The following is a 109,595-nucleotide window of genomic DNA, read 5'->3' on the forward strand; positions in this document are numbered from 1 at the left end:
GTCGGTGCCGGGCCTGGCGGCGAAGCCGTTGATCGACATTCTGCTGGTGGTGCCGGATTCCGATGACGAGGACGCGTACGTGCCGGCGTTGGTGGAGGCGGGTTACTACCTGCGGTTGCGGGAGCCGGGGTGGTATCGGCACCGGTTGCTGAAGGACTCGGATCCGGAGGTGAATCTGCACGTCTTCTCCCCCGCGTGCGAGGAGATCGACCGGATGCTGGTCTTCCGCGACCGGCTGCGGGGCAACGCGGGCGACCGGGCGGAGTACGAGGCGGTGAAGCGGGAGCTGGCGACGCGGACGTGGGATCGGGTGCAGGACTACGCGGATGAGAAGACGCGGGTGGTGGAGCGGATCATTCTGCGGGCGCTGAGCTGAACCGGCGGCGGTAGGCCGAGGGTGTGAGCCCGGTTTCCCGGCGCATCAGGGCGCGGAGGTTGGCGGCGGTGCCGAGTCCGGTGCGCCGGGCGACGATGTCGAAGCGGGCCTCCCCCAGTTCGATCAGGCGGCGGGCCAGGGTGATTCGTTCGCCGGTGAGCCACGCGAGTGGGGTGGTGCCGAGCTGGGCCTGGAAGCGGCGGTGCAGGGTCGCGGGACTGACCGCGGCCTGTGCCGCGAGGTGGGCCACGGTGAGGGCGGTGTCCAGGCGTTGCTGGGCCCAGGCCAGGACCGGTGCCAGTGACTCGTCCGGGACGTCGGGTACGGGGCGTTCGACGAACTGGCGTTGTCCTCCGTCGCGGTGGGCGGCGAAGACGAGCCTTCTCGACACGGCGTTGGCGATCTCGGCGCCGTGGTCGCGGCGGACGAGGTGCAGTCCGAGGTCGAGGGCGGCGGCGCTGCCCGCGGAGGTGAGGATGTCGCCGTCGTCGACGAACAGGACGTCGGGTTCGAGCTGGACTGCCGGGAAGCGGGTGCGGAAGTCGTCGGCCCACTGCCAGTGGGCGGTGGCGCGGCGGCCGTCGAGGACTCCGGCTTCGGCGAGGGTGAAGGCGCCGCTGCAGAAGCCGACCAGGCGTGCGCCGCGGGTGTGGGCGCGGCGGATGGCGTCGAGGACCTCGGGGCGGCGGGGTGTGGCGACGTCGGGGCGGTTGGGGACGATGAGGGTGTCGGCGGTGTCGGTGGCGTGCAGGCCGGTGACGCCGGTGAGGGTGAAGAAGCCGTCGCGCATGGTCGTGTGCGGGTCGGGTGAGCAGAGGCGGAAGTCGTAGAGGTGGCCGCCGATCTCGGGGCGGTGCAGGCCGAAGATCTCGGTGGCGCAGCCGAGTTCGAACGGGTTGGAGTTCTCGTCGACGATGACGACGACGCGGTGCGAGGATTCTTGCGGCATGTGCGATTCCTAGCACTCACGTTCTGGCGTCGTCTGCGGCGAGGCTGGGCGGGTGAACAACGAACCCATTGCTCTGGAGCGCGCTCTGGCGTCGTTCGACGCCGTGTGGAGCCCTCGGATCGTCACCCGTGTCAACGACTACGACGTGCGGGTGGCGAAGGTCGAGGGTGAGCACGTGTGGCACGTCCACGACGACACCGACGAGTTCTTCCTGGTTCTTGACGGTGAGCTGCGCATCGGGCTGCGGGAGCCTGATGGTGAGCGCACGGTCGTGCTGGTCAAGGGTGCGGTGTTCACCGTGCCGCGCGGGACGTTCCATCGGCCGTCGGCGCCGCACGGTGCGCAGATCCTGATGTTCGAGCCTTCCGGGACGCTGACGGTCGGCGATCGGCACGACGAGGTCCCGGCGCACGTCGACGCGACGACCGGGCGCGAGCTCGGCTGATCGCGTTCCGGCCTCGCCGATCATCGGGCTCGGGAACAATCAGGCCTCGTGAGGTTCGGGGTGCTCGGTCCGGTGCTGGTCGACGGCGTGGAGGTCGCCGCGCCGCGGCAGCGCGCGTTGCTGGCGATGCTCGTGCTCGACGCCGGGCGGATCGTCGGGCACGAGCAGCTGATCAGCGGTCTGTACGCCGAGCCGCCCGCTGGTGCGGCGAATGCGTTGCAGTCGCAGGTGTCGAGGCTGCGGCGGACCGTGCCGGGTCTGGTGATCGAGCACCATCCCGCGGGCTACCGGCTGGTCGCCGAGGCGTCTGAAGTGGATCACCTGCGGTGCGTCGAGCTGCTCGAAGCAGGCCGAGCCGCTGAGGCGCTGGCGTTGTGGCGCGGCCCGGCATTGGCCGACGTCGAGGCGCCTTTCGCCGTGGTGGCCCGGCAGCGGCTGTCAGAAGTGTTCATCAACTGCGTACTTTCCGGCGGGACGACTGACGGCCTCCGCGATCTGCTGGGGCGGCATCCGTTGCGGGAGGACGTCAGGGCGGCGTTGATGCGGGCGCTGCACCGCGACGGCCGGCAGACCGAGGCGCTCGAGGTGTTCGCGCGGGGCCGGGAACTGCTCGCCGACGAGCTCGGCGTCGATCCCTCCCCCGCGCTGGCCGTCGCGCATCTGGAGGTGCTGCGGGCCGAGGCGCCGCATCGGGGTGTGCCCGCGCAGCTCACCAGCTTCGTCGGCCGCGACGAGGATCTGCGGCGGGTGTCGAAGTGGTTGCGGGACAACCGGCTGGTCACGCTCATCGGGCCCGGCGGCGCCGGCAAGACCCGGCTCGCCGTCGAGGTCGCCCACCGCGAGCCGGGTGAGGTGGCGTTCGTCGATCTCAGCGCCACGGCCGACGTGGCCCGCGCGGTGCTCGACGGGGTCGGGGTGCGCGAGGCCGGGTTGCTCTCGGCCGGGCCGGTCAGCGTGCGGGACCGGCTGCGGGCGGCGCTGGCGGCACGGGACGTGCTGCTGGTCGTGGACAACTGCGAGCACGTCGTCGACGACGCCGCCCGTGTGCTCGGGGACATCCTCACGACGTGCCCGGACGTGCGGGTGCTCGCGACCAGCCGCGAACCGCTCGGCATCACCGGGGAGACCCTCAGCCCCGTGACGGCGTTGGACGTCGAGGCCGCCACTCGCCTGTTCCTCGACCGGGCCCAGGCGGTCAAGCCGGGTTTTCACGCAGGCCACGACGTCATCGCCGAGGTGTGCCGGCGGCTGGACGGCATCGCGCTCGCCATCGAACTCGCCGCCGCACGCGTGCGGTCCCTGCCGATCAGCGAGATCGCGGCCCGGCTCGACGACCGGTTCCGGTTGCTGTCCAGGGGAAGCCGGACCGCCGCGCCCCGGCACCGCACGCTGCACGCCGTCGTGGAGTGGAGCTGGGATCTGCTCACCGACGCCGAACGTGACCTCGCCGCCCGGTTCACCGTGTTCAGCGGCGGCGCGAGTCTCGACGCCGTGACGGCGGTGTGCGAGTCCGATGTGGACACTCTGACCTCGTTGGCGGACAAGTCACTCGTCGAGGTCGTCGGCGACCGCTACCGGATGCTCGACACCATCCGCGCGTTCTGCGCCACCCGCGCGTCCGGTCTCGCGGACCGTCACGCCCGCTGGTTCCTCGCCAGAGCCCAGGAAGCCGAACCGCACCTGCGCGCCCACGAGCAGATCGAGTGGATCACCGCGCTCGCGGCCGACCACGACAACCTCACCGCGGCCATCACCTGGTCCACCGCCCACGACGTCACACTCGCCCTGGAGCTCGTCGCGGCACTGTCGACCTACTACTGGTGCCGCGGCCTGCGCACGGAAGCCGCCCAGCAGGCGGAGGCGGTGATCCGGGCGTGCGGGGAGACAGCGCCGGCGGGACGGGAGCAGGAGTACGCGTTGTGCCTGCTGATCGCCTGGCCTGTCGCGACGGGTGACCAGACGGCGAGGATCGGGCAGGCCGACGCGTTGCTCGGCGCGCTGGACGGGCCGCCGCGCTATCCGATCATGACCATGATGTGGGGTATGGCGTTCGGTGCGCCCGAGAACGATTCCCAGACCTGGCATCGCCGTCACCGGCTCGTCGGCAGTGACCCGTGGAGCGGTGCGCTGGCCCTGGTCGGTGACGGTCTCATGGCCCGGATGCAGGGCGACCGGGAGGCCGGGCGGGATCTCCTGGCGCACGGTGCATTGGCGTTCGAGCGCGTGGGTGACCGCTGGGGTGCCGCGCTCGCGCACCACCAGCTCGGCGAGCTCGCCCTCGAAGCGGGCGAGCCCGAGGTGGCGCTGGAGGCGGTCGGGCGGGCTCACACACTGCTCGCCGAGCTGGGAGCCACCGAGGACCTCGCCGAGCTGCTCGTCGTGCGGGCGCGCGCCCGGCTCGCCTCAGGCGACGCCGAGGGCGCGGCGCCGGACTACGACGAGGCTCTCGAGCTGGCCACGCGGGCTGGGTCACCGCTCGTGCGGGCCACCTGTCACCTCGGCCGGGCCGGGCTCGCCCGCCGCAACGGTGATCTCGACACGGCGTGGGCCGAGTGCGACCAGGCGTGGGAGCTGACACCCGGCGGCTGGTACAGCCCCGACGAGATGCGGTGCCAGATCGCGTTCGAACGCGGCCGCATCGCGAAAGCCCGACGCGACGACGCCGGGGCCCGTGAGCACCTGCGGGAGGCGCTCAGGCGAGCCGTGGGACAGCGCAACCTGCTGACCGAGACCGCCGTCCGCGCCGAACTCGCCGCCCTGGCCGGGCCGTGATCCGCCGCCACCCCAGCCACGCAGGCAGCTAGCGGTGCGCGAGGAACGTCCGCAGGTCTGCCTCGGCCACCTCGCTGGGGTGACGGCGCAGCACCTCCAGACACTCCCGCGACACCACCCGTGGATGCGCGCCGCGTGCGCCAATGCCGTCGCGGCCGTGCCGGGCGGCACAGGTCGTTCCCACGCCCAGCGTCGGCACGTCGTCGACATCCACCCGGCCATCGACCCCGCCCCGGCCGATCTCGGCAGGCGTCGGCGAGGCCCGCAGGCGGGCGTGTTCGAGCGGGATCACGTCAGACCTGAGGCACCGCGCGCAGCAGCGCGCGCGTGTAGTCGTGAGAAGGGTTGAGCAGCACTTGTTCCACCGAGCCTTGTTCCACGATCTTCCCCTGATGCATCACCGCGACCCGATCGGCGATCTGCCACGCCAGCCCGAGATCGTGCGTGATGATCAATGAAGCAAGGCCCAGCTCACGCCGCAACCGCAGCAGCAGCGCCACGATCTCCCCGCGCACCGAGGCGTCCAGCGACGCGACGGGCTCGTCGGCGACCAGCAGACGGGGCTGCAGCACCAGTGCTCCGGCGATCACCACGCGCTGCTGCTGACCCCCGGACAGCTCGTGCGGCAACGAGTCCAGGTAGAGGCTCGCCGGACGCAGTTCCGCGTGTTCGACAGCGGCTGTGACCTGCGATTGCTCATCACCGGGAACGTCGTGGACCCGCAATCCCTCCGCGACCGCGGCGCGGACGGTGTGGCGCGGGTTGAGCGCGCTCGCCGGATCCTGCAGCACGAGCTGCACCTGCCGCCGGAACGCCTTGAGCGCCTTGCCGCTGCGCGGTACCTCGGCACCGTCGAAGATCACCCGTCCGGAGGACGGTTTCCTGAGCCCCATGATGGTGCGAGCCAGTGTCGTTTTGCCGGAGCCGGACTGCCCCACCAACGCCACGATCTCGCCCCGCCCGACCGTCAGGTCCACCGCGTCGACGGCGCGGGTCCGACCGTAGTCCACCGTGAGATCCCGCACCTCCAGGAGCGGTTCCGCGGTTCTTCCGGGCTCGGCCCAGCGGTGCGCCGGATCGCCGATCACCGGGAACGCCGCCGTCAGCGCCGCCGTGTGCGGGTGCCGCGGGTTCGCGATCACCTCACGTGTGCGGCCCCGCTCGACCAGCTCGCCGCGGTGCATCACGGCCAGCTCGTCGCACGTCTCGGCAAGCACCGACAGGTCGTGACTGATCATCATCAGCCCCAGGTCCTGCTCGGCCACCAGGCGTTTCAGCACCGCCAGCACCTGCGCCTGCACGACCACGTCCAGCGCCGTCGTCGGCTCGTCCGCGATCACCAGCCGCGGCCCGCACGCCAGCGCCATCGCGATCATGACCCGCTGCTTCTGCCCGCCCGACAGCTCGTGCGGGTAGGCCCGCGCCTTCTCCGGCGGCAGCTCCACTCGGTGCAGGAGTTCGCGGACGCTCCCTCGCGTGCCGTGCAGGCGCATCGGCTCGGCGATCTGGTCACCGACACGCTGCACCGGGTTGAGCGAGTGCATCGCGCCCTGGAACACGATCGACGCCCCCGCCCACCGCACCGCCCGCAACCGGCCCCACGACATCGTCGCGACGTCCTCGCCGTCCAGCAGGATCTCGCCCTCGACCCGCGCGGTCCTCGGCAGCAGCCGCAGCACCGACATCGCCACCGTCGACTTGCCTGACCCCGACTCGCCGGCCAGGCCCAGGGTCTGGCCCGGCGCCAGCGTCAGGTTCACGTCGTCGACGACGCGCTTGTGTCCATAGTGGACACTGAGGTTCCTCAGCTCGAGCACCCTGTCACCTCTTCGGCGTCACAACGGCTTCCAGGGCGCGCCCGACGAGCGTGAACGCCAGCACCACCACCACGATCGCGACACCGGGCGGCAGCAGGAACCACCACGCCCGCTGCGGCACCGCCCCGTGCAGCTGCGCCTGGTGCAGCATCGCGCCCCACGAGATCCGCGTCGGATCACCCAGCCCGAGAAACGCGAGCGTCGACTCCGCCACGATCGCCGTCGCCACCGCCAGCGTCGCGTTGACCAGCACCAGAGGCACCACCGACGGCAACACGTGCCGCCCGATCACGTGCACGTGCCCACCACCCAGGGCACGAGCGCGTTCCACGAACGGCCGCGCCTCGATCGTCAGCGTCTGCGCCCGCACCATCCGCGCCGTCGACGGCCAGCTCGTCAGCCCGATCGCCAGCACGATGGTGCCCAGCCCGCGCGGCAGCACCGTCGACAACGCGATCGCCAGCACCAGCGCCGGCAGCACCAGGAAGAAGTCCGTGACCCGCAGCAACGCGCCCGCCACCAGACCGCCGAAGTGACCGCTCACGATGCCCACGAGCGTGCCGATGCCGACCGCGAGCACCGCCGCCGTCAGCCCGACGAACAACGACGTCCCCGCACCCTGTGCCACCAGCAGCGCCACCGACCGCCCGGTGTGGTCGGTGCCCAGCCAGAACTCCGCACCCGGCGACTGCCACGGCGCCGCCGTCACCCGCGTCACGTCCAGCTCGTCCGCGGAGATCACCAGCGGCGCGATCACCGCGACCAGCGCCGCGACCGCCAGGATCGCGGCACCCGCCACACCAGACCTGTTGAACCTGCTCATACGACCTTCACCCGTGGATCCAGCACCCCGTACAGCAGCTCCGCCAGCAGGTTCATCACCACGACCGCGCCCGCCGTGACCACCAGCAACCCCTGCAGCAGGAAGTAGTCCGGCCCGGTCAGCGCGTCGTAGAACAACAACCCCAGGCCCGGCCAGGAGAACACCGTCTCCGTCGTGATCGCCCCGGCCACCACCAGCCCGAACCTCAGGAACACCAGCGTGATCGCGGGCAGTACCGCGTTCGGCACCGCGTGCCGGCGGCGCACCAGGTCGTCGCGCAGGCCCTTCGCCCGCGCCGTCGTCAGATAGGGCGCGTGCATCTCCTCCAGCAACGACGACCGCATCACCAGCAGGTACTCCGCGCACACCACCGCGACCAGCGTGAGCGACGGCAGCACCAGGTGATGCCCCACGTCCAGCGCCTGCGAGAGGAAGTCCGGTGCGGTGTCGGTGTCGCGCATGCCCCGCGACGGGAACAGGTCTCCTGTCACCATCATCAACAGCATGCCGAGCCAGAACGTCGGCACCGCCCACAACGTCAGCGACACCCCCGTCGTGGTCCTGTCGAACGCCGAGTCCCGCCGCCACGCCGCCAGCACCCCGAGCCACAACCCGAGCCCGACCGCGATCACCGTCGACGTGCCGACCAGCAGCAACGTCGGCCCCAGGCGTTCCAGTATCACGTCGGACACCGGGCGGCGGAACGTGAACGACGTCCCCAGGTCACCCCGCAGCAGCGAGGTGAAGTAGCCCCAGAACTGCTCGTGCAGCGGACGGTCCAGGCCGAACTGCGCCCGCAGTTCGGCCTGCATCGCCGCTGTCGTCGGCCGCCCGCGCGTCATCGAGACCACCGGGTCACCGGGCACCACCCGGAACAGGAAGAAGCCCAGCACCGCCACCATCACGAGGCTGAGCGCCGCCCCACCGAGCCGACTGGCGAGTCGCACCTACTCGCGCTCCCCGGCCGTCGCCCGACGCCTGCGGGTCTGCCTCATGATCGCCACCACGATGAAGACGATCACCCCGCCGGCGACGGCGAACCCGACCCACGTGGTGCCCGACGCCGACGCCCGTGCCGCCGGTTCGGCGCCGTAGTAGCCCCACATGCCGTTCTGCGCCATGATCACGCCGCCCTGCGCGGGCTGCGTGGTGAACCTGGCGAAGTGGTCGGAGCGGTAGGCTTCCAGCGCGTTCTCGTAGGCGAGCACCACGGCGGGCACCTGGTCGTAGAACCGGGCCTGCATCTGCTTCACGAGCTCCACCCGCTTGCCCTCGTCGAACTCCGAGAGCTGACGTGCGTAGAGCTCGTCGTAGGCCTGGTCGCAGAAGTAGGCGTCGGTGGTGCCGCCCTTGCCGTCCGCGCCCGGTCGCTGCGCGCACGTGTGCAGCCCGAGGATGAAGTCCGGGTCCACGTTCGTCGCCCACCCGGAGAACGCCAGGTCGTAGGTCGCCACCGTGGTCGCCTCGTTGAGCTGGTTGTCCGACACCAGCCGCACGTCCAGCGGGATGCCGATGTCGCCCAGCTGCCGCTTGAGGTACTCGCTGGCCTGCTCGTCGTAGGCGCGGCCCGCGCGGCCGGTCAGCCGCAGCGAGAACCGCGTGCCGTCGGCCTTGCGCGGATAACCGGCGGCGTCGAGGGCGGCGTTCGCGGCCGCGGGGTCGAACGTGCGCAGCTCCTTCTCGCCCGGCTCCCAGTGCCACTTGCCGAACACCGGCGGCACCAGCCCGGCGCCTTTCTCCGCGTACCCGAGGTTCACCCGCTGCACCAGCGCGTCCAGGTCGATGGCCTGCGCGATCGCCCGCCGCACCCGCACGTCCCCCAGCGCGGGGTTGCCGTCGCCGATCGGTTCACCGGTCCTGGTCCGCGCGCCGGGGTTGATCAGCAGCTCGACGAAGCGGCGGCCCTGCGCCTTGTTGCGCGTGACGCCGGCCTTGTCCTTGAGCGAGTCGAACTGCGCCGGTGCCATCCGGTTGACCAGGTCGACCTCGCCCTTGGTCAGCGCCTGCACCGCGGCGTCGGAGTTCTGGAAGTACACGAAGTGCAGCTCGTCGTACTTCGGCGCGCCGCGCCAGTAGTTCTTGTTGGCCTTGAGCTTGATGAACTGCCCGGCCACGTGCTCGGTCAGCACGAACGGGCCGGAGCCCACGACCGGCATCTGGTCGTTGGCGTAGTCCTTGATGTTCGTGACCTTCTCCCACACGTGTTCGGGCACGATCGGGATGTCCAGCGCCAGCATCGTGACCTGCGGCGCCTTCGTCTTGATCACCACGGTCCTGTCGTCCGGTGCCGTGACGGAGGAGAAGTTGGTGACGAAGCTGCCGTTCGCGGTCCGCGCGACCTCGTTGGTCAGCATCAGGTTGTAGGTGAACGCGACGTCGTGCGCCGTGATCGGCTGGCCGTCGGACCACGTCTTGCCCTCGGGAACGGTGAACGTCCACGTGAGCTTGTCGGCCGAGGGCTCCCATCTGTTCGCGAGGCCCTCGGTCACCCGCTGGTCGTCCGCCGCGTAGGCGGTCAGGTAGTCGTACATCAACCGGCCGACCTCGGTGCTCGACTGGAACACCGCGAGGAACGGGTTCATCGAGTCGATCTGCTGCACGATCGCGACCTTGAGAATCACCGGCCCTTTGGCCGTTGCAGGAGGTGTTGCAAGCCCCAGTGTCGTTGCTATTGCAAGCAACGCGCACAACTTCACCCGCACGAAATACCCCTCTTCCCCAGCAGCCCACCGCTACGTTACCCAGCTGTGAGGATCATGATCTCGGCGGACATGGAAGGCGCCACCGGAGTCACCTGGACTGGGGACGTCATCCCCGGCACCGAGCAGTGGCAACGGTTCCGGCGCCTGTTCACCGGTGACGTCAACGCCTGCGTGACCGGGCTGGTCGCGGGGGGCGCCCAAGAGGTAATCGTCAACGAAGCGCACTCCTCGCAACGCAACCTCTTGCTGGAAGACCTCCACACCTCGGCCCGCATGCTCACCGGCCGGCACAAGCCGCTGTCGATGATGCAGGGCATCGACTCCGATGTGGACGGTGTCGTCTTCCTGGGCTACCACACCGGCGCGGGCTCTCCCGGCGTGCTCGCGCACACCTACCTGGAGAACTCCATCACCGGCGTGTGGCTCGACGGCGTGCACGCCTCCGAGGGACGCCTCAACGCCGCACTGGCCGCCGAGTACGGGGTGCCCGTGCTGCTCGTGACCGGTGACGACCTGACGTGCGCCGACGCCGCCTCGTACGCGCCGGGGGCCGGGGTGGTGGCAGTCAAGGAGTGCGTGTCGCGGTATGCGGCCGTGTGCCTGCCACCCGCCGTGGCTTTTTCACGCATCACAGAAGCCGCCACCGCGGCGATGGCGTCCGCGGGGCGTGGCGAGGGTGTGGTGGCGCCGCATCGCATCGAGGTCGAGTTCGACGCCACGCACCTCGCCGACGCCGCCGCCGTGGTGCCGACCGTCGAGCTGATCGGCCCGCGCCGGGTCGGGTTCGACGCCGTGTCGATGACCGAGGCGATGAAGGCGTTCAAGGTGGTCACGCACGTCGCGGCCGGGGCGATCGAGGGCATCTACGGCTGAGCGGTCCCGGGCCGTGGGAATTCCACCTGACGCGTGCGGCTACGGTGGCTTCCATGACGCTGGACGTGGCGCAGCTGTGTGCGCAGCTCATCCGCTTCGACACGACCAACCGCGGCGGCGGCGACTCCGCGGGCGAACGCGAGGCCGCCGAGCACGTGGCCACGATCCTGCAGGACAACGGCGTACCGCCCACGCTGCTCGAACCCGCGCCACGCCGCACCAACGTGCTCGCCCGCATCCACGGCACCGACCCGTCGCTGCCCGCCGTGCTGGTCCAGTCCCACCTCGACGTCGTGCCCGCCGACCCGGCCGAGTGGAGCTTCGACCCGTTCGGCGGCGAGATCCGCGACGGGTTCGTCCACGGCCGCGGCGCCGTCGACATGAAGGACATGGCCGCGATGACCCTCGCGGTGATCAACCGCTGGCACCTCGAAGGCCGCCGCCCGCGCCGCGACATCGTGCTGGCGTTCGTCGCCGACGAAGAAGACCAGGGCGTCTACGGCGCGCACTGGCTCGTCGACCACCACGCCACCCACTTCGCCGGCGTCGAGGCCGCGATCAGCGAGTCCGGCGCGTTCTCCTACGACGTCGACGGCGTGCGCCTCTACCCGATCGGCACCGCCGAACGCGGCACCTCGCACATGAAGCTCACCGCCGTCGGCCGCGCCGGGCACGGCTCCCGCAAGAACACCCGGAACGCCGTCACCGCGCTCGTCACGTCACTGGCCCGCATCGCCGCGCACGACCACCCGATCCGCCTCACGCCCACGGTCGAGGCGTTCCTCGTCGGCGCCGGCAAAGCCCTCGGCGTCGAGGTCGACCTGGACGACGTCGACGGCACGATCGCCCGCCTCGGACCCGCCGCGAAACTCGTGGAGAACACCGTCCGCTGCTCCACCACGCCGACGATGCTGCAGGCCGGGTACAAGGTCAACGTCATCCCCGGCACCGCCACCGCCCACCTCGACGTGCGCACCCTGCCCGGCACCGTCGACGAGCTCGAAGCGACCATCGACTCTCTGCTCTGCGAAGGCGTGACACGGGAGTTCCTCGAACACCAGCCACCCGTCGAGGCACCGGTCGACACGATGTGGTTCGCCGCGATGACCGAGGCGCTGCGCGACGAGGACCCCGCCGCGGTCGTCGTGCCGTACTGCCTGGGCGGAGGCACCGACGCCAAGGCGTTCAGCCAGCTCGGCATCCACTGCTACGGGTACTCCCCGCTGCGGCTGCCCGCCGGCTACGACTACCGGTCAATGGCCCACGGGGTCGACGAACGCGTCCCCGTCGCGGGCCTCGAGTTCGGCGTCCGCGTCCTGGACCGCTTCCTGTCGAGCTGACCGCCGCTCCGCCAGCTCCTGCACCGCCGACGGCAACGTGGTCTCGAAGTCGATCAGCTTCGCCCACGTCGGCGTGATGACGATCCGCACCATGCCGTCGTCGTAGAGCGAACGGACCTCCCGCTCCCACTCCACCCGCTGCTCCGCCGACATGCCGTAGCTGCCGTTGATCTGCAGGAACTCGTCCGGGATGCCGTCGACCGGGTCCAGCTCGGCCGTGCCGCGGATCAGCAGGATCTTCGGCGGATGCACCTCGGTGTCGATCGTCAGCGCCACCGCCGGATTCGCCCGCAACGAGTGCAGCTTCGGCGCGTTCTTCGGTGTGCACACCACGACCTGCGCGCCGTTCCAGGTGAACGCGATCGGGATCGACCGCGGCGTGCCGTCCTTGGCCACGTACCCCAGCCGAGTCAGGTCACGCGCCAGCAACTCCTTGCTCAGTGGCCGGTTCAGCACCTCGGTGATCTCGTTCTGCCGCATTGGGAGCCTCCTTCGTCGTGGTGCCCCTGGGACGGAGCCCCCACGACGTTCTCGACATCCCGGCTTCAGCGAGGCGGCAACGGCAGCGGAACCGCGGGCAGACCGTCGATGCTCGCGATGTTGTAGGGCTTCTTGCCGGTGTACTCGCGGAACTCGTCGTCGCTCTTGCGCCCGAAGTAGTCCGCATGCAGCTCACGCTCGCTGCGGTAGTCCATGAACGGCACCGCGAACCCGCACGTGTCGGAGATCAGCTCGGCCGTCACCACGATGATCGCCCGCAACGCCGGGCCGTCGGCCTCCCCGAAACCAGCCACGAGCTCCGTGAACCGCGGGTCATCACGGAACACTGGCTCACCCCGGCCGTGGATGCGCACGATGTTCGGCGGCCCCTCGAACGCACACCACATCAACGTGATGCGGCCGTTCTCCCGCAGATGCGCGATCGTCTCGGCGTGGCTGCCACCGAAGTCGAGGTAGGCCACCGTGCGGTCGTCGAGGATCCGCAGCGTGCCCTGGCGGCCCTTGGGTGAGAGGTTGACGTGACCGTCGGCGGCCAGTGGAGCGCTGGCCACGAAGAACACCTTCTGGTTCTCGATGAACTCCCACAGCCGCGGCTCGATGCGCTCGTATTCCTTGCCCATGATCACAGTATCGATGGTGGCGTCGAGGGCTGTCAGCCGCCTTTCCCAGGTGCTGAAGGGGTTCGGGTGGGCCGGGATCGGTTGGTGTTGGTGTGTGGCGGTTTTGGTGGGATGGTGCCGGTTCCAGCGTGGTTGCGCAGGCTCGCCGAGCGCTGGTGTCGACGGGGTGTGCCTCGGCCACGTCCCGGCGCATCTCCCGGCGCATCTCCCGGCGCAGCGACGCGACGATGCCGGGACGCCACGAGATCGCGTCCCGGTATCCGTGGTCACGCCCGGTCCGCCGCCTCCCGCGCCGCCAGCTCCACCCGCTCCCGATAAGCGGCCCAGTCCTGGTCGGGCAGGTTCGACACGCCCTCGCGCAACCCGGCCACACCGTCCAGGCCCTCCCGCAGGATGTCCACGTGCCCCGCGTGCCGGTTCGTCTCGGCGATCATGTGGACCAGCAGCAGGTGCAGCGTCACGTACTTGCGGTCCTCCGGCCACCACGGCACGACACCCGGCGCGTCCAGCGGCAGCTCGGAGATCGTGGTGTCGGCGAACTCCGCGGCACGGCGGTAGAGCGACAGGATGTCCTCACGGGACTCGTCGGCCGTGGCGAACATGTCCGCGTTCGGGTCGGCGCCGGTGTCGATCTGCTCGATCCACGGCAGCTTCTCGGGGAACTCGCGGCCCATGCACGCGCCGAAGTACTCCTGCTCGGTGGTCGCCAGGTGTTTGACCAGGCCCAGCAGGTTCGTGCCCGTCGGCGTCAGCGGCCGCCGCACGTCGTACTCCGAGAGCCCGTCGAGCTTCCACACGACGGTGTCGCGGGCCGTACGGAGATAGCGGTGCAGGTCTGCTTTCGGATCTGAGGCCATACCGGTCAGCCTCTCAGACACCACCGACAGTGATGAGCACCAGCAGGTCGAGGTGATCGACGACGGGACCGGTCTCCACAGCGGCCGCCGCCAGCAGCCGCGCCCGGCCCGCCGAGAACTCATCGGGCGACAGCGAGCGCAGCAACGTGTCCGCCTCCCACCGCACGGAAGAAGCCTTCTCCGCCAACGACGACGCCGTCACCTGCGGAACAGCCTCCAGCCGGTCGACCGCGAACCCCAGTCCGTCGGCCACCTCCGCCACCGTCGGGAACGACGACAACGCCCGCGCCGCCTCCGGGAAGAACCGGAACAACCCGATGCCGGAGTGCCGCTCCCGGAACAACGACCGCAGCACCACCACTCCGCCCGGACGCAGCACCCGGCGCAGCTCCGCCCCGGCTGCCGTCAGGTCCCGCACGTGGTGCACCACCGTGGACATCCACACCACGTCCACCGACGCGTCCGGCAGCGGGATGGCCTCGGCGTGGCCGGCGAGCATCGGCAGCCCTGAGGCCGACCGCATGGCGGCTGAGGGCTCCACCGCCACCACGGTCACGTCCGGGAACCACTCCGCGAACGCCCGCACGAACAACCCCGTCCCCGCGCCCAGGTCCAGCACGGTGGAACCGGGCCGGAAGTACGGCGCCACCGCGTCCCGCCACGACGACAGGCCCGTCAGCGAAATCTCGCGGGCTACCCGGTACGAAGCGGCCTCCACGGCGTCGTAGCGCGTCATCCCACCAGGTAACCCCATACGGATGGCGGGATGACAGTGAGCCTTGACACGGACTTCACTTACCCCGAGCCATGTCCCTGCCGTGGTCCGAAAGGGTTGCCCTGCATGCGAAAGAACCAACTCAGACCCCTGATCGGGGTCATCGTCGCCGCCGGCGTCGTGTTCGCGATGGGAGGCGTGCCCACCGGCGCCGCTCCCGCTGCTCAGGAATCGTCGACCAACTATCAGGTGAGCGGGGTCCGCACCGCTGACCAGCGCACCAAGCTCGCGAAGTCCGGAGCCGCGATCGACTCGGTCGAGGAGCACGGCATCGTCGTGATCACCGCGACCGAGCGCGAGGTGCGCAACCTCAAGGCCCAGGGCTTCGAGGTCACCGAGCTGCCCAAGCGGATGGAGGCGAACTCCGAGATCGGGCCGTTCGACTTCCCCGCCGCGGACTCGAACTACCACAACTACGCCGAGATGACCGCCGAGATCGACCAGGTCGTCGCGCAGTACCCGAACCTGATCTCCAAGCAGGTCATCGGCAAGTCCTACGAGAACCGCGACATCATCGCGCTCAAGATCAGCGACAACGTCGGCGTCGACGAGGACGAGCCGGAGGTGCTGTTCACGCACCACCAGCACGCCCGTGAGCACCTCACCGTCGAGATGGCGCTGTACCTGGTCAACCAGTTCACGTCGCAGTACGCGACCGACGCGCGGATCAAGGGCCTCGTCGACACCCGCGAGATCTGGATCATCCCGGACGTCAACCCCGACGGCGGCGAGTACGACATCGCGACCGGCACCTACCGGTCGTGGCGCAAGAACCGGCAGCCCAACGCCGGTTCCAGCAACGTCGGCACCGACCTCAACCGCAACTGGGGCTACAAGTGGGGCTGCTGCGGCGGTTCGTCGGGCAGCACCGGCAGTGAGACCTACCGCGGGCCGAGCGCGGAGTCCGCGCCCGAGGTGAAGGTCGTGGCCGACTTCGTGCGCGGCCGCAACGTCGGTGGCAAGCAGCAGATCACCGCGTCCATCGACTTCCACACCTACAGCGAGCTCATCCTGTGGCCGTGGGGCTGGACCTACGACGACGTCGCACCGGGCCTGACCCAGGACCAGCGCGACACGTTCGCCAAGATCGGCCAGGACATGGCCGCCACCAACGGTTACACGCCCGAGCAGTCCAGCGACCTCTACATCACCGACGGGTCGATCCCCGACTGGCTGTGGGGCACGCAGGGCATCTTCGCCTACACCTTCGAGATGTACCCCGGTTCCTCCGGTGGCGGCGGTTTCTACCCGCCCGACGAGGTCATCCCGGCGCAGACCTCCCGCAACAAGGAGGCGGTGCTGCAGCTGCTCGACCGCGCCGACTGCCCGTACGAGGCCATCGGCAAGGAAGGGCAGTACTGCGGCACGACCCCGCCGCCGACCGGCAAGTACTTCGAGAACACCACGGACTTCCAGATCGCGGACAACAGCACCATCAACTCCCCGATCGCGGTGTCCGAGGTGGCGGGCAACGCCCCGTCGACCCTCAAGGTCGGCGTGGACATCAAGCACACCTACCAGGGTGACCTGAAGGTGGAGCTGATCGCCCCGGACGGCACCGCCTACGTCCTGCACAACCGCACCGGCGGCGGCACGGACAACATCAACACCACCTACACCGTCAACGCCTCGAGCGAGGTCGCCAACGGCACCTGGCAGCTGCGGGTGAACGACAACGCCGCGCAGGACACCGGGTTCCTCGACAAGTGGAGCCTGCAGTTCTGACCCCTGCGGTTTTGACCCCTGTGGTTTTGCGACAGTGAACTAAAGCCGTCAGGGCGCCGAGACCTCGGCGCCCTGACGCTCGTAGTCCTTCACGTGCATCGAGTCGTGCAGCCGGATGCCCTTCGTGTTGAGCTTGGCCACCGGCCGCAGCAGCCACGACGGCAGCGACGTCACCAGCTGCGCGCCCCGCGTCAGCGCCCACACACCGGCCCGCGTCGACGGGATCAGCGTGGTCGCCACGCCCAGCGCGAGCTTGCGGCTCGCGTGGACGATGTCGCGCATCTCGTTCTCGTAGCGCGCGAACGCCGCCGGGTAGTCGTCGGTGTGGGCCAGCTCGCCGGCCAGCACGTACGCGCCCAGCACCGCGAGGCTCGTGCTGCCGCCGATCGCCGGTCCCGGGCAGTAGGCCGCGTCACCGACCAGACCGACCCGCCCGCGCGACCAGCTGTCCTCGCGCAGCTGCGTGATCGAGTCGAAGTAGAACACCCGATCGCTGTCCAGGTACTCCAGCCAGCCATCCACCTCGGGGTTCAGGCCCTGGAACGCCTCCCGCAGCAACTGCTTCTGCCGCGCGACGTCCCGGTGGTGGTAGTCCAGCTCCTCGGCCGTGCGGAACAGGAACACCGCCCGCGCGTCGTCGATGTGCTTCGCCCCGTACACCGCAGCACTGCGACCCGGCCCGATGTGCCCGGTCATCGCCCCCGCCTCACCCAGCTCACGCGGCACCGACAACACCGCCAGATACGCGCCGGTGAACGTCTTCTCGACCTCGCCGAACACCAGCCGCCGGACATTCGAGTGCAGTCCGTCGGCGCCGATGACCAGGTCGAACCGGCGCGGCGCCCGCGACTCGAACGTCACTTCGCCGTCCTGCCCGATGGACGTGATCGAGTCGCCGAACAGGTACTCGACGTCCTCGCGCGCGGCGTCGTAGTAGATCTCGCTCAGGTCGTCGCGCATCACCTCGACGTGCCGGTCGGACGCGAACGCGAACAGCTTCGTCACGTCGGCACTGATCGGCTTGCGCGTTCCCTCGCGCAGAAACGTGATCCGCTCGGTCCCGGTCGCCAGCGACTCGATGCGCTCCAGCACGCCCATGCGTTCGGAGATGTCCATCGCCGGCTTGAACAGGTCGACCGCGTGCCCGCCGGTCTTGCGCAGCACCGGCGACCGCTCCACCACCGTCACCTCGTGCCCGTACCGGGTGAGCCAGTAGGCCAGCACCGGCCCGGCGATGCTCGCACCGGAAACGAGAATACGCACGTCAATCACCCTTACTTAACGGTCGGTAAGTGCTTGCCCGCGAGCCTAGCACCACACTTACCAACCGTTAAGTAAGATTTACCCGTGGCCAAGCCCTCCGACACCAAGCAGCGCATCCTGCAGACCGCGCGGGAGCTGTTCGCGAGCAAGGGCGTGCAGCAGACCAGCCTGCAGGAGATCGCCGACCGCCTCGGCATCACCAAACCCGCGCTCTACTACCACTTCTCCTCACGCGAGGAGCTGGTCCGCAGCATCATCACCCCGCTGCTCGACGACGGCGAGGAGTTCATCGCGCGAATGGAGGCCCGTGAGGACGTGCAGCCCCGCGAACTGCTCGAGGGCTTCTTCGACTTCCACCACCGCCACCGCGCCGGCATCCTGCTGCTGCTCACCGAGATGACCACCCTCGCCGAGCTCGGCCTGGTCGACATGGTGCTGTCCTGGCGCTCCCGCCTCACCCAGCTCATCTTCGGCCCCACCCCGACGCTGCAGCAGGAAACGCGCGGCGTGCTGGCGCTCGGCGGCCTGCAGGACTGCACCATGCAGTTCCCCGACGCTCCGGTCGACGAGCTGCGCGCCGCGACCGTCCAGGCCGCCTGGGACGCCCTCGGGCTGGACTGAACTCAGGCGCCGGCGCCGCCGTCGACCGGCACGATCGCGCCCGTCACCATCGAGGCCCGGTCGCTGAGCAGCCACGCCGCCACCTCGGCCACCTCCCGCGGCTCGGCCATGCGGCCGAGCGGGATCGCCGTGGTCACCTGATCAAGGATGCCGGGGGTCGCCGCCTCCCACGCGTCGATCATCGCCGTCGCGGTACCGCCGGGCGTGATGCCGTTGACCCGGATGCCGTCCCGGGCCCAGCTCACCGCCGCGGTCTCGGTGATGCTGTTGAGCGCGCGCTTCATGGCGCCGTACGCCGGCAGGGCGGGGTTCGCGCGGCGGCTGCCGATGCTGGAGGTGTTCACGATCGCCCCGCCGCCGGAGCGCCGCATGAGCGCGGCCTCCGCGGTCATGGCGACCCAGTGCGACCGGAAGTTCACCGCGAACTGCTCGTCGACGTCCTCGTCACTCGTGGTGTCGAGCGGGCCGGGGTGCTGGATCGTCGCACCGTTGTTGAAGGCACCGTCGAGCCGTCCGTGCAGCTGCTCGACCCGATCGACCGCCGCGCGGACGCTCGCCCGATCGGAGAGGTCCAGGGTGACGGCGTCCGCGACGCCTCCGCCGTCGCGGATCTCGGCGACGATCCGGTCGAGCGCGTCGGTGCCGCGGGCGGCGAGCACGACGGCGGCGCCCTCGGAGGCGAACAGCCGGGCCGCCGCCGCCCCGATGCCGCGGCTGGCACCGGTGATGAACACGACCTTGCCGGTGAGCAGGCCGATCGGGGTGATGTCGATGTTGTCGTTCGTCATGGACAACAGCGTCACGCCCGGCCCGGGCCGGATGCAGGCACAACCGGTACCAGGATCCGCCGCCCCGCACCGGGCAGACTCGGCGTATGGACAAGCAGGAGCTCGCAGGGTTTCTCCGCAGCCGCCGCGAACGGCTCCAGCCGCAGGACGTCGGCCTGCCCGCCGGGCCACGCCGCCGCACGCCGGGCCTGCGCCGCGAGGAGGTCGCGGTGCTCGCGCACATCTCCACCGAGTACTACGTCCGGCTCGAACAGGGCCGGGCGCCGCGGCCGTCGGGCGAGGTCCTGGCCGGGCTCGCCGCGGCGCTGCGGCTCACCGATGCCGAGTCCGACCACCTGCACGTCCTCGCCGGCACCGCACCGGCCCGCACCAGGACACTCCGGCGCGACGTCCGCCCGAGCATTCTCGCGCTGCTCGAGCGGCTGCCGCAGACCGCCGCGTTCGTGATCTCCGCCGCGTTCGAGGTGCTCGCGTGGAACGATCTCGCCGCCGCCCTCATGGAGGACTTCGCCGCGCTCGCCCCGCACGACCGCAACCTCGCGCGCCGCGCGTTCCTCGGACCGCAACGACCGGACACCGCGCTGTACGGGATCTCCGACGCCGCCGAGTTCCGCCATCACGTCGTCATGCAGCTGCGCTCCACCGTCGCCCGCTACCCGGCCGACCCCGCGGTGACCGGTCTCGTCGACGAGCTCCGCGCCGCCAGCCCCGACTTCGCGCGCCTGTGGGAACGGCACGACGTGCAGGCCGCACCCGTGCTCACCAAGACGTTCCAGCACCCGGTCGTCGGCGAGATCACCGTCGACTGCGACTCGCTCCAGATCACCGACCGCGATCAGCACCTCGTGCTCTACAGCGCCCCACCGGGATCCCCCGACGCCGACACCCTGGCGCTTCTCGCGATAGCGAGGGGGAGCGCGATCACGCCCTCCGCGCGGCAATAGGATTCACGCGCACACCTCACGGTTCACCAGATGAGAACCGGCTCTCGAAACCGGTCTCACTTCCCGTGAACCCGAGGTAGGGTCCGGAAGCCGAGTCACGCGGGGAGAGACATGCGCGCCGTCGAGATCAGACCTGGGGTCCGGATCCGCTGGGTCGAAGTACCGGGTGCCACGCCCGCCCGCGTCTACCTGCACGGCCTCGGCGCCTCGTCGGCGCCCTACTACGCCGAAGCCGTCGCGCACCCGCTGCTCGCCGGCCGCCGCAGCCTGATGATGGACATGCTCGGCTTCGGCATCAGCGACCGCCCCGCCGGCTTCGCCTACTCGCTGGAAGGCCACGCCGACGCCCTCGCGGTCGCGCTCGCCAAGATCGGCCTGCGCCGCAGCGAGATCATCGGCCACAGCATGGGCGGCGCCGTCGCCATCGTGCTCGCCGCACGCCACCCCGAGATGGTCCGCTCGCTCGTCCTCGTCGACCCCCACGTCGACCCCGCCACACCGGCGCTCGGCGCACCCGGCAGCCGGGGCATCGCCGCCTACGGCGAAGCCGACTTCCTGTCCCACGGCTTCGAACGCGTACTGCGCGACGTCGGCCCGCACTGGGCGGCCACCATGCGCATGGCAGGCCGCGAAGCCCTCTACCGCAGCGCCGTCGACCTCGTCCGCGGCACGTCGCCGACGATGCGGAAACTGTTGCTGGAACTGGAGATCCCGCGGGTCTTCCTGCACCCGGAGGACGCACCGCCCAGCGGTGCCCGCGAACTCGCCGCGGCCGGTGTCCAGGTCATCTCCGTGCCGAACACCGGCCACAACATCATGATCGACAACGTCGAGGGCTTCGCTCGCGCGGTCGCCCAGCAACGCCTGTCCGTCTGACCCGCCGGGTGCGTCCGACCGCCGCACTCCCCACGAGCAATCAGCAATCCCGGTTGGTGTAAGCGCTCCAGCCGTCCTCACCCAGCGACACCACACCGAGCGCACGCGTGCACCGGCCGGTCGTGTTCGCCGGCGACGACCACACCTCACGCTGGTCGAGCCGGCCGATCACCTTGCCGTGATCCTTGTTGTCGCTGGTCGTGACCACAGAGGCCGTGACGTGGAAGAGGTCGTACTTGGCGGCCCAGTCCGCCCACACGAACACATAGCTCCAGTTCTTGCCGCACCCCGCGAACTGCTTCACCGACGCGGCGGTCTGCCCGCCCATCTTCACGTGCGCGGTCGGCCCGAGCTGGTAGGCCGACGCACACCCCGGCGGGGTCTCGGCGTGCGCGACGCCGGGAGCGAGCAGCCCCGCCACCACGGCCGCGACGAACAGCAGTGCCTTCTTCATGATCAGCACTCTCGCAGCGGCCGCTGACACCGCCCTGACAGCTTCAGCGGCGCTTGCCCGCACTCCAGTGCGACGGCCGGGTCAACGCCGCGGGAAGCTTCGTCCGCGCGTCCCCACGCGCCGCGTTGACCTGCGGCTGCGTCAGGAACAGGCACGTGCTCAGGTCCGCACCCGACAACTCCGCGCCCCGCAGGTCGGCACCGATCATGTCCGCCCGCGACAGGTCCGCGTTCGTGAGATCCGCACCGATCAGGTACGCGCCGCGGAAGTCGGCGTTGCTCAGGTTCCTGTTCCGCAACCGCGCACCGATCAGGTCAGCACCCCGGTACGACTTCGCGCTCGTCCGCAGCCGCTCGCTCGTGCGCAACAGCAACACGTTCACCTTCGCGCGGATCTCCGGCACGTCCAGCGCGAGGATGTCGTCCGGCCCGGCGACGGTGTGCCGCTCGACCTCGGCGAACGCCTCGTCGAGATCCGCGTGCGGGTCGAGGCGACGAGCCTCGGCGAGATACCAGAGCAGCTCGTGCAGCTGCCGCACGACGGGGAACACCGCGAACATCTTCCGCCGCTCACCGGTACGCCAGTCGACGCCACCGAACACCTGCTGCGACACGCGCTGACCAGCACCGAAGCAGTCGTAGACCGTGCAGCCGGGATACCCCTTCTGCCGCAACTGGTCGTGGATGCCGCAGCGGTGGTCGGCCAGCAGGTTGCGGCACGGCGTCCCGGCGTCCTTGGTGGCCGCGAAGTCGGCCGACTTCGCGAACGGCAGCGCGACGCAGCACAACCCGAAGCAGTTGGCGCAGTCGCCCTTCAGCTCGTCCATCGACGATCAGCCTACGTCGTCGCTTCAGCCGCAGTTTTCACAGTCCGGGTGGTCGTCTTGATGTTTGTGGCGCCACACGTGAACCGACAACAGATCGCCGGTGTGTCGACCTTGTGACACCACTCGTCGCGACACCTCAGGCCACGAGAGCCTGTGGGCCGGGGTCCCTTCACCCCACCCGCTCTTTCGTCACTGTGACGACCCCCTAGTTCTCGCCCACAGGTTCAGGGCACCGCCATCGTGGCAGATTTGCCTATGCATACCTTGCCGACATAATGACACTTATCTCGGTAACCTCCTCCACAGGTTGACGGTTCCAGAAACAGTTAGCCGTTTCTGAATCTGGAAACACTAACTATGTTAGGCTGCGCGGGTGATGGAAGTTCTCGAAACCGCAGGTCAGGCCATGCGAACGCGGCCCTGCCGGTTCTGCGGCGCACCGGTGTCGGCCAGGAAGCCCACGGGCCGCCCTCCGCTCTACTGCTGGGCCGACGGCAAGGACTGCCAGGCGCAGGCAAAGCTGCAACGCGCCGCCGCGAGAGCAACCGACCTCGCCGGCGGCGAGGTGGTGTCGATCAGGCAGTCCGCCGCGGACCTCGCTGAGCAGCTGGACGAGGCCTGGGAACCGCTCAACGCCCTTCTGGAGGCGATGACAGCGGCGCGCGCGGACCTCGACGCCGTGCGGGAGAACCTGATCGCCCGCGCCGAGACCGCCGAGGCCGACGCCCGCGAAGCCCTGGAACAACGCGACCGGGCACTGGAAGCCGCCCACGCCGCCGAACTGGCCAGGGACGAGGCACTGCGACAGGCCGCCGACGCCCGCGCGGCCGAAACCGCGGCACTCAAGACCCGCGACGCCGCCGAACAGGCCCGCGTGGAGGCCTACCGCGCCCGCGACCGCATGCAGGCCCAACGTGACGCCGCCGAACACCGTGCAGCCGAGGCAGCGGCCCGCGAAGCCGCCACCGCACAGGCAGCCGACACCCGCGTCGCCTTGGCCCACGAACAAGCCGCCCACGCCAGGGAGAACACCGCCCGCCTCACGGCCGAGCTCGCGGTGGTCCAGCAGCAACTCGGCGAAGAGCGCCAACGGTTCGCCGCTGAACGAGAGGCGTTCAGCGGCCGGCTGGACCAGGCCCGCACCGCACACCGCGACGAGCTCGAGCGGCTGCAGCGCGGCCGGGCCGACGAGATGGCCGCGTTGAAGACCGCTTACGACAGCTCCCTCACTACCGTCGCGGCCGCGTTCGAACAGCGCGCGCGACTGCAGCAGGACAGCTACGAGACGCTGCGCACCCAGGCCGAGCGGGACGCCGAGGAGCTGCGGCGGTTGCGTGACCTGGTCGAACAGCTGCGGCAGCCCGCACCGGAACAGGCGGACGACATCGCGGGCGATCCCACGTGAGTACGGTGACGCCTGTGGATCATGGCGAGCTGACGGTGCCGGCGCCCGGTGCGATGGACCTGCCCTCGGCGTTGTTCAGCGAGCTCGCCGAGCTGGAACGGCTGCTGCGTGACTGGCTGCTCGGCTACACCTCGCGCGCCACCCGCCTGTCCTATGCCGACGCGCTGGGCATCAGCCGCACGTGGGTCACCTCGCTCACCCCGGAGCCCTCACCACGGCCCTCGAGAGCCGCTCCCCCGGTGCGTACGGGCAAGTTCCGGCACCTCGCGTGGTTCCGGTGGTGCGACCAGGCCCGTCTGCACCCGCTCGCGGTGACGTCGACGGACGTCAAGCAGTGGCAGCAGGAACTCGCGCACGCCGGGGTGCCCAAGTCGACCCGCGCGCACCGGCTGGCGGTGGTGGGCAAGCTCTACGGCTACCTGTGGGAGCACGGGGCCGTGCCGGGTGATCCGACCAGTTTCGACCGGTCGGGCCTGGGGCTCAGCCGCAGCCACGACACGTCGGCCACGGTGGTCCTGACTGCGGGGCAGGTGGAGCTGTTGCTGCACACCGCGGCACGGGTGCGGCGCGGTGTGAGCGAGCTGATGGCGTTGCGGGCGGTGGCGCTGACCGCCCTGTTCACGCTCGGGCTGCGGGTCGGTGAAGTGACCGGGCTGAACCGGGGTGACCTGCACCAGAACCGGGGACGCAAGGCGCTGCGGGTGCTGGGCAAGGGCGGCAAGTCCCGCGTCGTGTACTTGTCCGAGCTCGCCGACAACGCGCTGACCGCCTACCTGGCGGAACGGGATCGCTGGTCACGGGCCTCGGTGCTGTCGCTGCCGCACCAGGTTGCCTCGCACAGCGCCCCGCTGATCGTCACGCGGGACGGCGGCCGGATGAACCCCCGCGACATCTGGGCGTTGCTGCGCCGGGTCGCCGCGGCGGGCGGGCCGGAGCTGGCCGACGTGGCCAATGCTCTCGGGCCGCACGTCGTGCGGCACTTCTACGTCACCAGCGCCGCTGAGGGCGGCGCCGACATGACGCACGTGCAGGCCGACGTCGGGCACGCCTCGGTCGAGACGACCCAGCGCGTCTACAACCAGGCCGCGCGCGACCCGTCCCGGTCGGCCGTCGACATCGTCGAGGCCACGCTGCTGCGGGCGCGCAACGAACGCACCAGCGTCACCGCGCTGAGCGACGCCGCGGACGACCTCGCCCGCGCCGCGGCGACCGGCGACCCCGTGGAGCTGCTGCACCAGCTGCAGGAGGTCGACCGGTTGTGCACCGGCCCCGTGGTTCCGGACGCGGTCGTGGCCTGCCTCGACGAGATCGCCCGAGCCCAGACGCATCCGCGGGTCGTCGGACACGCCCGGGCTCTGCTGGAGCGGGTCAGTCGACCAGCAGGTCCTCGATGGTGATCGGGATGTGCCGGACCCGGATGCCGGTGGCGTTGTAGACCGCGTTCGCGATCGCCGCGGCCACCCCCACGATGCCGATCTCGCCGATGCCCCTGGCGCCGACGGCGTTGTGCAGGGTGTCCGGATAACGCAGGAACTCGGCGTCGATCTCCGGGATGTCCGCGTTGACCGGGATCAGGTAGCCCGCGAAGTCGCCGTTGGCGGGGCGGCCGTTCGCCTCGAACTCCAGGTTCTCGTGCAGGGCCGCCGACACACCCCAGATCATGCCGCCGGAGATCTGGCCGCGTGCCGCCTTCTCGTTGATGATCCGGCCCGCGTCGAACACGCCGAGCAGCCGCGACACCCGCACCTCTCGCGTCCACCGATGCACCCTGACCTCGCAGAACTGGGCACCGAACGAGCTGAACGAGTGCTTGGTGAGCTCCTCGCCGGGCGCCGAGCTCCCGGTCGCGGACAGCGACTCGCGGTCCACCGCCCGCAGCAGCTCGCCGAACGGCATCGAGCGTCCGTCACCGACCACGCAGCCTTCCGCGTAGGACACCTCGACGCCGTCGAACGGCGCGCCCGGCGCCGAGGCGAGGGCGAGCAGGTCGTCGATCAGCTGGGCGGCCGCGATCATGATGGCGGTGCCCGCGCTCGCGGTGGCCGTCGAACCGGCGGACATGCCGCCGGACGGATAGGCCGAGTCGCCCAGCCGCGGCGTGACGCGGTCCGGCGGGATGTCCAGGGACTCGCCGCCGATCAGCGACAGCACCGTCAGCAGACCTGTTCCCGGATCGGTGCCGCTGGTCGAGACCACGGCGGTGCCGTCAGCGCGCAGCACGATCTCGACGGTGGCCGGGAAGCGCAGGGCGGGGAACAGCGCGCTCGCCATGCCCATCCCGACGAGCCAGTCGCCGTCGACGCGGCCGTGCGGGGTGCGCTGTGCCCAGCCGAACCGGGCCGCGCCGACGCGGAAGCACTCGTCGAGATGCTTGCTCGACCACTGCAGGTTCTTGCCGATGGGCGCGGTGGAGTTGTTGCGCAGCCGCAGCTCGATCGGATCCATGCGCAAGGCCACGGCCAGCTCGTCCATCGCGCTCTCCAGCGCGAACGAGCCTGGGGCCTCGCCGGGAGCCCGCATGAACGTGGTCGGCGGGAGGTTCAGCGGCACGATCTTCTGGCTCAGCGCCAGGTTCTGCGTGGCGTAGTACTCCCGCGCCGTGCCGTGCGAGGTCGGCTCGACGAACGAGCGGTCCATCGCCGTGCTGCACAACGAGTCGTGACGCAACGCGATCAGCGTGCCCTGCTCGTCGGCGCCGAGGGCGAGCTTCTGCACGGTCGCCGCCCGGCCGGCGGTGGCGGTGAACACCTGCTCCCTGGTCAGGGCTGCCTTGACCGGACGGCCGAGTGCCCTGGCTGCGGCCGCGGCGAGGAACGCGGGTGCGGACGTGCGTCCCTTGCCGCCGAACGCGCCACCGACGAACGGGTTCACCGCGCGCACCTGCTCCGGATCGATCTCCAGGGCGCCGGCCAGCTCCGCTGCCTGGAGGTTCGATCCCTGGTTGCCGCTGTGGACGGTCAGGACGCCGTCGTTCCAGACCGCGACGGCGGAGTGCGGTTCCATCGCGGCGTGGTTCTGCGGCGCCGTGCTGTAGGTGGCCTCGACGACGACCGGGCTCGCGGCGAGCGCGTCGTCGATCGACTCGACGCCGGGCGCGAGGAACTCCTGCGTCGACGGCGATCCGTCGAACGTCGGGGGCGCGTCCTCGGCGGTGGCCAGGCCGTCCTGCAGCGACGTCACGGCGGGCAGCGCGTGGTAGGTGACCTCGACGAGCATCGCCGCGTCCCTGGCCTGCTCGAAGGTCTCCGCCACGACGAACCCGATGGGCTGGCCGTAGTAGGCGACCTCGTTGTCCTGCAGAGGAACCCACGTCTCGCCGATGAGCGACGTCGGCCTGCGCAGCGCCAACGGGTCGAACGGCGAGTACACGCCGATCACGCCGGGCGCGCTCTTGGCGGCCGTGACGTCCATGGCCTCGATCCGGCCGTGGGCGATCGTGCTGAGCACGAGGTACCCGTAGACCATGCCGGGCAACGTGTGGTCGGCCCCGTAGCGCGCCTCGCCGGTGACTTTCAGCGGCGCGTCCACCCGGCTCGTCATCCGCGGCCTCCCTCGGTGAGTTCGATCAGTGCGCGGATGATCGTCCGCTTGAGCAGGGATCCCTTGAACGCGTTGCCGGACAACGGCTTGGCGCCATCGGCCGCTTTCGCCGCGGCCTCCTCGAACGACGCGAGGGTGGCCGGTTCGCCCCGCAGGGCGTCCTCGACCGCGGGCAGCCGCCACGGCACGGTGGCCACGCCGCCCGCCGCGACCCTGGCGTCGGCGATGTGCCCGTCTCGGACGTCCAGGGCGACCGCGGCCGAGCACAGCGCGAACTCGTAGGACTGCCGGTCTCGCACCTTGACGTAGGTGGAGTGCGCCGCCCAGTCCTTGCGCGGGACGTACACCTCGGTGATCAGCTCACCGGAGCGCAGGTCGTTCTCGACGTCGGGGGTGTCGCCGGGCAGGCGGTAGAAGTCCGCCAGCGGGACGACCCGTTCGCCGTCCTCGCTGCGCAGCGTGATCTCCGCGTCGAGCGCCACCAGGGCGACCGCGACGTCGCTGGCGTGCGTCGCCACGCAGTGGTCGCTGGTGCCCAGGATGGCGTGCATGCGGTTGGCGCCGGCGAGTGCCGGGCAGCCGCTGCCGGGTTCGCGCTTGTTGCACGGGGTGGCGACGTCGCGGAAGTACGTGCAGCGGGTGCGTTGCAGCAGGTTGCCGCCGATGCTGGCCATGTTGCGCAGCTGCTGTGACGCGCTGAGCAGCAGGGCGCGGGAGATCGCCGGGTACACACCGGGGTGTGCGGCGACGTCGGCCATCCGCTCCAGCGCACCGACGCGCAGCCCGTCGGAGGTGTCGATGCCGCGCAACGGAAGCTCGTTGATGTCCAGAACGTGCTGGGGCGTCAGCACGTTGAGCTTCATCAGGTCGACGAGCGTGGTGCCGCCGGCGAGGAACGTGCCCCGTGTCGCGAGCGCGGCGTCGACGGTCGCGGGTGCGGTGAGCTCAAACGGTCGCATCGGCGCTCTCCGTCCTCGCCTGCTCGACGGCCGCGACGATGTTCGGGTACGCCGAACAGCGGCACAGGTTGCCGGACATGAACTCCCGGACGTCGCCGGCGTTCTCGCGCACCGCGGCGACCGCCGACATGATCTGCCCGGACGTGCAGAACCCGCACTGCATCGCGTCCTGGTCGACGAACGCCCGCTGGACCGGGTGCAGGCCGTCCTCTGTGGACAGTCCTTCCACCGTGGTGACGGGACGCCGCACGGTCGCGGCCAGGGTCAGGCACGAAAGCACCGGGCGGCCGTCGACGTGCACAGTGCAGGCGCCGCACTGCCCCCGGTCGCAGCCCTTCTTGGGGCCGGTGAGGCCGACGCGCTCGCGCAGCGCGTCCAGCAGCGTCACGCCCGGCTCGACGTTCAGCCGTTCGGTCTTGCCGTTGATTTCGAGTGAGATGTCCACCGGATCTCTTTCGTCGCCGGTCGAACCGGATACTCATCCGCTTCCTCGCGTCGACGGTAGCGGATTAGAATCCGCTTCGCACCCTGGAGTTCACTCCAGCCCGGAAAACCGGAGACACGATGACAGGATCGGTCAGCCCGCGACGCGCGGACACGCGGCGCAACCACGAGCGCATCCTCGCGGTGGCCGCGGAGTCCCTGTCGTCCTCGGCGGAGCTGTCGTTCAACGCCATCGCGAAACAGGCCGAGGTCGGCGTCGGCACGGTGTACCGGCACTTCCCGACGCCCGAGGCGCTCATCCTCGCGGTCTACCAGCGCGAGGTCGATCACCTGGTGAACGTCGTGCCGCGCCTGCTCGCCGAGTACCAGCCCGAGGAGGCCTTCCGGGTCTGGACCACCGACTACCTGGCGCACTACATGATGAGCAAGCGCGGCCTGGCCAACGCGCTGACCGTCGCGACCAGGTCACGCGGACAGCTGCCGGTGAGCGCGTACGAGGCGATGGTCGGCGCCGTCACCACCCTGCTCAAGGCGAACGCCGACGCCGGGAACGTCCGCGACGGCCTCGACCCGCAGACGGTGCTGCGAGGGCTCGCCGGGCTGCTCTATCTCGGCCCTGACGAGGACTGGCGCGGGGAGACCGCGGCCCTGACCGACCTGCTGTGGCGCGGCATGCGCAAGGACTAGCGGCACCCGACCGCGCGCAGCGTCGCCAGCACCAGGGCCCGCGTGACGGTGACGACCTCGCCGGCGTGAACCTGTTCGCGCGGGCCGTGCGCGAGCCGGACGTCACCGGGCCCGTACTGCAGCGTGGGAATCCCCGCCCCGGCGTACAGCCGCAGGTCACTGCCGTAGGGAGCACCTCGCTCGGCAGGCCTCGACCCACCAGTGACGTCGGCGTGGGCGGCACCGACGAGCGCCGCGAGCGGATGTCCCGCGGGCAGCCGCCCGCTGGCGAACTGGCCGCCGGGCCACGTCACGGTCGCGGGATGCGATCGCAGCCACGGGTCCGCCGCGCACGCCTCCGCGACGCACTGCTCCAGATCAGCTCGCGCGTGAGCGGGGTCCTCTCCCAGCGCGACGCCCAGCCGTCCCTCGGCCACCAGCAGGTCGGGCACGCTGCTGGCCCAGTCACCGGCCTGCACGGTGCCGACCGACAACGGATACGGCACGGGGTACTCGGCCATCAACGGGTCGGCGCCGACGTTGCGACGGGCTTCGAGCCGCGCCAGCGCGTGGTGGATCGGCAGGTAGGCGTCGATGGCGCTGACCCCCGCGTACCTGGTGCTGCCGTGGGTGGCCCGGCCGGGCACCTCGATCCGGAACGTGAGCGCGCCGGCGTTCGCGGTCATGAGCGCGCCGCTGGTCGGTTCGGTGATGATGCAGGCGTCACCGGTGTGGCCGCGCCGCAACGTGCCGAACGCCCCGAGCCCGCCGTCCTCCTCGCTGACGACGAAGTGCGCGGCCACCCGGCCCCGCAGCCGGACGTCGGTCGCCCGGATCGCGGCCAGCGCGGCGAGGATCGCCACCACACCGGCCTTCATGTCGCACGCACCTCTGGCGTGCACCACCTCCCCGACGACCCGCGGACGGAACGGATCACCCTCCCACTGCGCGAGGTCACCGGGAGGGACGACGTCGACGTGGCCCTGCAGGATCAACGCCGGCCCGTCGTCGTGTCCTCGGCTGCCGACCAGGCCCCAGGCTTCCGCGCGCGGGGCCTCGCCACCGGGGAAGTCGTCGTGCGCCCGCAGTTCGGGCAGGTTCATCGACCACAGGTCGACGTCGAGGTCCAGCCGCTCCAGGTGCCCGGCCAGCACGTGCTGCAACTCCGACTCCGCCGCGCTGCCCGTCACGCTCGGCACCTCGAGAAGCTCCAGCAACAACCGGCCGATCGCCGCGGAATCCACCGCGGCCAGCGCCGCCGCTTCGACATCGTTCATGGTCATGAGCCGGAAGAGTAGGGTCAGCTGACCTGCGCAAACAATCGTCATTTGCGGCGAACCACAGCGAGTTTCCTGCAAAGTCAGCGGCCCTATGGCGCTTTTTTGCGCCACACCTGATGCTCACCGGCATGGACGTCATCGACGAAGCGATCATCCGGTGCGTGGTGCGCAACGCCCGTGCCACCTACGCCGAGATCGGCAAGGCCGCCGGACTGTCCCCGTCCGCGGCCAAGCGACGGCTCGACCGCCTCGTGGCGACCGGGGCGATCCGGGGCTTCACCGCGCTGGTCGACCCGCAGGCGCTGGCCTGGCACACCGAGGCGTTCGTCGAGGTCTACTGCGCGGGCAACCCCACGCCGGCCGACCTGCGCCAGGCGCTGGACGACATCCCCGAGGTCATCGACGCCTGCACCGTCTCGGGTGCCGCCGACGCGATGCTCTACCTGCTCGCCAGGGACATCCCGCACCTCGAGCAGGCCATCCAGCGCGTGCGCTCCACTGCTCCCGTGCAACGGACCGAGAGCGCGATCGTGCTGTCCCGGCTGCTGAACCGGCCGCGCCTGTGACCTCGGCCACCACGACGATCAAGGAGGGTGACCCGTCTAGCTAGGCGGGCCAGGAGCGCAGCACGGTGTCGAGCGCGTCGACGGCACGGGTCCACGACGCCTCGACCCCGCGCGGGTGGCTGTGGAACGCCCCGGAGCGTTCCAGCGAGACGTAGCCGTGGAACGTGCTGTGCAGCAGCCGCACGGCGTCGGTCTGATGGGGTTCCCACAGGTCGTAGCCGCGCAGGATCGCACGGGTCATCTCGGCGTGCTTGCCGGCGGCGCTGGTCGCGGCGGTGTCCGGGTCCAGCGCCAGCTGCGTCGCCGCGTACCGGCCGGGGTGCTCGTGGGCATATCGCCGATAGGCGGTGGCGAAGGCGACCAGCGCGTCCTTGCCGGACCGTCCCGCGATCGCCTCGGCTACCCGGTCCGCGAGCTCGGCCAGTGCCAGCACCGCGAGGCGGACACGCAGGTCGTGGGCGTTGCGGATGTGCGAGTAGAGGGAGGCGTCCTTCACGCCGAAGTGGCGGGCGAGCGCCGACACCGTCACGTTCTCGAGGCCGACCTCGTCCGCCAGCTCCGCCGCCGCCTGCGTGAGGCGGTCGGCGGTGAGCCCCGCGCGTGCCATGCGCCACCTTCCTAGAGTCCTTAATAATTTGCCTAGGACCTCTAGGTAAGCCTAGCGTCCCTGGTCGTGAAGCCGCTGACCGAACACGACATCCGCACGTCCTTCGTCAATTCCACCAAGGGCGAGGCGAAGCGCATGCACGTCCCCAGGGATCTCGCCGAACGGCCGTGGGACGACCTCGACTTCCTCGGCTGGCGCGACCCGGCCGCACCGGACCGGTCGTATCTCGTGATCGACCTGGACGGACGGCTCGTCGGCGTCGCGCTGCGCCGGGCGACGCAGGCGGGACGAGCCCGCAAGACGATGTGCGCGTGGTGCCTGACCACGCATTCGGGCGACGGCGTGTCGCTGATGACCGCGCGCAAGGCCGGGAAATCGGGACAGCTGGGCAACTCCGTCGGCGCCTACGTGTGCGCCGACCTGCAGTGCTCGCTGTACGTGCGCGGAAAGAAGAGCGCGGGACCCGGCTCGCGTTTCCACGAGTCGATCACCTGGGAAGAACAGGCCGCGAGGATCGTCACCGGGGTGGCGGCGTTCCTCTCACGGGTGGAGTCGTGAGCTGCTCAGAGCTCGAGCACCAGTTCGGCTGTGCACGCACGCGCGCAGGGCCACGGGTCGCCGCACGCGGTGCAGCCGGTCGTCGCGGGCAGGTGCGTGTCGAGCACCTGGACCGCTCTGATCCGGTAGCGCTCCAGGTCCGATTCCCAGTCGTGCCGGGAGGACGCGGTCGCACTCGTCATGGTCATCAGTCCTCGGGTTGAGCTGTTGGATAACAGAATGCACCTGGAACGACGCAATCGGGTGGCTATTTCCGCAAACACGACCATCGGCGGGTCGCGAAGCGAATCACGGCCCGATCGCGGGGCATCATGTCCGCATGGACGTACCGCCGCTGGTGGCCGCGGCCGCGCGTGGTGACCAGAGCTCTGGCAGGTGTTCGAGGAACTGCCGGACCGCTGCCGCCGCCTGCTGCGCGTACTGATCGCGTCGCCGCCGCCTGCTGCGCGTACTGATCGCGTCGCCGCCGCCTTCGTACGCCGATGTCGCGCTCGCCCTGGACGTGCCCGTCGGCAGCATCGGCCCCGTCCGGCAGCGCTGCCTGGGCCGACTGAAAGCGCTGGTCAGGGGTGACTCGCTGGTGGAGAGACGGTCATGAACGACGACGACCTCCTCGACGTCCTGCGCGCCACCGCCGACGAGTTCGACCCGGTCCCTGCGGGCGTGCTCCGCGACGCGAGCGCGGCGCTGGCGTTGCGGATCGACGCCGAACTGGCCGAGCTCGTCGGGTCCGAGGCCTTGGTGCGCGGCGAGGGACCGGTGACGCTCACCTTCGAGTCCGAGCAGGTGACGGTCAGCCTGGAGATCAGCGATGGCGTCGTTCGCGGGCTGGTCACCGGCGCCGAAGGTGAGGCGGTGGTGGAGACGCCGCACTCACGCCGTGCGGCGCCTCTCACCGATGGCTGGTTCACCGTGACCGAGGTGCCGTCCGGACTGGTCCGGGTCCGGGTGACGGCGAGCGACGGCACCCCGGTCGTCACGCAGTGGGTACGCGGCTGATCACCAGGGGTCGGGCAGGCCCTGTCCGGTGGTGATCAGGCTGCGCAGGCTGCCGTTGACGTAGTGCAGCCAGCCCGTGGAGCACGCGTCGTAGCACTCGACGTCCGGCACCAGGCCGACGTGCGTGAACCGCAGTTCGGTGCCACCGTCCGCGGGGACGATGTCGAACACGACGTCGCTGCCGGTCCACTCGGCGGGTTCCGAGACGAACGACAGGTGGCTGTCGACGACCCGCCACACCACGCGGCGGCCTGGTTCGAGCTCGGTCACGCGCTGACGGCTGTAGTGCTGCGGCGGATGCCGGTAGGTGAACTCGGCACCCACCTCGTCGGCGCGCCCCTCGACCTCCCCCGTCCACCAGGCGCGGACGTCCAGGACGGCGGCGAACACCTCGTCCGGCGACTGCTCGACGATGTACGACGTGGTGTAGCCGCGATCGGTTCGTGTGGTCATGACTCTCCCCCTTGTTCCTTGCCGCGCTGGATCCGCTCGGCGATCCGCTTGATCCGCTGCAGCCGGGCGTCCCAGGTGGCGCCGACCGCCGACAGCTGGGCGACCGCGCGGGCCAGCTGGTTCTCGTCCACCTCGTAGCGGCGCTCACGACCCGCCGGCGTCACGTGCACCAGGCCGACCCGGTCGAGCACGCCGAGATGCTTGGCCACCGCCTGCCGGGTGACCGGCAGCTGATCGCTGAGCGTGGTCGCCGTCCCGCCGCCGTCGGCGAGCAGCAGGTCGAGCATCCGCCGCCGCGTCGGATCTCCGACCGCGGACCACAGGTCGTCGTCGATCATGGTCGCGCGACCAGCTTCTCGGCGTAGGTGACCAGGCGCGGCAGGAAGTGGTCCCAGCCCTGGACGTGATCGGCGTAGGCCTTCTCCAGCACCGCGGCTTCCCACCCGCGCTCGCGGAAGCCGGTCTCCTTGAAGCGCAACAGGGTTCCGTCGCCGTCCTCGACGATGTCCATCGTGACGAGCAGCGAGTTGCCCTCCTCGTACACCCAGCGGAACGCGAACCGGCGGGGCGGGTCGGCCTCGACGACGGTCAGCTGTTCGACCTTCGCGTCCGGCGAGGCAGGGTCGCCGAAGACGATCCTGCCGGTGCCGCCGGGCACCGGATCGAGCTCCGCGTCGTCGGGCCACCACTCGCGCAGGTGCTCGGCGGAACTGACGACCTCGTAGACGACCTCGGGGCTCGCGTCGATGCGCAGCTCCCGTTCGATGCTTCCGAACTCCATGGGACCCTCCCGGCAATATGCAACCAACGGTTGCGCATCAACCTAGCCGGGCCGCCGCTCTAACGCAACCTTCAGTTGCGCATGTATTTCAGGGCCGATTCCGACCTCTCTGCTGGTACAAGAAGGGGGAACACGTCCATGGTCTGCTTCATCCTGCCCGCCCACCTGCTGATCGAGCTCGCGGAAGCCGGCAACGTCGACATCCGCGACACCATCCCGACCCTGCTCGCCTCGGCCGCCCTGCGAGCCCAGCGCGACACGCTCACCCAGGCCGTCCAGTTCCTGGACCTCAACGCCGCGCAGCTGCGCGGACCCGCCAGCGAGTTCAAGGCGGTGCACGACGTCCAGGGCGGCGACGAACGCAACCTGCCCGGCGTCATGCGCCGCAAGGAAGGCGACGGCGCCGTGGGCGACCCGTCCGTCAACGACGCGTTCGACAACGCCGACAAGACCTACGACTTCTACCGGGACGTGCTGGGCCGCCACAGCGTCGACGGCAACGGACTCAAACTCGTCTCGTCGGTCCACTTCGGCCGCGGCTTCGACAACGCGTTCTGGGACGGCACGCAGATGGTCTACGGCGACGGCAGCGGCAAGGTCTTCCAGCCTGGTGCTCTCGCCCGCGACGTCTCCGTGGTGGGCCACGAAATCACGCACGGCGTCGTCCAGTACACGGCGGGCCTGCGCTACCGCAAGCAGTCCGGCGCCCTCAACGAGTCGATGGCCGACGTCTTCGGCTCCCTGGTCAAGCAGCACGCGCTCGGCCAGTCCGCCGACCAGGCCGACTGGCTCGTCGGCGCGGGCATCCTCGGCACGCAGCTGCAGGGTGTGGCGCTGCGGTCGATGAAGGACCCCGGCACGGCCCACCAGCTCGACCGCCAGCCCGCCCACATGCGCGCGTACGTCGACCTGCCCGACGACGGCAACCCGCGCAACGACAACGGCGGCGTGCACATCAACTCCGGCATCCCCAACAAGGCGTTCTACCTGACGGCGACCCGGCTGGGCGGCAACGCCTGGGAGAAGGCGGGCAAGGTCTGGTACGACGCGCTCGCCACCAGGCTCCGGGTGAACTCGGACTTCGCCGAGGCGGCCGCGGCGACCGTCGCGTCGGCCCAGGCCCTGTTCGGAGCCGACGTGGCGAACGTCGTCCGCTCGTCCTGGAACGACGTCGGCGTGAGCTGAACGGATGTCATTGATCTGGCACCTGCCGTTCGCCCGTTCCGCCGATATGATCAATCTCGGGGAGGGGCGGAATGGAATGGTCGAGCGAGATCTCCGGCATCGTCATCCAGACCGGCGAAATACGCTTCGAGCTCCCCTCGCCCGGTGCGCCGCCACCACCCGAACCTCACGACCTTCCGGACGTGCGGCTCGATCCTGACGCCGCCGAGGAGGCCTACGAGAAGGCCCGCCGACTGGAATGGGACGCGGTCGGCCCCGCCGACCTCCCCGAGATCGAACACCTGCTGAAGCTCGCCGCGGCGTCCGGGCACGCGGACGCCATGGCCAAGCTGGGACTCATCGCGGAGGGCCGAACGCGTGCCCAGCTGGCAGGCGAGCTCGCGGATCGGCCGACCCCGGCGCAGGTGGAGGCGGCCGAACGCTGGTACCGGCGGTCCGCGCAACACGGCAGCGGCTTCGGCGCCCTGCACCTCGGCCGGATCGAGGAAGAAGAGCACGGCAACGCAACGCAAGCCCTCAGCTGGTACGAGAAGGCCGCCAACCGGGGTTTCGGGGTCGCGCGGGAGCGATACGACGGTCTGCGGAAGAGGTTGTCGCTGGGCCTCGGTGCCCTGGCCGGAAGGAAACCCATGAGCATCGCACATCCCGCGTTCGTCCAGTGGATCCAGGACGAGTGGGAGGGCAACGAGGCCCTGGCCACCGCGTTCTGCCTGGGCGCGCTCGCCGAGGCGTGCGGCGGCCCGTACGGCGAATGGGGCACGCTGTCCCAAGACGAGCAGATACTGCTCCTCCAGCACTTCAGCGCCCTGCACCCCACCAAGATCACGCTGCCCGCGGTGGCGTTCGAGTACCAGGAGGGCATCGGCGACGGCAACCTGCGCCGCGTCGCCGCGCGGATCGCCGCGGATCCGCTGCTGCCCGCCAACGAGTTCGCCCCTGTCTGGTGGCAGCGCAAGCTCGAAGGCAAGATCAGCAGGCAGGAGTTCGTCTACCACGTCGAGCTGACGATCGAGGACTACGACCAGTGGCACGCGCTGCTGGTCCAGCTCATCGAGGACCTCGGGCGCAACGAACGCCACCGCGCGAACGTCCTCGACCTCAAGCTGATCTGCAACGAACTCGCCGCCCGGCGCTCCACCTCCCTGCCCGCGCTCGGCGGCCACGACCTGCGGGAGTTCTTCCTGGTCCTCACGCCGGAGCAATGGGATCTGCTGCTGCGCATCGGCGACATCTGCATGAACGACCAGGGCGCTCCAGAGGACTTCCGCGAGTTCTGGCGCGGCATCGACGCGACGCTGCGAGCGGCGCCGACCGAGCCGTTCGAATAGCCTCAGGACTTGATCAGGCGCAGGTGCTCCCGCAGGCGGACGTGCCGGAACTGGTAGGCAGGCCCGTTCGCCCGCAGGACACCACGCCGACGTGCGTCGTCGAGGAACGTCATGAGCCGCCACGGGACGTCGCCCTTCAGCGCCAGCCACGTCCTGGCTGTCACGTACGACATCCACGCCGTGCGTCCCGCGGCGGCGACGCACCCGACCACGACCACGAACGACCCGGCGAAGTAACCCGCTGCCGCGAGACCGAGCCACAGCACGCACAGTCCGCGGTCCTGGCGCAGCAGGATCCTGCCGTCGAGCAGCGTGACGTCACGCGGACGGAACCTCTCCGCGACCGCCATGCCCCCGATCCACGTCAGGCCCCCGGCGCACACCGCAGCCAGGTACCCGAACGCGGACAACGCAGGTTGCCGGAGAAGGTCGGTCGCGAAAACGCCACCTGCCGCGACCGCGACCGCCGCGATCCACGTGATCAGGCGGGCCAGGTGGTGCGGGCTCAACCGGGTCACGGTCGGCCGCGTGGGCACGACCGGCCGGGCGCGCGAGGTGATCGCGACGAAGCTGACCACCGCGACCACCAGCGCCGGGCCGAGACTCCGCTGTCCGATCGCCAGCACCGCGAGGCTCACCGCCGCGCCGGTGACCCAGCGCGGTGTGGCCAGCGTCAGGTGCCACCACGCGAACTCGTGGCCCGGCCACCTCGCGAGGAACGTCAGCCAGCGCACCACGTCCTCGGCCTGCCACCTGGAGGGCCGGTGCTGCGGCAGATACGTGTCGACGACTTCGACCCGTGGCCCGTAGACGGTCGGTACGTACGCGTTCAGCAGATGACGCTCGACCTCCTCCCCCGTCGAAAACGCCAGCAGCTCACGAGGTTCGCTCCGCGGTGACGCGTAGGCGGTGCGGGCGAGGTGGACCATCAGCGGACTCGACAACACCTCGGCGACATCGTCGAACGGCTCCGCGACCAGCACGTCGGTGACCGGCCGCCACCTCGCGTCGAGCCGCGTTTCGCCAACGTGCGCGGCAACGGCGTCCGCGCTCACCGGCGCGAGTTGCACCACCGCCGCACCGCTGAGGAACGTCCCGGAGCGCGCCACCGCCGCGTGGTACTCGCCGCTGCGGCACGTCACCACGACAGGACGGGTGCCGGAAGCCCTGTTCACGCCGTCCAGCGCGGCCACGTGCAGGTGCACGGGAAGTTCGTCCAGCCCGTCCGCGACGACCATCACCCGGCCATCCGCAACCAGCCGCGCGGCGACGTCCCGCCCCAGCGCCGGGTAGTCCTCGCCGAGCCGCCGGATCGCCCAGGCGTCGAAGTGCTCCGCAGTGGGATCCCACGATGCCGCGGCCAGCAGGATCGGCACCGGCTCGCCGCGGCACGGGTTCTCCAGCAGGTCCAGCGTCAGCAGCAGCGCCGCGACCGTCTTGCCCGCGCCGGGCTCACCGAGCACGACGAGCTGACGACGTGCCAGGCCGCGGAACGTCGAGGCGATCTCACGCACGTCGCCCCGGACGGGTTCCTGCCTGCTGCCACTCGTGCTCCAGAACCGCAGCCGCAGCGGCGCCGGCTGCCGCAACGCCCGGTTCTCCGCCTCCGTCGTCCACTGCCGGCGCACCGCGGTCGCGAGCTGCTGAGCGGCGAGGTCGAGCGGGGTGGCGCCGGGAGCGTGCAGGTGCACGTCGCCGTGGATGTGCCCGGTCTGGACGACCTGACCGCTCACCTGATCGGCGTACAGCTCGTTGCGCACCTCGTCCGGCTCCACTCGGCCATCCTGCCGCACGGTGATCGGCGGGTCGGGTCGGGAACCCGGGTCGTCGCCACGAACTTAAGCGGAAGCGGCGAAATGGCCGCCGTCGTCTTCGGCGACACCGCCGCACGGTTGCGCATCGCATCGCACCGACCGCGGCCGCCCGCCGGAGACATCAGCGCACAGCACGCCGACCGTCGTTTACCCTGCTACCCAAGGAGATCCGCGTCGGCAGCGCCGTCGCCAAGGACCTCTACTGCGAGACCAACCCGACCGCCGCTGTCGGGGGGATCGGGTTCGACGCTCTACGTCAGGACCTGACCAGACGCAGCAGAAGCGTCCACTGGGCGGCCGTGAGCGGAAGCTCGACCGACGGGGCCTTGCTGTCCCGGATGCCGACGCCTCGGCCCACTTCGACGCAGTTGCCGTCACTAGCGCTGTAGCTGCTCTTGCGCCACCTGGTCATCACGCGTCTCCTCACCGATGATGTCGGTGATCAGCTTCCTCGTCTGGACCTCGTCCAACGCCGTCCGATCGAGTGACTTCAGCACGGTGTCGTAGCGGTCAACAGAAGTCTGATCTTCGAGGAAGACGTTAGCGCCCTCGCTTTCGACGTAGACGATGGCCGGAATCTTCTTGAACTCGAGGCGATCGAAGTCTCCCGCCAGCCCGGCATGTGGTCCGTACGCGGTGGCGATCAGGCGAATCGTGAGATAGGGCCGAACAGACAGGCGTAGCAGGTGGTGCAGTTGCTCCGCCATGACGCTCGGGTTTCCGACCGGCAGCCGAAGCGCCTGCTCGTGCATGTAGATGGTGACTTTTCGGCTTCCGTCGAGAACGGCGGTCTGGCGCACGACCCTGTTTTCGACCAATGCCCGTGCCTCGGGCTCGGGTAGCGGCTTGGCGAGGGCGAGGTGCCAGGTGTAGTCGGGGACCTGCACCAAGCCGTGCACGACGTTCATCGACCAACCGGCGATGTCCGATGCGATCCTTTCGTGCTCTCGCAACGTGCGAACCCGCTCCGTCATGCCGGAACCGCTGGGCTGCAACCAGTCCCTGATGTGGGCGTCGTGGTGCAATGCCATGAGGTGTGCGAACTCATCGGGCGGCGTGCGCAGCAGACCGAGGAGCTGAGCGAGCTCCAGGTCGGTCACACCCTCCTTGCCGTTGATGAGTTCGGAGACCTTGGCCTCCTGCCAGCCCAGCAACTCGGCCGCGGCGCGGTTGGTCAAGCCAGCCGCCCGCAGCAGCGCCCGTATCGCGTCGCCGAACTCGCGGCCGCGCACCGTTGATCTCCGCAAAGGCATGCAGGGGACGGTAGAACCGCGCGTCCGTTTGGCTCCACCCATCCGCCGCAGATCAACCTGAAAGCATGCTGTTTGGCGGTCTTCCAAAGTTTTCCCAGAAACTTCGAGAGCGGCTGTCGGATCGGGGCCGTGGTGTTCGTAGCAGTGTCATGAAGCTGACGACCATGACGCAGGTGACCATCGACGGAGTCGTGCAGGGCAACGGCGGCGCGTCGGACGAAGACCGCAGGAACGGGTTCGAGCGCGGCGGCTGGGCTCTGGGCAGGGGCGACGAGCAGACCCGCGAGTACATCAACCGGACGTATCAGCGCGCGGACGCGTTCCTGTTCGGCAGGCGGACCTATGAGCTGTTCCAGGCTTCGTGGGGGTCTTTGACGGAACAGGACGTCCCCGGCTGGGAGCGCGTGCTGCGGGCGTTGAACGAGCGGCCCAGGTACGTGGCATCGGCGAAGATCTCCGATCCGGTGTGGCCGGGCACGACCGTGCTGGACGATGTGGCCGCCATCGCGGAGCTGAAGGCCAAGCCGGGCGGTGAGGTGCAGGTGCACGGCAGCGGCACGCTGGTCCGGTGGCTGCTCGAGCACGACCTGGTCGACGAGATGTGCCTGGTCACCATCCCGGTGATCGTCGGGCAGGGCGCGCGGCTGTTCCCCGAGACCGGGCCGGACCTCGCGCTCGACCTGGTCGAGTCGCAGGTCGACTCGAAGGGCGTGACGATCCAGGTCTTCCGGCCTGCCGGGCGCCCGCAGTACCCGACGTCCTGACAGCACAGGAGAGGATCTTCCGATGCGGTATCTGGTGTCTGTCATCGGCGACAGGGAAAACCCCGGCAGCGCGGACCGGCGGCCTGCGATCAGCGAGTTCAACGAACGGCTGATGGCCGAGGGCTACTGGGTGTTCGCGGGCGGGCTCGCCGACACCGACACGGCCACGGTCGTCGACAACCGGGGCGAGCAGGCGGTGTTCAGCGACGGGCCCTTCACGGAGTCGAAGGAGTACCTCGCCGGCGTGTGGGTGTGGGAGGTCCCCGATCTGGACGTGGCGCTGAAGCTCGCGAGCGAGGCGTCCAAGGTCTGTGACCGCAAGATCGAGGTGCGGCCGTTCCTGTGAACGACGCGGAAGAGGCGGTCACCCGTGCCCACCGGAAGGAGTGGGCACGGGTGGTGGCCGCGCTGACGAAGCGTTTCGGTGACCTCGACCTCGCGGAGGAGGCGGCGGCGGAGGCGTTCGCGACGGCCGTCGAGCGGTGGCCTGTCGACGGCGTGCCGCCCAACCCCGGCGCCTGGCTGACCACCACCGCCAACCGCAGGGCCATCGACCGGATCCGGCGCGAGAACAAGCGCGACGACAAGCAGAAGGAGGCTCAGTCCATGCATCACGACGATCCGCCTGAGCCCCTGGGCGCCATCGACGACGACCGGCTCCGGCTGATCTTCACCTGCTGTCACCCGGCGCTGGCGGTGGAGGCCCGCGTGGCGCTGACGTTGCGGATGGTCGGCGGTCTGACCGTGCCCGAGATCGCCCGCGCCTTCCTGGTGGCCGAAAGTGCCGTGGGGCAACGGATCACCCGCGCGAAAGCCAAGATCAAGGCCGCTCGTATCCCGTACCGCGTGCCGTCGGCCGAAGACCTCCCGTCCCGCGTCACCGGCGTTCTCACGGTGCTGTACCTGGTGTTCAACGAGGGCTACCTGGCCACCGGGCCCGACACCGATCCCGTGCGGCAGGATCTGACGACCGAGGCGATCCGGCTCACCCGCCTGATCCGCGCGCTGCTGCCGGACAACGGTGAGGTGGCCGGGCTGCTGGCGTTGATGCTGCTCATCGAAGCCCGCCGCCCCGCCCGTGTCTCGGCGGGTGGCGAGCTGGTCGCCCTCGACGAGCAGGACCGCGGGGCCTGGGACACGGCGTTGATCGCCGAGGGACACCGGCTGGTGCGCGAGCGCCTCGCCACCGGGCAGCCTCCCGGCCGCTACCAGGTCCTCGCCGCGATCAACGCCGTGCACACCTCCGCCCGCGACATCCGCGACACCGACTGGTCCCAGGTCGTCGCGCTCTACGACCAGCTCGTCCGGCTCGACGCCTCGCCGATCGTGGCGCTCAACCGGGCCATCGCGGTCGCCGAGCTCGACGGGCCGGAGGTCGCGCTCGCGGCCGTCGACCGGCTGGACGGCGCGTTGGCCGGCTACCACGCGTACCACGTCACCCGTGCCGATCTGCTGCGCCGGCTGGGCAGGAGTCAGCAGTCGCGTGAGGCCTACGACAAGGCGATCGAACTGGCGGGCAACAGCGCCGAGGTCGCCTATCTGACCCGTCGCCGCGACCAGCTGGGATAGCGAGGGGCAGCGTCATCGTGCAGACCTGGGCCGATGTCCGTTTTGCGCAGGATCCTGGCGCCACCACAAGGTGGCATTCAGGGGCCTGCGCCGTCAGCGGGATCCGGACATCGCTTCGGCGGTCCCGCGGACTTCTTCCGCCTGTGCGCGGGTGAGTCGCCGGACGGCCCAGATGATCTCGCCGAGACCGGGCACCGCGATGCCTTCCGGGGTGACTCCGGTCAGCGTCCCGAGCACGTCGGCGGGGATGTCCAGCAGTGGCGCCAGGTCACCGAGCAAGTCAGGGGTGAGCTCCTTGCGACCGGTGCCCACGATGGCGTAGGTCGAGGCCGCCCAGTAGCGCCCGCCTCGCGTGATCTCCGCGACTGCGCGGGCGACCGCACTCTGGTCCATGTTCCTGTTGGAGAGCAACCGCATGACCAGGGCGCCCGGCCCTTCGCTGCGCACGAAATGGTCGAAGGACAGCGGCATCTCGGCGGGTTTCATGCGTTGTTGTCGCGGCAGTGAGTCCGCGAACGCCCGGACCTCTGCCCGCTGTTCGTCCGACAGGGGAAGGACGGCTCGGACGATTTTCGGCGTCTCGCCGCCGGCGAGACGGTCGTGCGGCATGAGGTCGGCCGGGACGGGCTGCCCGGCGAGGACCAGCCGGTCTGATTCGTGCAGTTTCTCCCCCATCCGATCAAGCGTAGGCGGCGGATCGCTACTCTGGATGACGTGCCCGGCACCCGCAGCTCGCGAACCCGCGCGTACCTCGCGCGGGTCCTCGCCGTGCTGGCGCTGGTGGCCGGGGTGGCGATGATGCAGGGCACCCCGTGCGAGACGGAGTTCGCCTGGACCGCGCAATGCCCCACGTCGAGCACCCAGGCGGTCGCGCACTCCGATCAGGCCGGTGACATCGGGTTGCTCGAGGGCATCCTCGTCGCGGGCGCGTGCCTTGTGGTGGCGCTCGCGGTGCTGGTCGGGTTCGCCGTGCTGCGGCGGTCCGGTTCGGTGCCGGTGCGCCTGGTGCCACCACCCGTGTGGTCACGTCCTTCACGTCGGCTGGAAGTGCGGCTGGCGCAGCTCTGCGTGCTGCGCACCTAGACCGATCCCGGTCTTCAGCCCGTCTTTTCCCGCCTTCGTGGAGGTTTCTTCGTCATGTCCAAGAACGCTCGTCTGTCCCTGATCGTCATCGCCGTCGCAGCGGTGGTGATCGCCGGCTTCTTCCTGTTCGGCCGCAACAACAACACGACCGCGGCACCGCAGTCCGGTGACGGCACGGTGTCCGTCGTCGAGTACCTCGACTTCCAGTGCCCGTACTGCCGCGCCGTCTCGTTCGACGTCGAGAAGCTCAAGACCGAGTACGGCGACCGCGTCTCGTTCAGCACCAAGCACTTCCCCATTCCCGGCCACCGCCACGGCGAGCTCGCCGCCGTCTCGGTCGAGGCGGCCGCGGCGCAGGGCAAGCGCGACGAGATGGCCAAGCTGGTGTTCGAGACGCAGCCGGAGTGGGGCGAGCAGCAGGCCTCGCAGCGCGCGACGTTCGTCGGCTTCGCGCAGCGGCTCGGGCTCGACACGGCGGCGTTCGAGAAGTCGCTGGACGACCAGGCGGTGCGCGAGCGGGTGCTGGCAGAGCGGGCGGAGGGCAGCAAGCTCGGGGTGAAGGGCACGCCGACGTTCTTCATCAACGGCAGCAAGTTCACCGGCACGCCCGCCTACGACTCGCTGAAGGCGGCGATCGACCGGGAGCTCGCGAAGTGAACCGGATCGTCGCCTGGGTGCTCGCGGTCGGCGGGTTCGTCGGCCTGGTCGCCTCGTTCGTGCTCACGATCGAGAAGATCGCGCTGCTCAAGGACCCGTTCTACGTGCCGACGTGCAGCATCAACCCGGTGCTGAGCTGCGGCTCGATCATGAAGACGCCGCAGGCGGAGCTGTTCGGGTTTCCGAACCCGTTGCTCGGCATCGCGGGGTTCGCGGTCGTGACGACGGTGGGTGTGCTGCTGCTCGCGGGCGTCTCGTTGCCGTCGTGGGTGTGGATCGGGCTGCAGGTCGGCGCCACGTTCGGGGTGCTGTTCGTGCACTGGCTGATCTACCAGAGCCTGTACGAGATCGGGGCGCTGTGCCCGTACTGCATGGTCGTGTGGGCGGTGACGATCCCGGTCTTCTGGTACACGACGCTGCGCAACATCCGGCCGGCGTTCCAGTACCACAGCGTCGTGCTGATCCTGTGGTACCTGGTGATCGGGGCCGGTGTGCTGCAGGCGTTCTGGTTCTACTGGTCCTCGCTCGTGTCCTAAATGGAGCGGAGGTGGCCGGTCGACCGGCCACCTCCGCGGATCACATCCTCACAGGTCCGCCCAGAGGAAGTACTGGTTGCTGTCGGCGTCCAGCAGGCAGCCGGTCTTCCAGCCGTGCGCCAACTGGTACTGGGCAGCATCCCTCCAGCAGTCCTGCCGGCCTTCCTCGTTGCCGGGGTACGGGCCGTCGATCACGCGCCACACCAAGACGGACATGTCGTCGTTGCCTGCCGCGGACGCCGTCGAGCCGAGTGCCGCGAGCCCGGCAAGCGTGATCGCGGCAGCGGACACCATCTTCGCGAACTTCATGTCTCCCCCAGAGACTCGGGAACTTGTTCGATTGCGAACGCTACCTCCGCGAGCCCTGTCAGGTGATCAAGGTGACCGCACAGTTGCCCACGATCTGCAGCAGTGGTCACGCTCTGACGGCGAGAGCCGCGGTCATAGACGAGCGCGCAGGCCGTCGATCCCCGTGAAATGGTGGCCGCGCATGCCCGCGCGTTCGGCGGCCCTCACGTTCTCCAGCTTGTCGTCGACGAACAGGATGTCGCCGCCGCCCAACTGTTCCCGGCACCACTCGAACGCTTCGAGCTCCGGCTTCGCGTGCCCGATCCGGCACGAGAATCCGCGCACCTCGAACAGGTCCAGCCACTCGTGGGTGCGCTCGAAGTTGCGCGCGTGGTCCTCGGGAATGTTGGACAGCAAGGCGATCCGGCGTCCGGCCGCGTGCAGTTCGCCGAGCAGGGCGACCATCTCGTCGTCGACGCGGCTCCAGCTCTGCACGTCGAGCTCGACGAGCGGCGGGTGGCCCACGCGCGCCCAGTACTCCTCGGCCGTCACGTCGCCGCGGTCGTAGGCGGGGCGGTGGGCCCAGTAGGCGTCCCAGAACTCCGGCGATGTGCTCATCGACGCCATGACCTCCGGCGACTGATCGCGCGCGATCACACCGAACATGTCGAACAACACGATCATGCCGTCACCACCGCAACCCCGGCCGCCGCAAGGCCTTCGTCGCCGTCGGCGTCGGTCACCACTGCGTCCAGAGAGGACGCGGGCGCGACGAACGCCAGCGCCGTGCGGGTGAGTTTCGACGCGTCGACGGCGGCGATCACGCGCCGGGCCGAGGCGATGGCGGCGCGTTTCACCGCGGCGTCCTCCAGGTCGAACGCGGTGAGTCCCTGCGCGGCGGACAGGCCACAGCAGCCGATCACCGCGGTGTCGAAGCGCAGCGCGGAGATCGAGGCCAGCGTCAACGGCCCGGTCAGGGCGAGTTCGCCGGGGCGCGGACGGCCGCCGGGCACGAGCAGCGTGAGGGAAGCGCTGGAGGACAACGCGTTCACCGCGTGCAGGGACAACGGCATGACGGTCAGGCGGCGGTCGTGCAGCAGCCGGGCGACCTCGAGGCACGTGGTGCCGCTGTCCAGCACGACCGACTCGCCGTCGGCGATCAGGCCCGCCACGGCGGCGGCGATGCGGCGCTTGGCGTCCGGGTTCTCGTCGGAGCGCAGCGCGAACGGCGGCTCGGAGCCGCGCAGCAGGAGGCTGCGGGCGCCGCCGCGGAAGCGTTCCAGCACGCCCTGGGCGGCGAGGACCTCCAGGTCGCGGCGGATGGTCATCTCCGACGCGCCGGTCAGCGCGGCCAGGTCGGCCACGCCGAGGGAGCCGGCGTCGCGGACGGCCTCGGTGATCTGCTTCAAACGGGACACGGTCGTGATTGAACATCAACGATGTTCGAAACTCAAACTTTCGAACACGCGGATCGTTCGTTAGCGTGGGGCAAGTGAACGCTCTCAAGGCCGCGCGGGTGGCCACCTTCACGTACTTCGCGCTCAACGGGTTCCTGCTCGGGCTGTGGCTCGTGCACATCCCGACGGTCGAGCAGCGCATCGGCATCGACCACGCCGAACTCGGGCGGTTGCTGCTCTTGCTCGGGCTGGGCGCGTTCGTGGGAATGCGCATCGGCGGCAAGATCACCGACCGGGCGGGCACGAAGCTGGTCGTGCCGATCACGGGTGTGGCGTGCAGCCTGACCGTCTCGCTGCCGGGGCTGGCCGTCAACCAGTGGACGCTCGGTGCGGCGCTGCTCATCTTCGGCATCGGCCAAGGGCTGATGGACGTCAGCATGAACGCGCACGCCGTGGTGGTGGAACAGCACTACAAGCGGCCGGTGATGTCGGCGTTCCACGCGACGTGGTCACTCGGTGGTGTAGCGGCGGCGCTGACCGGTGCGCGCACACTCGGCTGGGAGCTCTCCCCCGCCGCCACGCTCGGCGCGGCAGCAGCGCTCGGCGTCGTCGTCAGCCTCGTGACCGCGAGGGCACTGCTCGACGGGAGGGAGGAGCACCACGTCCAGCCCACCGGCAAGCGCAGGGCTCCGCGCCGGATCTGGATCATGGCGGTGCTGGCCGGGTTCGTGATGCTGAGCGAGGGCTCGGCCAACGACTGGAGCGTGCTGCACCTGCAGGACGTCCTCGGCGCCTCACCGCAGATCGCGGCGCTGGCCTACGGCGCGTTCGCGACGACCATGACCACAGGGCGGCTGCTCGCGGACCGCATCGCCGCGAAGGCCGGGCCGGTGGCGGTGCTGCGCTGGGGTGCGGCGATCGGGGCGCTGGGCATCGCGACGGCGGCGCTGTCGCCGTGGATCTGGCTGGCCCTGGTCGGCTGGGCGGTCGCGGGCGCGGGGTTGTCGGGCACGGTGCCACAGCTGTTCAGCGCGGCCGGGCACGCCGAAGCCGGCGCGGCCGCGGCGAACGTGTCCCGCGTCGCCGGGCTCGGTTACCTCGGTGTGCTGGCCGGGCCCGCCGTGATCGGCTGGCTGACGCACGTCGTGCCGCTCAACATCGCGTTCCTGCTGCCGGTGGCGATCTGCGTGGTCGCGGCGTTCTCGGCTGGCGTGTTGCGGCCGGATCCGGCTCAGGAGCGCGTGGCGGCGTAAGACTGTGCGGCATGGATCTCGCTGACTTGGATCTCACCACCGCACACCTGGCCGACGCCTGCATCCGGGCGAACATCCCGGTCCGCACGGCCACCCTGCCGCCGGTCATCCCCGGCACCAGGACGTCCGGCCGCGTCCTGCCCGCCCGCCACGCGGGCAGCGTCGACGTCTTCCTGGAGGCCATCGACCGCGCCCATCCCGGCGACGTGCTGGTCGTCGACAACGACGGCCGCACCGACGAGGCGTGCGTCGGCGACCTGATCGTGCTCGAAGCCCAGGCCGCGGGCCTCGCGGGGGTGGTGATCTGGGGCCTGCACCGCGACACCGCGGACATCCGCGCGATCGGGTTGCCGGTGTTCAGCCTCGGCGCCAACCCGACCGGCCCGCTGAGCCTGCGCGACCGCGCACCCGAGGCTCTCTCGACGGCGGAAGTCGGCCCGTGGACCGTCACCTCCGACGACGTGGTGTTCGGCGACGACGACGGCGTGCTGTTCGTGCCCGGCTCCGAAGTGGACGCGGTGCTCACCAAGGCCGCGAGCATCCGCGACGTCGAACGAGCGCAGGCCGACCGGGTCAGGCAAGGTGAGTCCCTGCGCAGCCAGCTCCAGTTCGCCGACTACCTGGCGAGCGGACTCACGTTCCGTGAGCATCTGCGCAAGATCGGCGGCGCCGTGGAGGAGTGAGGGCCATGATCCCTGGAACTTCGATTCTGGCGAGATATCGCGCGCGGGCCGACGCGTTCGAGGCGAAGGTCGCGTCCGTCCGCGCGGACCAGTGGGACAACCCGTCGCCGTGCGCGAAGTGGACCGCGCGTGGGGTGGTGGACCACGTCATCGACATGCACGGCGTGATGCTCGGCCTCGCGATGCCACGGACCGATGACCCGCTGACGGACTTCCGCGAGGCCCGGCGCCAGGTGCGGGAGGCGCTGACGTCGGAGCGTGCTCGGAGCGAGGTCCCCACTCCCGGCGGTCCGATGACGCTGGAGGACCACATCGACCGGGTGGTGAGCGACGACCTCGTGCTGCACGGCTGGGACCTCGCCCGCGCCACCGGCCAGGACGAGACGATCCCGGTGGCCGACGTGGAACGGCTCTGGGCGTCGGCCACCGCGGTGCCCGCCGAGCTGATGCGGCGGTACCGCACACCGGGAGCGTTCGGCCCCGGCATCGAGGTCTACGGCCCCGAGGTCGTCGTGCCCGAGGACGCTCCGCCGCAGGACCGGCTGCTCGGGTATGTGGGCCGAGACCCCGTGTCGAAAAGTGTCTGAGCACTTCGACGGCTCGCTGTAGGCCCCCTGAGAGGAACTTCGGACATGGACTGGACCCTGGAAGTCGTCGTGGTCCCGGTAGCCGACCTGGACCGCGCGAAGCACTTCTACGCAGAACAGCTCGGCTTCACCGTCGACCACGACACGACGTTCGACGAGAACACCCGCATCATGCAGCTCACCCCACCCGGCTCCGCCTGCTCGATCGTGATCGGCAAGGGCATCGTCAAGGGCGAACCGGGTTCGCTGAAGGGCGTGCAACTCGTCGTCTCCGACCTGGAGAAAGCGCGCGCGCAACTGGTCGAGCGCGGCGTCGAGGTGGGCGAGATCGTGCGCATGAGCGAAAAAGACGGAGGGTCGTTCATCTTCTTCGACGACCCGGACGGCAACAGCTGGGCCGTGCAGGAGATCAAGGCCCGCGCGACCGATGGGGAGTGGAAGCAGTGAAGTACATGCTGGTGACCTTCGGCGGCAACCAGGAGGACTGGGAAGGCGTCGCCGCCTGGTCGGACGAGGACATGCACCGCATGGTCGACTACATGCGCGCGCTGAACGAAGAGCTGCAGGCCAACGGCGAACTGCTGCAGGCGGAGGGCCTGAGCGGGCCGGCGCGGGCGTTCGTGGTGCGCGGCGGCGACGACGGCAAACCGATCGTGGTCGACGGGCCGTTCGCGGAGTCCAAGGAGGTCATCGCCGGGTACTGGGTGGTGGACGTGGACAGCCACGAACGGGTCGTGGAGATCGCCCGGCGGGCCTCGGCGTGTCCCGGGCCCGGCGGGAAGATCCTCAACGCGCCGATCGAGGTGCACCCGATCATGGGCGCGCCCACCGAGGACCCGGAGACCTTCGCGCCCTACAAGAAGTAGCGGTGAGGGGCCGGGCGGACCCGGCCCCTCACGCCGTCACTTCAGGTCGTACGCGCGGATGATGGTCTGCGAGACCTCGCCACCCGCGTCCGCCGCCCGAGCCTTGAACGACACGTTCTTGGCCCCGTGCGGATGGACCAACGTGACCTGCCAGCCGGCACGCGTCCTGCGCAGCGGCAACGGCTTCCACGTCTTGCCCTCGTCGTAGGACACCTGCACCGCCGGGTCCTTGATGTCGGTGACGGTGCCGGTTCCGTTGCGCTCCACCGTGATCGGCACGGTGACGACCTTGCCCGCGCGGTTGAACTCGTCGAGCCGCGGCGCGAACCGGACCGCGAGCAGCGGGATCGGCTTGAACTCCTCGCCGGTCACGTGCTCGGACGTGAACGACCAGTCGGTGGTGATCTGCGACGACTGCGAGTCGCGGGTCGCCTCGACGTGGGCCTGGTAGCGCTTCTTCTCCGCGGGCGCGCTCTGCACGTAGCCCGAGCCCGCGTAGGTGCCCTCGTAGAGCACCTTGCCGTCGAGGCTGATGGTCGTGCGGCCGGTGTGCTGGCTGCCGCCGGACATGCCCTGGGCGCCGAAGATCGACACGTCCAGGCGCAGCTGGTCGCCTCGGCGGCCGGCGTACCGGACGACACGCGGGTCGTTGGGTACGCCGGGGCCGTACACGGCGCTGTTCCAGTGTTCGGTGACGGTCCGGTCCCGCTTGAACGCGCGGGGCAGGGCCGAGTACTGGTAGCCGTGGCTGGGGTACTCGCCGAGCTTCGCGAACTCGGTCAGCGAGCCGGTCCACTCGACGTCGGGCGTGTAGAACTCCTTGAGCCGCAACGGGAGCGGGCCGGAGGCGCCGCTGTCGCGCTCGCCGATCGAACCCGGTACGCGGGCGTGCGTCACGGAGTTCACGTGGGCCAGCTCGCGGTCGGGGACGGTGCGTTGCAGGTCGGCGGGCACACGGCTCTTGTCGGTGATCCGCACGTGGTACTGGTACGGGCTGCCCGCGAAGGTGCCGTTGCCGTCCGGGCGGGCCAGGACGCTCTGCGCGTAGAACGTGAACTTCGGCCAAGCCGTCTTGGACGGGCGGACCGCCAGGTCATCGAAGTCGCGCAGGATCCAGGTGGTGCCCGTGCTGCCCCAGTTGGTCTGCATGTCGAAGCCCAGCTCGGACGCCGCCGGTGCGGCCTCCTTCTGGTCGACCGTGATGGCGGGTTTCTTGCCATCGCGTGCGTCGATCACGAGGTCGGTGTTGCCGGTGACGCTGAACGCCGGCTCGATCGCGGCGGTGGTGTGGCCGCGTTTCGTCGGGTCGGCGTTGCGCGTGTAGACCGACGAGTCGAGGAAGTACGAGCCCTTGGGCAGGCGCTGGACGAACGTGCCGGCCGTGACGGAGCGGCGGTACGCCTTCTGCTGGTCGATGCTGACGAACCGGTAGGTGTAGCTCTCCGGTGCGTTGCCGTTCAGGTCGAGGAACGTGAGCTTCACGTTGTAGCTCTCGACCTCCTTCACCACGCCGACCGACACGCGGACACCGTCGGACGACAGGAGCGCGGCCCCGTAGATGCCGTCCGGCACGGAAGCACGCGTGTCGGCGGTGACCACGGCGTCCGCCGAGCCGCCGGCGGGGATCGTCAGCTTCGCCGGCGACACGCTGAACAGGCCGGACGCCGCGGGCTTCACCTCGCCGACCGTCAGGTCGACGGTCACCTCGGAGGTGCCGCTGTTGCGGTAGGTCACCTTCTGCGTGATGGGCTTGTCGTCGTCGTGCGGCCACTGCGCGATGCCCAGCGAAAGGCTGCCGACGGACGTGGACACCCCGGCGGACACGGCGCGGCCCACGTCGAGACGTCCCGCGCCCTGGTCGTAGATGGTCAACGACGGGTTGGGCTTGGCGGTGTTCATCAGCGCCGCCTTGATGTCCTGGGCCTTCCACCCCGGGTGCTGCGCGGCCAGAATCGCCGCCGCGCCCGCCACGTGCGGGGTCGCCATCGAGGTGCCGGACAACGCGACGTGCGCGTCACCGACAGGCGTGCCGATCTGGCCGTTGCGAGCCTTCGCCGCGACGATGTCGACGCCCGGTGCGGTGATGTCGGGCTTGACCGCGTTGTTCTCCCAGCGCGGGCCGCGGGAGGAGAACTCGGCGAGGTTGTCGTTGCGGTCCACGGCGCCGACGGTGAGGGCTGCGTCGGCGGACGCGGGAGAGCCGACCGCGCCACCGGAGTTGCCGGCGGCGACCACGAACAGCGCACCGGTCTGCGCGGTGATCCGGTTGAGCGCCAGGGCCATCGGGTCTTCGCCCTCGTCGGGCCACGGGCTGCCCAGGCTCATGTTGACGACCTTGGCCTTGGTGGCGGCCCACTCCATGCCGGCGATGATGTCGCTCTCACGGCCGTCGCCGTAGTCACCGAGCACCTTGCCGTTGACGATCTTCGAGTCGGGCGCGATGCCCTTGTACTTGCCCTCACCCGTGATCGTGGACGCGACATGCGTGCCGTGGCCGACGCGGTCGTCGGTGGTGTTGCTGTCGCTGAAGTTCTTCGACTCGACGACAGCGCCCGCGAGGTCGGGGTGCGTCTCGTCGATGCCGGTGTCGAGCACGGCCACCGTCACGCCGGAGCCGGTGAAGCCCTTCTCCCACGCCTGGGGTGCGCCGACCTGCGCGGCGCTGCGGTCCAGCGACGCGGTGACCTTGCCGTCGAGCCAGATGCGTCCGGTGCCCGCCGCCCTGACACCGGTCCAGAAGCCGCCGTTCTTGTCGACCGTCACGGCGTGAGCGCCGATGCTCGGCAACGACTCCGCGCCCGCCGCGCTGATCCCCTGCCCCTGCACGATCAGCGGAATGGTCTTGCTGGAGGTGTCGTCGTAGCCGGATCTGGCGAGCAGCGAGACGTCGAACAGCCGCTCGTCCAGCTCACCGGAGTCCACCCTTGCCTGGGCGTCGGACGGGACGACGTGGAGGTCGCCGCGCGGGTCGGTGAAGGTGCGGAACGCGACGTTCTCCCTGCCCTTGGCCGCACGCGGCCGGACCTTGCCGCCGGTGACGACGATCTCGTCACCGGTGACGAGCGTGACCGTGGTGGTCAGCCCTGCCGCACGCACCCCTGGTTGGTCCGGTGCCGCCGAAACGGGAACGGCTGCCGTGGTGGCCACCACGACAGCCGTCAGCCCTGCGGCGAGATGTGATCGTTTCAACGCGAACTCCCCTGGTTCACTGTGGAGGTGTCTTGGCCCTCAGTGAGGGAAACACTTCCCACCGTGGTCGCGTTGCAACGGGATCAGATCACATATTCACACCAACCGCCCGCTCCACGGCCGCCTCGACGTGCAGGCGGGTCGTCGGGAACACCGGAAGCGGCACGTCGGCCTGGGTGATCAGGAGCTCGATCTCGGTGCAGCCGAGGATGATTCCTTCCGCCCCTTCGAACCGTGCGATCACGTCCTGGTAGGCGCGGCGTGACTCGTCGCGGACGATGCCGACGCACAGCTCGTCGTAGATGATCCGGTGCACGGTGGCACGGTCCTGTGTGGACGGCAGCAGCACGCGCAACCCGTGCGACTCCAGACGTTCCCGGTAGAACGGCTGGTCCATCGTGAACCCTGTGCCGAGCAGGCCGACCGTGGTCAGCCCCGCCTTCCTGATGGCGGCCGCGGTCGTGTCGCCGAGGTGGATCATCGGGATGTCGACGGCGGCCTGCACCTGGTCGAACACCTTGTGCATGGTGTTGGTGCACAGCAGCAGGAAGTCCGCTCCGCCCGCCTGCACCTGTGCGGCGGCCTCGGCGAGCGCCTTGCCCGCGTCGTCCCACCTGCCCTCGACCTGCATGCGTTCGATCTCGGCGAAGTCCACCGAGTGCAGCACGATCTTCGCGGAGTGCAGGCCGCCGAGGCGTTCCCGCACCACGGTGTTCGCGAGCCGGTAGTACTCCGCGCTGCTCTCCCAGCTCATCCCGCCGAGCATCCCGATGGTCAGCATGCCGCCAGTCAAGCACTCCAGCGCGGGGCGCGGCCGGTGTTCGCCAGGACTTCCTCCAGTGGCGACGCGTCGGCGGGCGCCTCGACGGGCGCCTTGAACACGTTCCACTCCTGAGCCATCGGGCCCATCTGCTTGACGAGGGCCGCCACCTCGGTCAGCACCTCTGGGTCGGGTTCGAAGCGCTGCCCGGTTGCCTGCGCGAGGTCCGAGGCGTGGATCGTGAGGTCGAGCAACGCCATCCCGCCCACGGTCTGCGCGGGCATGTTCATGCTCCCGGCGATGCCCTCGTCCGCGCCCGGCCGGCTCCAGGCCTCCACGAGCTTGGCGGTCTCCGCGGGGAACTGGGCGCGCCAGTCCGGGTAGGACGGAGTGTGGCTGAAGTCGGCGTCCTGTTTGACTGCGAGCTTCTGGAACTCGACGACCACGTGCAGCAGGTGGTCGAGCAGGGCGCGGACGTCGTAGTCGGCGCACGGGGTGGGCTTGGTCAGGTCGCCGTCGCTGATGCCGGCGATGACGGGCAGCGCGTGGTCGCGCGCCCGGTCGAGAAGAACGCTGAGCTTCATGGGGTTGACGCTATGGCCACGCCGTTGGCCGCTCTTGAAGAAACGCGCCAACCTAGGATCTGCGCTGTGCAGGGGCCGCGTCGTGACACTCGGGGGATCGTGGACGCGCGCGAGCTGTTCGCCCGCGTGCGGTTCCGCCGCCGCCTGCCGTGCGCCGAGCTGCGGCCGTACCTGGAGCACTACTGGCTGATCGACGGCTCCCTGGACACGCCCTACACCTCGCACGTCGTGCCGCATCCGTCCGTGAACATCGTCTTCGAACACGGACACGCGCATCCGGAGCTCGCAGGCGTGGGGCTCGGACTGTTCAGCCGGACACTGCACGGACGGGTTCGCGTCGCGGGAGTGCAGTTCCGGCCGGGCGGGTTCCGGGTCTTCCGCTCCGAGCCGGTGTCCGAGTGGACCGGGCGGCACGTGCGGCTGACCGACATTCCCGCTGAAACCGTGCTGTTGGAGGACGAAGACGAGCGGGTCGCGGCGCTCGACGAGTTCCTGCTGGGCCTGGGACCGGCACCGGATCCGCAGGCGACGCTCGCGATGGACCTCGTGCAGCGCGTCCGCGAGGACCGGGAGATCCGCAAGGTCGCCGGCTTCGCGCGAGCCGAGGGCGTGTCGGTACGGACGATGCAACGGCTGTTCGCGGACTACGTGGGTGTGAGCCCGAAGTGGGTCATCCTGCGGTATCGCATCCACGAGGCGCTGGAACGCGCGGAATCCGAGGTGGAGTGGGCGAGGCTGGCCGCCGACCTGGGCTACAGCGACCAGGCCCACCTCGTTCGCGACTTCACCCAGACCGTCGGCGTCTCCCCCGCGGCGTACGCGCGGGCGCTCAGCTGAAGTACTCGCCCAGCTCGACGAGGATTCCCTCGGGGCCGCGGACGTAGCAGGTCTTGACCGTGTTCTGGTAGGTCTCGATGTTCCGCACCACCTCGGCGCCGTGGGGCCGGAGCCGGGCGAGGGTGTCGTCGAGGTCGTCGACGACGAAAGCGATGTGCCGCAGGCCGAGGGCGTGAATCGGAGCATGGGAGCTGCCGTCGATGCTTTGAGGGGCCTCGAACTGGCTGAACTCGATCCGGTACTGACCGTCCGGGGTCTTCAGCATCGCGATCTCGCTGCGGGAACCGTCGAGGCCGATGACTCCGTCGACGAAATCGCCCTCCATGTGCGCCTTGCCTTCGAGCTCCATGCCGAGCTCCTCGAAGAACGCGACCGCCGCGGCGAGATCGGTGACGGTGATGCCGACGTGGTGCATGCTCTTGATGGTCATGCCCAGGGGACGGAGCCGACCAACGGGTTTCGACATCGGAAGTGGTCCAACTTCGCGGCCCCATTTTGGCTCTGCTTTCTGGACCGCCTGAGCGGCACAGTCATCGGCATGAGCCTCGCCTTCCTGATCACCACCTTGATCGCGGTCGCCACACCCGGCACCGGAGTGCTGTACACGTTGTCCGCCGGTCTCGCCCACGGACGCAGGGCGAGTGTGATCGCCGCGTTCGGCTGCACGCTCGGGATCGTGCCGCAGGTGGTCGCCACCGTCACGGGGCTCGCGGCCCTGCTGCACGCGAGCGCGCCGGCGTTCGAGGTCGTGAAGTACCTCGGCGTCGCCTACCTGGTGTTCCTGGCGTGGAGCACGTTGCGGGACAAGAGCGAGCTCGTGGTCTCCACCGACACACCGCGGGCATCGGCGTCGAAGATCATCGTCAACGCCGTGCTGCTGAACGTGCTGAACCCCAGCTGACGATCTTCTTCGTGGCGTTCCTGCCGCAGTTCGCCACCACCCCGGCCGAGATGGTGCGGTTGAGCGCGGTGTTCATGGCGCTGACGTTCGCGGGCTTCGTGGTGTACGGGCTCTTCGCCGCCTCGATGCGCGACCAGGTGCTGTCCCGGCCGCGCGTGATGGTGTGGCTGCGGCGCTGCTTCGCGGCCTCGTTCGCCGCGCTCGGCGTGAAGCTCGCACTGAGTTAGACGCAGGCGGCCGCACGTTCGAGCAGCAGCGTCTTCTCACGTTCGTTGCGGGTCAGCGAGGCGGCCTTCTCGAACTCGGCCTTCGCCTCGTTCGTGCGGCCGAGCTTGAGCAGCAGGTCGCCGCGGACGCTGGGCAGCAGGTGGTAGCCCTGCAACGCCTTCTCGCCGGCGATCTCGTCGACCAGCGCGAGCCCGGCGGCGGGCCCGAACGCCATCGACAACGCCACCGCGCGGTTGAGCTCGACGATCGGTGACGGCGAGATCTGCGCGAGCACCTGGTAGAGCGAGGCGATACGCTGCCAGTCGGTGTCCTCGGCCTTGCGCGCGCGGGCGTGACACGCGGCGAGAGCGGCCTGCACGTAGTAGGGACCGGGCGGCTGGTTGAGCGCCTCGGCACGTTCGAGGGCCTTGAGGCCGCGGCCGATGAGCAGCCAGTCCCACCTGCCGCGGTCCTGGTCGAGCAGCAGCACCGGTTCGCCACCGGGGCCGGTGCGGGCCTTGGAGCGGGAGGCCTGGATCTCCATCAGCGCGACCAGGCTGTGGACCTCGGCCTCCTTCGGCGCGAGCTCCGCGAGCACGCGGCCGAGCCGCAGCGCCTCCGCGCACAGTTCCGGCCGCATCCAGTCGTCGCCCTGGGTGGCGGAGTAGCCCTCGTTGAAGATCAGGTAGATCACCTCGAGGACGGACGCGAGCCGCGTCGCCAGCTCGGGCCCCTCCGGCACCTCGAACGGCACACCGGCGTCGGCCAGCGCCTTCTTGGCCCGCACGATCCGCTGCGCCACCGTCGAGTCGCTGACCAGGAACGCGCGGGCGATCTCCTCGGTCTTGAGACCGCCCAGCATCTTCAGCGTCAGCGCCACCCGCGCCTCGGTGCCGAGCACAGGGTGGCAGGCCGTGAAGATCAGGCTCAGCAGGTCGTCGCCGATCTCGTCGTCGACGCCCTCGCTGGCGTCAGGAGTGACCTCCTGGATCTCCCGCCCGATCTCCTCGACCTTGCGGTTGAAGTTCTCCCGCCGCCGGATCTGGTCGATCGCCCGGCGCTTGGCCGTCGTCATCAGCCAGGCGCCGGGATTCTTCGGCACACCTTCGACCGGCCACTGCTCCAGCGCCGCCACGAGCGCGTCCTGGGCCATCTCCTCGGCCAGGCCCACGTCGCGCACGTACCGGGCGAGCGCGGCGATGACCTTCGCCGACTCCATCCGCCAGACCGCGTCGATGGTGCGGTGCACCGAGGTGGTAGCCCCCATGGAGGCATCAGACCACAGGCACCTCCCGTATTTCCACGACGCACGCCGGAAGGGGGATGCGCCGGACGCGTTCCACCGCTTCCTCCTGGTCACGGACGTCAATCAGCCAGTACCCGGACACCCCGTACGCGTGCGGCACCAGGTCGCCCGCGTCGAGCAGCACGCCCGCTCGCAGCAGGGTGTCGCGGTACAGCGCCGCCAACGGCTTCGGGCTTCTCACGAACACCATGAACCGCACCGGACCTCCTCGATCTCTCTCCCCTGCGGAGACGTCGAACGAGGAGGTGCCGAAATCGACGCGAAGATCAGCCCCGCAACAGATCTTCGAGGGCGACGGCCACGCCGTCGTCCTCGTTCGTCAGCGTCCGGCGGACCGCGGCGCGTCGAGCGTTCCGTCGAGGCCGGTGGCGATCAGCTTCACGCGGTGAAGTCCGCGACGTGATCGCGTGCCCACTGCGCGAACGTCCGGTACGGCTTGCCGGTGACGGCTTCGAAGTCCGGCTGGACCACGAACTCGTAGCCGGAGAAGTCGTCGGGCTCCCCACCCTCGTACCCGCCGAGCCCGAGGATGTACCGAGCGATCTCCTGCGGCCAGCCGAGGCTCACGTAGTAGGCGAGCGCCTCGTCCACGGTGACCTCGACGAACCGCAGCTCGCGGCCGATCGCCGCGCCGATCGCCGTCGCCATCTGCCGTTGCGTGAGCTGAGGCGGCCCGGACAGGTTGTAGGCACTGCCCGCGTGCCCGTCCTCCAGCAAAGCCCGCACGGCCACCTCGGCGATGTCCGCCTCGTGGATCGGCTGCCCGAACGCGTCAGGGTCGGGGTGCACGATCGTGCCGTCCGCGCGGATCGACGGTCCCCACAGGTCGATCTTGTTGGCCGCGAACTCGCCGGGCCGCAGATGCGTCCACTCCACGCCGGACGCCTCGACGGCCTGCTCGACCGGCAGGTGGTGGCTGGTGTCGTAGCCGTGGGTCACCGCACCCGAGGACAGTGTGACGATCCTGCGCACCCCGGCCTTCACCGCGCGGTCGACGACCTCCTGCGCGGTCGGCGGGTGCGCGAACAGGTAGAGCTTCTCCACGCCGTCGAACGGGATGCTCTCCGGGGCGTCGAGGTCGCCCCGCACGGTCTCCACCGCGAGATCGGACTTGGCGGGGTCACGCGTCATCGCCCGCACGTCCGCCCGGCCGGCGAGCCCCCGCACCACCAACCTGCCGACGGTGCCGGTCGCGCCGGTCACCAGGATCGTCATCGCAAGCCCCCTTCGATTCCGTCCAGCAGCTTCTCGAGGCCGTAGTCGAACGAGCCCCGCACGTTGTCCGCGAGCGTGCCGCCGGTGTCGTAGGCGCCGGCGTTCCACAGGCTCGTCATCGTCGGATAGCGCTCGACGTCGAAGTAGTCGTCCCAGAACAGCTGCCGCGCGCCCCACCACGAGTCGCCGGACTCGCCGGTCCGCTCCTCCAGCTGTTGATCGTCCACTTCGGACGCGGCCGCGCCGTGGACGAAGCCCTCGATCGCCACGTGCGCCACCGTGACCTGCCGCGGTTCGAGACCGGAGTCGGCCAGCGCGGCCAGCACGAACTCCTGGCCGTCCATCAGACCGGGACCGAGCGGTGGGCGCACCATCGACACGTCACGCATCCACGGGTGTGCCTGGTACACCGCGCGCGTGCGGTCGGCGTAGTGCCTGATGCGCTCACGCCATGTGCCTTCGGGCGTGAGATCACGCTCCTGCAGCACGGTGTCCGCCATCAGGTCGATGAGCTCGGCCTTGCCGGGCACGTGCGTGTAGAGCGACATCGTGCCGACGGTCAGCTCCTGCGCGACGCGGGCCATCGACATCGCGCCGAGCCCTTCGCGGTCGGCCACCGCGATCGCCGCGGTGACGATCTGGTCGACGCTCACCCTGGGTTTCCTGCCGACCGGTTTCGGTTCCGGCGGCGAGCGCCAGAGCAGCGCGATCGTCCTGGCCGGGTCTCCCCCGCCGCTGCGTTCGGCGGCCATCCCTCCACCCCATTTCCGTAGGCCATACGGAAACAATACCGTATGGCCTACGGAAATTGGCTCCGGTGCGTGGGTGAGCGAAGGCGGCGTCTGCCGCCCCTTTCCTTCAGGACCTGTTGACGTACCAGACGACCCGGACGCTGTTCGCCGCCTGAACCCGCAGTTCCGCGCAGACCTCGTGCTCCACCGCGAGGCCGGTCACCCGGCACATCCGCTCGTCGCGGGAGAGCGGGGGCGCGGCGCCGAATCCTCGAGACGTCAGATGGGCGCGCATCACGTCGATCGCGCGGTCTCCGGTCGCGGTGAGTTCACGAGCGCAGCCCCCGGAACCGCACCGGCCCGCTCCCTCGACGATCCGCACCCCGGCTGGTCCCGGCACCACGCCTTCGTCGCCGGGCTTGGCCTCGTGCTGCCAGAGCAGGACGAGCACGGTGCCCACGAATCCGATCAACACCATGGTCAGCAGCCATACCCCGGCGAGCATCCGCCGCTCGACCGCGAGGCCCGCCAGGCACACCACCGAGGCGAGCAGCGGGTGCAGCCAGAACAACTCCAGCGAAGAAGGAACCCACGGCCCGGACCACCCCAGTTCGCGCGGCACCGTGAACCACACCAGCAGCACCAGCAGGATCAGCCCCACGACGGCCCCGGTGCGCCAGTAGCCGGCCAACAGGCACCACAGCAGGATCGGCACGATCCCGAACAGGCTGGACTCCCCGGCGAACACGCCCACGAAGAGTCCTGCCGAGGCGAGCGCCGCCCGCCACCAATGCGTTCGCACCCCAGTGATCCACACCTGGACAAGTATGAGGAAACGCCGCCCCTGGGAAGGGACGGCGTTTCCTCGTGTGGTGGGAGCTGGTCTTCAGATCATGACCGCCAGGCGAGCGCGGTCAGCATCTCCTTGCCGCGCTCGGCGTTGCGCGGGTGGCTGAGCACGTCGTAGCGGCCCGCCACGAGCTGGGTGGTCGAGGCGAAGTCGCGGCGGCCGCGCTGCGCCGAGTAGCGCATGGCGGCACCGGCCAGGCCGAAGACCGTACCGACGACGAGGCCCGTGACGATCGGGGCGAGGGCGCCGCCGGTCGAGAACAGGCCCAGCAGCAGACCGACGAACAGGCCGAACCACGCGCCGGACGCGGCACCGGCGCCGAGGACGCGGCTCCAGGTAAGGCGGCCCGTGACGCGTTCGACGATCATCGGCTCGACACCGACGATGGTGACATCGGCGACCGGGAAGTCGTTGTCCGCCAGGTGGTCGACGGCTCGTTGCGCCTCTTCGTAGGTCGCGTAGGAACCGATCGGCCAGCCCGAGGGCGGCGTGGGCAGTGCGTTGACGCCTGTGGCGTTGCCGGCTGCGGTGAACGGAGTCGCGGTGGTCATGTGCAACACCTCCGATATGCGATCCCCTTATGTCCAGTACTACGAACGTGCCGCCGCAGTTGTTCCCGGAATTGCGCTGATGTGACTCAGCTCCCTCTCGGTGAGCGTGATGTCCAGTGATTCCAGCGTTTTCTCGAGGTTTTCAACCTGAGAATTCTCAGGTTTCTCACCGGCATGCTCGATCGTGAGTTCCGAACCCACCAAACGGCGGCTCAGGCCTGGTTCGAGCCGCATGACGACGAGCTGGCGGCTGAACGGCGAACGCTCGTGCGTGGCGACGTAGTAGTTGGCCATCCGGTAGTCGACGGGCAACTGTTCGACGTCCTCCTCGAACGCGTGCATGCGTTCCCAGCCGTCCTCCACCTGCTTTTCCAGCACCCACAGGCGATCGTCGCGGCGCAACCGGTGCGGCCACCCGGCCTGGTCCACGACCGCGCCGTCCACGAGCGGCATCGGGTGCAGCATTCCCGCGCCGAAACCGACGTCGACGAGCTGGTTGTCCACGATCGACATGAAGTGCGTGCGCGGCCCCGTCTTCACCCGGCCCATCCGCCGCCGGACCTCGTGACCGAGGCGTTCCAGCACCGCCGTGAACAGCAGCTGGTGCTCGTAGCAGTAGCCACCGCGGCGGCGGCCGACCAGCTTGGCCTGGATGTCGGCGAGGTCCAGTGACGGCACGAGGCCGAGCATCACGTCGATGTTCTCGAACGGGATGGCGCGCACATGCGCCTCGTGCAACTCCGTCAGCGAACTCGACGCCGACGCTCCAGTGCGCGCGAAGTACGCGTCGAGGTCGACCAAGTCCGTCTGCCACATCTCGCTCCCCCTAGCGTTGTTGCCATTCCTCTTCCGTCAGCGCGTATTCGACCTCGCCGTATTCCGCGCCCGGCAGCGGCTCGTCCCAATCGACGTGAAACGTGCGGACGTGCCGCAGTCCGCACTTCTCCAGCACGCGCCGCGAGCCCGTGTTGACGAACATCGTGGTGGCGACGACCTTGCGCACCCCGCCCGTCGCGAAACCGCGCTCGATCAGGGCCTTCCCGCCTTCGGTGGCGTACCCGAGGCCCCAGAACTCGCGGTGCAGCCGATAGCCGAGCTCGACGACACCCTCACCGACGGGCCTGAACTCGAACCACCCGGCGAACCGCCCGGAAGCCTTCTCGACCGCCGCGTGAAAACTCGGACCGAGGTAGTCCTCGACCGGCGCGGGGTCGAGGAACCGCATCACCTCGGAGTCGGCGTGCAGCCGGCGCAGCTCGTCCACATCGGACGGCGACATCGGACGCAGGGTCAGGCGTTCCGTTTCCACACCGGCATCCTGGCCCGTCTGTCCACCGGTTTACCGCACAGCAGCGACGCCGCGGCGGACACGAGGCACAGCACGATCGCGAAGCCGAACGCGATCGCGAGCCCCTGCGCGAACGGGCCGGAGATCAGGCTCGGGAAGAACCCGCGCCCGGTGAGGAACGCGGCCTGGTCCGGCGGGAGCGTCGCGAGCTGGTCGCCGAGCAGCTGCTGGATCGGGTTGTAGCCGAGGAACGCCGCGAACAGCACGGCCACCGCGGGCAGCGAGGCGACCTGCGCGGCGGCCGAGGGCGACACGCCGTGCTCCACCAGCCCGGTGCGCATCGCGCCGGGCAGCGACTGGGAGAACCCGACGATGATCAGGCTGAAGAAGAACCCGATCGACAGCACCATCGCGGTGTTCTGGAAGGTCGTCATCATGCCGCTGCCCGACCCGCGTGCGTTCGCGGGCAGCGAGTTCATCACCTCGGCGCGGTTGGGCGAGGAGAACATGCCCATGCCGATCCCGGTGAACACGAGGATCAGCGCGAACGCCCAGTACGGGAAGTCCACGGGCAGCGCGATCAGCAACGCGAACGTCGCCGCCGCGACCAGGTTGCCGGTGCACGCGAGCATGCGGCTGCCGAGCCGGTCGGACAGGATCCCGGCGGCGGGCGCGGCGAGCAGGAACCCGACGGTCATCGGCAGCATGTAGATGCCGGCCCACAGCGGCGTCTCCTCGTAGGAGTAGCCGTGCAGCGGCAGCCAGATGCCCTGCAGCCAGATGATCAGGATGAACTGCAGGCCGCCGCGGCCGAGCGCCGAGGTGAAGTTCGCGATGTTGCCCCAGGTGAACGACCGCAGCCGGAACAGGTGCAGGTCGAACAGCGGGTTCGGCACGCGGTGCTCGATCACGACGAACGCCGCCAGCACCAGCGCGCCGCCGAGGAGGCAGGTCAGCACGAGCGGGCTGGTCCAGCCGGTCTGGGAGGTGCCGTGCGGCTGGATGCCGTAGGTGATGCCGACCAGCACCGCGATGAGGCCGGCGGCGAACGTGACGTTGCCCCACCAGTCCATCTCGGCGTGCCTGCGCTCGCCGGTGTCGTGCAGCTTCAGGTAGGCCCAGACCGTGCCGAACAGCCCGAACGGCACGGAGACGACGAAGACGAGGTTCCAGTTCACCGGCGCCAGCAGGCCGCCGATCACCAGCCCGAGGAACGAGCCGGCGATGGCGGCCACGCCGTTGATGCCCAGCGCCATGCCGCGCTGGGTGACGGGGAACGCGTCGGCGAGGATCGCCGAGGAGTTCGCCATCAGGAACGCCCCGCCGACTCCCTGCACGACCCGCCAGCCGATCAGCCACAACGCGGCGGCGTCGCCGTCGAACCAGGTGATCGCGAGCATCACCGACGAGAACGTGAAGATCGCGAAGCCGAGGTTGTACATGCGGGCCCGGCCGTACATGTCGCCCAGCCGGCCGAAGCTCACCACCAGCACCGCGGTGACGACCAGGAACCCCATGATCATCCACAGCAGGTAGCCGGTGTTGGCCGGGTCGAGCGGGTTGATGGCGATGCCCTTGAAGATGTCGGGCAACGCGATCAGCACGATCGAGGAGTTGATCGTCGCGATCAGCATGCCCAGCGTCGTGTTGGACAGCGCGATCCACTTGTACCCGGCCGGAGCCACCGCCTGCACAGTCACTTCGCCATGCTAAACAACCTGTCTAGGGGACGTCCCTCGGCTTGATCGTCTCGAGCACCTTCCCCGTCGCGTCCCGCACGACCACCCGAGCGTCCGGATGCCGGTCGATGAACGGCGCTGCCAGCACGAACGTGCCGTTGGAGATCGACGCGGGCACGTCGGCCGTGCCTGGCCGGGTGTAGGTGATGGAGGCGACGCGGTCGTCGGTGACGAGGCCGACGGCCGCCATGTGGGAGCTTTGCGAGCCGCCTGCCTCGCTCCCGACGAAGTCGTAGAACGCGGAGATCGCCGCAACGGTCCGTGCGGGGAACTCGCCCATGTCATCGGCCTCGACGGCCGAGCCGCGCAGGGTTTCGCCGCCGTCCAGGCAGTACAGCAGCACGCCGCCGAACCGGCCGAGCCGCAGCGTGCCGGCAGCGCTGACCTTGGCCGTGACGCCGACCTCGAACTGGTCGGCGTCCGGCACCGGGCGGTCCCGCAGGCACTCCGCGAGCTTCTGGGCTTCCGGGGTGCTGCGATCGGCGGGCGGCAGCGGGCGGTCGACGACGGACGGGGTCGGCTTGGGCACCCCGCGCAGCGCGAAGTCGGAGCCGTTGACCAGCGCTTTCGACCCGTTCTCGGCCTTCGTGTAGCCGCTAGGGGCCAGGAACAGGCCGTCGACCAGCGCGGCCTCGGCGTTGTTCCACCCGTTGTCGCCGATCCTGGACAAGCTGAGAAACCTCACGTCCGGCGAGGCCAGACCGGCCAGCGCACCGGTCGGCGTGGTGAAGAGGACCTTCACCTGGCGCGCGCCCTGGTCGAGCTTCGTGTCTGCCGGTGCGGAGATCGTGGTGGTGGTCGCGGTGTTCGCGCAGAAGAACACACCGGCCGGGCTCCGGAACGCGGTGAGCGTCAGGCCGTTGCGCCTGCTCGTGGCGATGGGCTGCCACTCGGCAGCGGGCGGGTGCTCGTTGGCCGCGGCGACGCACCTGGCCAGCGCGTCGGGGTTCACCGTGCCGCGTTCGACGTGGTTGACGACCGTGAGGTCCTTGCCGACGAACTGGCCGTTGTACGGGTAGGAGGGGCCCGCGAGCTCGGCGTTCCCGCCGTAGAGCGCTTGGCCGGCGACCACCCCGCCCGCGGCCAGCAGGCTGACGCCGGCGGCGATCAGGAGGGGTGTCCGGGTGCCGGGGCGCGGGTTCATGCCTTCGGAGAGCCGGCGGCGGGCGCGCAGGCGGACGTCGCCGGGCAGGGTGCGGTTCTCGGGCAGCTGGTCGATCATCCGTTGTCCTCGGGGGTCAGGTCGCGCAGCCGGGCGCGGGTGCGGGAGACGCGGGCGCGGACGCTCGACTCGGCGATGCCGAGGAGCGTGGCGGCGTCGGCGGTGGAGACGTCGCCGAGCAGGCAGAGCTGGGCGATCTCGCGTTCGGAGGACGGCAGCTTCGCGATGGCGGCCACCACGAGGGCGAGCCTGCGCTGGGCGTCGGTGCGGGCCGCCACCTCGTCGGCGTGGTCGCGCTCGTCCTGCGGCGCCAGCCTCGCGACCAGCCGCAACGCCCTGCGCGAGGCACGCCACTCGGTGCGGGCGCGGTTCGCCGTCACCGTGTAGAGCCAGGGCAGGGCCGAGTCACGCACCAGCTGGGCCTGGCCGCGCTTGCGCCACGCCGTCAGGAACGTGGCGGACAGCAGGTCTTCCGCCTGCGACCAGGACGCGGTCAGCCGGTAGGCGTAGTTCCACACCGCCTCGGCGTGGCGTTCGAACAGCTCGGTGAACGCGGCGTGGTCGCCTTGCGCGATCTGCTCCCAGAGGCGCGAGTCCGGTGGTCCGATGTCCGCGCGCTCGGTCGTATCGGTCATCACACTCCGCTTGGGGCCGTCACCACCGAGTGTGCTGCGTGACCTGGGTCACGCCGTACCAGGGAGTAGCCCCTCGCGGCAGGCGTGGGCAACGGCGATGGCAAGATCTTCGCGTGCCGATCGAGCAGCAGCCCGGCAGTGTTGAGCCGGAGACCCAGGTGATGGCGAAGATCACGACCCAGCAACCGGAAGCGGCGACCATTCCAGCCACCACGCCCGTGGACATGCCGGCCAAAGCTCCCGCGCCGGCGCCCGCACGCAAGCCGAAGTCGCTGACCCGGCGGATCGCGCGGCGGATCCTCGGCCCGACCCTGATGACGAAGAAATAGCCTCGGCTACCGGTTGGGGACCTGGCCCAGGCCACCGCAGACACGGCAGGCGGTCCGGTCCTCGTTGAGGCCGGAACCAAGGCAACGGCTGCACTCCTTCACAAACGATCAGTGTGCGCCTCTGCTTCGAGTGGACGCAGCCGCCAAGCAGGGACCGTCACGGCAATAATGGGTGACCCCCATCGTTCACGCTCGGTGATCAGGCCAGGGTGGACGGTCCCGCCGGAATCTCGTTGGCACGTGCGACATTGCCTGCGACATTGCCCTGGACGACGCCTCCGCGGTCACCGTGCGGCAGCCTCCACCAGCCGGAACAACCGCGGGGGCACGGGTGCGACATCTCGTGCAGCACAAGGCCTTCCGGGCCTGGAACAGGTTGCTGCCACGACATGGTCCCCGAGCCCGCGCACAGCAGGCAGATGTCCGGTTCGCACTCCACGCAAGGTAATTACTCCACACGGGACACTGAGGGCAATCGCTGAATCGAGGGGAGATCACCGATGGCGGTGGCGGTCGTGACGGGAGCGGGTTCCGGTGTGGGTCGTGCGGCGGCGCGAACCCTGCTGGCGGCGGGTTTCCAGGTGGCGCTGGCGGGTCGGCGCGAGGACGTGCTGCACGAGACCGCCGAGGGTTTCCCGGACAGCACGCTGGTTGTACCGACCGATGTGTCGCAGGAGGACTCGGTCGTCGCGCTGTTCGACGCCGTGGTCGCGAAGTGGGGCCGCGTCGACGTGTTGTTCAACAACGCGGGCACGAACGTCCGCGCCACGCCGATCGAGGAGTTCAGCCTCAGCGCGTGGGAGAAGGTCGTCGGCGTGAACCTGACCGGGCCGTTCCTGTGCGCCCGCGAGGCGTTCAAGGTGATGAAGACCCGTGGTGGCGGCCGGATCATCAACAACGGCTCTATTTCGGCGACCGTGCCGCGCCCGCACGCGGTGGCCTACAACGCGACCAAGCACGCGATGACCGGGCTGACCAAGTCGTTGTCGCTGGAGGGCCGCGCGCACAACATCGCGTGCGGGCAGATCGACATCGGCAACGCCGCGACGGAGCTGACCGAGCGGATGGGCCAGGGCGTGCTGCAGGCGGACTTCGAGGTCCGGCCGGAGCCGACGTTCGACGTGCAGCACGTGGCCGACGCCGTGCTGTACCAGGCTCAGCTGCCGCTCGACGTGAACGTGCAGTTCATGACCGTGATGGCCACGACCATGCCCTACATCGGCAGGGGCTGAGCCTGGTAGAGGCCTCCGCCGCGCTCCAGCAGCCCCAGATCCACGAGGTAGCGGCGGATCGTGACGTGGTCGAGCTCTCCCCCGTCGCACCACGCCCGCAGCCGCTCGTTGATCTCCGTCTCCTCGTAGTACGTCCGCGGCTCGAAGGCCTTCGAGGCGACGTGCTCGAGGATCTTGCGCCGGCGTTCGTGCGCGACCGGCAGCGAGATCAGCTTGTCGCCGCGCACGAACGGCGCGAGCCCGTCGGCGGGCATCTGCTCGGTGAGCGTCGCGGCGAGCGGCTTGAGGTCGGCCGGCCGGGCCGGGTCCCCCTCGACCAGCCCGGCCTCGCGCAGTTTCCGCAGCGCGACGCCCGCGTCCTTGACCTTGAGCCCGGACGCGGCGGCGACGTCGGCCAGTGTTCCCGCGCCGAGGACGACGGCGGCGAACGCCCGCAGCCTCGACGGTTCGGCCAGCGCGCGCACGACGGTCTCCGGAGTGGTCATGTCTGCGAACCTAACGCCGCCGTCCACCCGTTTTCAGCCCGTTTCTCAGCGGGAAGCCGCGCCCTGCCACTCGCTCATCTGCCCACCGGTCCCTCGGCCATGGTGTCGAGCAGGTAGGCGTCGAGGTCCGGCTCGCCGGGCTCCAGCACGTGCCGCACCCACGCCCTGCGTTCGTGCTCCAGCGGCGGCAGCTCCCACACGCAGCCGATGAGGTCCTTCGGGATGACGCCGAAGTGCGTGAGGTCCGGGTCGGTCGAGCCGAGGAACGGCTGGTCGCCGGACACGGCGGTGCGGCAGTGCAGGACGTTGTCCCAGACCCAGTTGTAGGCGTTGAGGTACATGCCCGCGGCACTGCGGTGCAGGACGGTGACCGTGGCGGGCGGGGTCGGGTCGGCGAAGTCCGGGTAGATCTTGGGCAGGAACGCGTAGGCGGCCGCGCGGACGTCGTCGGTGATCTCGAGGCCGGGAGTGACGACCTCGTAGCGCTTGACGTGTCTGCCCGCGACGACCAGCGGTTCCTTGACCGCCAGCTGCTTCTCGTAAAAAGCCATGTGTCGAACATATGAGCTATCACTGACACCTTGTGACAGTGTATTCGTGTGCGCGCGAGCCGGTTGGTGTCGTTGTTGCTCCTGCTGCAGACGAAGGGGCGGATGACGGCGCAGGCGCTGGCCGACGAGCTGGAGGTGTCGGTCCGCACGATCTACCGCGACGTGGAGTCGCTGCACGCTGCCGGGGTGCCGCTCTACGGCGACGCGGGACCGTCCGGCGGCTACCAGCTCCTCGACGGCTACCGCACGCGGCTGACGGGGCTGACCGAGCAGGAGGCGGAGTCGCTGTTCCTGGCCGGGCTGCCGGGCGCGGCCGCCGACCTGGGCTTGGGCGACGCGGTGTCGGCGGCGCAGCTCAAGCTGATGGCGGCGTTGCCGTCGTCGATGCGCGACCGGGCGTCCCGCATGGCCGAGCGGTTCCACCTCGACGCACCCGCCTGGTACTACGAGGCGGAGCCCGCGCCGTTCCTGGGGCTCGTGGCGGACGCGGTGTGGCGCTCGCGGCTGCTGGAGGTCTCCTACCGGCGCTGGCGGGCGCCGGAGGAAGTGACGCGCGTGCTGCGGCCGCTGGGACTCGTGCTGAAGGCGGGCCGCTGGTACCTGGTCGCTCTGGGCTCGTCGCGGATCTCGACCTACCGGGTGTCGCAGATCCAGGCGGCCACCGTGCTGGAGGAGTCCTTCGAGCGGCCTTCCGGGTTCGACCTGGCGGCGCACTGGGCGGCGTCGCTGGAGGACTTCCAGGCACGTCAGTTCACCGGTGAGGCCGTGATCAGGTTGTCGCGGCGGGGTTTCGAGTCGTTCCCGTCCAACGTGGTGCCCGCCGTGGCGCGGGCGGCCGAGGAGTCCGCTGTGGACGATGACGGATGGGTGCGGGTGACGATCCCGATCGAGTCGATCGGGCACGCCACGGGCATGTTGCTGCGGATGGGCGGCGAGGTGGAGGTGCTCGCACCGGACGAGCTGCGCTCGCACGTGGCGGAGGTGGTGCGGCGGCTGGCGTCGCTCTACCTGCCGTAGCCGAACCGGGCGAGGTGGTGCCACAGGTGCTTCACGACCTGTGGTGCCGCTTCGGCGTTTTCGACGACGCGCGGGTCGATGAACCCGTTCTCGGCGATCTCCAGTCCCAGCGCGACGGACTCCGGCGAGCGGTACCCGGCGTTGTGCTGAAGCTCCTCGGTGGACAGCCGGAAACCCTCGTGCCGCTCGACCGGGCACGGCAGGTCGACGGTCCCGGTGAAGCTCGGGTCGAGCACGAGGGCCTCGACGTCGTCGAGCGTGACCGGGCCGTGGACGTGGGCCTCGATGTAGTTGTCGAGCGGGTCGCGGTCGTCGGCGTCGGCGAGGTCGATCAGCGCGAACCGTTGCGCGGTGCCGAAGTCGACGGGATCGAAGACGCTGTCGGGATAGCAGAACGTCGTCCGGTCGAGAATGGCTTCCTTCAGCCGCAGATGCGCCGAGCCGAACCTGGGCGCACCGCCGTGTGGCAGCCGCCGGTGGTTCAAGGCGCCGTACTTCGGCCGGTCGGCGGGGTTCGCGTCGTCGTAGGCGCCGCCGAACAGACGGCTCTCCCACTCCCAGCGGGCACCACCGGGATGGGCGGTGCGACCGCCGTTGCTGGTGCCGGTCTCGAACTGCGACCGGTACACGCCTTCGCGGGTCAGGGCGTCCAGGACGCCGCGGCCTGGGTGGAAGTTCAGCGTGACGCGGAGATCGCGCGGCAGCGGGCCGCCCGTGGCGAGGGCGTCGACGTGCGCGATCGCCTGTTCAAAGCTCACGGACCACCCTGCACGGGTTGCCGACGGCGAGCACGCGCGGCGGGATGTCGCGGGTGACGACGCTGCCCGCACCGATCACCGCGTTGTCGCCGATGGTCACGCCGGCGCAGACGATGACGCCGCCGCCCAGCCACACGTTGTCGCCGATGGTGATCGGTGCGGCGGTCTCGAAGCGTTGGCGGCGGGCCTCGTGGTCCTCGATCGGGTGCAGCGCGGTGAGCAGCTGGGTGCGGGGGCCGATGGAGACGTCGTCGCCGATGGTGATCGTGGCGCAGTCCATGAGGATGGCGTCGTAGTTGAGGAAGCTGTTGGCGCCCATGTGGATCTGGTAGCCGTAGTCGCACTGGAAGCGCGGCATGACCCACGAGCCCGCGCCGATGGACCCGAAGAGCTTCTCGATGACCGCGTGCGAGCGGGTGGCGTTGAACTCGTCGACGAGCTGCTGCGCGCGGCGGCGTTCGGCGACCAGTTCGGGGTCGGAGTCCTGGTACAGCTCGCCCGCCATCATCTTCTGCTTCTCGGTGATCACCACTCCAGAGTGCCCGAGCGCAGCAGCGCGCGTGCTCTGTTCGCCGCGATCTCCATCAGCGCGGTGAGTTCCGCGGCCTCGAATCCCGGCGGCGGTTCGACCGCGAGCACCACAGGTGTGGTGGTCGGGAGTCCTGGTTTCGCGGGCAGCTGACCTGTGGCTTCGTGCGAAACCACCACAGGTGTTCTGGTCCCGACGGGGCCGGCGACGCGCTGCTGGACCGCGTCGAGGAGTTCCTGTTCCGGTTTCCCCTTGAGCAGCAGGAGGACGAACGGGTCGGCGTCGAGCAGCCAGCCGACCTGGAACGCGAGCGCGGCCGCGTGCAGGCACGGCAGCTCCCAGCCTTCGCAGTCGCAGTCGGGTTCGAGGTCGCCGATGCCGGGCAGCAGGTCCACACCGGACTCTTCGGCGGCCTCGACCAGCGAGCGGGGCATGTCGTTGTCCAGCAACGCGGCGATGTGGCCAGCCTGCTCGGCGACGCGGTCGAGGAACCGTCCCCATTGGACTTCGGTGAGCACCGGCACGTGCACGGTGGTGTTGTGGACCGCGGAGTCGTCGTGCACGGACGCGTGCAGGCGGCCGGGGCTGACGGTGATCGGGCCGACGACGCCGGCGTGGGCGTAGCGGCGGCCGAGGCGCAGCAGCGTCGTGTCGAGGGCGGTGTCCTCCAGGGCCTTCACCCAGGCCTTGCCCCACCACGTGGTGGCGACACGGCGTTTCACCTTGGGGAACGCGGCGAATCCTCGTGCGGTCATCAAGAGCTCCTGAGCTGCACCAGTGAAGCGAGTTCGGCGTCGGTCAGTTCGGTGAAGGCGGCTTCTCCCGCGTGCAGGACGGCGTCGGCGAGGTCGCGTTTGTCCTGCAGGAGCGCGGCGATGCGTTCTTCGACGGTTCCTTCGGTGACGAGCTTGTGGACCTGGACGGGCCTGGTCTGGCCGATGCGGTAGGCGCGGTCGGTGGCCTGGTCCTCGACGGCCGGGTTCCACCAGCGGTCGAAGTGGATCACGTGGTCGGCCCTGGTGAGGTTGAGGCCGGTGCCGGCGGCCTTCAAGGACAGCAGGAACACCGGGGCGCGGCCCTGCTGGAAGTCGTCGACCATCCGCTCGCGCTGGGGCACGGGCGTGCCGCCGTGCAGGAACCGGGTGGGGTACTGGATGTGCTGGTCGAGCAGGCGCGCCATGCCGACGTACTGGGTGAAGATCAGCACCGAGCCGTCCTCGGCGATGATCGTGTCGAGCAGTTCGTCGAGCAGGTCGAGCTTGCCGGACGTGCCCTGCAGCGCGGTGTGGCCGAGATAGTGCGACGGGTGGTTGCAGATCTGCTTGAGCCCGGTCAGGAGCTTCAGCACGAGACCACGCCGCGCCATGCCGTCGCTGGTCGCGATCCGGTAGAGAATCTCCCTGGTCAGCGCTTCGTAGAGCGCGGCCTGCTCGGTGGTGAGCGAGACGGGCAGGTCGGTCTCGGTCTTCGCGGGCAGTTCCGGTGCGACGCCGGGGTCTGACTTGCGGCGGCGCAGCAGGAACGGCCGCACGACCTTGGCGAGGGTGTCGTCGGGTTCCGGCCAGCGGGTGCGGAACGCGCGGTGCGTGCCGAGCAGGCCCGGAGTCGTCCAGTCCAGGACGGCCCACAGCTCGGACAGCGAGTTCTCGACGGGCGTGCCGGACAGTGCGACGCGGGCGGCCGCGGGGATCGAGCGCAGGGCTTTGGCGGTGCCGGAGTGCGGGTTCTTGACGTGCTGGGCCTCGTCGGCGACGACCATGCCCCAGCTGTGGTCGCGCAACGCCTCCGCGTCGAGGCGCATGGTGCCGTAGGTGGTCAGCACGATGCCGGCGCCGGCGAGTGTCCGTTGTGGACCGTGGTAGCGGGTCACAGGCGTTCCCGGCGCGAAGCGGTGGATCTCGCGTTCCCAGTTGCCGAGCAGTGAGGCCGGGCAGACGACCAGCGTCGGGTGCTCGTGCTTCCGGTGCAGGTGCAGGGCGATGAGGGTGATGGTCTTGCCGAGGCCCATGTCGTCGGCGAGGCAGGCGCCGAGACCGAGGCCGGTCATGTGGGCGAGCCAGCGCAGGCCGTGGAGCTGGTAGTCGCGCAGGGTCGCCCGGAGTTCGCCCGGCGCCTCGATCTCCGGGATGGTCGTGATCGCCGTGGTGAGGCTGTGCGGGGCGACCTCGACGTGTTCGCCGTCGATGATCGCGGTGCCGGTGAGGGCGGCGGTCACGGCGTGCACGGCGGTGATCGGGTTGAGCTGTTGCCGGGCCTTGCTCCTGAGGTTGGGGTCGACGAGCACCCACTGGTCGCGCAGGCGCACGACCGGGCGGCCGGCTTCGGCGATGACGTCCATCTCGGCGTCGGTCAGCGCCGAGCCACCGAGCGCGAGCTGCCAGTCGAACGTGAGCAGGTCGCCTGCCGTGAACTTCCCGCTCGGTTCTCCGATGACGGCTTTCGCGGACAACGACGTGGTGAGGTTCTTGGGCCAGTGGACCTCGATGTCGGTGGTGAGCAGTTCGGCGACCTCGTCGTCGGTGAGCTCGGCCTGGTCGAGCAGGCGTTGCAGCGGTGGCCAGGTGGCGCGGCCGATCGCGCGGATGGCGTCGAGCTCGCGGCCGGATCCGCGCACGTCGCGCGGGTAGGGGTCGGTGATGCCGCGGACCTGCACGATCGCGCGGAATCGCAGGTCGTCGGTCGTCTCGATGCGCAACGACAGCCTGATCTGCTCGTCGGCCCACGCCTTGAGCTCCGGCACCTCGCGGGGTTCGGCCCCGGCGAACGGCCCGGAGCCGGTGCGGGGCAGCGCGTCGGCGACGGCGTCGAGGAACTGGCGCAGTTCGTCGTAGTCGCCGTGCGCCGCGAGCTGCCGCAGGTGCAGTTCGTCGGCGTGGTCGAGCGGGCCGATTCGCCACGTGTCGTGGTTGCCCGCGGTGACGCTCGGCACGATCCGGCCGCGGGCGATCAGGTTGAGCGCGGTCGCGGTGGCCACTCCCCAGTAACCGTCGTCGGCGAGTACGTCTGGCAGGGCTTCGAGCAGGGGTTTTCCGTCCAGCTGGCCGAGTCTGGGCGGGTCGGCAGGCGCGAACATACTATGTACCGTACAGCATACGGTACGGTAGGGTCACGTCCGTGATCGAACACACGGGCAGCGGTGACCCCGCGCGGACGCTGGCGTTACTGTGGCGCACGCAGGAGCGGACGAGCCGCAGGGGCAAGCCGGACCTGAGCGTCGACCGGATCGTGCAGGCGGGCATCGCGCTGGCCGACGCCGACGGGTTGAAGGCGCTGTCGATGCGCCGCGTGGCCGAGTCGCTGGGCGTCGGCACGATGTCGCTCTACACCTACGTGCCCGGCAAGGGCGAGCTGATCGACGTCATGGTCGACACCGTGCAGGCCGCGACCGGCCGCGAGGTGGTCGAGGGCTGGCGTGAGCACCTCACGTACGTGGCGCGGGAGAACCTGGCGCTGTACCGGCGTCACCCGTGGTTGTTGCAGGTCGCGCCGTCACGCACGGTACTGGGCCCGCAGGTCGCGGCGAAGTACGACTTCGAGCTGCGCGGCCTGGACGGCATCGGTCTGTCGGACGTGGAGATGGACTCGGTGCTGAACCTGGTCCTCGGGCACGTGCAGAACTCGGCACGCGGGCTGACGGCGGCCGCGGTGACCGAGAAGGAGACCGGGCTGACCGACCAGCAGTGGTGGGACGCGGCGGTTCCGTTCCTGATGACCGTGTTCGACGCGGCTCGCTATCCGGTCGCGTCGCGGGTCGGCAACGCGGTCGGTGAGGCGCACCAGAGCGCGTTCAGCCCGGAGCACTCGTTCGAGTTCGGGCTGACCATGATCCTCGACGGCATCGCCCAGCTGATCGCCACCCGATCCCACCCTGCTTGCTGACCGCACGCGGGGCCCCCACGTACTCCAGGAGAGTACGAAAGCTCCCCGCGTACTCCACGGCGGCGGGGTGGCGGCGGTTACGGGCTCATGACACCCGTGCGGGATGAGTGGGTAATTCCCGCGCGGTGTCCCTCAACTGCCTACAGTTACGCCACGCGCAGTGGTGACGATCACCACGACGCGTGGACAGCACCGCCACAGGGAGGCCCGCTCGTGGTGATCGACTCGCAGCCGCGGCAGGCGCTGGTGCGCCGGGTCACCGGTCTCGCGCGGTCGACACCGGGGCGGTTGAGCCTGATCGTCGTGGTGCTGGTGCTGGCGAGTCTGGCCAGCGGCTGGCTGTCGACGTGGAGCGTGAACCGGCAGGAACGGGCGCTGGAGGACCTCGCGACCCGGTCGGAGCCCCTCTCGCACGCGGCGCAGGAGGTCTACCGGGCGTTGCAGGACGCCGACGCGACGGCGGCGAGCGCGTTCCTGTCCGGCGGGCTGGAGCCGCCCGCGTTGCGTGAACGCTACGAGGCCGACATCGCCCAGGCCCAGGCCGCGCTGTCGGTGGCCACGGCCTCCTCCCCCGACCTGACGGCGACGCTGTCCGCCCAGCTGCCCGTCTACACGGGACTGATCGAGACGGCGCGCACGAACAACCGGCAGGGCTTCCCCGTGGGCGCGGCGTACCTGCGGGAAGCGTCCGGGCTGATGCGCACGCAGCTGCTGCCGTCGGCGCAGGAGCTGTACCGGGCGGAGACCGACCGGGTGGCCGGCGCGCAGGACGAGGCGGGCTTCCCGTGGGCTCCGGTGCTGGTGGCGCTGGCGTTCGTGATCGCGCTGGTGCTCACCCAGCGGTACCTGACCCGCAAGACGAACCGGCTGCTCAACGTCGGCCTGCTGGTCGCGACCGGTGCGGCGGTGCTGTCGCTGCTGTGGGTGACGACAGTGTCGGTGCTGGTGATGAACGACGTCGCCGACTCGCGCAAGGCGTCGAAGACGGTCGACGTGCTGGCGCAGGCGCGGATCGCGACACTGACAGCGCGAGGCGACGAGACCCTGACGCTGGTCGCGCGGGGTGCGGGCCAGGCCTACGAGAAGAGCTTCGTCGAGGTCTCCGAACGGCTGGAGGGCCAGCTCGACCAGGCCAAACGGCTGGCCAACACCGAGGCCGTCGACCAGGCGATGCGGCACTTCCGCCAGTGGCAGCAGGTGCACCAGCGCATCCGCGGGGCCGACGACGCCGGTCAGTACAACGACGCGGTGGCGTTGATCGACAACCCGTACTTCGACTCCCTGGACAAGGACCTGGTGCGGGCGATCGGTGAGGCGCGGCAAGACTTCAGCGACGAGGTGGCGGTGGCGCGGGCGTCGCTCGCGGGCACCGTGGTCGGGGTGCTGGTGCTCGCGGTGATCAGCGCGGCAGGGTCGACGATGGGATTGTGGCAGCGGCTCAAGGAGTACCGGTGAGACGACTGGCGCTGGTATCGATCATGTTGCTGACCGCGTGCTCGGCGGGTCCGGCGCCCAGCGAGGTCGTACCCCGCAGCGGCCCGGCACCGCAGCCGGCAGGCGCCAGCACGGTCACGGCCGCCCCGAGCAGCTCGGCGAGCCCGGCGCCGTCGTGCGACGCGACGGCGAGCCTGCGTCCCGGCCCGCTGCCTCCCGCGGGGCAGATGCCGGCGGGCTCGAACATGGAGCGGATCCTCAAGCGCGGCCGGTTGATCGCCGGGGTGGACCAGAACTCGTACCTGATGGGGTTCCGCAACTCGTTCACCGGTGAGATCGAGGGCTTCGACGTCGACGTGGTGCGGCAGATCGCCAAGGCCATCTTCGGTGACGAGAAGAAGGTCCAGTTCAAGGTCGTCACGTCGGCCGAGCGGATTCCGATGCTGCAGAGCGGCGAGGTCGACCTCGTCGTCCGGACGATGACGATCACGTGTGAACGGCTCGAGCGCGTCGACTTCTCGTCGGTCTACTACCAGGCGGGGCAACGGGTGCTGGTGCGCCGCAACTCGGGCAACACCAGTGTGGACAGCCTCAAGGACAAGAGGGTGTGCGTGGCGTCGGGGTCGACGTCACTGGGCAACGTGATCAACCGGGTGAAGACGACGGTGAGCGTGCCGAACTGGACGGACTGCCTGGTGATGCTGCAGCAGGGGCAGACCGACGCGATCTCCACCGACGACACGATCCTCGCGGGCCTGGCCGCGCAGGACCCGTACACGGAGGTGGTCGGGGGGCGGTTCACCGAGGAGCCGTACGGGGTGGGTATCCCCAAGGGACAGGAGGACCTGGTCAGGTTCGTCAACGGCGTACTGGAACGAATGCGCTCCGACGGCTCGTGGAGCGGGATCTACTGGCGTTGGCTGAGCACGCTGGGTCCGGCACCGGCGCCGCCCGTCGCTCGTTATCGGGACTAGGGAGGGTCGCGAGATGGGTGAGGAACTGGATCTGCCCGCGACAGGGCCCGCGACGTCACCGGGGACCGCACCCTGGTCGGTGTCGCAGGAGGTCTCGCGATCGAGCTCAGGCCGGTCGCGGCGGGGCAGCGCGCGGTCGATGAGCCGCGGCCGGCTGGGCGCGGGGCTGGTCGAGGTGCCGCGGGTGCCGTACCGGGATCCGAAGACCGCGGTGCTGGAGAACCCCGAGGTGCCGGAGGCCAAGCGGTTCTGCTCGAAGTGCGGCAAGAAGGTCGGGCGGCGCAAGGACGGCAAGCCCGGCAGGGTCGAGGGGTTCTGCCCGCAGTGTGGTCACGCGTACTCGTTCACGCCCAAGCTCGAGCCGGGCGAGCTGCTGCACGACCAGTACGAGGTGCTGGGGTGTCTCGCGCACGGTGGCCTGGGGTGGCTGTACCTGGCGCTGGACCACGCGGTGAGCGACCGGTGGGTGGTGCTCAAAGGCCTGCTCGACTCGGGTGACGCCGATGCGATGGCGGCGGCGATGGCGGAGCGGCGGTTCCTGGCCGAGGTCGAGCACCCGAACATCGTGAAGATCCACAACTTCATCCGGCACGAGGACCGCAAGACCGGCAACACCGTCGAGTACATCGTGATGGAGTACGTCGGCGGCGAGTCGATCAAGGACATGATCACGAAGCGGCGCCGCGAGGGCCGCGGTGACGAGGCGTTGCCGCTGGCGCAGGCGATCGCGTACGTGCTGGAGATCCTGCCCGCGGTCGGTTACCTGCACGGCGTGGGGCTGCTGTACTGCGATTTCAAGCCGGACAACATGATCCACACCGAGGAGCAGCTCAAGCTGATCGACCTGGGCGCGGTGCGCCGCATCGACGACCACCACTCCCCCATCTACGGCACGATCGGCTACCAGGCGCCGGAGATCGGCACGATCGGGCCGTCGGTGTTCTCCGACATCTACACCGTCGGGCGCGCTTTGGCGGTGATGAGCTTCCCGTTCGACTTCCGCGGCCGTTGCAAGGACCGGCTGCCCACAGTGGACGAGGAGCCGCTGCTGGGCCGGTTCGAGTCGTTCCACCGGCTGCTGCTGCGCGCGACGAACCCGAACCCGGAGCTGCGGTTCTCCAGCGCGGAGGACATGGCCGACCAGCTCACGGGTGTGCTGCGCGAGGTGCTGTCGATCGAGGACGGTGTGCAGCGGCCGGGCCCGTCACGGCAGTTCACCCCGGAACGGCGCCGGTTCGGGGTGGAGGGCGCGCTGGACCTCACCGAGGTGGCGCTGGCGTTGCCGGTGCCGACCGTGAGCACCTCCGACGCGGCCGCCTCCTGGCTGGCGACGGCGACGACGTCGGATCCGGCGGGCCTGCGCAAGGCACCGGAGCTGACGGTGGAGGTGCGGCTGCGGATCGTGCGGGTGCTGATCGAGTCCGGTGACACCGAGGCCGCGCTGCGGGAGCTGGAAGCGCTGACGACACCGTCGATGTTCGACGAGTCCGAGCTCGACCCGGAGGACTGGCGGCCCGACTGGTACCGCGGCCTCGCGGCGTTGACCGACAAGCGGCCGCAGGACGCGCTGGGGTTCTTCGACGCGGTGTGCTCGGCTGTGCCGGGTGAGGCGGCGCCGAAGCTCGCGCTGGGCGTGTGCTGCGAGGCCACCGAGGATCTGAAGGCGGCGGCGGGCTGGTACGAGCTCGTGTGGCGCACCGACCACGCGTACGTGTCGGCGGCATTCGGGCTGGCGCGGGTTCTGCTCGCGTGCGGCGACCGGGCGCGGGCGGTCGAGGTGCTGCTGTCCGTTCCGGACACTTCCTCCCAGCATCTGGCCGCGCAGATCGCGGCGGTCCGCGCGCAGCTCGGTCACGGCGACGCCGACGACCTCGTCGCGGCCGGGGAACGCTTGCACGCCTTGGACATCGACGTACATTCGCACACCCAGCTGTCGGCGGAACTGCTGGAGGCGGCGTTCGACTACGTGACCCGCAATCAGGCCGCCGAGGGCAGGGTGCTGGACTGTGCACTCTCCGAACACGAGCTTCGGCTGGGTCTCGAGCGGCGCTACCGCACGCTGGCCCGGTTCGCGGCCACGCCGGAGGAACGGATCGCATTGGTGGACCGCGCGAACGCGGTAAGGCCGAGGACGTTGGTTTGATGGACACCCTGAAGTGCCCGGAGTGCTTCGCGCCCGTGGCGCCGGAAGACCGGTTCTGCGAGGCGTGCGGGCGCAACCTGCTGGTCCGCCGCACGCCGCTGGGCGGGCCGACCGGGCCCGCGCAGGCTTCGTGCATCCTGTGCGGCTCGCCGGACATCGACGACGAGGACTACTGCACCCAGTGCGGGCGGCACCAGCCGTCGGCGCGTGACCGGGTCGAGTACACCCTCGGCGCGGTGTCGGGTGTGTCGGACCGGGGCAAGCGGCGGGCACGCAACGAGGACTCGATGGCGTTCGGGCACGTCGCGGGCAAGGGTGCCGCCGCCGTCGTCTGCGACGGTGTGGCGTCGTCCGAACGCGCTGAGCAGGCGTCGCAGGCCGCTGCCGACGCGGCGGTGGACGTGCTGCTGAACGCGTTGATCGACTCCGCCGACGCCGAGCAGGCGATGGTCGACGCCGTCTCGGCCTCGTGCTTCGCGGTCGAGCAGCTGGTGGAGAACGAGCCGGTCGAGGCGGGTGGCCGGGGTGTCGCACCGTCGTGCACGTTCGTGTCGGTGCTGGTCACCGAGAACTCGGCGACGATCGGCTGGGTCGGCGACTCACGGGCGTACTGGTTGTCCGAGGAGGGCTCCAAGCAGCTCACGACCGACGACACGTGGGCGGCGCAGCTGGTCGCGGAGGGTGTGCTGACCGAGGAGCAGGCGCGCACGGACCGGCGGGCGCACGTGCTGTCGCGGTGGATCGGCGCGGACGCCGGGCAGGTGGTCCCGCAGGTCGTGACGCTGAAGCCGACCTCGCCGGGTGTGTTCCTGCTGTGCTCGGACGGGCTGCACAACTACCGGCCGCAGCCGGAGGACCTGCAGCCGTTGCTGCCGTGCGGGCCGGAGGAGTTCGTGAAGGTCGCCCTCGAAGCAGGTGGCCACGACAACATCACGGTCGTGCTGGTGCCGTTCGCCCCGGCGGGCTGAGGTTCGCGGCAACCTGGGGCCGTGCCCTGGGTTTGGGCGCTTGACTGAAGCCATAGAGTGATCGTGCCGCCGCCCTCCGTTACGTTTTGGAGGCGTACGGGATGGGCACTGGTAGGCGTTCGTTCCTGCTCGCAACGGCTGGAGCGCTGGCCGCGGCGGGTACGGCTTCAGCCTCGCCGGGCGGGCTGACGTGGGTGCTGACGAACAACGTCGGCTATGAGGCCGAGGGGCCGAAGCGGGCGGTGATCGCCTGTTCGACGCCGGGGGCGCACCGGTTCGAGCTGGCCGAGCACGGCAGCGGCAAGGTGGTGTATCGCGGCACCGCGAGGCAGGTGGGGCCGGTGGCGGACTGGAAGGCGAACCAGTTCCCGGCGGTGCCGTCGTTCTACTCGGTCGCGGACTTCTCGAACTTCACACGTTCTGGTGAATTCGTGCTGTCGACGGACGGCGGGGTGTCGCGGCCGTTCGTGATCGAGCCGCTGGTGCTGGAGCGGCGGACGTTGCCGCACGTGGTGCGGTTCTTCAAGGACTCACGGTCCTTCGGCGAGTACGACCGGGTGGACCGCTCGCTGCCGTACGAGCCGGATCGGTCGATCCGCGTGGACGCGCACGGCGGGTGGTACGACGCGGCTGCGGACTGGTCGAAGCACTTCACGCAGCTGTCGAAGTACTCGTTCTGCAACACGCTGCAGCTGCCGTTGACCGCGTACGTGCTGTGGGCGGCCTACGACGAGCTGACGCGGCGGGCGAACCCGGATTTCCGGCACCTGCGGGAGCTGCTGCACGACGAGGCGGTGTACGGGGCGGACTACCTGGTGCGGGTGCAGATGCCGGGCGGGTCGTTCTACGGGTCGGTGCGGCAGCCGCAGGAGGACGACATCGGCATCGACCCGGCGAAGCGGTTCCTGCGCAAGGGCCCGCTGAACTACCGCGAGGGTTGCGGGGTGGCCATCGCGGCGTTGGCGCGGGCGGCGCGGGGCACGGTGGACGGGGAGTTCCCGCGGTCGCGGTACCTGGCGGCGGCCGAGGCGGCGTTCGAGTTCCTGCAGGTCAACAACGTGCGGTTGACCAACGACGGCAAGGAGAACATCCAGGACGACTACAACGTCCTGCTCGCCGCCGTGGAGTTGGTCAAGACGGCCCCGAAGCCGGAGTACCGGGCTGAGGCGGACAGGCGGGCGGCCGCTCTGGTCGCGCGGTTGATGCCACGCGGGCATTTCCGGGCTGATGACAAGGATCGGCCGTACTTCCACCCGTCCGATGCGGGCATGCCGGTGGTGGCGTTGCTGGCGTATGCGTCGATCGCGGGCCCTGACGTGCTGGCGGCGGTCCGGAAGTCGCTGGAGTTCGAGCTGTCGATCACCGGCGCGGTGCCCAACCCGTTCGGGTACGCGCGGCAGGTGGTCCAGACGGCGGCCGGTGAGCGGTTCGACGGGTTCTTCTTCCCGCACGACGCGGCGGGCACGTGGTGGCAGGGCGAGAACGCGCGCCTGGCCTCACTGGCGACCGCGGCGAGGCTGGCGGCCCGGAAATTCGACGCAGCGTTCGATGCGGCGTTCGCGGCGCGCCTGCGGTCGTACGCGGCGGACCAGCTGAACTGGATCGTGGGCTGCAACCCGTTCGACGTGTGCATGCTGGAGGGCAGCGGGCGGACGGCGCCGATCTACCTGGAGTACCCGGACGGGTCGGCGACGGGGTCGTGGCGGTGGGTCCGGGCTGCGGGCGGGATCGTCAACGGGATCACCGGTCGTGCCGCGGACGGGCGTGGGATCGAGTGGGATCCGGGTGTGGCGTCGTCGGGTCCGAACACGGACTGGCGGTGGCTGGAGCAGTGGATCCCGCACTCGACGTGGTTCCTGTACGCGGTGGCCGCGGGGTAGCGACGAGGTCGAGCAGCGTCATCGCGTCGTGGTCGGGGGTGCCGGGCGTGGCGAGGTAGACGATGAGGCGCTGGCCCTGGCCGCGGTTGAGGGTCAGCGCCTCGTGCGAGAGCGTCATGGTGCCGACCTCGGGGTGGTAGGTGGTCTTCTCACCGTCGCCGATGGTGCGGACCTCGTAGCGTTCCCAGAACCGGTTGAAGTCGGGGCTCTTGACGACGAGCTCGCCGACCAGTGAGGCGAGGTCGGGGGCGTCGGGGTCGGTGCCGGCGATGGCGCGCAGCTGCGCGACGCACGCCTGTGCTTTCTGTTCCCAGTCTGCCCACAGCTCGCGGGCGGCGGGGTGCAGGAACGTGTAGCGGATGGTGTTGCGCTGCCGTTCGGGCCAGTCCTCGATGCCGTACAGCAGCCGCAGTCCGCCGGGGTTGGCGGCGAGCAGGTCGTTGGTGCGGCTCACGACGTAGGCGGGGTTGGGCCGCAGGGTCTCCAGCAGCCGCAGCATGGTGGGGCGGACACGACGGGACGGCAACGGGCGGGGTTCTGGAGCCTGCCGTGCCGCCTGGGCGGCGAGTCCGCGCAGGAAGTCCCGTTCCTCGCAGTTCAGGCGCAGCGCACCGGCCAGCGCCTCGACGACGGCGGGGCTGGGCCTCGTCTCCTTGCCGCGTTCGAGCCGCACGTAGTAGTCGATGCTCACGCCGGCCAGTGCGGCGACTTCCTCGCGGCGCAGGCCGGGGGTGCGGCGGGGCCCGGTTCTGGAGGGCAGTCCGACGTCGGCCGGGCTGATGGCGCCGCGGCGTGCTCGCAGGAACCTCCCGAACTCGGTCATGGTCTTCAGTCTGCCAGCGGGAGGCCCGGTTTCCCTGGCCGTGTCACACCCCCTCTGGCGCTACCCGGAAAATCGCGGTCTGCTCCGCGGCCTCGATGCTGACCAGCCTTGATCAGGTGACGACGACTCTCGCACCACCACAACAGACGGCCGGGCCGAAGCTGGTCCTGGCGACCGCGTTTCTGGGCGTCTTCCTGATCAACCTCGACTCCATGGCGATGAACGTCGCGCTGCCGGGTATCGGACGCGAGTTCGGCGGCAGCACGGCGGCGTTGCAGTGGATCGTGGACGCCTACCTGGTGATGTTCGCGGCACTGCTGCTGTCCGCGGGCGCTTTGTCGGACCGGGTCGGGGCGAGCCGTGCGTTCGGTGCCGGTGCCGCGGTCTTCACGTTCGCCTCGGTGGCGTGCGGGCTGGCGCCGGGGCTGGGCGGGCTGATCGGTGCCCGGCTGCTGCAGGGCGGTGCGGCGGCGATCATGCTGCCGTCGTCGCTGGCGCTGGTGCGGCAGGCGTTCCCGGACGCGGTGGCGCGGGCACGGGCGATCGCGCTGTGGACCGTGGGCGGGGCTCTGTCGCTCGCCGCGGGTCCGCTGGTCGGCGGGGTGCTGACCGGCACGCTGGGCTGGCGGGCGATCTTCTTCGTGAACCTGCCGGTCGGTGTGGTGACGCTGCTGGTGCTGGCCCGTGCGCCGCGCTCGCCGCGGGTGACCCGGCCGCTCGATCCGCTCGGGCAGGTCACCGCGATCGTGACGCTGGTGGCACTGACGTTCGGGGTGATCGACGGCGTGCAGCCGGTGGCGCTGGGTGTGGCGGCGGTGGCGGCGCTGGTGTTCGTGCTGGTCGAGTCGCGGGCGGCGGCGCCGATGGTGCCGCTGGGCCTGTTCCGGTCGCGCACGGTGACGTTGTCGGTGGTGATCGGGTTCGTGGTGAACGCCGCGTTCTACGGCCTGGTGTTCGTGCTGAGCCTCTACTTCCACGACCGGCTGGGGCTCTCGGCGATGACGGCGGGACTGGTGTTCGCGCCGATGACTGCGGTGATCGCGGTGGCCAACCTGGTCTCGGCGCGGGTCGCGGCCAGGTTCGGGCCGCGGCTGCCGATCGCCGTCGGCCAGCTGGTCTGCGCGGCGACGATGGTCGCGCTGCTGCGGGTGGACGAGGGGACGCCCCTGCCGGTGGTCGCGGCCCTGCTGGTCGGGGTCGGCTTCGGGCTGGGCAGCGCGATCCCGTCGCTGACCGCCGTGCTGATGGGCCACATCGCCGCGGACCGGGCGGGCATGGCCGCCGGGGTGCTGAACTCGTTCCGGCAGACCGGCGGCGCGCTCGCGGTGGCGGTGTTCGGGGCGGTGGGGCTGCGGGCCGGGCTGGCGGTGGCCGTGGTGATGCTGGTGGCCGCCTCGGCCGCGGCGCTGCTGTTGCCGCGCCGGTTTACCGCCGACTAACTGCGGCGGGGCACTGTCGCGGCGTGAGATTCGTTTCTGTCGCGGCGGTGGCCGCTTTCGCGCTGGCCGCGCTGTCGTCCGGGGTGGCGCACGCGGAGTCGGCGCCGGGGTGTGCTCGGGTGACGCAGATCGGCAGGACCGCCTACATCGACGAGGGTGGTGGCCCGGTGGCGTCGGTGAAGCAGTTCAAGGGCTGTGGCAAGAACTGGGCGTACGTCTACGTGTGGGACTGGTACCACAACAAGGGCGACCGCTACTACGTCACGGCGGCGATCCTGCCCGGTTCGCGGGGGCACGTGAAGGGCGCCGACCGCGAGCGCGAGGTGTGGTCGCACGGCACCGACACGTTGTCGATCTGCACGCAGGCGCAGGGGCATCTGGTGGACAACCCGGAGTTCGCGTTCTTCGCGACCACCGACAAGCGCTGCTGAACCTCATCATGGGGTGATGTGGAGGCCGGTGTTGATCGCGGCGGCGGTGGTTGTCACCATCGTCGCCGTGGTCTTCGCCTTTCAGCGCAAGCTGATCTACTTCCCCTCCCCCGGTCCGTTGCCGTCCGCGGAGGAGGTTTTGCCTGGTGGGCGCGATGTGCGGCTGGTGGCGGCGGACGGTCTGCTGCTGAACGGCTGGCATTTCGAGGTGTACGACGCGCCGGCGACGGTGATCGTGTTCCCCGGCAACGGCGGCAACCGGCTGGGGCGGGTGCCGCTGGCGCGGGCGCTGACCGAGCGCGGGTTGTCGGTGTTGCTGTTCGACTACCGCGGCTACGGCGACAATCCGGGTGTGCCCTCGGAGGAGGGTCTGACCTATGACGCGCGGGCGGCGCTGGATCTGATCGACGGTCCGGTGATCTACTTCGGCGAGTCGCTGGGGGCCGCGGTCGCCGTCGAGCTCGCGACCTATCGGGCGCCTCTCGGGCTGGTGCTGCGGTCGCCGTTCTCGTCGCTGGCGGCGGTCGGGGCGCACCACTACCCGTGGCTGCCGGTGAAGATGGTGTTGCGGGACAAGTATCCCGTGCTCGAGCGGGTGTCCGCTGTGGACGTTCCGACGGTGGTGCTGCTGGGCACGGCGGACTCGGTGGTGCCGCCCGCTCAGAGCCGTGAGGTCGCCGCCGCCGCGAAGGCGAAGCTGGTCGAGATCTCCGGCGCCGACCACAACGACGAGGCGCTGTGCTCGGGTCCGCAGGTGATCGACGCGGTGCTGTCAGTCGGCTGACGGCGCGATCTCGCCGGAGCCCCGGCGCACGAGGGCGGCGGGGACGACGGCGTGCACGGGTGGTGAGGTGTCGCCGTCGATGCGGGCGAAGATGAGCTCGGCGGCTTTGCGGCCGAGGCGGGGCACGTCCTGGCGCACGACGGTGATGCCGGGTTCGAGCATGTCGGCGAGCGGGAAGTCGTCGAAGCCGATGAGGGCGACGCGGTGTTGCAGGCCGCGGGCGCGCAGCACGCGCATGGAGCCGACGGTGACCAGGTTCTGGGCGGTGAACAGCGCGGTGGGTGGTTTCGCGAGGTCGAGCAGCATCGCCGTGGCCGTTTCGGCGAGGTCGGCGCCGTGCAGGTCGGTGCGCACGAGCTCTTCGCGCAGGGTGAGCCCGGCCTGGGCGAGGCCTTCGAGGTAGCCGGTGTAGCGCTCCTGGCTGGTCCACAGGGTCCGGCGGTCGCCGAGGAACGCGATGTCGCGGTGGCCGAGCGAGGCGAGCTGCAGGACGGCTTCGCGGGAGCTTTCGCGGTTGGTGGTGGTGACGCAGTCGGTGCCGCCGAAGGTGGGTGGCCGGTCGACGAGCACCATCGGGGTGCCGCGGTCGCGTTCCTGCTGCAGGGCGTCCTGGTGGCCGCCGGCGGCCATGACGACGAGGCCGTCGACGCGGCGCGCGGACAGCGACAGCAGCAGTTCGCGTTGCAGGGAGTGGTCGTCCTCGCTGCTGCCGGCGAGCACGAGGACGCCGTTGTGGCGGGCGCGGTCCTCGACGGCGCGCAGCAGCGCGGAGTCGAACGGGTTGGAGAGGTCCTCGAACAGCACGCCGATGGTGGCGCTGCGGCGGTCGGAGCGGCGCAGGCTGCTGGCGGTCAGGTTGGGCCGGTAGCCCAGGGTGCGGGCGGCGGCGCGGACGCGTTCGACGACCTCGGGGCCCGCGCCGGGCAGGCCGTTGATGACCCGCGAGACGGTCTTGGTGCTGACCTTCGCCAGGGCCGCGACGTCGCGCATCGTGGGTTCGCGTCTTTCGCCTGCATGATCCATGTCCACCCACCTCGGGTAACGCTTGCGTAACGCCCGCTTGTCGCTTCTTCTCCGCGAAAGCTAGCGTCAACGATGACGTAACGGAACCCCCGGTTCTCTATCTCTTACGTAGCCGAGCCAGCTCCATCCGATTTCGACTCACACGGCCGGTTACGTCAACGTTGACGTAGGAGGAGTCATGTCGCGCAGAGCGTTCGGGCTGACGGCGGCGGCGGTGCTGGCGCTGTCCGTGGCGGCGTGCGGGAACGGCGGTTCGTCGGGCGGCGGCGGCAGCAGCACGCTGGTGGGCCTGGTGACCAAGACCGACACGAACCCGTTCTTCGTGAAGATGAAGGAGGGTGCGCAGAAGGCGGCCTCGTCGTCGGGTGCGACGGTGCAGTCGTTCGCGGGCAAGCAGGACGGTGACAACCAGACGCAGGTCTCCGCGATCGAGAACCTGATCGCGTCGGGTGCGAAGGGCATCCTGATCACGCCGAGCGACTCGAAGGCGATCGTGCCGTCGGTGGACAAGGCGCGGGCGGCGGGCCTGCTGGTGATCGCGCTGGACACGCCGCTGGAGCCGGCGTCCGCCGCGGACGCGACGTTCGCGACCGACAACTACAAGGCGGGTCTGCTGATCGGCCAGTGGGCGAAGGCGAAGTTCGCCAAGGACGGCAAGCAGGCCAAGATCGCGCTGCTGGACCTCAACCCGAACCAGGTGTCGGTGGACGTGCAGCGCGACCAGGGCTTCCTGGAGGGCTTCGGCGTCGACGTGAAGGACAAGAACAAGATCGGTGACGAGGCCGACCCGCGGATCGTGGGCCACGACGTGACCAACGGCGACCCCGCCGGTGGCCGCACGGCGATGGAGAACCTGCTGCAGAAGGACCCCGGCGTCAACCTCGTCTACACGATCAACGAGCCCGCCGCGGCCGGCGCCTACGAGGCGTTGAAGGCGGTGGGCAAGGAGAAGGACGTCGTGATCGTGTCGGTCGACGGCGGCTGCCCCGGCGTGAACAACGTGAAGGCGGGCGTGATCGGGGCGACGTCGCAGCAGTACCCGCTGAAGATGGCGCAGCTGGGTGTGGAGGCGGTGGCGAAGTTCGCCAAGGACGGGTCCAAGCCGCAGAACACCGACACGGGCGTCACGTTGATCACCGACCAGCCGGCCGACGGTGTCGAGTCGAAGGACTCGGCGTTCGGCCTGCAGAACTGCTGGGGCTGAGAAGATGACGACTACGGCTACGAGGCCGCCGGCTCCGTTGCCGGAGCAGCGGGACCGCTCGGTGCTCACGCGGCTTCAGCACCTGTTGCACGCACAGGCGACGATCGGGCCGGCGGTGGTGCTGCTGGTGGCGGTGATCGTGTTCGCGCTGCTGTCGGAGCGGTTCCTGACGCCGGGCAACATCTCGTTGATCCTGCAGCAGGTCGCGGTGGTGGGCACGCTCGCGGTGGGGCAGACGATCGTGATCCTGACGGCGGGCATCGACCTGTCGTGCGGGGCGATCATGGTGCTGACGTCGATCGTGATGGCGAAGGTCGCGGCGGGCACCGGGCTGCCGGGGCTGCCCGCGCTGCTGCTGGGCTTCGCGGTCGGCACGCTGTGCGGCCTGCTCAACGGCATGCTGGTGACCAGGCTGAAGCTGCCGCCGTTCATCGTCACGCTGGGCACGCTGAACGTGTTCTTCGCGGTGAACCTCTGGTACTCGGGCAGCGCGACGATCCGCGGCACGGACATGCCGTCGCTGCTGCTGTGGACCGGGCAGACGATCAACATCGGCGGCACGCGCATCACCTACGGCTCGATCATGCTGGTGGTCCTGGTGGCGGTGATGGCGTTCGTGCTCAAGAACACCGCGTGGGGCCGGCACGTCTACTCGACCGGTGACGACCTGGAGGCGTCTCGCCTGTCCGGCATCCGGACGGCTCGGGTGCTGCTGAGCGTGTACGCGACGGCGGGCCTGATCTACGCGGTGGCGGCGTGGACGCTGATCGGCCGGATCGCGTCGGCCAGCCCGCAGGCCGGGCAGACCGACAACCTGGACTCCATCACCGCCGTGGTGATCGGCGGGACGTCGTTGTTCGGCGGCCGCGGCGCCGTGGTGGGCTCGCTGATCGGAGCGTTGATCGTCGGTGTGTTCCGCAACGGCCTGGCGCTCGCGGGCGTGGACGTGCTGTGGCAGACCATGGCGGTGGGCGTGCTGATCATCGTGGCGGTCTCGCTGGACCAGTGGATCAGGAAGGTGAAGGCATGACCACGCCGGTGCTGCAGGCCACTGGCCTGGTGAAGCGGTACGGCAAGGTGACCGCGCTCGCGGGCGCGGACCTGGAGCTGCTGCCCGGTGAGATCCTCGCGGTGATCGGCGACAACGGCGCCGGCAAGTCGTCGCTGATCAAGGCGTTGTCGGGGGCGGTCGTGCCGGACGAGGGCGAGATCCTCCTCGACGGTGAGCCGGTGTCGTTCTCCACCCCGATCGACGCGCGCAAGGCCGGGATCGAGACGGTGCACCAGTCGCTGGCGGTGTCGCCGTCGCTGGACATCGCGGCGAACCTGTTCCTGGGCCGGGAGAAGCGCCGTTCCGGTGTGCTGGGTTCGGTGTTCCGGATGCTCGACCGCCAGGGCATGCGCGAGGAGGCCCGCCGGCAGCTCGACGCGCTGGGGATCATGACGATCCAGAATCCCGGCCAGGCGGTGGAGACCCTGTCGGGTGGCCAGCGCCAGGCCGTGGCGGTGGCGCGCGCGGCGGCGTTCGGCAGCCGTGTCGTGATCATGGACGAGCCGACCGCCGCGTTGGGTGTGCGGGAGTCCCGCGCGGTGCTGGACCTGATCCTTCAGGTCCGCGACCGCGGGTTGCCGGTGATCCTGATCAGCCACAACATGCCGCACGTGTTCGAGGTGGCCGACCGCATCCACATCCAGCGCCTGGGCCGCCGCAAGGCGGTGGTGGACCCGAAGTCGGTGTCGATGTCGGACGCGGTGGCGATCATGACCGGGGCGATGGAGCCGCCGCAAGCCGCCTAGGCGGTGCCGAACGGCTTGTCGATGACGTACCGCCACCGGCCGTCCGCGCCTTTGCGTGCGACGTCGGTGGCGGTGCCCTTTGTGTCGCACCGGTGAGGCGCTATCGGGCGAGCTCGCGGATGACCGACTCCAGTGGCGCGATGACGTTGCGGGAGGCCATGAGTTCCTCGGAGACGAGCACCCTGTCGTGCTTGAGGCGGCGCCAGAACTGTCCTTCGACGGGGATCTGGACGACGTCGAGCTTGAAGACGGGTCTGCGGCGGAGTTCCTGTTCGAGCTCGGTGACCAGCTCGTGGACGGAGTTGGAGAAGCTGATCCTGATGTCGTCGCGCCGCTGGGTGTTCTCCGGTGTGGTGAAGGCACCCCACTCGTAGTAGGCCTCGCGCAGCTCGACGGGCAGGCCGACCGGTTCGCGGCCGTGGCCCATCGTGCTGCAGTCACGCCACCACCGGTCCCAGTCCTCGACGAGCTCCGGCGGGTACAGCAGGCCGGTGAGTCGCTGGACCGGTGGCGTGAGGCGCGGTATGGAGTCGGCTGCCGGTGTGCTGATACCGAGCGCGTCACGGACGAACAGGGCGAACGTGCCGCCGTCGCCGCTTGAGATCACCCAGGTGGAATCCCCCGAGAACTTCATGCTCCACGGTAGCGGCTCACAGCGGCACGGCGTCCAACGCCTTGTAGATGCGCTTGTCGCTGACGGTGTACCGGGTTCCGATGGTCTGGGCGAAGTACGACAGGCGCAGTTCCTCGATCATCCACCGGATCTCGTCGAGCTCCGGCGCGGGTTCGTCGGCCGGTGTCTGTGCCCGCAGCTCCCGGTACTCGGCGTGGACCTGGTGGACCTTCTCGGTCCATTCCAGGTCACGGCGCGGGTTCTCGGGTAGCTTCTCGATCCGCCGTGCGACGCCCTTGAGGTAGCGCACGAGGTCGGGCAGCCGATCATAACCGGTCTGGGTGACGAAACCCTTGTACACCAACGAGTTGAGGTGTGCGCGGATGTCGGCGACCGAGTCCGGGGCGCCCTTGAGCGCGTTGAGCTTGAGCTCGGCCTCGTGCGCGGCTTCGAGGACTTTGCGGACTTCCTGGACGACGACCCAGGTGGTGTCGTTGAGCGCCGCCTGGACCTTCTTCAGCTGCAGCGCGTAGGCCTTGGCGTCCCAGGCGGGTTCGCCCATGAGCCGGTCGACGGCGGCCGTGATGCAGTCCGACAGCAGGGCCGCGACGCCGCCGTGCGGGTTGCGTGTCAGCGCGAGCTTGGCGGCGTTGTCGAGGTGGCGCTGCAGGTGTTTGACGGGCGAGTTGATGCCCATCAGCAGCAGTCTGCGCACGCCGCGGCGGTGGGCGTAGGCCTGGCGGCCGGGGGTGTCGAGGACCTTGATCGCGACCGCGGAGCTCTGGTCGACCAGGGACGGGTAGGCCGTGACGGTGATGCCGGACTGGCGTTGCTCGATCGTGCGCGGCAGCGCGTCGAAGTCCCAGGTGGTGAGGCCGGTGCGTTCGAGGTGGCCGGCGGCCTGGCTGAGCGACTCGCGGACCTCGTCGCGCAGTTTCTCCTTCAGCGCGGCGATGTCCTTGCCCTCGGCGAGGGTGCGGTTGTGTTCGTCGACGACCTGGAAGGTGAGCTTGAGGTGGTCGGGGACGGCGTCGAACTGCCAGTCGTCGCGGTGCACGGTGACGCCGGTGAGGGCTTTGAGCTCGCGTTCGATGCCGCCGAGCAGGGACGTCTCCGCGGGGTTGATGCGGGCGAGCACGGCGGTGGCGACGTCGGGGACGGGAACGAAGTTGCGGCGGATCTGCTTGGGCAGTGAGCGGATGAGCGCGACGACGAGTTCGTGGCGCAGGCCGGGGATCTGCCAGGAGAACGCGTCGTCGTCCAGCGTCGTGAGTGCCGGGAGCGGGAGCTGGACGGTGATGCCGTCGTTCTTCGTGCCGGGTTCGAAGTGGTAGCTGAGCGGGAGGGTCAGCTCGCCCTGGCGCCACTGGTCGGGGTACTGCTCGGGGCTCACGTCGGCGCGGTCGTTGACCAGCATGTCCTTGGTGAAGGTGAGCAGGGTCTTGTCCTTCTGCTTCTTCCACCAGGAGTCGAAGTGCCGGGCGGAGACGACCTCGGCGCCCACGCGCTGGTCGTAGAACTCGAACAGGGTCTCCTCGTCGACGACGATGTCCCGGCGCCGCGCCCGGTTCTCGAGTTCCTCGACCTCTTCGAGCAGGGCTCGGTTGGTGTGGAAGAACTTGTGGTGGGTGGTCCACTCCCCCTGCACGAGTGCGTGGCGGATGAACAGCTCACGGCTGAGTTCCGGGTCGATGCGCCCGTAGTTGACCTTGCGGCCGGCGACGATCGGCACACCGTAGAGGGTGACCTTCTCCAGGGCGACGACGCTGCCGCGTTTGGCTTCCCAGTGCGGTTCCGAGTACTGGCGTTTGACGACGTGGTCGCCGAGGCGTTCGGCCCACTCGGGTTCGATCTTGGCGACGATGCGGCCCCACAGGCGGCTGGTCTCGACGAGTTCGGCGGCCATCACCCACTGCGGTGGTTTCTTGGCGAGGGCGGAGCCGGGGAAGATCGCGAACTTGGCGTTGCGGGCGCCGAGGAACTCCGTCATGGGACGTCGTTTCTCGCCTGGTGCCTGCTTTTTGAGGACGTCCTTGACGCCGATGTGGCTGAGCAGACCGGACAGCAGGGCGATGTGGATGTTGCGGGGGTCGCCGGGCTGCTCGCCCAGGTGCATGCCGATCTGCTTGGCGACCTGGCGCAGCTGCAGGTAGATGTCCTGCCACTCGCGCACGCGCAGGTAGTTGAGGAACTCGTTCTTGCACAGCTTGCGGAACTGGTTGCCGCTCAGCGCCTTCTGCTGCTCTTTGAGGTACTGCCAGAGGTTGAGGAACGTGACGAAGTCGGATTCGGAGTCCACGAACCTCGCGTGCTGCTGGGTGGCGGCCTCCTGCTGGTCGGCGGGGCGCTCGCGGGGGTCCTGAATGGACAGTGCCGCGGCGATGATCATGACCTCTTTGAGGCAGCCGGTGGTGTCGGCCTCGAGGACCATGCGGCCCAGGCGCGGGTCGACGGGCAGCTGGGCGAGCTTGCGGCCGATCGGGGTGAGCTTCTGCTCGCCGGCGCCCTTCTGGGCGGTGCTGATGGCGCCGAGCTCCTGCAGCAGACCGATGCCGTCGTTGATGTTGCGCGAGTCCGGCGGGTCGATGAACGGGAACTTCGCGACGTCACCGAGGCCGATGGCGGTCATCTGCAGGATGACGCTCGCGAGGTTGGTGCGCAGGATCTCCGCGTCGGTGAACTCCGGCCGTGCCTCGAAGTCCTCTTCGGAGTACAGGCGGATGCAGATGCCTTCGCTGACGCGGCCGCAGCGGCCCTTGCGCTGGTTCGCCGAGGCCTGGCTGATCGGTTCGATCGGCAGGCGCTGGACCTTGAGGCGGTGGCTGTAGCGGGAGATGCGGGCGTTGCCGGGGTCGATGACGTACTTGATGCCCGGCACGGTGAGGCTGGTCTCGGCGACGTTGGTCGCGAGCACGACGCGGCGGCCGCTGTGGCGCTGGAAGACGCGGTGCTGTTCGCCGACGCTGAGCCGGGCGTAGAGCGGGAGGATCTCGGTGTTGCGGAGGTCCTCGGCTTTGAGGGCGTCGGCGGTGTCGCGGATCTCGCGTTCGCCGGAGAGGAACACGAGGATGTCGCCGGGGCCTTCCGCCTGCAGCTCGTGGACGGCGTTGATGATGCCCTGGGTCTGGTCGTCGTCCTCCTCGAGCGGCCGGTAGCGGGTCTCGACGGGATAGGTGCGGCCGGAGACCTCGATGATCGGGGCGTCGCCGAAGTGGGCGCTGAAGCGCTGCGGGTCGATCGTGGCACTGGTGATCACGATCTTGAGGTCGGGGCGGCGCGGCAGCAGCTGCTTGAGGTAGCCGAGCAGGAAGTCGACGTTGAGGCTGCGTTCGTGGGCCTCGTCGATGATGATCGTGTCGTAGCGGCTCAGCGTCTTGTCGGTCTGGATCTCGGCGAGCAGGATGCCGTCGGTCATGAGCTTGACCAGGGTGTCGTCGCCGGACTGGTCGGTGAAGCGGACCTTGTAGCCGACGGTGTCGCCGAGCTTGGTGCCCAGCTCCTCGGCGACGCGTTCGGCGACGGTGCGGGCGGCGATGCGACGGGGCTGGGTGTGGCCGATCTGGCCGGTGATGCCGCGGCCGAGCTCGAGACAGATCTTGGGCAGCTGGGTGGTCTTGCCGGAGCCGGTCTCACCGGCGACGATCACGACCTGGTGCTTCGCGATCAGGTCCTTGATGTCGTCCTTGCGCTGGCTGACCGGGAGTTCTTCCGGGTAACCGATCTTGGGGACGGACTCCCTGCGCAGCGCGACCTTGAGCGCGGCCTCGTCGATCTGGGCGGCGATCTCCTCGGTGATCTTCTTGGCCGCGAGCGGGTCCTTGACCTTGCGTACGCCGTCGAGGCGCCTGGCGAGCCGTCGTTGATCACGCGGCATGAGCTCGGGCAGGCGTTTGTGCAGTTCAGCGAGCGGGGTGTCCATTTGCGCTCAAGGATAGTCAGCCCGGTCGAATGGTTCGCGCCAATAACCGCCCGACGCGCTCGCCGGCGTTCGCGTCGCTGGGTGGTGCGCGCTCGGCCCGATGCCGACTGAACGGAGTGGAGGCGCTGCACCGCGTGACGGGCGGGGCGTTCGCCGCGGTGTCCGGTGTGCGCCGGATACCAAGTTGTGGGCGTTGCTCGGGAAAGCGTCGTGATGGTCCGTCCAGCGGCACCCAGGAATTGTCAGACCCCTCTCCGACAACGTCGCCGATATGGACCTCGACGTCTTCTGGGACCTGATCGACCGCTCCGCTGCCATCACCTCTGACCAGCACGAACGAACCCAATGGCTGACGTCGCGGCTGGCGGGGCTGGGCCGGTCGGTGATCGGCGAGGTCGCCGCGTGTCCGGACGCGCCGGCGGTGCGGACGTTGCTGGCGGTCGGTGCCGAGACGTGGCCGGACAGCACGTGGCCGTTCTGGCCGGGGCGGGCGTGGGTGGCGCACGACGCGTTCTTCACCGCGACGGGCCGGTCGCTGCACGACGCGTTGAGGGGGCTGGGTTGTCTGCGGGTGGGCGACGCGGGTCCGCTCACCGGTGCGGTGTGGGATCTGGACTCGCCGGTGGAGGCCGCCCAGCGGTTGCCTCGGCTGCGACAGCTCGCCATCGGACTGGAGGAGGGTGGCCTGACCAGGCACGATCGGTCGGCGCCGAAAATTGTCAGACCCCCTCGCTAGCGTCTTGCGGCATGGACCTGAACGCGTTCTGGGCCTGGTCGAGAGGTCGGCTGCGGAGACCTCCGGCCAGGACGAGAGGCTGGAGTGGCTTGTCGCCGCGCTGCCGTCGTCGCAGGCCGCGGAGTTCGCGCTGCGCCTTTCCGAGGTGCGGCGCCGGGTGGACACGTGGGCGCACTGGCACGCGGCTCATGTGATCTGCGGCGGGTGGTGCTCGGACGACGAGTTCTTCTACTTCCAGGCGTGGCTGGTGGGTCAGGGGCGGGCGGTGTTCGAGTCGGTGGTCTCGTCGCCGGACGCGCTGGCGGATCTGCCGCACGTCCGCAAGCTGGCGTCGCGTGGTGGCGTGCACGCGTGGGCGGATGCGGACTGGCCGGACTGGGAGGGTCTCGACTATGTGGCGGTCGAGGCGTTCGACGGTGATCTGGAGTCCGAGCTGGACTCACGCGGGCTGCAGGTCCTGGTGTCGCCGGAACCGGTCGGCGAGGCGTGGGACTTCGCGGATCCGGCGGAGGTCTCGGCGCGGATTCCGCGGCTGGGTGCGTTGTTCGGGAAGGTGGCGTGATGGACGTGCCCGTGGATGTGGTGCTGTGGCGGGCTCCCGGCCCGGCGTCCTCGGCGGAGGCGGCGGCGCGGTACGCGGAGCTGCGGGCGTCGCCGCTGGGGGCGTTCGATCCGGCGGTGGCGGCGTTCGTGCGTGAGCTGCGGCAGACCTCGCCTGATCCGGCGTCGCCGGTGTCGTGGAACGAGGCGCTGACGGTGGGATCGGACGCGGTGATCGTGCATGTGGTGTGGCCGGGTCGCCGGCAGGTGCTGGAGCTGGTGGCGTTGCTCGCGGCCCGGCACGGCCTGGTGTGTTACGAGCCGGCACGCCAGGTGGCGGTGTCCTGACGCGGCAACGCCTTTGTGTTTTCGGGCGTGGTGATCAGCCTGGCGTCCGTCTGCAGTGGCAACGGATGAGAGGAGACGGAGTCGACCAGTCCCAGCGCGACGTTGGACGATGGACACACCTCGAGCGGAACCGGCGCGGTCGCGACAAACCCGCGGGTGCGCGATCGTGAGCCGGAGTGATTTCCTGCGGGTGCGCGACCGACCGCTTTCTGGGGTGATCCACGATCACACGGCAGTCGCTGCCGTGGGCGGTCTGTCCTGCGGCGAGCCCGGTCAACACCGAGGGGCATGTCCGGATCACCGAGCCGTTCTCCGTGCGCAGCCGCGGTGAACGTGACCTCGGTGTGGCGGGTCCCCTGCGCTGCTTCCTCGGCGCAGAACTCGCAAGCCAATCCGGCTGAAGTCCTCGGCTCGCCGCAGGCAGTCCCGCACCGCACCCTCGTGCGCTGTGAACTGCTCGACGCCCTCGAACGGCCCGGCATGCGCCGACCACCTCGGTCCCGTGGTGGTCGGCGAGCCCGGTCCGTTTGATCACACGGCTGGGTCGGCCAGGTTCTACAGGTCAGCCCAGACGAAGTACTGGTTGCTGTCCGCTTCCAGCAGGCAGCCGGTCTTCCAGCCGTACGCCTGCTGGTAGTCGGCCGCCGTCCGGTAGCAGTCCTGCCGGCCTTCCTCGTTGCCGGGGAACGGCCCGTCGACGACTCGCCAGGTCAGGATGGACACGTCGTCGTTGCCGGCGGCGGACGCGGTGGCCGCCGTGCCCAGCGCCGTGAGCGCGGCGAGCGTGATCGCCGCAGCGGACACCATCTTCGCGAACTTCATGTCTCCCCCAGAGACTCGGCTGCTTGTTCGATCACGAACGCTACCGCCGCGACCACTTCGAGGTGATCAAGGTGATCACGCAGTTGCTCACGGTGAGGAGGGTGTGGAATTGACCGCGACAGCGGGCATGGGGCGCGGCTAGGTTCCGGGTCATGCCTGATGTTGTGCAGACGCGCCATGGCGCGACGGTCCTGATGTGCGCGCCGGACGGGCCGCCGATCGCCGACGAACAGTCCGCTGTGGACCTGATCGGCACGTTGTGGGGCAAGGACGTGCAGTGGCTGGTGTTGCCGGTGGCGCGGTTGACCGAGGACTTCTTCTGGTTGCGCACGCGAGTGGCGGGTGCGGTGGTGCAGAAGCTGCAGCAGTACGGGTATCGGCTCGTGGTGGTCGGGGACATCTCCGCGCACGTGGCGGAGAGCACGGCACTGCGGGACTTCGTGCACGAGTCGAACAAGGGGCGGCAGCTGTGGTTCGTCTCGGATGAGGCGGAGCTGGACGCGCGGCTGAGCGCTGCGGCCTGACCAGAACGCGCTATTGCCAGCAAGTTGCAGTAGGTAGGCTCGCGGGCATGACGATCCTGCGTTCCCTGTCGAACCACTCGGGCCCGCGCCGGTCCCCGCACGAGGTTCTGCGTCGTCTCGCCGAGCGGATCGGACCGGACGTCGAGCCCGGCGGCCCGGTGCGGGAGCTGGAGGAACGGGTCGCGGACCTGCTGGGCAAGCAGAAGGCGTTGTTCTTCCCGTCGGGGACGATGGCGCAGCAGACGGCGCTGCGGGTGCACGCGGAGCGGACGGGGCGGCACGCGTTCGCGGGGCATCCGCAGACGCATCTGCACGTATGGGAGAACCAGGGTTACAGCGCGGTGCACGGCCTGCGGTTCCATCCGGCCGGCGATCGCAACGAGTTGCTCGGCCTCGACGACCTCAAGGCTGTACATGAACCGCTCGCGGCGGTCGTGATCGAGCTGCCGCAGCGCGACATCGGCGGGCAGTTGCCGGAGTTCGAGGACCTCGCGGCGCAGACCCGGTGGGCCAGGGAGAACGGCGCGGCGGCGCATTGTGACGGCGCGCGGATCTGGGAGGCGCAGACCGGTTACGACGCGACGCTTCCCGAGATCGCGGCGTTGTTCGACACGGTCTACGTGTCGCTCTACAAAGGACTCGAAGGCACGAGGGGTGCGGTGCTGGCCGGGGACGAGGCGGTGATCGGGCACGCGGCGGTGTGGCGGCGCCGGCTGGGCGGGGCGATCGTGGACGCGTGGCCGTTGGCGGCGATCGCGTTGATGGGCATGGACGAGACGCTGCCGCGGATGGCGGAGTTCCGGCGGCATGCCCAGGCTCTGGCGGAGGCGATCAACGCCGACGGGTTCGCGCACACGGTTCCGGAGGTGCCGCGGACTCCCGTGTTCCACGTCCATCTGCCGATGGGGCGGCACGACGCGCAGCGGGCCGCGCGGAGGCTGGCGGAGGACACCGGGATCAAGCTGTTCCTGTACGCGCGGTCGAACCCGGATCCGCGCCGGTGCAGTTTCGAGGTCAGCGTGGGGATCAGCGCGCTGGAGTTCACGCCGCGCGAGGTGGCGGAGTTGGTCAGAGGGCTGCCGTCACGGAGGTGAGCGCGGTGGGCTACCCGTTCGGACCTGCGGATTTGTGACCCAGCTCTCAGTTTGGGCGGTTAACTCTAAACAAGATCCCCTCCGGTAGAGCCGCACCATTCGGAGCAGCCCGCTAGGCCGTCGGCACGGTCGAACCCGAACGTTTCCGTTGTGTTTCCACGCTGGTTGAGCTGCTCTTTTGTTCCACCATCCGGGCAAAAACCGCTCTCCTGACCAGCGCAGCTGCCCAATTCGTGAAGCAATCTCGGATTCTGGGAGTGGCTCGTCCCATGCACCCAGAGCAATACGATCACCACGCCCGGTCATCGAGACGAAGGTCGGGCTGTTCCACGGTGGTCGACCCGGCACCCCTGTAACGCCGGAGCGATCGCTCCCTGCACCGGAACAAGGAGCGTTCCATGAAACGCAAAACCCTGGGCATCACCACCGCCCTGATGTCCGCGGCGGCCCTGGCCTCCGCGGGCACGCTCGGCGCCAACGCGGCGCCGCAGCCGGTGAACCCGTTGCTGGCCAAGCAGGAAGCACTGCACGCGGCGGCCGAGCAGGCGGGGATGATCTCCTCCGCCCTCGGTCTGTCCGGCGGCGAGCGGCTCGTCCCGCGCGACGTCGTGCGCGACGCCGACGGCACGCACCACCTCCGGTTCGACCGGACGCTCAACGGCCTCAAGGTCATCGGCGGCGACGTGGTCGTCGTGCAGAAGGCAGGCCAGGTCACCGGGGTCACGAAGGCGACAGAGGCCTCCCTCGCCGGCCTCGACACCGCAGCGCCCGCCGCCGCCCGTTCCGATGCGAAGCTCGTGGTGTTCGCTCTCGACCACGCGCCCGTGCTGGCGTGGGAGTCGGTCACGCGCAGCGTGAAGGAGGACCAGACGCCGAGCGAGCTGCACACCTTCACCGACGCCAAGACCGGTGAGACGCTGCTGGCTTACGACGACATCCACGTCGCGGAGGGCACCGGCCAGTCCACCTACACCGGCACGGTGTCGCTGAACACGACCCAGTCGGGCAGCACGTTCCAGCTCAAGGACCCGGCGCGCGGCAACCAGGCCGTGAACAACCTCAACAACGGCTCCGGCACCGGCACGTTGTTCACCGACACCGACAACAAGTGGGGCAACGGCACCTACACCGACAAGGCCACCGCGGGCGTCGACGCCGCCTACGGCGCCGCCGAGACGTGGGACTACTACAAGAACGTCCACGGCCGCAACGGCATCAAGAACAACGGCGTGGGCGCGCTGAGCAAGGTCCACTACGGCAACAACTACGTCAACGCCTTCTGGTCGGACTCCTGCTTCTGCATGACCTACGGCGACGGCGCGCAGAACCAGAACCCGCTGACGTCGATCGACGTCGCGGCGCACGAGATGTCGCACGGCGTCACCTCCGCGACCGCCGGCCTGGTCTACTCCGGCGAGTCCGGCGGCCTCAACGAGGCCACCAGCGACATCTTCGGCTCCACCACGGAGTTCTACGCCGCCAACAGCTCCGACGTCGGTGACTACCTGATCGGCGAGAAGATCAACATTCGGGGCGACGGCAAGCCGTTGCGCTACATGGACAAGCCCTCCAAGGACGGCCGCAGCCTCGACTACTGGTCCTCCAGCGCCGGCAGCGTCGACGTGCACTACTCCTCGGGCATCGCCAACCACTTCTTCTACCTGCTGTCCGAGGGCAGCGGCCAGAAGACGATCAACGGCGTCACCTACGACTCCCCCACCGTCGACAACCAGCCCGTCACCGGCATCGGCCGCGCCAAGGCCGAGAAGATCTGGTACCGCGCGCTGACCACGAAGTTCACCTCCAGCACCAAGTATGCCGCCGCCCGCACCGGCACCCTGGCCGCCGCGGCCGACCTCTACGGCGCCTCGTCTCCGGAGTACGCGGCGGTCGACCGTGCCTGGGCCGCGGTGAACGTCAAGTAAGGACCCGCCACAGAGAAGACCGGGGTCCGGACCGCACCCCTGCACGGTCCGGGCCCCGGCACGTGTCACGGCTCCAGATCAGTCGCGGCGAGAAACGACCCGTCCATGTAGAACGGCACGGACTGGTGCTCGTGCGCCACCAGCCACCGCCCCTCGCACCGCCGCAACCCCACGGTGATCCGCATCCACAACGAGAACCCCTCCGGATAACCGACCGGCACCGCCGCCATCCGCGCCAGCCCGTGCACGAACGCCACGTCACCGGACACCGCCACCACCAGGTCGCGGTGCTCGACCGTGATCGGCCCGGCGAACCCCGCCATCCACCCCGCGAGCGCCTCCGGATCACGCGCGTCCAGACCGGTGTTGCGCAGCGGCGGAGCCAGCGTGAACGTCACCGCGTCGGCGGCGAAACGCGCCACGATCCGCGCGGGATCCCGCAGCCGCATGCCGTCCTCGAGCTCGGTGAACAACGCCCGGATCTCCGCCTCGTCCCGCACCAGTGTGTGAGTCATCCGCAAACCTCCGTCGAATCGCCTGACACACCGGTGTCGAGACACGGCCCGCGGCCTCGACATGGCGGTGAGAAGATTTTTGGCGCCAGCGCGCCAGGAAGCGGAGGCCGGAAGTGAAGTACCTGATCCTGATCTACAGCAACCCGAAGTCGCGGGCCGCGTGGGAGAAGCTGACCGACGAGCAGCAGATGCAGTTCGGGCAGGCGCACTACGACCTCACCGACAAGCTGCGCGCGTCCGGCGAGCTGGTCGTCAGCGAAGGGCTCGCCGGGCCCGAGACCGGCAAGGGCGTGAGCATCAAGGACGGCGAGGTCGTGGTCACCGACGGACCGTTCGCCGAGGCCAAGGAGTACCTGGCCGGGTTCTACCTCGTCGAGGCCGACACCATCGACCAGGTCATCGCCCACGCGGCGACCCTGCCCGACGCGCACAACGACGGCATCGAGATCCGCCCCATCTTCGACATGAGCATGCTGGACCTGTGAGGACGACACCGCGGATCGAGGGCCTGCTGCGCGAACTCGCGCCGCAGGTCCTCGGCGTGCTGGTGCGCCGGCACGGCCAGTTCGACGTCTGCGAGGACGCCGTCCAGGAAGCGCTGCTCGGTGCCGCCCGGCAGTGGCCGGAGGAAGGTGTCCCGGACAACCCCAAGGGCTGGCTCATCACCGCGGCGAGCAGACGCTGGATCGAGCAGTACCGGTCGGACGTCGCACGACGTCAGCGCGAGGACAAGGTCGCCGCCCTCACGCCACCCCCACCCGACCCGGCACCCGCGCAGGACGACACGCTCACCATCCTCGCCCTGTGCTGCCACGAAAGCCTCACGACAGCCTCGCAGATCGCCCTCACCCTGCGCGCGGTCGGCGGCCTCACGACCGCGGAGATCGCACGGGCCTTCCTCGTACCGGAATCGGCCGTGGCACAACGGATCAGCCGCGCGAAGCAGAAGATCAAAGGCGCGAAGTTCCGGCCACCGAAAGACCTCACCGCCGTCCTGCACGTGCTCTACCTGATCTTCACCGAAGGCTCGACCGCGAGCTCCGGCGACGACCTCGTCCGGGTCGACCTCACAGCCGAGGCGATCCGGCTGACCCGGCAGCTGCACCGCAGAAGGCCCGACGACGGCGAGGTCACCGGGCTGCTCGCGTTGATGCTGCTCACCGACGCCCGCCGCCCCGCCCGCACCGACGACAACGGCGCACTCATCCCGCTGTCCGAACAAGACCGCGAGAAATGGGACACCGCCGCCATCACCGAGGGCACCGAACTCATCAGAACAGCCCTGCAGACCGCCAAAATCGGCCCCTACCAGCTACAAGCCGCCATCGCCGCAGTGCACGCCGACGCCAAGACCGCCGACGACACCGACTGGCACGAGATCCTCGGCCTCTACGAACTGCTCACCGTCACCGCACCCGGCCCGATGGTCGCCCTCAACCGCATCGTCGCCGTCGCCATGGTCCACGGCCCCCAGCAAGCCCTCGACGAACTGTCCACACTCGACCTCGACCACCACCGCGTCCACGCCGTGAAAGCACACCTCCTCGACCTGCGAGGAGACCACGACGCCGCAGCCCAGGAATACGAGAAAGCCGCGAAACTGACACTGAGCGTGCCGGAGCAGCGCTACCTCAGGTCCCGGTCGCGCCGCCCACGGTAGCGTCCGACGACGGCTCCTCCTGCGGCGGCGCCTTCGGCACCACACCCGACAGATCCCCACCGTTGTCGTTGACCCGCAACACGAACGGCCGCGTCTGCGTGTACTGCACCACCGACACCGAACACGGATCCACCACGATCCGCTGGAAACCGTCCAGATGCAGACCCAACGCATCCGCCAGAATCGCCTTGATCACATCACCGTGCGAGCACAACACCCACACCGCACCCGGCCCGTGCTCCTCGGTGATCCGGGCATCGTGCGCCCGCACCGCCGCGACAGCACGCGCCTGCACGAACGCCAACCCCTCACCGTCGGGGAAGATCGCCGCCGACGGATGCTGCTGCACCACCGACCACAACGGCTCGTTCAGCAGATCCTTCAACGCCTTGCCGGTCCACGCCCCGTAGTCCACTTCGGACACATCCGGCTCCGCGACCGCCTCCAGCGCACGATCCGCCAGCAACGGCGCCAGCGTCTCCTCACACCGCTGCAGAGGAGACGACACCACCGCGCTGACCGGAACGTCCTTCAACCGATCGACGAGTGCCGCGGCCTGCGCCCGCCCCCGTTCGTCCAAACCGACACCCAACGACCGGCCGGCGAGCACACCGGACCCGTTGGCGGTCGAACGAGCATGTCGAAGCAGGATCACCGTGGCCACGGCACCCACCTTAGATCGGCTGCAGCAACCCCATCGACAGCAGCCCCATCAGCACGAGACCCAGCATCAGCCGGTACCACACGAAAGCCGAGTACGAGTGCTTGGAGACGTACTTCAACAACCACGCGATCGTGGCATACCCCACCACGAACGAGATCAGCGTCGCCACGATCATCTGCGGAACCGACGCCTGCACACCCTCACCCGAGCGCTCCAGCACGTCCGGAATGGAGAACAACCCCGCACCGAACACCGCCGGAATCGCCAGCAGGAACGAGTACCGCGCCGCCGCCTCCCGCGTCAGCCCCAGGAACAAACCCGCCGTCAACGTGCCACCCGAACGCGACACGCCCGGGATGAGCGCCAGCGCCTGCGCCAGCCCCATCCCGATCGCGTCCTTCATCCGCAGCTCGTCACGCTGGTGCTTCGCCAGCTGGTCGGCCAGACCCAGCAGCAGACCGAACACCACCAGCATCGTCGCCGTGATCCACAGGTTCCGCGCCGACGTCCGGATCTCGTCCTTCAGCAGATAGCCGAGAACCGAGATCGGCACGGAACCGATGATCACGTACCAGGCGAGCCTGTAGTCCTTCTCCTGCCGCGCGGCAGAGGAGAACAAGCCACGGAACCAGGCGGCGACGAACCGCCCGATGTCCTTGGCGAAGTAGATCAGCACCGCCACCTCGGTACCCAGCTGGATCACCGCGGTGAACGAAGCGCCCGCGTCGTTACCGAAGAACAGCGTCGACGTGATGCGCAGGTGCGCACTGCTGGAAATCGGCAGGAATTCCGTCAGTCCTTGGACCAGTCCGAGGACCAGAGCCTGCAACCAGCTCAACTACCCACTCCTGCCAGATCCAGAGCCTCGGCCGCGGTGCGAAGGCCCGCGATCCCCTGCTCCAGATCTTGCAGCATCGGCGAAACGGACAGCGTGGTGACCCCCGCGGCGGCGAGAGCCTTCATCTTGTCTGCTATGCGCTCCTTCGGCCCCAGCAGCGACGTCGCGTCCAGGAACTCCAGCGGAATCGCCGCCATCGCACCGGCGTAGTCACGAGCCAGGTACTTCTCCTGGATCTCCTCGGCCTGAGCCGGGAAACCCATGCGCACCATCAGGTTGTTGTAGAAGTTCTGCTTACGGCTGCCCATACCGCCCACGTACAGCGCCGTGTACGCACGAACCGGGTCAGCACACGCCTTCCAGTCCTCACCCACGATCAACGGCACCGTCGGAACGACGTCGAAGCCGTCCATCGTCTTCCCGGCCTTCTCCCGACCGGCCCTCACACTCGCCAGCGACTCGGCCGAGTACTCCGGCGAGAAGAAGATCGCCAGCCAGCCGTCCGCGATCTCACCCGTGAGCTCCAGGTTCTTCGGACCCACCGAAGCGAGGTAGATCGGGATCTGCTCCCGCACCGGGTGCACCGTCAGCTGCAACGCCTTGCCGGGACCGTCCGGCAACGGCAGCGTGTAGTGCTCACCCTCGTACCGCAGCTTCTCGCGGGAGAGAGCCTTCCGCACGATCTCCACGTACTCACGCGTCCGAGCCAGCGGCTTGTCGAACCGCACACCGTGCCAGCCCTCCGACACCTGCGGACCCGACACACCCAGGCCCATCCGGAACCGGCCACCCGACAACGTGTCCAGCGTCGCCGCCGTCATCGCCGCCATCGCCGGCGTCCGCGCCGGAATCTGGAAGATCGCGCTACCGACGTCGATGCGTTCGGTCTGCGCGGCCACCCACGCGAGCACCGTCGGCGCGTCAGAGCCGTAGGCCTCCGCGGCCCACACCACCGAAAAGCCGAGGCGGTCAGCCTCTTTGGCCAGCTCAAGGTTCGCGGCGTCGTTGCCGGCGCCCCAGTATCCGAGGTTCAGTCCGAGCTTCACGAGCCGAGACCCTACCGGTCAGTAACACCGATTGCCAGGCTCAGCCGATGATCACCCCTTAGCATCGCGCACGTGGAACAGCGATACCTCGGCCGCAGCGGCCTCCGCGTCTCCAGGACGGCACTGGGCACGATGACGTGGGGCCGCGACACCGACGCGGACGAGGCCGCCACCCAGCTCATGGCCTTCGCCGACGCCGGCGGCACCCTCATCGACACCGCCGACGTCTACACCGACGGCGAAGCCGAACGCATCCTCGGCACCCTCCTCGGCGAAGTCGTCCCCCGCGACGAACTCGTCATCGCCACCAAAGCCGTCGCCCGCCGCACCGAAGGCCCCTTCGGCGGCGGCGCCTCCCGCGGCGCCCTGCTCACCGCACTCGACGGCTCCCTGCGCCGCATCGGCGTCGACCACATCGACCTCTGGCAACTGCACGCCTGGGACACCGGCGTCCCCATCGAGGAAACCCTCTCCGCCCTCGACCACGCCATCACCTCCGGCAAGGCCCGCTACGTCGGCGTCTCCAACTACAGCGGATGGCAGCTCGCCACCGCCGCCCTGACGCCGTCCGCGTTCCCGCTGATCTCCACCCAGGTCGAGTACTCCCTGCTGGAACGCGGCATCGAACGAGAAGTCGCCCCGGCAGCACTGCACCACGGGATCGGACTCCTGCCGTGGGCACCCCTCGGGCGCGGCGTATTGACCGGCAAATACCGCAACGGCACCCCACCGGACTCCCGCGGCGCCTCCCCGCACTTCGCGGGCTACGTCGAGCAGCACCGCAACGAACGCGCCGCCCGCATCGTGCAGGCCGTCGCCACCGCCGCGGAAGGGCTCGGGACCTCGCCGTTGTGCGTCGCCCTGGCGTGGGTGCGCGACCGGCCCGGCGTCGTCGCACCCGTGGTGGGAGCACGCGACACGAACCAGCTGATCGCCTCGCTGGAGACCGAGCAGCTGACCTTGCCACCGGCCATCCGGGCCGCGTTGGACGACGTCAGCGCGATCGAGCTCGGCTACCCCGAGCGCCCGATGCCCTGATTTCCTGGTTGTTTGGAGGACCTACGTTCGGCGGTGGTCGTGATAAGTGATGAGGCTTGAATTTAGTCAACACTGAAGCTATAGAGTTAAGTACACAAGGCGGCCAAACGGGGTTTCACCCCACCCCTTGCGTGACCTCCGACCGAACGTCGTGGATGCTGGTAGACCACGACGTATCTCAGGAGGACCCGATCTTGCGCCGGCTCGCTGCTCTGCTCTTGACCACCGCCGCGCTGACAGCGTGCGGACAGAGCGAGGGGTCGTCCGATCCACTGCAGATCGCGGCAACGCTCGAGGCCGCCAAACCGGCCCACTCCCCCGCCCAGAACGGCACGCTCCCCGGCGAGGTCACGCCCGGCGGATCGTTCACCGAGGGCGACACCACGCTGAAGTTCCAGGTCAACGGCCGCAACGTCGAGCTCGACCGGCTGCGCAGCGCGGTGTTCGAGATGACCACCGACGACAAGGGCGCGCAGGTCAGGGGCACGGGCCTGAGGGCGGGCGACGGCGCCACCAACGGTGTCACCGACCGCTACGGCCGCCTGCTCGTCGTCGACACTCGCGGCGGGGAGTTCATCGCGTTCTCCGTCAACCCGCTGATCATGCGCCAGCGCTACCCCGTCCCCGGCGGCCCGTACGGCATCGCCTACGACGCCAAGCGCGACATCGCGTGGATCACGCTCACCGAGCGCAACGAGGTCGTCGGACTCAACGTCGCCGGTGGCGAACCGACCGAGAAGCACCGGTTCCCCACCGTGCGTCAGCCCAACACGGTCAGTGTCGACCAGGAGACCGGACGAGTCACGGTCACGTCCGGCGACAACGGAGGGATACAGGTGATCTCGCCATGAACGAAGGGGTGATCGACGGGGACTGGGAGTACCGGCCGCTGCGTCTGCCGCCCGGCATCTCCCGCCGCACCGCGACCACGCAGCTGGCCATCCACGCCGAGTTCGCGGGCTGGGAACTGTCCCGCACGCTGCTCTACGGCGACGGCTCCCGCAAAGTCTGGCTCCGTCGCAAGCGCCAGCCCTCGCTGCTGCCAGGCCTGATCACCTGACCAAAGGCAAATCGGCGCTATCCCCGGCGTTCAGCCGAGGATAGCCGTCCCGGCTTGTGTGGTCCGTGCGGCAGGTCGTTGTGCGGGACGGCGCTGGTTCTCGACGTACTGCCTGATGATGGCCAGTGGTGCGCGGGCGCAGGACGCAGCGAAGTCGGACGGCGACCACAGGTGGTCGCGGTGGGTGCGGACGCGGTACTGCTGTCGCAGGCGCCTCGACGAGACGTTTTTGAGGCTGTTCGCGAGCCGGGACACAGCGACCTGTGGCGGGTACACGACCAGCAGGTGCACGTGATCGTCTTCGCCGTTGCACTCAGTGAGACTGGTGCCGAAGTCCGTGCAGACCTCGCCGATCACCTCGCACAGGAATTCGTGGTGATCGCCAGGGAGGACGTTCCGCCGGTACTTCGTCACGAAGACCACATGAACGAGCAAGCCGAAACCACAGTGCCTGCCACGGTCCTGTAGTCCTGTCCGTCACCCGTAGGCCACCTTGCTACGGTGATCGTTGTGCTGGTCCGCTACCGCTACCGGATCGAACCCACAACGGTTCAACGGCAGTGGATGGCGCGCACGTTCGGCTGTGCGCGGGTGGTGTTCAACGACGCGATCCGCTGCCGGGACGAGGCATATCATGCTGGGGAGAGGATTTCCCCGACCGAGGTTCAGCGCCGCGTGATCACCCAGGCGAAGGCGGCCGCGCCGAGAGCGTGGTTGTCCGAGGTCGCATCAGTGGCGTTGGTGCAGTCCGTACAGGACGCGCACCGGGCGCACCGCAACTGGCTCGGCTCGATGACCAAGCGCCGCAAAGGCCGCACGGTCGGCAAGCCTCGGTTCAAGTCCCGAAAGGACACCCGGCAGTCGTTCCGGCTCACCCGCAACGGGTTCAGCCTGCGCCCGGACGGACGCCTGTACCTGGCGAAGATCGGCGACGTGAAGGTTCGCTGGTCAAGGGAATTGCCATCGGAACCGTCCTCGGTGACGATCATCCGGGAACCGGACGGCCACTACTACGCGTCGTTCGTGGTGGAGGTCGAGCCAGCACCGCTGCCCGTCGTGGAGCAGGAAGCGGGGATCGACCTCGGGATCACCCGGCTGGCGACGGTCGCGACCTCGACCGGCACCCGCACGGACATTGCGAACCCGAAACACCTGGCGGCCAAACTGCGGAAGCTGCGCAGCCTGGAGCGGCAGAAAGCCCGACGTGTCAAAGGCAGCGCGAACCGGGCCAAGACCCGGCGCAAGGTCGCCGTGCAGCACGGCAAGCTCACGCGTGCACGGCGGGACTACCACCACAAGCAGGCCCTCAACCTGGTCCGCGACAACCAAGCGGTCTACATCGAGGACCTGAACATCACGGGCATGGTCCGCAACAGGCGCCTCGCGCGGGTCATCCACGACGCCGGGTGGGGCCAGCTCGTACGGCTGGTCGAGCAGAAAGCCGGACGACACGGCCGCACCGTGCACAAGGTGTCGCGGTGGCTGCCGTCCAGCAAGACGTGCTCAGCATGCGGGCACCTCGTGGACGCCATGCCGCTGAACATCCGGGCATGGGCATGTCCGCAGTGTGCGGTCGTGAACGACCGGGACTACAACGCCGCGGTCAACATCCTCGCCGCCGGGCAGGCGGAGAGGCAAACGCCTGTGGAGCTCACGTAAGTCCTCCCTCCGGGGAGGCCGCGGGTGATGAAGCAGGAACCACCCCAGACGCGGCCTAGCCACGCGGGAATCCCCCGGCGTTCACGCAGGGGAGGATGTCAAAACAGCTTCGCCGAACGCGAACGGACTCGCCTCGCACTCGGCGATGAAGTCCGCCGGAAAGCCCCGTTCGAACGGGGCCGCCGCTTCCAGGCGCGCGACCGCTTCCGGCGGCAGCACCACCTCGCGCAGACAGTCCGTCAGCTGCTTCGGCGTCCGCGCCCCGACCAACGGCAACACACCGTCGCGCCGTACCCACGCCAACGCCACCTGAGCAGGCGACGCGCCCAACTCGTCCGCGACGGCACGCACAGCCAGCGCCGCACGCTCCTCCCGTGCGGTGAGCTGCCCCGCCCGCTGCGTGCCACCGGACAACTTCCCCGCCGCCAGCGGCGCCCACGCCGCCACGCTCACCCCCAGCGCGTCCGCCATCGGCAGCAACTCCCGCTCGACGTCACGCCGCAGCAGGTTGTACGGCACCTGCAACCCCGAGAACGGCGTCCAGTCCCGCCACTCGGCCAAGGTGTTCGCCCGCGCCACGAACCACGCCGGCGCGTCCGACACCCCGACGTAGAGCACCTTCCCCGCCCGCACCACGTCGTCCAGCGCCCGCATCGTCTCCTCGACCGGCGTGTGGCGGTCCCACAGGTGCACCCACAGCACGTCGACGTAGTCCGTGCGCAACCGCCGCAGACTCCGCTCCAACGACAGCACCAGGTTCTTGCGGTGGTTCCCACCCGCGTTCGGGTCCCGCACATCTCGTGACAGCGTGTACTTCGTCGCCACCACGAACCGGTCCCGGCGCCGCATCACCGCACCGAGAACCTCCTCGCTCTCCCCGTAGGCCGAAGCCGTGTCCAGGAAGTTGCCACCGGCGTCCGCGTACACGTCGAGCACACGCCGCGCCTCCTCCTCCGAGCGCAACGTCATGGTGCCCAGCAACAACTCCGAGACACGCAAGCCGGTCCGGCCGAACAGTCGGTATCGCATGATCCACAGCATCACCCGGCGACCGAAGCCGAGGGAGACCCGTTCAGGGTCCCCCTAAACTC

Annotated in this window: 119 protein-coding genes and 2 pseudogenes (1 of these 121 only partly in view); 58 read left to right on the plus strand and 63 right to left on the minus strand. The window is 69.7% G+C overall.

The genetic code is table 11. The annotated features are described in order from the left end of the window. Positions 1-376, plus strand: partial view of a GrpB family protein gene (locus JOD27_RS45360; RefSeq protein ID WP_307830420.1) — the end only. The gene continues 674 nt to the left of window position 1, outside the view; the window shows 376 of its 1,050 coding nt (coding positions 675-1,050); the start codon falls outside the window, past its left edge; it ends in the stop codon at positions 374-376. Here JOD27_RS45360 and JOD27_RS30790 read toward each other — a convergent pair. Further along, the gene (locus JOD27_RS30790) at positions 354-1,325 is read right to left on the minus strand and encodes a GlxA family transcriptional regulator (RefSeq protein WP_204765797.1); all 972 of its coding nucleotides are present in this window, start codon (positions 1,323-1,325) and stop codon (positions 354-356) included. The genes JOD27_RS45360 and JOD27_RS30790 overlap by 23 nt on opposite strands. Positions 1,326-1,377: 52 nt before the next feature. Between JOD27_RS30790 and JOD27_RS30795 the strand changes: the two genes are divergently transcribed. Together JOD27_RS30795 and JOD27_RS30800 are read left to right on the plus strand one after the other, a co-directional pair. Then, positions 1,378-1,770: a cupin domain-containing protein gene (locus JOD27_RS30795; RefSeq protein WP_204765798.1), complete on the plus strand. Its 393-nt coding sequence runs from the start codon at positions 1,378-1,380 to the stop codon at positions 1,768-1,770. Positions 1,771-1,818: 48 nt separating this feature from the next. Further along, positions 1,819-4,542 (plus strand): AfsR/SARP family transcriptional regulator, encoded by a 2,724-nt coding sequence (locus JOD27_RS30800; RefSeq protein WP_204765799.1) that lies wholly within the window; start codon positions 1,819-1,821, stop codon positions 4,540-4,542. 28 nt (positions 4,543-4,570) lie between these two features. On the opposite strand, the gene JOD27_RS30805 is transcribed toward JOD27_RS30800, so the two are convergent. Genes JOD27_RS30805 through JOD27_RS30825 form a run of 5 tightly spaced genes read right to left on the minus strand, consistent with a single transcriptional unit; the run spans position 4,571 to position 9,803 of the window. After that, positions 4,571-4,834, minus strand: coding sequence for a hypothetical protein (locus JOD27_RS30805; protein ID WP_204765800.1), 264 nt, complete (start codon positions 4,832-4,834; stop codon positions 4,571-4,573). 1 nt (position 4,835) lies between these two features. Continuing rightward, positions 4,836-6,359 (minus strand): nickel ABC transporter ATP-binding protein NikE, encoded by a 1,524-nt coding sequence (nikE, locus tag JOD27_RS30810; protein ID WP_204765801.1) that lies wholly within the window; start codon positions 6,357-6,359, stop codon positions 4,836-4,838. A 4-nt stretch (positions 6,360-6,363) separates the two neighbouring features. Continuing rightward, positions 6,364-7,182, minus strand: coding sequence for an ABC transporter permease (locus JOD27_RS30815; protein ID WP_204765802.1), 819 nt, complete (start codon positions 7,180-7,182; stop codon positions 6,364-6,366). Then, positions 7,179-8,129 carry an ABC transporter permease gene (locus JOD27_RS30820; protein ID WP_307830421.1) on the minus strand — a complete coding sequence of 317 codons (951 nt, stop codon included), beginning with the start codon at positions 8,127-8,129 and terminating at the stop codon, positions 7,179-7,181. The genes JOD27_RS30815 and JOD27_RS30820 overlap by 4 nt, the downstream gene beginning before the upstream one ends. Next, positions 8,130-9,803: an ABC transporter substrate-binding protein gene (locus tag JOD27_RS30825; RefSeq protein ID WP_307830422.1), complete on the minus strand. Its 1,674-nt coding sequence runs from the start codon at positions 9,801-9,803 to the stop codon at positions 8,130-8,132. Positions 9,804-9,929: 126 nt separating this feature from the next. Between JOD27_RS30825 and JOD27_RS30830 the strand changes: the two genes are divergently transcribed. Next, positions 9,930-10,757: a M55 family metallopeptidase gene (locus tag JOD27_RS30830; protein ID WP_204765803.1), complete on the plus strand. Its 828-nt coding sequence runs from the start codon at positions 9,930-9,932 to the stop codon at positions 10,755-10,757. Between the two features lie 53 nt (positions 10,758-10,810). Further along, positions 10,811-12,097, plus strand: coding sequence for a M20/M25/M40 family metallo-hydrolase (locus JOD27_RS30835; RefSeq protein WP_204765804.1), 1,287 nt, complete (start codon positions 10,811-10,813; stop codon positions 12,095-12,097). Here JOD27_RS30835 and JOD27_RS30840 read toward each other — a convergent pair. From JOD27_RS30840 to JOD27_RS30855, 4 genes are all read right to left on the minus strand, one after another. Then, on the minus strand, positions 12,011-12,577 hold the full coding sequence (locus JOD27_RS30840; RefSeq protein WP_204765805.1) for a pyridoxamine 5'-phosphate oxidase family protein: 567 nt from the start codon (positions 12,575-12,577) through the stop codon (positions 12,011-12,013). The genes JOD27_RS30835 and JOD27_RS30840 overlap by 87 nt on opposite strands. A gap of 65 nt (positions 12,578-12,642) precedes the next feature. Next, positions 12,643-13,218 (minus strand): pyridoxamine 5'-phosphate oxidase family protein, encoded by a 576-nt coding sequence (locus JOD27_RS30845; protein WP_204765806.1) that lies wholly within the window; start codon positions 13,216-13,218, stop codon positions 12,643-12,645. A gap of 266 nt (positions 13,219-13,484) precedes the next feature. Next, positions 13,485-14,075: a DinB family protein gene (locus tag JOD27_RS30850; protein ID WP_204765807.1), complete on the minus strand. Its 591-nt coding sequence runs from the start codon at positions 14,073-14,075 to the stop codon at positions 13,485-13,487. A 13-nt stretch (positions 14,076-14,088) separates the two neighbouring features. Continuing rightward, positions 14,089-14,811 (minus strand): class I SAM-dependent methyltransferase, encoded by a 723-nt coding sequence (locus JOD27_RS30855; protein WP_204765808.1) that lies wholly within the window; start codon positions 14,809-14,811, stop codon positions 14,089-14,091. Between the two features lie 105 nt (positions 14,812-14,916). Here JOD27_RS30855 and JOD27_RS30860 point away from each other — a divergent pair, with 105 nt between their 5' ends. Continuing rightward, positions 14,917-16,575 (plus strand): M14 family metallopeptidase, encoded by a 1,659-nt coding sequence (locus JOD27_RS30860; protein WP_239569635.1) that lies wholly within the window; start codon positions 14,917-14,919, stop codon positions 16,573-16,575. A gap of 48 nt (positions 16,576-16,623) precedes the next feature. On the opposite strand, the gene JOD27_RS30865 is transcribed toward JOD27_RS30860, so the two are convergent. After that, complete coding sequence (locus JOD27_RS30865; protein WP_204765809.1) at positions 16,624-17,838, minus strand: FAD-dependent monooxygenase; 1,215 nt, start codon at positions 17,836-17,838, stop codon at positions 16,624-16,626. Positions 17,839-17,922: 84 nt separating this feature from the next. On the opposite strand from JOD27_RS30865, the gene JOD27_RS30870 reads away from it, so the two are divergent. After that, positions 17,923-18,459 carry a TetR/AcrR family transcriptional regulator gene (locus JOD27_RS30870; RefSeq protein ID WP_204765810.1) on the plus strand — a complete coding sequence of 179 codons (537 nt, stop codon included), beginning with the start codon at positions 17,923-17,925 and terminating at the stop codon, positions 18,457-18,459. A 2-nt stretch (positions 18,460-18,461) separates the two neighbouring features. Here the strand turns inward: JOD27_RS30870 and JOD27_RS30875 are convergent, their stop codons facing one another. Further along, a complete protein-coding gene (locus JOD27_RS30875; RefSeq protein WP_204765811.1) occupies positions 18,462-19,247 on the minus strand; it encodes an SDR family NAD(P)-dependent oxidoreductase in 786 nt (261 codons plus the stop codon). 86 nt (positions 19,248-19,333) lie between these two features. Between JOD27_RS30875 and JOD27_RS30880 the strand changes: the two genes are divergently transcribed. Both JOD27_RS30880 and JOD27_RS30885 read left to right on the plus strand, forming a co-directional pair. Then, entirely contained in the window at positions 19,334-20,191 is an 858-nt protein-coding gene (locus tag JOD27_RS30880; protein WP_204765812.1) for a helix-turn-helix transcriptional regulator, read from the plus strand. A gap of 111 nt (positions 20,192-20,302) precedes the next feature. After that, the gene (locus tag JOD27_RS30885; RefSeq protein ID WP_204765813.1) at positions 20,303-21,067 is read left to right on the plus strand and encodes an alpha/beta fold hydrolase; all 765 of its coding nucleotides are present in this window, start codon (positions 20,303-20,305) and stop codon (positions 21,065-21,067) included. Positions 21,068-21,107: 40 nt separating this feature from the next. On the opposite strand, the gene JOD27_RS30890 is transcribed toward JOD27_RS30885, so the two are convergent. Both JOD27_RS30890 and JOD27_RS30895 read right to left on the minus strand, forming a co-directional pair. Then, complete coding sequence (locus JOD27_RS30890; protein ID WP_204765814.1) at positions 21,108-21,521, minus strand: hypothetical protein; 414 nt, start codon at positions 21,519-21,521, stop codon at positions 21,108-21,110. A 43-nt stretch (positions 21,522-21,564) separates the two neighbouring features. After that, positions 21,565-22,347 carry a pentapeptide repeat-containing protein gene (locus tag JOD27_RS30895; protein WP_204765815.1) on the minus strand — a complete coding sequence of 261 codons (783 nt, stop codon included), beginning with the start codon at positions 22,345-22,347 and terminating at the stop codon, positions 21,565-21,567. Between the two features lie 406 nt (positions 22,348-22,753). On the opposite strand from JOD27_RS30895, the gene JOD27_RS30900 reads away from it, so the two are divergent. Further along, complete coding sequence (locus JOD27_RS30900) at positions 22,754-23,752, plus strand: coiled-coil domain-containing protein (protein ID WP_204765816.1); 999 nt, start codon at positions 22,754-22,756, stop codon at positions 23,750-23,752. Between the two features lie 14 nt (positions 23,753-23,766). After that, positions 23,767-25,149 carry a tyrosine-type recombinase/integrase gene (locus JOD27_RS30905; protein WP_307830423.1) on the plus strand — a complete coding sequence of 461 codons (1,383 nt, stop codon included), beginning with the start codon at positions 23,767-23,769 and terminating at the stop codon, positions 25,147-25,149. Here the strand turns inward: JOD27_RS30905 and JOD27_RS30910 are convergent. From JOD27_RS30910 to JOD27_RS30920, 3 genes are read right to left on the minus strand one after another with little or no spacing between them, the layout of a single operon-like run. Next, positions 25,121-27,292, minus strand: a complete 2,172-nt coding sequence (locus JOD27_RS30910) for a xanthine dehydrogenase family protein molybdopterin-binding subunit (protein WP_204765817.1) — start codon at positions 27,290-27,292, stop codon at positions 25,121-25,123. The genes JOD27_RS30905 and JOD27_RS30910 overlap by 29 nt on opposite strands. Continuing rightward, a complete protein-coding gene (locus JOD27_RS30915; protein ID WP_204765818.1) occupies positions 27,289-28,251 on the minus strand; it encodes an FAD binding domain-containing protein in 963 nt (320 codons plus the stop codon). The genes JOD27_RS30910 and JOD27_RS30915 overlap by 4 nt, the downstream gene beginning before the upstream one ends. After that, positions 28,238-28,696, minus strand: a complete 459-nt coding sequence (locus JOD27_RS30920; protein WP_204765819.1) for a (2Fe-2S)-binding protein — start codon at positions 28,694-28,696, stop codon at positions 28,238-28,240. Before JOD27_RS30920 ends, JOD27_RS30915 begins: the two co-directional genes overlap by 14 nt. A gap of 119 nt (positions 28,697-28,815) precedes the next feature. Between JOD27_RS30920 and JOD27_RS30925 the strand changes: the two genes are divergently transcribed. Continuing rightward, the gene (locus JOD27_RS30925; RefSeq protein ID WP_204765820.1) at positions 28,816-29,382 is read left to right on the plus strand and encodes a TetR/AcrR family transcriptional regulator; all 567 of its coding nucleotides are present in this window, start codon (positions 28,816-28,818) and stop codon (positions 29,380-29,382) included. On the opposite strand, the gene JOD27_RS30930 is transcribed toward JOD27_RS30925, so the two are convergent. Next, positions 29,379-30,644 carry an ArgE/DapE family deacylase gene (locus JOD27_RS30930; RefSeq protein WP_204765821.1) on the minus strand — a complete coding sequence of 422 codons (1,266 nt, stop codon included), beginning with the start codon at positions 30,642-30,644 and terminating at the stop codon, positions 29,379-29,381. The two genes, JOD27_RS30925 and JOD27_RS30930, sit on opposite strands and share 4 nt — an antisense overlap. A gap of 125 nt (positions 30,645-30,769) precedes the next feature. On the opposite strand from JOD27_RS30930, the gene JOD27_RS30935 reads away from it, so the two are divergent. After that, positions 30,770-31,207 carry an Lrp/AsnC family transcriptional regulator gene (locus JOD27_RS30935; protein WP_204765822.1) on the plus strand — a complete coding sequence of 146 codons (438 nt, stop codon included), beginning with the start codon at positions 30,770-30,772 and terminating at the stop codon, positions 31,205-31,207. A gap of 40 nt (positions 31,208-31,247) precedes the next feature. Here JOD27_RS30935 and JOD27_RS30940 read toward each other — a convergent pair whose 3' ends face one another. Further along, positions 31,248-31,814, minus strand: coding sequence for a TetR/AcrR family transcriptional regulator (locus JOD27_RS30940; protein ID WP_204765823.1), 567 nt, complete (start codon positions 31,812-31,814; stop codon positions 31,248-31,250). A gap of 66 nt (positions 31,815-31,880) precedes the next feature. On the opposite strand from JOD27_RS30940, the gene JOD27_RS30945 reads away from it, so the two are divergent. After that, positions 31,881-32,372, plus strand: a complete 492-nt coding sequence (locus JOD27_RS30945; RefSeq protein WP_204765824.1) for an FBP domain-containing protein — start codon at positions 31,881-31,883, stop codon at positions 32,370-32,372. Positions 32,373-32,377: 5 nt separating this feature from the next. Here JOD27_RS30945 and JOD27_RS30950 read toward each other — a convergent pair whose 3' ends face one another. Together JOD27_RS30950 and JOD27_RS30955 are read right to left on the minus strand one after the other, a co-directional pair. Continuing rightward, positions 32,378-32,554, minus strand: a complete 177-nt coding sequence (locus tag JOD27_RS30950; protein WP_204765825.1) for a hypothetical protein — start codon at positions 32,552-32,554, stop codon at positions 32,378-32,380. Positions 32,555-32,681: 127 nt separating this feature from the next. Beyond that, positions 32,682-32,891: a hypothetical protein gene (locus tag JOD27_RS30955; protein ID WP_204765826.1), complete on the minus strand. Its 210-nt coding sequence runs from the start codon at positions 32,889-32,891 to the stop codon at positions 32,682-32,684. Between the two features lie 75 nt (positions 32,892-32,966). Between JOD27_RS30955 and JOD27_RS30960 the strand changes: the two genes are divergently transcribed. After that, positions 32,967-33,371 (plus strand): hypothetical protein, encoded by a 405-nt coding sequence (locus JOD27_RS30960; protein ID WP_204765827.1) that lies wholly within the window; start codon positions 32,967-32,969, stop codon positions 33,369-33,371. On the opposite strand, the gene JOD27_RS30965 is transcribed toward JOD27_RS30960, so the two are convergent. From JOD27_RS30965 to JOD27_RS30975, 3 genes are read right to left on the minus strand one after another with little or no spacing between them, the layout of a single operon-like run. Continuing rightward, positions 33,372-33,824 carry an SRPBCC family protein gene (locus JOD27_RS30965; protein WP_204765828.1) on the minus strand — a complete coding sequence of 151 codons (453 nt, stop codon included), beginning with the start codon at positions 33,822-33,824 and terminating at the stop codon, positions 33,372-33,374. Next, entirely contained in the window at positions 33,821-34,162 is a 342-nt protein-coding gene (locus JOD27_RS30970) for an ArsR/SmtB family transcription factor (protein WP_204765829.1), read from the minus strand. The genes JOD27_RS30965 and JOD27_RS30970 overlap by 4 nt, the downstream gene beginning before the upstream one ends. Then, entirely contained in the window at positions 34,159-34,605 is a 447-nt protein-coding gene (locus tag JOD27_RS30975) for an SRPBCC domain-containing protein (protein ID WP_204765830.1), read from the minus strand. Before JOD27_RS30975 ends, JOD27_RS30970 begins: the two co-directional genes overlap by 4 nt. 138 nt (positions 34,606-34,743) lie before the next feature. Here JOD27_RS30975 and JOD27_RS30980 point away from each other — a divergent pair, with 138 nt between their 5' ends. Next, the gene (locus JOD27_RS30980) at positions 34,744-35,790 is read left to right on the plus strand and encodes a M4 family metallopeptidase (RefSeq protein WP_204765831.1); all 1,047 of its coding nucleotides are present in this window, start codon (positions 34,744-34,746) and stop codon (positions 35,788-35,790) included. A gap of 71 nt (positions 35,791-35,861) precedes the next feature. Next, positions 35,862-37,118 (plus strand): tetratricopeptide repeat protein, encoded by a 1,257-nt coding sequence (locus tag JOD27_RS30985; RefSeq protein WP_204765832.1) that lies wholly within the window; start codon positions 35,862-35,864, stop codon positions 37,116-37,118. A gap of 2 nt (positions 37,119-37,120) precedes the next feature. On the opposite strand, the gene JOD27_RS30990 is transcribed toward JOD27_RS30985, so the two are convergent. The 3 genes from JOD27_RS30990 to JOD27_RS31000 form a co-directional block, all read right to left on the minus strand. Next, a complete protein-coding gene (locus tag JOD27_RS30990) occupies positions 37,121-38,893 on the minus strand; it encodes a hypothetical protein (protein WP_204765833.1) in 1,773 nt (590 codons plus the stop codon). 295 nt (positions 38,894-39,188) lie between these two features. Next, positions 39,189-39,344 (minus strand): DUF397 domain-containing protein, encoded by a 156-nt coding sequence (locus JOD27_RS30995; RefSeq protein WP_204765834.1) that lies wholly within the window; start codon positions 39,342-39,344, stop codon positions 39,189-39,191. After that, positions 39,310-40,185, minus strand: coding sequence for a Scr1 family TA system antitoxin-like transcriptional regulator (locus JOD27_RS31000; protein ID WP_204765835.1), 876 nt, complete (start codon positions 40,183-40,185; stop codon positions 39,310-39,312). The genes JOD27_RS30995 and JOD27_RS31000 overlap by 35 nt, the downstream gene beginning before the upstream one ends. Before the next feature lie 149 nt (positions 40,186-40,334). Here JOD27_RS31000 and JOD27_RS31005 point away from each other — a divergent pair, with 149 nt between their 5' ends. Genes JOD27_RS31005 through JOD27_RS31015 form a run of 3 tightly spaced genes read left to right on the plus strand, consistent with a single transcriptional unit; the run spans position 40,335 to position 42,518 of the window. After that, on the plus strand, positions 40,335-40,949 hold the full coding sequence (locus JOD27_RS31005) for a dihydrofolate reductase family protein (RefSeq protein ID WP_204765836.1): 615 nt from the start codon (positions 40,335-40,337) through the stop codon (positions 40,947-40,949). A gap of 22 nt (positions 40,950-40,971) precedes the next feature. Next, complete coding sequence (locus tag JOD27_RS31010) at positions 40,972-41,295, plus strand: YciI family protein (protein WP_204765837.1); 324 nt, start codon at positions 40,972-40,974, stop codon at positions 41,293-41,295. Continuing rightward, complete coding sequence (locus JOD27_RS31015; protein WP_204765838.1) at positions 41,292-42,518, plus strand: RNA polymerase sigma factor; 1,227 nt, start codon at positions 41,292-41,294, stop codon at positions 42,516-42,518. The genes JOD27_RS31010 and JOD27_RS31015 overlap by 4 nt, the downstream gene beginning before the upstream one ends. A 93-nt stretch (positions 42,519-42,611) precedes the next feature. On the opposite strand, the gene JOD27_RS31020 is transcribed toward JOD27_RS31015, so the two are convergent. Beyond that, positions 42,612-43,193: a hypothetical protein gene (locus JOD27_RS31020; protein ID WP_204765839.1), complete on the minus strand. Its 582-nt coding sequence runs from the start codon at positions 43,191-43,193 to the stop codon at positions 42,612-42,614. A gap of 39 nt (positions 43,194-43,232) precedes the next feature. Between JOD27_RS31020 and JOD27_RS31025 the strand changes: the two genes are divergently transcribed. From JOD27_RS31025 to JOD27_RS31035, 3 genes are read left to right on the plus strand one after another with little or no spacing between them, the layout of a single operon-like run. Then, positions 43,233-43,601 carry a hypothetical protein gene (locus tag JOD27_RS31025; RefSeq protein WP_204765840.1) on the plus strand — a complete coding sequence of 123 codons (369 nt, stop codon included), beginning with the start codon at positions 43,233-43,235 and terminating at the stop codon, positions 43,599-43,601. A 54-nt stretch (positions 43,602-43,655) separates the two neighbouring features. After that, positions 43,656-44,258 (plus strand): DsbA family protein, encoded by a 603-nt coding sequence (locus JOD27_RS31030; protein WP_204765841.1) that lies wholly within the window; start codon positions 43,656-43,658, stop codon positions 44,256-44,258. Continuing rightward, positions 44,255-44,794, plus strand: coding sequence for a vitamin K epoxide reductase family protein (locus tag JOD27_RS31035; protein WP_204765842.1), 540 nt, complete (start codon positions 44,255-44,257; stop codon positions 44,792-44,794). The genes JOD27_RS31030 and JOD27_RS31035 overlap by 4 nt, the downstream gene beginning before the upstream one ends. Positions 44,795-44,842: 48 nt before the next feature. Here JOD27_RS31035 and JOD27_RS31040 read toward each other — a convergent pair whose 3' ends face one another. From JOD27_RS31040 to JOD27_RS31050, 3 genes are all read right to left on the minus strand, one after another. Then, positions 44,843-45,103 (minus strand): hypothetical protein, encoded by a 261-nt coding sequence (locus tag JOD27_RS31040; protein WP_204765843.1) that lies wholly within the window; start codon positions 45,101-45,103, stop codon positions 44,843-44,845. 132 nt (positions 45,104-45,235) lie between these two features. Further along, positions 45,236-45,766, minus strand: a complete 531-nt coding sequence (locus tag JOD27_RS31045; protein WP_204765844.1) for an HAD-IA family hydrolase — start codon at positions 45,764-45,766, stop codon at positions 45,236-45,238. Beyond that, the gene (locus JOD27_RS31050; RefSeq protein ID WP_307830424.1) at positions 45,763-46,500 is read right to left on the minus strand and encodes a DeoR/GlpR family DNA-binding transcription regulator; all 738 of its coding nucleotides are present in this window, start codon (positions 46,498-46,500) and stop codon (positions 45,763-45,765) included. The genes JOD27_RS31045 and JOD27_RS31050 overlap by 4 nt, the downstream gene beginning before the upstream one ends. 74 nt (positions 46,501-46,574) lie before the next feature. Between JOD27_RS31050 and JOD27_RS31055 the strand changes: the two genes are divergently transcribed. Genes JOD27_RS31055 through JOD27_RS31075 form a run of 5 tightly spaced genes read left to right on the plus strand, consistent with a single transcriptional unit; the run spans position 46,575 to position 49,868 of the window. After that, positions 46,575-47,732 carry an MFS transporter gene (locus JOD27_RS31055; RefSeq protein WP_307830425.1) on the plus strand — a complete coding sequence of 386 codons (1,158 nt, stop codon included), beginning with the start codon at positions 46,575-46,577 and terminating at the stop codon, positions 47,730-47,732. A gap of 11 nt (positions 47,733-47,743) precedes the next feature. After that, positions 47,744-48,415, plus strand: coding sequence for an RraA family protein (locus tag JOD27_RS31060; RefSeq protein ID WP_204765846.1), 672 nt, complete (start codon positions 47,744-47,746; stop codon positions 48,413-48,415). Between the two features lie 5 nt (positions 48,416-48,420). Continuing rightward, the gene (locus tag JOD27_RS31065; protein ID WP_204765847.1) at positions 48,421-49,002 is read left to right on the plus strand and encodes a TIGR03086 family metal-binding protein; all 582 of its coding nucleotides are present in this window, start codon (positions 48,421-48,423) and stop codon (positions 49,000-49,002) included. A gap of 45 nt (positions 49,003-49,047) precedes the next feature. Further along, positions 49,048-49,449, plus strand: coding sequence for a VOC family protein (locus JOD27_RS31070; protein ID WP_204765848.1), 402 nt, complete (start codon positions 49,048-49,050; stop codon positions 49,447-49,449). 5 nt (positions 49,450-49,454) lie between these two features. After that, positions 49,455-49,868, plus strand: coding sequence for a YciI family protein (locus JOD27_RS31075; RefSeq protein WP_204765943.1), 414 nt, complete (start codon positions 49,455-49,457; stop codon positions 49,866-49,868). 36 nt (positions 49,869-49,904) lie between these two features. Here JOD27_RS31075 and JOD27_RS31080 read toward each other — a convergent pair whose 3' ends face one another. The 3 genes from JOD27_RS31080 to JOD27_RS31090 form a co-directional block, all read right to left on the minus strand. Further along, the gene (locus JOD27_RS31080; protein WP_204765849.1) at positions 49,905-53,057 is read right to left on the minus strand and encodes a S8 family serine peptidase; all 3,153 of its coding nucleotides are present in this window, start codon (positions 53,055-53,057) and stop codon (positions 49,905-49,907) included. A gap of 88 nt (positions 53,058-53,145) precedes the next feature. Further along, positions 53,146-53,838: an aspartate/glutamate racemase family protein gene (locus JOD27_RS31085; RefSeq protein WP_204765850.1), complete on the minus strand. Its 693-nt coding sequence runs from the start codon at positions 53,836-53,838 to the stop codon at positions 53,146-53,148. 8 nt (positions 53,839-53,846) lie between these two features. Then, positions 53,847-54,401 (minus strand): TIGR03086 family metal-binding protein, encoded by a 555-nt coding sequence (locus tag JOD27_RS31090; RefSeq protein ID WP_204765851.1) that lies wholly within the window; start codon positions 54,399-54,401, stop codon positions 53,847-53,849. Positions 54,402-54,500: 99 nt separating this feature from the next. Here JOD27_RS31090 and JOD27_RS46890 point away from each other — a divergent pair, with 99 nt between their 5' ends. Continuing rightward, positions 54,501-55,238, plus strand: coding sequence for a DUF6597 domain-containing transcriptional factor (locus JOD27_RS46890; RefSeq protein WP_307830426.1), 738 nt, complete (start codon positions 54,501-54,503; stop codon positions 55,236-55,238). On the opposite strand, the gene JOD27_RS31100 is transcribed toward JOD27_RS46890, so the two are convergent. Next, positions 55,231-55,668: a VOC family protein gene (locus JOD27_RS31100; protein ID WP_204765853.1), complete on the minus strand. Its 438-nt coding sequence runs from the start codon at positions 55,666-55,668 to the stop codon at positions 55,231-55,233. The genes JOD27_RS46890 and JOD27_RS31100 overlap by 8 nt on opposite strands. 108 nt (positions 55,669-55,776) lie before the next feature. Between JOD27_RS31100 and JOD27_RS46895 the strand changes: the two genes are divergently transcribed. Beyond that, positions 55,777-56,139 carry a LysE family translocator gene (locus JOD27_RS46895; protein WP_307830427.1) on the plus strand — a complete coding sequence of 121 codons (363 nt, stop codon included), beginning with the start codon at positions 55,777-55,779 and terminating at the stop codon, positions 56,137-56,139. Positions 56,140-56,150: 11 nt separating this feature from the next. After that, complete coding sequence (locus JOD27_RS46900; protein WP_307830428.1) at positions 56,151-56,366, plus strand: hypothetical protein; 216 nt, start codon at positions 56,151-56,153, stop codon at positions 56,364-56,366. On the opposite strand, the gene JOD27_RS31110 is transcribed toward JOD27_RS46900, so the two are convergent. The 11 genes from JOD27_RS31110 to JOD27_RS31160 form a co-directional block, all read right to left on the minus strand. Beyond that, the gene (locus tag JOD27_RS31110) at positions 56,363-57,613 is read right to left on the minus strand and encodes an RNA polymerase sigma factor (RefSeq protein WP_204765854.1); all 1,251 of its coding nucleotides are present in this window, start codon (positions 57,611-57,613) and stop codon (positions 56,363-56,365) included. The two genes, JOD27_RS46900 and JOD27_RS31110, sit on opposite strands and share 4 nt — an antisense overlap. Before the next feature lie 7 nt (positions 57,614-57,620). Beyond that, positions 57,621-57,851: a YciI family protein gene (locus JOD27_RS31115; protein ID WP_204765855.1), complete on the minus strand. Its 231-nt coding sequence runs from the start codon at positions 57,849-57,851 to the stop codon at positions 57,621-57,623. 179 nt (positions 57,852-58,030) lie between these two features. Then, entirely contained in the window at positions 58,031-58,867 is an 837-nt protein-coding gene (locus JOD27_RS31120; protein WP_204765856.1) for an NAD(P)H-binding protein, read from the minus strand. Then, positions 58,864-59,619 carry a TetR/AcrR family transcriptional regulator gene (locus tag JOD27_RS31125; RefSeq protein WP_204765857.1) on the minus strand — a complete coding sequence of 252 codons (756 nt, stop codon included), beginning with the start codon at positions 59,617-59,619 and terminating at the stop codon, positions 58,864-58,866. Before JOD27_RS31125 ends, JOD27_RS31120 begins: the two co-directional genes overlap by 4 nt. 106 nt (positions 59,620-59,725) lie before the next feature. Further along, positions 59,726-60,400 (minus strand): hypothetical protein, encoded by a 675-nt coding sequence (locus tag JOD27_RS31130; protein ID WP_239569637.1) that lies wholly within the window; start codon positions 60,398-60,400, stop codon positions 59,726-59,728. A gap of 89 nt (positions 60,401-60,489) precedes the next feature. Then, positions 60,490-60,999, minus strand: a complete 510-nt coding sequence (locus tag JOD27_RS31135; protein WP_204765859.1) for a YflT domain-containing protein — start codon at positions 60,997-60,999, stop codon at positions 60,490-60,492. A gap of 39 nt (positions 61,000-61,038) precedes the next feature. Then, complete coding sequence (locus JOD27_RS31140; RefSeq protein WP_204765860.1) at positions 61,039-61,815, minus strand: arylamine N-acetyltransferase family protein; 777 nt, start codon at positions 61,813-61,815, stop codon at positions 61,039-61,041. A gap of 10 nt (positions 61,816-61,825) precedes the next feature. Continuing rightward, positions 61,826-62,308, minus strand: a complete 483-nt coding sequence (locus JOD27_RS31145) for a GNAT family N-acetyltransferase (protein ID WP_307830429.1) — start codon at positions 62,306-62,308, stop codon at positions 61,826-61,828. Then, on the minus strand, positions 62,290-63,921 hold the full coding sequence (locus tag JOD27_RS31150) for an MFS transporter (RefSeq protein ID WP_204765945.1): 1,632 nt from the start codon (positions 63,919-63,921) through the stop codon (positions 62,290-62,292). The genes JOD27_RS31145 and JOD27_RS31150 overlap by 19 nt, the downstream gene beginning before the upstream one ends. A gap of 88 nt (positions 63,922-64,009) precedes the next feature. Beyond that, positions 64,010-65,248, minus strand: a complete 1,239-nt coding sequence (locus JOD27_RS31155) for a hypothetical protein (protein ID WP_204765861.1) — start codon at positions 65,246-65,248, stop codon at positions 64,010-64,012. Next, the gene (locus JOD27_RS31160) at positions 65,245-65,823 is read right to left on the minus strand and encodes an RNA polymerase sigma factor (protein WP_204765862.1); all 579 of its coding nucleotides are present in this window, start codon (positions 65,821-65,823) and stop codon (positions 65,245-65,247) included. Before JOD27_RS31160 ends, JOD27_RS31155 begins: the two co-directional genes overlap by 4 nt. A gap of 113 nt (positions 65,824-65,936) precedes the next feature. Here JOD27_RS31160 and JOD27_RS31165 point away from each other — a divergent pair, with 113 nt between their 5' ends. After that, positions 65,937-66,152: a hypothetical protein gene (locus tag JOD27_RS31165; RefSeq protein ID WP_204765863.1), complete on the plus strand. Its 216-nt coding sequence runs from the start codon at positions 65,937-65,939 to the stop codon at positions 66,150-66,152. 500 nt (positions 66,153-66,652) lie between these two features. Then, the gene (locus JOD27_RS31170) at positions 66,653-67,384 is read left to right on the plus strand and encodes an SDR family oxidoreductase (RefSeq protein ID WP_204765864.1); all 732 of its coding nucleotides are present in this window, start codon (positions 66,653-66,655) and stop codon (positions 67,382-67,384) included. Here JOD27_RS31170 and JOD27_RS31175 read toward each other — a convergent pair. Both JOD27_RS31175 and JOD27_RS31180 read right to left on the minus strand, forming a co-directional pair. Further along, the gene (locus JOD27_RS31175) at positions 67,366-67,869 is read right to left on the minus strand and encodes a DUF2087 domain-containing protein (RefSeq protein ID WP_204765865.1); all 504 of its coding nucleotides are present in this window, start codon (positions 67,867-67,869) and stop codon (positions 67,366-67,368) included. The two genes, JOD27_RS31170 and JOD27_RS31175, sit on opposite strands and share 19 nt — an antisense overlap. Positions 67,870-67,943: 74 nt before the next feature. Further along, on the minus strand, positions 67,944-68,420 hold the full coding sequence (locus tag JOD27_RS31180; protein WP_204765866.1) for a hypothetical protein: 477 nt from the start codon (positions 68,418-68,420) through the stop codon (positions 67,944-67,946). A gap of 48 nt (positions 68,421-68,468) precedes the next feature. Between JOD27_RS31180 and JOD27_RS31185 the strand changes: the two genes are divergently transcribed. Next, entirely contained in the window at positions 68,469-69,437 is a 969-nt protein-coding gene (locus JOD27_RS31185) for a helix-turn-helix transcriptional regulator (RefSeq protein WP_204765867.1), read from the plus strand. Here JOD27_RS31185 and JOD27_RS31190 read toward each other — a convergent pair. From JOD27_RS31190 to JOD27_RS31205, 4 genes are read right to left on the minus strand one after another with little or no spacing between them, the layout of a single operon-like run. Next, positions 69,425-70,195 carry a DUF3626 domain-containing protein gene (locus JOD27_RS31190; protein WP_204765868.1) on the minus strand — a complete coding sequence of 257 codons (771 nt, stop codon included), beginning with the start codon at positions 70,193-70,195 and terminating at the stop codon, positions 69,425-69,427. The two genes, JOD27_RS31185 and JOD27_RS31190, sit on opposite strands and share 13 nt — an antisense overlap. Next, positions 70,185-70,703, minus strand: coding sequence for a sugar O-acetyltransferase (locus JOD27_RS31195; RefSeq protein WP_239569771.1), 519 nt, complete (start codon positions 70,701-70,703; stop codon positions 70,185-70,187). Before JOD27_RS31195 ends, JOD27_RS31190 begins: the two co-directional genes overlap by 11 nt. Before the next feature lie 17 nt (positions 70,704-70,720). After that, positions 70,721-71,479, minus strand: a complete 759-nt coding sequence (locus JOD27_RS31200; protein WP_204765870.1) for an SWIM zinc finger family protein — start codon at positions 71,477-71,479, stop codon at positions 70,721-70,723. Next, the gene (locus tag JOD27_RS31205; RefSeq protein WP_204765871.1) at positions 71,479-73,797 is read right to left on the minus strand and encodes a DEAD/DEAH box helicase; all 2,319 of its coding nucleotides are present in this window, start codon (positions 73,795-73,797) and stop codon (positions 71,479-71,481) included. Before JOD27_RS31205 ends, JOD27_RS31200 begins: the two co-directional genes overlap by 1 nt. Before the next feature lie 41 nt (positions 73,798-73,838). Between JOD27_RS31205 and JOD27_RS31210 the strand changes: the two genes are divergently transcribed. The 6 genes from JOD27_RS31210 (at position 73,839) to JOD27_RS45370 (ending at position 82,002) form a co-directional block, all read left to right on the plus strand. Continuing rightward, a complete protein-coding gene (locus tag JOD27_RS31210) occupies positions 73,839-74,603 on the plus strand; it encodes a TetR/AcrR family transcriptional regulator (RefSeq protein ID WP_204765872.1) in 765 nt (254 codons plus the stop codon). A 213-nt stretch (positions 74,604-74,816) separates the two neighbouring features. Continuing rightward, complete coding sequence (locus tag JOD27_RS31215; protein WP_307830430.1) at positions 74,817-76,058, plus strand: GlnX family signal transduction membrane protein; 1,242 nt, start codon at positions 74,817-74,819, stop codon at positions 76,056-76,058. A gap of 23 nt (positions 76,059-76,081) precedes the next feature. Then, entirely contained in the window at positions 76,082-77,011 is a 930-nt protein-coding gene (locus JOD27_RS31220) for a glutamate ABC transporter substrate-binding protein (RefSeq protein ID WP_204765946.1), read from the plus strand. 13 nt (positions 77,012-77,024) lie between these two features. Next, positions 77,025-79,154, plus strand: a complete 2,130-nt coding sequence (locus JOD27_RS31225) for a serine/threonine-protein kinase (RefSeq protein WP_204765873.1) — start codon at positions 77,025-77,027, stop codon at positions 79,152-79,154. Beyond that, the gene (locus JOD27_RS31230) at positions 79,154-80,122 is read left to right on the plus strand and encodes a PP2C family protein-serine/threonine phosphatase (RefSeq protein WP_204765874.1); all 969 of its coding nucleotides are present in this window, start codon (positions 79,154-79,156) and stop codon (positions 80,120-80,122) included. Before JOD27_RS31225 ends, JOD27_RS31230 begins: the two co-directional genes overlap by 1 nt. Before the next feature lie 101 nt (positions 80,123-80,223). Continuing rightward, complete coding sequence (locus JOD27_RS45370; protein WP_239569640.1) at positions 80,224-82,002, plus strand: glycoside hydrolase family 9 protein; 1,779 nt, start codon at positions 80,224-80,226, stop codon at positions 82,000-82,002. A 22-nt stretch (positions 82,003-82,024) separates the two neighbouring features. Here JOD27_RS45370 and JOD27_RS31235 read toward each other — a convergent pair. After that, positions 82,025-82,825, minus strand: a pseudogene (locus tag JOD27_RS31235) (helix-turn-helix domain-containing protein); the annotation flags it as partial. Between the two features lie 116 nt (positions 82,826-82,941). Between JOD27_RS31235 and JOD27_RS31240 the strand changes: the two are divergent. From JOD27_RS31240 to JOD27_RS31250, 3 genes are read left to right on the plus strand one after another with little or no spacing between them, the layout of a single operon-like run. Beyond that, the gene (locus tag JOD27_RS31240; RefSeq protein WP_204765876.1) at positions 82,942-84,264 is read left to right on the plus strand and encodes an MFS transporter; all 1,323 of its coding nucleotides are present in this window, start codon (positions 82,942-82,944) and stop codon (positions 84,262-84,264) included. A gap of 23 nt (positions 84,265-84,287) precedes the next feature. After that, complete coding sequence (locus tag JOD27_RS31245; protein WP_204765877.1) at positions 84,288-84,695, plus strand: hypothetical protein; 408 nt, start codon at positions 84,288-84,290, stop codon at positions 84,693-84,695. Positions 84,696-84,711: 16 nt separating this feature from the next. After that, positions 84,712-85,479, plus strand: coding sequence for an alpha/beta hydrolase (locus JOD27_RS31250; RefSeq protein WP_204765878.1), 768 nt, complete (start codon positions 84,712-84,714; stop codon positions 85,477-85,479). On the opposite strand, the gene JOD27_RS31255 is transcribed toward JOD27_RS31250, so the two are convergent. Then, positions 85,468-86,502, minus strand: coding sequence for a LacI family DNA-binding transcriptional regulator (locus JOD27_RS31255; protein ID WP_204765879.1), 1,035 nt, complete (start codon positions 86,500-86,502; stop codon positions 85,468-85,470). The genes JOD27_RS31250 and JOD27_RS31255 overlap by 12 nt on opposite strands. Before the next feature lie 178 nt (positions 86,503-86,680). Here JOD27_RS31255 and JOD27_RS31260 point away from each other — a divergent pair, with 178 nt between their 5' ends. From JOD27_RS31260 to JOD27_RS31270, 3 genes are read left to right on the plus strand one after another with little or no spacing between them, the layout of a single operon-like run. Next, on the plus strand, positions 86,681-87,706 hold the full coding sequence (locus JOD27_RS31260) for a sugar ABC transporter substrate-binding protein (protein ID WP_204765880.1): 1,026 nt from the start codon (positions 86,681-86,683) through the stop codon (positions 87,704-87,706). Between the two features lie 4 nt (positions 87,707-87,710). Then, positions 87,711-88,736, plus strand: a complete 1,026-nt coding sequence (locus JOD27_RS31265) for an ABC transporter permease (RefSeq protein WP_204765881.1) — start codon at positions 87,711-87,713, stop codon at positions 88,734-88,736. Next, positions 88,733-89,503, plus strand: a complete 771-nt coding sequence (locus tag JOD27_RS31270; protein ID WP_204765882.1) for an ATP-binding cassette domain-containing protein — start codon at positions 88,733-88,735, stop codon at positions 89,501-89,503. The genes JOD27_RS31265 and JOD27_RS31270 overlap by 4 nt, the downstream gene beginning before the upstream one ends. A 100-nt stretch (positions 89,504-89,603) precedes the next feature. Here JOD27_RS31270 and JOD27_RS31275 read toward each other — a convergent pair whose 3' ends face one another. Continuing rightward, a complete protein-coding gene (locus JOD27_RS31275) occupies positions 89,604-90,137 on the minus strand; it encodes a hypothetical protein (RefSeq protein WP_204765883.1) in 534 nt (177 codons plus the stop codon). A gap of 16 nt (positions 90,138-90,153) precedes the next feature. After that, positions 90,154-94,035 (minus strand): ATP-dependent RNA helicase HrpA, encoded by a 3,882-nt coding sequence (gene hrpA / locus JOD27_RS31280; protein WP_204765884.1) that lies wholly within the window; start codon positions 94,033-94,035, stop codon positions 90,154-90,156. Between the two features lie 271 nt (positions 94,036-94,306). On the opposite strand from hrpA, the gene JOD27_RS31285 reads away from it, so the two are divergent. From JOD27_RS31285 to JOD27_RS31295, 3 genes are read left to right on the plus strand one after another with little or no spacing between them, the layout of a single operon-like run. Continuing rightward, a complete protein-coding gene (locus JOD27_RS31285; protein ID WP_204765885.1) occupies positions 94,307-94,771 on the plus strand; it encodes a hypothetical protein in 465 nt (154 codons plus the stop codon). A gap of 4 nt (positions 94,772-94,775) precedes the next feature. Beyond that, positions 94,776-95,333, plus strand: coding sequence for a DUF4240 domain-containing protein (locus JOD27_RS31290; protein WP_204765886.1), 558 nt, complete (start codon positions 94,776-94,778; stop codon positions 95,331-95,333). Next, positions 95,333-95,659 carry a hypothetical protein gene (locus tag JOD27_RS31295; RefSeq protein ID WP_204765887.1) on the plus strand — a complete coding sequence of 109 codons (327 nt, stop codon included), beginning with the start codon at positions 95,333-95,335 and terminating at the stop codon, positions 95,657-95,659. Before JOD27_RS31290 ends, JOD27_RS31295 begins: the two co-directional genes overlap by 1 nt. A gap of 555 nt (positions 95,660-96,214) precedes the next feature. Here JOD27_RS31295 and JOD27_RS31305 read toward each other — a convergent pair. Then, positions 96,215-96,481, minus strand: a complete 267-nt coding sequence (locus tag JOD27_RS31305; protein WP_204765889.1) for a hypothetical protein — start codon at positions 96,479-96,481, stop codon at positions 96,215-96,217. Between the two features lie 152 nt (positions 96,482-96,633). Between JOD27_RS31305 and JOD27_RS31310 the strand changes: the two genes are divergently transcribed. The 3 genes from JOD27_RS31310 (at position 96,634) to JOD27_RS31320 (ending at position 100,024) form a co-directional block, all read left to right on the plus strand. Next, positions 96,634-97,005: a DUF4180 domain-containing protein gene (locus JOD27_RS31310; RefSeq protein ID WP_204765890.1), complete on the plus strand. Its 372-nt coding sequence runs from the start codon at positions 96,634-96,636 to the stop codon at positions 97,003-97,005. A gap of 47 nt (positions 97,006-97,052) precedes the next feature. Beyond that, entirely contained in the window at positions 97,053-98,099 is a 1,047-nt protein-coding gene (locus JOD27_RS31315; protein WP_204765891.1) for a threonine aldolase family protein, read from the plus strand. A gap of 398 nt (positions 98,100-98,497) precedes the next feature. After that, positions 98,498-100,024, plus strand: a complete 1,527-nt coding sequence (locus tag JOD27_RS31320; protein WP_204765892.1) for a M4 family metallopeptidase — start codon at positions 98,498-98,500, stop codon at positions 100,022-100,024. Between the two features lie 65 nt (positions 100,025-100,089). Here JOD27_RS31320 and JOD27_RS31325 read toward each other — a convergent pair whose 3' ends face one another. After that, on the minus strand, positions 100,090-100,539 hold the full coding sequence (locus tag JOD27_RS31325) for a YybH family protein (RefSeq protein ID WP_204765893.1): 450 nt from the start codon (positions 100,537-100,539) through the stop codon (positions 100,090-100,092). A 113-nt stretch (positions 100,540-100,652) separates the two neighbouring features. On the opposite strand from JOD27_RS31325, the gene JOD27_RS31330 reads away from it, so the two are divergent. Together JOD27_RS31330 and JOD27_RS31335 are read left to right on the plus strand one after the other, a co-directional pair. Further along, entirely contained in the window at positions 100,653-101,024 is a 372-nt protein-coding gene (locus JOD27_RS31330) for a YciI family protein (RefSeq protein ID WP_204765894.1), read from the plus strand. Beyond that, entirely contained in the window at positions 101,021-102,199 is a 1,179-nt protein-coding gene (locus tag JOD27_RS31335) for a sigma-70 family RNA polymerase sigma factor (RefSeq protein WP_307830433.1), read from the plus strand. Before JOD27_RS31330 ends, JOD27_RS31335 begins: the two co-directional genes overlap by 4 nt. Here JOD27_RS31335 and JOD27_RS31340 read toward each other — a convergent pair. The 3 genes from JOD27_RS31340 to JOD27_RS31350 are packed head-to-tail and all read right to left on the minus strand — an operon-like array spanning position 102,171 to position 104,747. Further along, positions 102,171-102,863, minus strand: a complete 693-nt coding sequence (locus JOD27_RS31340) for a histidine phosphatase family protein (protein ID WP_204765895.1) — start codon at positions 102,861-102,863, stop codon at positions 102,171-102,173. The two genes, JOD27_RS31335 and JOD27_RS31340, sit on opposite strands and share 29 nt — an antisense overlap. Before the next feature lie 10 nt (positions 102,864-102,873). Then, positions 102,874-103,701, minus strand: a complete 828-nt coding sequence (locus tag JOD27_RS31345; protein ID WP_204765896.1) for an undecaprenyl-diphosphate phosphatase — start codon at positions 103,699-103,701, stop codon at positions 102,874-102,876. Then, on the minus strand, positions 103,698-104,747 hold the full coding sequence (locus JOD27_RS31350; RefSeq protein WP_204765897.1) for an LLM class F420-dependent oxidoreductase: 1,050 nt from the start codon (positions 104,745-104,747) through the stop codon (positions 103,698-103,700). The genes JOD27_RS31345 and JOD27_RS31350 overlap by 4 nt, the downstream gene beginning before the upstream one ends. A gap of 72 nt (positions 104,748-104,819) precedes the next feature. Here JOD27_RS31350 and JOD27_RS31355 point away from each other — a divergent pair, with 72 nt between their 5' ends. The 3 genes from JOD27_RS31355 (at position 104,820) to JOD27_RS31365 (ending at position 106,845) form a co-directional block, all read left to right on the plus strand. Next, positions 104,820-105,785: an aldo/keto reductase gene (locus JOD27_RS31355; RefSeq protein WP_204765898.1), complete on the plus strand. Its 966-nt coding sequence runs from the start codon at positions 104,820-104,822 to the stop codon at positions 105,783-105,785. 194 nt (positions 105,786-105,979) lie between these two features. Then, positions 105,980-106,636 carry a YncE family protein gene (locus tag JOD27_RS31360; RefSeq protein ID WP_204765899.1) on the plus strand — a complete coding sequence of 219 codons (657 nt, stop codon included), beginning with the start codon at positions 105,980-105,982 and terminating at the stop codon, positions 106,634-106,636. Next, positions 106,633-106,845: a DUF5703 family protein gene (locus tag JOD27_RS31365; RefSeq protein WP_112225096.1), complete on the plus strand. Its 213-nt coding sequence runs from the start codon at positions 106,633-106,635 to the stop codon at positions 106,843-106,845. The genes JOD27_RS31360 and JOD27_RS31365 overlap by 4 nt, the downstream gene beginning before the upstream one ends. A gap of 30 nt (positions 106,846-106,875) precedes the next feature. Here the strand turns inward: JOD27_RS31365 and tnpA are convergent. Continuing rightward, positions 106,876-107,304 (minus strand): annotated as a pseudogene (gene tnpA, locus JOD27_RS31370) (IS200/IS605 family transposase); the annotation flags it as partial. A gap of 42 nt (positions 107,305-107,346) precedes the next feature. On the opposite strand from tnpA, the gene JOD27_RS31375 reads away from it, so the two are divergent. After that, entirely contained in the window at positions 107,347-108,504 is a 1,158-nt protein-coding gene (locus tag JOD27_RS31375) for an RNA-guided endonuclease InsQ/TnpB family protein (protein WP_204765901.1), read from the plus strand. Between the two features lie 81 nt (positions 108,505-108,585). Here JOD27_RS31375 and JOD27_RS31380 read toward each other — a convergent pair whose 3' ends face one another. Beyond that, positions 108,586-109,533: an aldo/keto reductase gene (locus tag JOD27_RS31380; protein ID WP_239569642.1), complete on the minus strand. Its 948-nt coding sequence runs from the start codon at positions 109,531-109,533 to the stop codon at positions 108,586-108,588. Positions 109,534-109,595 lie beyond the last annotated feature (62 nt).

The sequence above is a fragment of the Lentzea nigeriaca genome (assembly GCF_016907955.1).
Classification (GTDB): domain Bacteria; phylum Actinomycetota; class Actinomycetes; order Mycobacteriales; family Pseudonocardiaceae; genus Lentzea; species Lentzea nigeriaca.

Excerpts from the sequence above, each read along its gene's own strand:
- JOD27_RS30790 (WP_204765797.1), bottom strand. The coding sequence starts at position 1,325 with ATGCCGCAAGAATCCTCGCACCGCGTCGTCGTCATCGTCGACGAGAAC.
- JOD27_RS30815 (WP_204765802.1), bottom strand. The coding sequence starts at position 7,182 with ATGAGCAGGTTCAACAGGTCTGGTGTGGCGGGTGCCGCGATCCTGGCG.
- JOD27_RS30835 (WP_204765804.1), top strand. The coding sequence starts at position 10,811 with ATGACGCTGGACGTGGCGCAGCTGTGTGCGCAGCTCATCCGCTTCGAC.
- JOD27_RS30840 (WP_204765805.1), bottom strand. The coding sequence starts at position 12,577 with ATGCGGCAGAACGAGATCACCGAGGTGCTGAACCGGCCACTGAGCAAG.
- JOD27_RS30845 (WP_204765806.1), bottom strand. The coding sequence starts at position 13,218 with ATGGGCAAGGAATACGAGCGCATCGAGCCGCGGCTGTGGGAGTTCATC.
- JOD27_RS30850 (WP_204765807.1), bottom strand. The coding sequence starts at position 14,075 with ATGGCCTCAGATCCGAAAGCAGACCTGCACCGCTATCTCCGTACGGCC.
- JOD27_RS30855 (WP_204765808.1), bottom strand. The coding sequence starts at position 14,811 with ATGACGCGCTACGACGCCGTGGAGGCCGCTTCGTACCGGGTAGCCCGC.
- JOD27_RS30860 (WP_239569635.1), top strand. The coding sequence starts at position 14,917 with ATGCGAAAGAACCAACTCAGACCCCTGATCGGGGTCATCGTCGCCGCC.
- JOD27_RS30875 (WP_204765811.1), bottom strand. The coding sequence starts at position 19,247 with ATGACGAACGACAACATCGACATCACCCCGATCGGCCTGCTCACCGGC.
- JOD27_RS30880 (WP_204765812.1), top strand. The coding sequence starts at position 19,334 with ATGGACAAGCAGGAGCTCGCAGGGTTTCTCCGCAGCCGCCGCGAACGG.
- JOD27_RS30885 (WP_204765813.1), top strand. The coding sequence starts at position 20,303 with ATGCGCGCCGTCGAGATCAGACCTGGGGTCCGGATCCGCTGGGTCGAA.
- JOD27_RS30890 (WP_204765814.1), bottom strand. The coding sequence starts at position 21,521 with ATGAAGAAGGCACTGCTGTTCGTCGCGGCCGTGGTGGCGGGGCTGCTC.
- JOD27_RS30895 (WP_204765815.1), bottom strand. The coding sequence starts at position 22,347 with ATGGACGAGCTGAAGGGCGACTGCGCCAACTGCTTCGGGTTGTGCTGC.
- JOD27_RS30900 (WP_204765816.1), top strand. The coding sequence starts at position 22,754 with ATGCGAACGCGGCCCTGCCGGTTCTGCGGCGCACCGGTGTCGGCCAGG.
- JOD27_RS30910 (WP_204765817.1), bottom strand. The coding sequence starts at position 27,292 with ATGACGAGCCGGGTGGACGCGCCGCTGAAAGTCACCGGCGAGGCGCGC.
- JOD27_RS30915 (WP_204765818.1), bottom strand. The coding sequence starts at position 28,251 with ATGCGACCGTTTGAGCTCACCGCACCCGCGACCGTCGACGCCGCGCTC.
- JOD27_RS30925 (WP_204765820.1), top strand. The coding sequence starts at position 28,816 with ATGACAGGATCGGTCAGCCCGCGACGCGCGGACACGCGGCGCAACCAC.
- JOD27_RS30930 (WP_204765821.1), bottom strand. The coding sequence starts at position 30,644 with ATGACCATGAACGATGTCGAAGCGGCGGCGCTGGCCGCGGTGGATTCC.
- JOD27_RS30935 (WP_204765822.1), top strand. The coding sequence starts at position 30,770 with ATGGACGTCATCGACGAAGCGATCATCCGGTGCGTGGTGCGCAACGCC.
- JOD27_RS30940 (WP_204765823.1), bottom strand. The coding sequence starts at position 31,814 with ATGGCACGCGCGGGGCTCACCGCCGACCGCCTCACGCAGGCGGCGGCG.
- JOD27_RS30950 (WP_204765825.1), bottom strand. The coding sequence starts at position 32,554 with ATGACGAGTGCGACCGCGTCCTCCCGGCACGACTGGGAATCGGACCTG.
- JOD27_RS30955 (WP_204765826.1), bottom strand. The coding sequence starts at position 32,891 with ATGCTGCCGACGGGCACGTCCAGGGCGAGCGCGACATCGGCGTACGAA.
- JOD27_RS30960 (WP_204765827.1), top strand. The coding sequence starts at position 32,967 with ATGAACGACGACGACCTCCTCGACGTCCTGCGCGCCACCGCCGACGAG.
- JOD27_RS30965 (WP_204765828.1), bottom strand. The coding sequence starts at position 33,824 with ATGACCACACGAACCGATCGCGGCTACACCACGTCGTACATCGTCGAG.
- JOD27_RS30970 (WP_204765829.1), bottom strand. The coding sequence starts at position 34,162 with ATGATCGACGACGACCTGTGGTCCGCGGTCGGAGATCCGACGCGGCGG.
- JOD27_RS30975 (WP_204765830.1), bottom strand. The coding sequence starts at position 34,605 with ATGGAGTTCGGAAGCATCGAACGGGAGCTGCGCATCGACGCGAGCCCC.
- JOD27_RS30980 (WP_204765831.1), top strand. The coding sequence starts at position 34,744 with ATGGTCTGCTTCATCCTGCCCGCCCACCTGCTGATCGAGCTCGCGGAA.
- JOD27_RS30985 (WP_204765832.1), top strand. The coding sequence starts at position 35,862 with ATGGAATGGTCGAGCGAGATCTCCGGCATCGTCATCCAGACCGGCGAA.
- JOD27_RS30995 (WP_204765834.1), bottom strand. The coding sequence starts at position 39,344 with ATGACCAGGTGGCGCAAGAGCAGCTACAGCGCTAGTGACGGCAACTGC.
- JOD27_RS31000 (WP_204765835.1), bottom strand. The coding sequence starts at position 40,185 with ATGCCTTTGCGGAGATCAACGGTGCGCGGCCGCGAGTTCGGCGACGCG.
- JOD27_RS31005 (WP_204765836.1), top strand. The coding sequence starts at position 40,335 with ATGAAGCTGACGACCATGACGCAGGTGACCATCGACGGAGTCGTGCAG.
- JOD27_RS31010 (WP_204765837.1), top strand. The coding sequence starts at position 40,972 with ATGCGGTATCTGGTGTCTGTCATCGGCGACAGGGAAAACCCCGGCAGC.
- JOD27_RS31020 (WP_204765839.1), bottom strand. The coding sequence starts at position 43,193 with ATGGGGGAGAAACTGCACGAATCAGACCGGCTGGTCCTCGCCGGGCAG.
- JOD27_RS31030 (WP_204765841.1), top strand. The coding sequence starts at position 43,656 with ATGTCCAAGAACGCTCGTCTGTCCCTGATCGTCATCGCCGTCGCAGCG.
- JOD27_RS31040 (WP_204765843.1), bottom strand. The coding sequence starts at position 45,103 with ATGAAGTTCGCGAAGATGGTGTCCGCTGCCGCGATCACGCTTGCCGGG.
- JOD27_RS31045 (WP_204765844.1), bottom strand. The coding sequence starts at position 45,766 with ATGATCGTGTTGTTCGACATGTTCGGTGTGATCGCGCGCGATCAGTCG.
- JOD27_RS31060 (WP_204765846.1), top strand. The coding sequence starts at position 47,744 with ATGGATCTCGCTGACTTGGATCTCACCACCGCACACCTGGCCGACGCC.
- JOD27_RS31065 (WP_204765847.1), top strand. The coding sequence starts at position 48,421 with ATGATCCCTGGAACTTCGATTCTGGCGAGATATCGCGCGCGGGCCGAC.
- JOD27_RS31070 (WP_204765848.1), top strand. The coding sequence starts at position 49,048 with ATGGACTGGACCCTGGAAGTCGTCGTGGTCCCGGTAGCCGACCTGGAC.
- JOD27_RS31075 (WP_204765943.1), top strand. The coding sequence starts at position 49,455 with ATGCTGGTGACCTTCGGCGGCAACCAGGAGGACTGGGAAGGCGTCGCC.
- JOD27_RS31085 (WP_204765850.1), bottom strand. The coding sequence starts at position 53,838 with ATGCTGACCATCGGGATGCTCGGCGGGATGAGCTGGGAGAGCAGCGCG.
- JOD27_RS31090 (WP_204765851.1), bottom strand. The coding sequence starts at position 54,401 with ATGAAGCTCAGCGTTCTTCTCGACCGGGCGCGCGACCACGCGCTGCCC.
- JOD27_RS31100 (WP_204765853.1), bottom strand. The coding sequence starts at position 55,668 with ATGACCATCAAGAGCATGCACCACGTCGGCATCACCGTCACCGATCTC.
- JOD27_RS46895 (WP_307830427.1), top strand. The coding sequence starts at position 55,777 with ATGAGCCTCGCCTTCCTGATCACCACCTTGATCGCGGTCGCCACACCC.
- JOD27_RS31110 (WP_204765854.1), bottom strand. The coding sequence starts at position 57,613 with ATGGGGGCTACCACCTCGGTGCACCGCACCATCGACGCGGTCTGGCGG.
- JOD27_RS31120 (WP_204765856.1), bottom strand. The coding sequence starts at position 58,867 with ATGACGATCCTGGTGACCGGCGCGACCGGCACCGTCGGCAGGTTGGTG.
- JOD27_RS31125 (WP_204765857.1), bottom strand. The coding sequence starts at position 59,619 with ATGGCCGCCGAACGCAGCGGCGGGGGAGACCCGGCCAGGACGATCGCG.
- JOD27_RS31135 (WP_204765859.1), bottom strand. The coding sequence starts at position 60,999 with ATGACCACCGCGACTCCGTTCACCGCAGCCGGCAACGCCACAGGCGTC.
- JOD27_RS31140 (WP_204765860.1), bottom strand. The coding sequence starts at position 61,815 with ATGTGGCAGACGGACTTGGTCGACCTCGACGCGTACTTCGCGCGCACT.
- JOD27_RS31150 (WP_204765945.1), bottom strand. The coding sequence starts at position 63,921 with ATGCTGATCGCGACGATCAACTCCTCGATCGTGCTGATCGCGTTGCCC.
- JOD27_RS31155 (WP_204765861.1), bottom strand. The coding sequence starts at position 65,248 with ATGATCGACCAGCTGCCCGAGAACCGCACCCTGCCCGGCGACGTCCGC.
- JOD27_RS31160 (WP_204765862.1), bottom strand. The coding sequence starts at position 65,823 with ATGACCGATACGACCGAGCGCGCGGACATCGGACCACCGGACTCGCGC.
- JOD27_RS31170 (WP_204765864.1), top strand. The coding sequence starts at position 66,653 with ATGGCGGTGGCGGTCGTGACGGGAGCGGGTTCCGGTGTGGGTCGTGCG.
- JOD27_RS31175 (WP_204765865.1), bottom strand. The coding sequence starts at position 67,869 with ATGACCACTCCGGAGACCGTCGTGCGCGCGCTGGCCGAACCGTCGAGG.
- JOD27_RS31180 (WP_204765866.1), bottom strand. The coding sequence starts at position 68,420 with ATGGCTTTTTACGAGAAGCAGCTGGCGGTCAAGGAACCGCTGGTCGTC.
- JOD27_RS31195 (WP_239569771.1), bottom strand. The coding sequence starts at position 70,703 with ATGATGGCGGGCGAGCTGTACCAGGACTCCGACCCCGAACTGGTCGCC.
- JOD27_RS31200 (WP_204765870.1), bottom strand. The coding sequence starts at position 71,479 with ATGACCGCACGAGGATTCGCCGCGTTCCCCAAGGTGAAACGCCGTGTC.
- JOD27_RS31205 (WP_204765871.1), bottom strand. The coding sequence starts at position 73,797 with ATGTTCGCGCCTGCCGACCCGCCCAGACTCGGCCAGCTGGACGGAAAA.
- JOD27_RS31220 (WP_204765946.1), top strand. The coding sequence starts at position 76,082 with ATGTTGCTGACCGCGTGCTCGGCGGGTCCGGCGCCCAGCGAGGTCGTA.
- JOD27_RS31225 (WP_204765873.1), top strand. The coding sequence starts at position 77,025 with ATGGGTGAGGAACTGGATCTGCCCGCGACAGGGCCCGCGACGTCACCG.
- JOD27_RS31230 (WP_204765874.1), top strand. The coding sequence starts at position 79,154 with ATGGACACCCTGAAGTGCCCGGAGTGCTTCGCGCCCGTGGCGCCGGAA.
- JOD27_RS45370 (WP_239569640.1), top strand. The coding sequence starts at position 80,224 with ATGGGCACTGGTAGGCGTTCGTTCCTGCTCGCAACGGCTGGAGCGCTG.
- JOD27_RS31250 (WP_204765878.1), top strand. The coding sequence starts at position 84,712 with ATGTGGAGGCCGGTGTTGATCGCGGCGGCGGTGGTTGTCACCATCGTC.
- JOD27_RS31255 (WP_204765879.1), bottom strand. The coding sequence starts at position 86,502 with ATGGATCATGCAGGCGAAAGACGCGAACCCACGATGCGCGACGTCGCG.
- JOD27_RS31260 (WP_204765880.1), top strand. The coding sequence starts at position 86,681 with ATGTCGCGCAGAGCGTTCGGGCTGACGGCGGCGGCGGTGCTGGCGCTG.
- JOD27_RS31265 (WP_204765881.1), top strand. The coding sequence starts at position 87,711 with ATGACGACTACGGCTACGAGGCCGCCGGCTCCGTTGCCGGAGCAGCGG.
- JOD27_RS31270 (WP_204765882.1), top strand. The coding sequence starts at position 88,733 with ATGACCACGCCGGTGCTGCAGGCCACTGGCCTGGTGAAGCGGTACGGC.
- JOD27_RS31275 (WP_204765883.1), bottom strand. The coding sequence starts at position 90,137 with ATGAAGTTCTCGGGGGATTCCACCTGGGTGATCTCAAGCGGCGACGGC.
- hrpA (WP_204765884.1), bottom strand. The coding sequence starts at position 94,035 with ATGGACACCCCGCTCGCTGAACTGCACAAACGCCTGCCCGAGCTCATG.
- JOD27_RS31285 (WP_204765885.1), top strand. The coding sequence starts at position 94,307 with ATGGACCTCGACGTCTTCTGGGACCTGATCGACCGCTCCGCTGCCATC.
- JOD27_RS31295 (WP_204765887.1), top strand. The coding sequence starts at position 95,333 with ATGGACGTGCCCGTGGATGTGGTGCTGTGGCGGGCTCCCGGCCCGGCG.
- JOD27_RS31305 (WP_204765889.1), bottom strand. The coding sequence starts at position 96,481 with ATGAAGTTCGCGAAGATGGTGTCCGCTGCGGCGATCACGCTCGCCGCG.
- JOD27_RS31310 (WP_204765890.1), top strand. The coding sequence starts at position 96,634 with ATGCCTGATGTTGTGCAGACGCGCCATGGCGCGACGGTCCTGATGTGC.
- JOD27_RS31315 (WP_204765891.1), top strand. The coding sequence starts at position 97,053 with ATGACGATCCTGCGTTCCCTGTCGAACCACTCGGGCCCGCGCCGGTCC.
- JOD27_RS31320 (WP_204765892.1), top strand. The coding sequence starts at position 98,498 with ATGAAACGCAAAACCCTGGGCATCACCACCGCCCTGATGTCCGCGGCG.
- JOD27_RS31325 (WP_204765893.1), bottom strand. The coding sequence starts at position 100,539 with ATGACTCACACACTGGTGCGGGACGAGGCGGAGATCCGGGCGTTGTTC.
- JOD27_RS31365 (WP_112225096.1), top strand. The coding sequence starts at position 106,633 with ATGAACGAAGGGGTGATCGACGGGGACTGGGAGTACCGGCCGCTGCGT.
- JOD27_RS31380 (WP_239569642.1), bottom strand. The coding sequence starts at position 109,533 with ATGCGATACCGACTGTTCGGCCGGACCGGCTTGCGTGTCTCGGAGTTG.